The organism is Paracoccaceae bacterium Fryx2 (assembly GCA_032334235.1).
In the GTDB taxonomy this organism is placed as follows: domain Bacteria; phylum Pseudomonadota; class Alphaproteobacteria; order Rhodobacterales; family Rhodobacteraceae; genus JAVSGI01.
In genome coordinates, this window is record JAVSGI010000005.1 from 1358027 (window position 1) to 1467852 (window position 109826).

At 67.4% G+C, this 109826-nt stretch carries 117 protein-coding genes, 4 tRNA genes and 1 pseudogene (2 of these 122 running past the window's edge); 48 read left to right on the top strand and 74 right to left on the bottom strand.

Annotation, left to right across the window (positions count from 1 at the left end; genetic code table 11):
• From RNZ50_15695 to RNZ50_15845, 31 genes are all read right to left on the bottom strand, one after another.
• On the bottom strand, positions 1 to 233 hold the 5' end (the start) of the coding sequence (locus tag RNZ50_15695; GenBank protein ID MDT8856437.1) for a phage virion morphogenesis protein. The gene continues 259 nt to the left of window position 1, outside the view; only the first 233 of its 492 coding nucleotides appear in the window; its start codon is at positions 231 to 233; its stop codon lies beyond the left edge, outside the window.
• 72 nt (positions 234 to 305) lie between these two features.
• Positions 306 to 1580 carry a phage minor head protein gene (locus RNZ50_15700; protein MDT8856438.1) on the bottom strand — a complete coding sequence of 425 codons (1275 nt, stop codon included), beginning with the start codon at positions 1578 to 1580 and terminating at the stop codon, positions 306 to 308.
• Positions 1573 to 3213 (bottom strand): DUF935 domain-containing protein, encoded by a 1641-nt coding sequence (locus RNZ50_15705; GenBank protein ID MDT8856439.1) that lies wholly within the window; start codon positions 3211 to 3213, stop codon positions 1573 to 1575. Before RNZ50_15705 ends, RNZ50_15700 begins: the two co-directional genes overlap by 8 nt.
• A complete protein-coding gene (locus RNZ50_15710; protein ID MDT8856440.1) occupies positions 3213 to 4652 on the bottom strand; it encodes a terminase family protein in 1440 nt (479 codons plus the stop codon). Before RNZ50_15710 ends, RNZ50_15705 begins: the two co-directional genes overlap by 1 nt.
• Positions 4649 to 4903, bottom strand: coding sequence for a DUF2312 domain-containing protein (locus RNZ50_15715; GenBank protein ID MDT8856441.1), 255 nt, complete (start codon positions 4901 to 4903; stop codon positions 4649 to 4651). The genes RNZ50_15710 and RNZ50_15715 overlap by 4 nt, the downstream gene beginning before the upstream one ends.
• A complete protein-coding gene (locus tag RNZ50_15720; GenBank protein ID MDT8856442.1) occupies positions 4900 to 5442 on the bottom strand; it encodes a phage protein Gp27 family protein in 543 nt (180 codons plus the stop codon). The genes RNZ50_15715 and RNZ50_15720 overlap by 4 nt, the downstream gene beginning before the upstream one ends.
• 1 nt (position 5443) lies before the next feature.
• Positions 5444 to 5746 (bottom strand): hypothetical protein, encoded by a 303-nt coding sequence (locus RNZ50_15725; GenBank protein MDT8856443.1) that lies wholly within the window; start codon positions 5744 to 5746, stop codon positions 5444 to 5446.
• Positions 5743 to 6108, bottom strand: a complete 366-nt coding sequence (locus RNZ50_15730) for a DUF2730 family protein (GenBank protein ID MDT8856444.1) — start codon at positions 6106 to 6108, stop codon at positions 5743 to 5745. Before RNZ50_15730 ends, RNZ50_15725 begins: the two co-directional genes overlap by 4 nt.
• Positions 6108 to 6692, bottom strand: coding sequence for a hypothetical protein (locus RNZ50_15735; GenBank protein ID MDT8856445.1), 585 nt, complete (start codon positions 6690 to 6692; stop codon positions 6108 to 6110). The genes RNZ50_15730 and RNZ50_15735 overlap by 1 nt, the downstream gene beginning before the upstream one ends.
• Positions 6693 to 6695: 3 nt before the next feature.
• Positions 6696 to 7319: an N-acetylmuramoyl-L-alanine amidase gene (locus tag RNZ50_15740; protein ID MDT8856446.1), complete on the bottom strand. Its 624-nt coding sequence runs from the start codon at positions 7317 to 7319 to the stop codon at positions 6696 to 6698.
• 90 nt (positions 7320 to 7409) lie between these two features.
• Positions 7410 to 7787 carry a helix-turn-helix domain-containing protein gene (locus RNZ50_15745; GenBank protein ID MDT8856447.1) on the bottom strand — a complete coding sequence of 126 codons (378 nt, stop codon included), beginning with the start codon at positions 7785 to 7787 and terminating at the stop codon, positions 7410 to 7412.
• Positions 7784 to 8146 carry a hypothetical protein gene (locus RNZ50_15750; GenBank protein ID MDT8856448.1) on the bottom strand — a complete coding sequence of 121 codons (363 nt, stop codon included), beginning with the start codon at positions 8144 to 8146 and terminating at the stop codon, positions 7784 to 7786. The genes RNZ50_15745 and RNZ50_15750 overlap by 4 nt, the downstream gene beginning before the upstream one ends.
• The gene (locus tag RNZ50_15755; protein ID MDT8856449.1) at positions 8143 to 8715 is read right to left on the bottom strand and encodes an MT-A70 family methyltransferase; all 573 of its coding nucleotides are present in this window, start codon (positions 8713 to 8715) and stop codon (positions 8143 to 8145) included. The genes RNZ50_15750 and RNZ50_15755 overlap by 4 nt, the downstream gene beginning before the upstream one ends.
• Positions 8712 to 8987: a hypothetical protein gene (locus RNZ50_15760; GenBank protein MDT8856450.1), complete on the bottom strand. Its 276-nt coding sequence runs from the start codon at positions 8985 to 8987 to the stop codon at positions 8712 to 8714. The genes RNZ50_15755 and RNZ50_15760 overlap by 4 nt, the downstream gene beginning before the upstream one ends.
• Positions 8984 to 9430: a regulatory protein GemA gene (locus RNZ50_15765; protein MDT8856451.1), complete on the bottom strand. Its 447-nt coding sequence runs from the start codon at positions 9428 to 9430 to the stop codon at positions 8984 to 8986. The genes RNZ50_15760 and RNZ50_15765 overlap by 4 nt, the downstream gene beginning before the upstream one ends.
• Positions 9427 to 9675, bottom strand: coding sequence for a hypothetical protein (locus RNZ50_15770; GenBank protein MDT8856452.1), 249 nt, complete (start codon positions 9673 to 9675; stop codon positions 9427 to 9429). The genes RNZ50_15765 and RNZ50_15770 overlap by 4 nt, the downstream gene beginning before the upstream one ends.
• The gene (locus tag RNZ50_15775; protein MDT8856453.1) at positions 9675 to 9848 is read right to left on the bottom strand and encodes a hypothetical protein; all 174 of its coding nucleotides are present in this window, start codon (positions 9846 to 9848) and stop codon (positions 9675 to 9677) included. Before RNZ50_15775 ends, RNZ50_15770 begins: the two co-directional genes overlap by 1 nt.
• Positions 9848 to 10090: a hypothetical protein gene (locus tag RNZ50_15780; GenBank protein ID MDT8856454.1), complete on the bottom strand. Its 243-nt coding sequence runs from the start codon at positions 10088 to 10090 to the stop codon at positions 9848 to 9850. The genes RNZ50_15775 and RNZ50_15780 overlap by 1 nt, the downstream gene beginning before the upstream one ends.
• A gap of 4 nt (positions 10091 to 10094) precedes the next feature.
• Positions 10095 to 10754: a DUF3164 family protein gene (locus RNZ50_15785; protein MDT8856455.1), complete on the bottom strand. Its 660-nt coding sequence runs from the start codon at positions 10752 to 10754 to the stop codon at positions 10095 to 10097.
• Complete coding sequence (locus tag RNZ50_15790) at positions 10751 to 10999, bottom strand: hypothetical protein (GenBank protein MDT8856456.1); 249 nt, start codon at positions 10997 to 10999, stop codon at positions 10751 to 10753. The genes RNZ50_15785 and RNZ50_15790 overlap by 4 nt, the downstream gene beginning before the upstream one ends.
• Positions 10996 to 11370 (bottom strand): hypothetical protein, encoded by a 375-nt coding sequence (locus RNZ50_15795; GenBank protein MDT8856457.1) that lies wholly within the window; start codon positions 11368 to 11370, stop codon positions 10996 to 10998. The genes RNZ50_15790 and RNZ50_15795 overlap by 4 nt, the downstream gene beginning before the upstream one ends.
• The gene (locus tag RNZ50_15800) at positions 11367 to 11912 is read right to left on the bottom strand and encodes a hypothetical protein (GenBank protein ID MDT8856458.1); all 546 of its coding nucleotides are present in this window, start codon (positions 11910 to 11912) and stop codon (positions 11367 to 11369) included. The genes RNZ50_15795 and RNZ50_15800 overlap by 4 nt, the downstream gene beginning before the upstream one ends.
• Positions 11909 to 12652, bottom strand: a complete 744-nt coding sequence (locus tag RNZ50_15805; GenBank protein ID MDT8856459.1) for an AAA family ATPase — start codon at positions 12650 to 12652, stop codon at positions 11909 to 11911. Before RNZ50_15805 ends, RNZ50_15800 begins: the two co-directional genes overlap by 4 nt.
• 57 nt (positions 12653 to 12709) lie before the next feature.
• Positions 12710 to 14848, bottom strand: a complete 2139-nt coding sequence (locus RNZ50_15810; GenBank protein MDT8856460.1) for a transposase domain-containing protein — start codon at positions 14846 to 14848, stop codon at positions 12710 to 12712.
• A complete protein-coding gene (locus tag RNZ50_15815) occupies positions 14848 to 15717 on the bottom strand; it encodes a ParB N-terminal domain-containing protein (GenBank protein MDT8856461.1) in 870 nt (289 codons plus the stop codon). Before RNZ50_15815 ends, RNZ50_15810 begins: the two co-directional genes overlap by 1 nt.
• Before the next feature lies 1 nt (position 15718).
• On the bottom strand, positions 15719 to 16051 hold the full coding sequence (locus RNZ50_15820; GenBank protein MDT8856462.1) for a hypothetical protein: 333 nt from the start codon (positions 16049 to 16051) through the stop codon (positions 15719 to 15721).
• A complete protein-coding gene (locus tag RNZ50_15825) occupies positions 16048 to 16275 on the bottom strand; it encodes a hypothetical protein (GenBank protein MDT8856463.1) in 228 nt (75 codons plus the stop codon). Before RNZ50_15825 ends, RNZ50_15820 begins: the two co-directional genes overlap by 4 nt.
• Positions 16272 to 16562 (bottom strand): hypothetical protein, encoded by a 291-nt coding sequence (locus RNZ50_15830; protein ID MDT8856464.1) that lies wholly within the window; start codon positions 16560 to 16562, stop codon positions 16272 to 16274. Before RNZ50_15830 ends, RNZ50_15825 begins: the two co-directional genes overlap by 4 nt.
• Positions 16559 to 16681, bottom strand: a complete 123-nt coding sequence (locus RNZ50_15835) for a hypothetical protein (protein ID MDT8856465.1) — start codon at positions 16679 to 16681, stop codon at positions 16559 to 16561. Before RNZ50_15835 ends, RNZ50_15830 begins: the two co-directional genes overlap by 4 nt.
• Positions 16681 to 17076, bottom strand: coding sequence for an HU family DNA-binding protein (locus RNZ50_15840; GenBank protein MDT8856466.1), 396 nt, complete (start codon positions 17074 to 17076; stop codon positions 16681 to 16683). The genes RNZ50_15835 and RNZ50_15840 overlap by 1 nt, the downstream gene beginning before the upstream one ends.
• A gap of 40 nt (positions 17077 to 17116) precedes the next feature.
• Positions 17117 to 17359, bottom strand: coding sequence for a hypothetical protein (locus RNZ50_15845; protein MDT8856467.1), 243 nt, complete (start codon positions 17357 to 17359; stop codon positions 17117 to 17119).
• Between the two features lie 107 nt (positions 17360 to 17466).
• Between RNZ50_15845 and RNZ50_15850 the strand changes: the two genes are divergently transcribed.
• From RNZ50_15850 to RNZ50_15875, 6 genes are all read left to right on the top strand, one after another.
• The gene (locus RNZ50_15850) at positions 17467 to 18120 is read left to right on the top strand and encodes a helix-turn-helix transcriptional regulator (protein ID MDT8856468.1); all 654 of its coding nucleotides are present in this window, start codon (positions 17467 to 17469) and stop codon (positions 18118 to 18120) included.
• 107 nt (positions 18121 to 18227) lie between these two features.
• The gene (locus RNZ50_15855) at positions 18228 to 18416 is read left to right on the top strand and encodes a hypothetical protein (GenBank protein ID MDT8856469.1); all 189 of its coding nucleotides are present in this window, start codon (positions 18228 to 18230) and stop codon (positions 18414 to 18416) included.
• A 133-nt stretch (positions 18417 to 18549) separates the two neighbouring features.
• Entirely contained in the window at positions 18550 to 20088 is a 1539-nt protein-coding gene (gene istA / locus RNZ50_15860; protein MDT8856470.1) for an IS21 family transposase, read from the top strand.
• 12 nt (positions 20089 to 20100) lie between these two features.
• Entirely contained in the window at positions 20101 to 20862 is a 762-nt protein-coding gene (istB, locus tag RNZ50_15865) for an IS21-like element helper ATPase IstB (protein MDT8856471.1), read from the top strand.
• 41 nt (positions 20863 to 20903) lie between these two features.
• Positions 20904 to 21251 (top strand): hypothetical protein, encoded by a 348-nt coding sequence (locus RNZ50_15870; GenBank protein MDT8856472.1) that lies wholly within the window; start codon positions 20904 to 20906, stop codon positions 21249 to 21251.
• A gap of 79 nt (positions 21252 to 21330) precedes the next feature.
• Positions 21331 to 22158: a DNA adenine methylase gene (locus tag RNZ50_15875; protein ID MDT8856473.1), complete on the top strand. Its 828-nt coding sequence runs from the start codon at positions 21331 to 21333 to the stop codon at positions 22156 to 22158.
• A gap of 2 nt (positions 22159 to 22160) precedes the next feature.
• On the opposite strand, the gene RNZ50_15880 is transcribed toward RNZ50_15875, so the two are convergent.
• On the bottom strand, positions 22161 to 25589 hold the full coding sequence (locus RNZ50_15880; protein ID MDT8856474.1) for a DNA methyltransferase: 3429 nt from the start codon (positions 25587 to 25589) through the stop codon (positions 22161 to 22163).
• A gap of 600 nt (positions 25590 to 26189) precedes the next feature.
• Positions 26190 to 26552 carry a DUF5131 family protein gene (locus RNZ50_15885; protein ID MDT8856475.1) on the bottom strand — a complete coding sequence of 121 codons (363 nt, stop codon included), beginning with the start codon at positions 26550 to 26552 and terminating at the stop codon, positions 26190 to 26192.
• Between the two features lie 164 nt (positions 26553 to 26716).
• Between RNZ50_15885 and istA (RNZ50_15890) the strand changes: the two genes are divergently transcribed.
• Both istA (RNZ50_15890) and istB (RNZ50_15895) read left to right on the top strand, forming a co-directional pair.
• Positions 26717 to 28225, top strand: coding sequence for an IS21 family transposase (gene istA / locus RNZ50_15890; GenBank protein ID MDT8856476.1), 1509 nt, complete (start codon positions 26717 to 26719; stop codon positions 28223 to 28225).
• A complete protein-coding gene (gene istB / locus RNZ50_15895; protein ID MDT8856477.1) occupies positions 28222 to 29037 on the top strand; it encodes an IS21-like element helper ATPase IstB in 816 nt (271 codons plus the stop codon). The genes istA (RNZ50_15890) and istB (RNZ50_15895) overlap by 4 nt, the downstream gene beginning before the upstream one ends.
• 35 nt (positions 29038 to 29072) lie before the next feature.
• On the opposite strand, the gene RNZ50_15900 is transcribed toward istB (RNZ50_15895), so the two are convergent.
• The 3 genes from RNZ50_15900 to RNZ50_15910 all read right to left on the bottom strand — a co-directional run bounded on the left by RNZ50_15900 (position 29073) and on the right by RNZ50_15910 (position 31264).
• On the bottom strand, positions 29073 to 29564 hold the full coding sequence (locus RNZ50_15900; GenBank protein MDT8856478.1) for a DUF5131 family protein: 492 nt from the start codon (positions 29562 to 29564) through the stop codon (positions 29073 to 29075).
• A gap of 123 nt (positions 29565 to 29687) precedes the next feature.
• Complete coding sequence (locus RNZ50_15905) at positions 29688 to 30092, bottom strand: hypothetical protein (GenBank protein MDT8856479.1); 405 nt, start codon at positions 30090 to 30092, stop codon at positions 29688 to 29690.
• A complete protein-coding gene (locus tag RNZ50_15910) occupies positions 30092 to 31264 on the bottom strand; it encodes a hypothetical protein (GenBank protein MDT8856480.1) in 1173 nt (390 codons plus the stop codon). Before RNZ50_15910 ends, RNZ50_15905 begins: the two co-directional genes overlap by 1 nt.
• A 101-nt stretch (positions 31265 to 31365) precedes the next feature.
• Between RNZ50_15910 and RNZ50_15915 the strand changes: the two genes are divergently transcribed.
• Positions 31366 to 32289, top strand: a complete 924-nt coding sequence (locus RNZ50_15915) for a DNA adenine methylase (GenBank protein ID MDT8856481.1) — start codon at positions 31366 to 31368, stop codon at positions 32287 to 32289.
• A 64-nt stretch (positions 32290 to 32353) separates the two neighbouring features.
• On the opposite strand, the gene RNZ50_15920 is transcribed toward RNZ50_15915, so the two are convergent.
• The 5 genes from RNZ50_15920 to RNZ50_15940 form a co-directional block, all read right to left on the bottom strand.
• On the bottom strand, positions 32354 to 32476 hold the full coding sequence (locus RNZ50_15920; protein MDT8856482.1) for a hypothetical protein: 123 nt from the start codon (positions 32474 to 32476) through the stop codon (positions 32354 to 32356).
• Positions 32476 to 32865 carry an HU family DNA-binding protein gene (locus RNZ50_15925; GenBank protein MDT8856483.1) on the bottom strand — a complete coding sequence of 130 codons (390 nt, stop codon included), beginning with the start codon at positions 32863 to 32865 and terminating at the stop codon, positions 32476 to 32478. The genes RNZ50_15920 and RNZ50_15925 overlap by 1 nt, the downstream gene beginning before the upstream one ends.
• On the bottom strand, positions 32865 to 33149 hold the full coding sequence (locus RNZ50_15930) for a hypothetical protein (GenBank protein MDT8856484.1): 285 nt from the start codon (positions 33147 to 33149) through the stop codon (positions 32865 to 32867). Before RNZ50_15930 ends, RNZ50_15925 begins: the two co-directional genes overlap by 1 nt.
• A gap of 259 nt (positions 33150 to 33408) precedes the next feature.
• Positions 33409 to 36486 (bottom strand): efflux RND transporter permease subunit, encoded by a 3078-nt coding sequence (locus RNZ50_15935; GenBank protein MDT8856485.1) that lies wholly within the window; start codon positions 36484 to 36486, stop codon positions 33409 to 33411.
• A gap of 9 nt (positions 36487 to 36495) precedes the next feature.
• Positions 36496 to 37596, bottom strand: coding sequence for an efflux RND transporter periplasmic adaptor subunit (locus RNZ50_15940; protein MDT8856486.1), 1101 nt, complete (start codon positions 37594 to 37596; stop codon positions 36496 to 36498).
• A gap of 312 nt (positions 37597 to 37908) precedes the next feature.
• On the opposite strand from RNZ50_15940, the gene RNZ50_15945 reads away from it, so the two are divergent.
• The 4 genes from RNZ50_15945 to rsgA all read left to right on the top strand — a co-directional run bounded on the left by RNZ50_15945 (position 37909) and on the right by rsgA (position 40601).
• The gene (locus RNZ50_15945; GenBank protein MDT8856487.1) at positions 37909 to 38244 is read left to right on the top strand and encodes a metalloregulator ArsR/SmtB family transcription factor; all 336 of its coding nucleotides are present in this window, start codon (positions 37909 to 37911) and stop codon (positions 38242 to 38244) included.
• Positions 38241 to 38396 (top strand): hypothetical protein, encoded by a 156-nt coding sequence (locus RNZ50_15950; GenBank protein ID MDT8856488.1) that lies wholly within the window; start codon positions 38241 to 38243, stop codon positions 38394 to 38396. Before RNZ50_15945 ends, RNZ50_15950 begins: the two co-directional genes overlap by 4 nt.
• Positions 38393 to 39109: an arsenical resistance protein ArsH gene (gene arsH, locus RNZ50_15955; GenBank protein MDT8856489.1), complete on the top strand. Its 717-nt coding sequence runs from the start codon at positions 38393 to 38395 to the stop codon at positions 39107 to 39109. The genes RNZ50_15950 and arsH overlap by 4 nt, the downstream gene beginning before the upstream one ends.
• A 448-nt stretch (positions 39110 to 39557) precedes the next feature.
• Positions 39558 to 40601, top strand: coding sequence for a ribosome small subunit-dependent GTPase A (gene rsgA, locus RNZ50_15960; GenBank protein MDT8856490.1), 1044 nt, complete (start codon positions 39558 to 39560; stop codon positions 40599 to 40601).
• 147 nt (positions 40602 to 40748) lie between these two features.
• Here rsgA and RNZ50_15965 read toward each other — a convergent pair whose 3' ends face one another.
• A complete protein-coding gene (locus tag RNZ50_15965) occupies positions 40749 to 41339 on the bottom strand; it encodes an alpha/beta hydrolase (protein ID MDT8856491.1) in 591 nt (196 codons plus the stop codon).
• Between the two features lie 147 nt (positions 41340 to 41486).
• On the opposite strand from RNZ50_15965, the gene RNZ50_15970 reads away from it, so the two are divergent.
• Positions 41487 to 41918 (top strand): hypothetical protein, encoded by a 432-nt coding sequence (locus tag RNZ50_15970; protein ID MDT8856492.1) that lies wholly within the window; start codon positions 41487 to 41489, stop codon positions 41916 to 41918.
• A 78-nt stretch (positions 41919 to 41996) separates the two neighbouring features.
• Here RNZ50_15970 and murD read toward each other — a convergent pair whose 3' ends face one another.
• The 10 genes from murD to RNZ50_16020 form a co-directional block, all read right to left on the bottom strand.
• Positions 41997 to 43400 (bottom strand): UDP-N-acetylmuramoyl-L-alanine--D-glutamate ligase, encoded by a 1404-nt coding sequence (gene murD / locus RNZ50_15975; protein ID MDT8856493.1) that lies wholly within the window; start codon positions 43398 to 43400, stop codon positions 41997 to 41999.
• 262 nt (positions 43401 to 43662) lie between these two features.
• Positions 43663 to 44343 carry an SDR family NAD(P)-dependent oxidoreductase gene (locus tag RNZ50_15980; GenBank protein ID MDT8856494.1) on the bottom strand — a complete coding sequence of 227 codons (681 nt, stop codon included), beginning with the start codon at positions 44341 to 44343 and terminating at the stop codon, positions 43663 to 43665.
• On the bottom strand, positions 44343 to 45425 hold the full coding sequence (gene mraY, locus RNZ50_15985; protein ID MDT8856495.1) for a phospho-N-acetylmuramoyl-pentapeptide-transferase: 1083 nt from the start codon (positions 45423 to 45425) through the stop codon (positions 44343 to 44345). Before mraY ends, RNZ50_15980 begins: the two co-directional genes overlap by 1 nt.
• The gene (gene murF / locus RNZ50_15990) at positions 45426 to 46901 is read right to left on the bottom strand and encodes a UDP-N-acetylmuramoyl-tripeptide--D-alanyl-D-alanine ligase (protein ID MDT8856496.1); all 1476 of its coding nucleotides are present in this window, start codon (positions 46899 to 46901) and stop codon (positions 45426 to 45428) included. It abuts the gene before it with no gap.
• A 138-nt stretch (positions 46902 to 47039) separates the two neighbouring features.
• Positions 47040 to 48527 carry a UDP-N-acetylmuramoyl-L-alanyl-D-glutamate--2,6-diaminopimelate ligase gene (locus tag RNZ50_15995; GenBank protein MDT8856497.1) on the bottom strand — a complete coding sequence of 496 codons (1488 nt, stop codon included), beginning with the start codon at positions 48525 to 48527 and terminating at the stop codon, positions 47040 to 47042.
• 17 nt (positions 48528 to 48544) lie between these two features.
• A complete protein-coding gene (locus tag RNZ50_16000) occupies positions 48545 to 50332 on the bottom strand; it encodes a penicillin-binding protein 2 (GenBank protein ID MDT8856498.1) in 1788 nt (595 codons plus the stop codon).
• Entirely contained in the window at positions 50329 to 50676 is a 348-nt protein-coding gene (locus tag RNZ50_16005) for a cell division protein FtsL (protein MDT8856499.1), read from the bottom strand. Before RNZ50_16005 ends, RNZ50_16000 begins: the two co-directional genes overlap by 4 nt.
• Positions 50676 to 51674 carry a 16S rRNA (cytosine(1402)-N(4))-methyltransferase RsmH gene (gene rsmH / locus RNZ50_16010; GenBank protein MDT8856500.1) on the bottom strand — a complete coding sequence of 333 codons (999 nt, stop codon included), beginning with the start codon at positions 51672 to 51674 and terminating at the stop codon, positions 50676 to 50678. Before rsmH ends, RNZ50_16005 begins: the two co-directional genes overlap by 1 nt.
• Positions 51675 to 51677: 3 nt before the next feature.
• Positions 51678 to 52208, bottom strand: coding sequence for a division/cell wall cluster transcriptional repressor MraZ (mraZ, locus tag RNZ50_16015; protein MDT8856501.1), 531 nt, complete (start codon positions 52206 to 52208; stop codon positions 51678 to 51680).
• A gap of 634 nt (positions 52209 to 52842) precedes the next feature.
• Complete coding sequence (locus RNZ50_16020) at positions 52843 to 53910, bottom strand: Mrp/NBP35 family ATP-binding protein (GenBank protein MDT8856502.1); 1068 nt, start codon at positions 53908 to 53910, stop codon at positions 52843 to 52845.
• Positions 53911 to 54177: 267 nt separating this feature from the next.
• Between RNZ50_16020 and RNZ50_16025 the strand changes: the two genes are divergently transcribed.
• Both RNZ50_16025 and RNZ50_16030 read left to right on the top strand, forming a co-directional pair.
• Positions 54178 to 54393, top strand: a complete 216-nt coding sequence (locus RNZ50_16025; protein ID MDT8856503.1) for a DUF1127 domain-containing protein — start codon at positions 54178 to 54180, stop codon at positions 54391 to 54393.
• Positions 54394 to 55004: 611 nt separating this feature from the next.
• Positions 55005 to 56162, top strand: coding sequence for a benzoate/H(+) symporter BenE family transporter (locus tag RNZ50_16030; GenBank protein MDT8856504.1), 1158 nt, complete (start codon positions 55005 to 55007; stop codon positions 56160 to 56162).
• Between the two features lie 78 nt (positions 56163 to 56240).
• Here the strand turns inward: RNZ50_16030 and RNZ50_16035 are convergent, their stop codons facing one another.
• Complete coding sequence (locus RNZ50_16035) at positions 56241 to 56981, bottom strand: FCD domain-containing protein (protein ID MDT8856505.1); 741 nt, start codon at positions 56979 to 56981, stop codon at positions 56241 to 56243.
• 125 nt (positions 56982 to 57106) lie between these two features.
• Here RNZ50_16035 and RNZ50_16040 point away from each other — a divergent pair, with 125 nt between their 5' ends.
• Genes RNZ50_16040 through RNZ50_16050 form a run of 3 tightly spaced genes read left to right on the top strand, consistent with a single transcriptional unit; the run spans position 57107 to position 59913 of the window.
• Positions 57107 to 57898 (top strand): ABC transporter substrate-binding protein, encoded by a 792-nt coding sequence (locus tag RNZ50_16040; protein MDT8856506.1) that lies wholly within the window; start codon positions 57107 to 57109, stop codon positions 57896 to 57898.
• A 51-nt stretch (positions 57899 to 57949) separates the two neighbouring features.
• The gene (locus RNZ50_16045) at positions 57950 to 58621 is read left to right on the top strand and encodes an amino acid ABC transporter permease (protein MDT8856507.1); all 672 of its coding nucleotides are present in this window, start codon (positions 57950 to 57952) and stop codon (positions 58619 to 58621) included.
• Positions 58622 to 58677: 56 nt separating this feature from the next.
• A complete protein-coding gene (locus tag RNZ50_16050; protein MDT8856508.1) occupies positions 58678 to 59913 on the top strand; it encodes an aminotransferase class V-fold PLP-dependent enzyme in 1236 nt (411 codons plus the stop codon).
• Positions 59914 to 59931: 18 nt separating this feature from the next.
• On the opposite strand, the gene RNZ50_16055 is transcribed toward RNZ50_16050, so the two are convergent.
• A complete protein-coding gene (locus RNZ50_16055; GenBank protein MDT8856509.1) occupies positions 59932 to 62805 on the bottom strand; it encodes a CFI-box-CTERM domain-containing protein in 2874 nt (957 codons plus the stop codon).
• 167 nt (positions 62806 to 62972) lie between these two features.
• Positions 62973 to 65522, bottom strand: a complete 2550-nt coding sequence (locus RNZ50_16060; GenBank protein ID MDT8856510.1) for a UvrD-helicase domain-containing protein — start codon at positions 65520 to 65522, stop codon at positions 62973 to 62975.
• A gap of 202 nt (positions 65523 to 65724) precedes the next feature.
• On the opposite strand from RNZ50_16060, the gene RNZ50_16065 reads away from it, so the two are divergent.
• The 11 genes and pseudogenes from RNZ50_16065 (at position 65725) to hisH (ending at position 76563) form a co-directional block, all read left to right on the top strand.
• Positions 65725 to 69189 carry a pyruvate carboxylase gene (locus RNZ50_16065; GenBank protein ID MDT8856511.1) on the top strand — a complete coding sequence of 1155 codons (3465 nt, stop codon included), beginning with the start codon at positions 65725 to 65727 and terminating at the stop codon, positions 69187 to 69189.
• 203 nt (positions 69190 to 69392) lie between these two features.
• Positions 69393 to 69467 (top strand) — tRNA-Gly (locus RNZ50_16070).
• Positions 69468 to 69641: 174 nt separating this feature from the next.
• The gene (locus RNZ50_16075) at positions 69642 to 70601 is read left to right on the top strand and encodes a DNA cytosine methyltransferase (protein MDT8856512.1); all 960 of its coding nucleotides are present in this window, start codon (positions 69642 to 69644) and stop codon (positions 70599 to 70601) included.
• Entirely contained in the window at positions 70602 to 71486 is an 885-nt protein-coding gene (locus RNZ50_16080) for a NaeI family type II restriction endonuclease (protein MDT8856513.1), read from the top strand.
• Between the two features lie 60 nt (positions 71487 to 71546).
• Positions 71547 to 71621 (top strand) — tRNA-Gly (locus RNZ50_16085).
• A gap of 147 nt (positions 71622 to 71768) precedes the next feature.
• Positions 71769 to 72716: a zinc ABC transporter substrate-binding protein gene (locus RNZ50_16090; GenBank protein MDT8856514.1), complete on the top strand. Its 948-nt coding sequence runs from the start codon at positions 71769 to 71771 to the stop codon at positions 72714 to 72716.
• Positions 72717 to 72718: 2 nt separating this feature from the next.
• A complete protein-coding gene (locus RNZ50_16095; protein MDT8856515.1) occupies positions 72719 to 73450 on the top strand; it encodes a metal ABC transporter ATP-binding protein in 732 nt (243 codons plus the stop codon).
• A 3-nt stretch (positions 73451 to 73453) separates the two neighbouring features.
• Positions 73454 to 74329, top strand: a pseudogene (locus RNZ50_16100) (metal ABC transporter permease).
• Positions 74330 to 74339: 10 nt separating this feature from the next.
• Positions 74340 to 75248: a metal ABC transporter permease gene (locus tag RNZ50_16105; protein ID MDT8856516.1), complete on the top strand. Its 909-nt coding sequence runs from the start codon at positions 74340 to 74342 to the stop codon at positions 75246 to 75248.
• 62 nt (positions 75249 to 75310) lie between these two features.
• Positions 75311 to 75898, top strand: coding sequence for an imidazoleglycerol-phosphate dehydratase HisB (hisB, locus tag RNZ50_16110; protein ID MDT8856517.1), 588 nt, complete (start codon positions 75311 to 75313; stop codon positions 75896 to 75898).
• A 2-nt stretch (positions 75899 to 75900) separates the two neighbouring features.
• The gene (gene hisH, locus RNZ50_16115; GenBank protein MDT8856518.1) at positions 75901 to 76563 is read left to right on the top strand and encodes an imidazole glycerol phosphate synthase subunit HisH; all 663 of its coding nucleotides are present in this window, start codon (positions 75901 to 75903) and stop codon (positions 76561 to 76563) included.
• Positions 76564 to 76629: 66 nt separating this feature from the next.
• Here the strand turns inward: hisH and RNZ50_16120 are convergent, their stop codons facing one another.
• Both RNZ50_16120 and RNZ50_16125 read right to left on the bottom strand, forming a co-directional pair.
• Positions 76630 to 76884, bottom strand: coding sequence for a hypothetical protein (locus tag RNZ50_16120; protein ID MDT8856519.1), 255 nt, complete (start codon positions 76882 to 76884; stop codon positions 76630 to 76632).
• A gap of 123 nt (positions 76885 to 77007) precedes the next feature.
• A complete protein-coding gene (locus RNZ50_16125; GenBank protein MDT8856520.1) occupies positions 77008 to 77397 on the bottom strand; it encodes a DUF2147 domain-containing protein in 390 nt (129 codons plus the stop codon).
• Positions 77398 to 77538: 141 nt separating this feature from the next.
• Between RNZ50_16125 and hisA the strand changes: the two genes are divergently transcribed.
• The 3 genes from hisA to RNZ50_16140 all read left to right on the top strand — a co-directional run bounded on the left by hisA (position 77539) and on the right by RNZ50_16140 (position 79466).
• Positions 77539 to 78261, top strand: a complete 723-nt coding sequence (gene hisA / locus RNZ50_16130) for a 1-(5-phosphoribosyl)-5-[(5-phosphoribosylamino)methylideneamino]imidazole-4-carboxamide isomerase (GenBank protein ID MDT8856521.1) — start codon at positions 77539 to 77541, stop codon at positions 78259 to 78261.
• A 123-nt stretch (positions 78262 to 78384) separates the two neighbouring features.
• On the top strand, positions 78385 to 79146 hold the full coding sequence (hisF, locus tag RNZ50_16135; protein MDT8856522.1) for an imidazole glycerol phosphate synthase subunit HisF: 762 nt from the start codon (positions 78385 to 78387) through the stop codon (positions 79144 to 79146).
• Positions 79143 to 79466: a phosphoribosyl-ATP diphosphatase gene (locus RNZ50_16140; protein ID MDT8856523.1), complete on the top strand. Its 324-nt coding sequence runs from the start codon at positions 79143 to 79145 to the stop codon at positions 79464 to 79466. Before hisF ends, RNZ50_16140 begins: the two co-directional genes overlap by 4 nt.
• Position 79467: 1 nt before the next feature.
• Here RNZ50_16140 and RNZ50_16145 read toward each other — a convergent pair whose 3' ends face one another.
• Entirely contained in the window at positions 79468 to 79887 is a 420-nt protein-coding gene (locus tag RNZ50_16145; protein ID MDT8856524.1) for a CoA-binding protein, read from the bottom strand.
• A gap of 169 nt (positions 79888 to 80056) precedes the next feature.
• The gene (rlmB, locus tag RNZ50_16150) at positions 80057 to 80860 is read right to left on the bottom strand and encodes a 23S rRNA (guanosine(2251)-2'-O)-methyltransferase RlmB (protein ID MDT8856525.1); all 804 of its coding nucleotides are present in this window, start codon (positions 80858 to 80860) and stop codon (positions 80057 to 80059) included.
• A 207-nt stretch (positions 80861 to 81067) separates the two neighbouring features.
• Between rlmB and RNZ50_16155 the strand changes: the two genes are divergently transcribed.
• From RNZ50_16155 to RNZ50_16170, 4 genes are all read left to right on the top strand, one after another.
• Positions 81068 to 81151 (top strand) — tRNA-Tyr (locus tag RNZ50_16155).
• 191 nt (positions 81152 to 81342) lie between these two features.
• A complete protein-coding gene (locus tag RNZ50_16160; GenBank protein MDT8856526.1) occupies positions 81343 to 81642 on the top strand; it encodes a DUF2628 domain-containing protein in 300 nt (99 codons plus the stop codon).
• 553 nt (positions 81643 to 82195) lie between these two features.
• A complete protein-coding gene (locus RNZ50_16165; protein ID MDT8856527.1) occupies positions 82196 to 82351 on the top strand; it encodes a light-harvesting protein in 156 nt (51 codons plus the stop codon).
• Between the two features lie 12 nt (positions 82352 to 82363).
• Positions 82364 to 83239: a light-harvesting protein gene (locus tag RNZ50_16170; GenBank protein MDT8856528.1), complete on the top strand. Its 876-nt coding sequence runs from the start codon at positions 82364 to 82366 to the stop codon at positions 83237 to 83239.
• 231 nt (positions 83240 to 83470) lie between these two features.
• Here the strand turns inward: RNZ50_16170 and RNZ50_16175 are convergent, their stop codons facing one another.
• The 5 genes from RNZ50_16175 to RNZ50_16195 form a co-directional block, all read right to left on the bottom strand.
• Positions 83471 to 84016: a sarcosine oxidase subunit gamma gene (locus tag RNZ50_16175; GenBank protein MDT8856529.1), complete on the bottom strand. Its 546-nt coding sequence runs from the start codon at positions 84014 to 84016 to the stop codon at positions 83471 to 83473.
• Positions 84009 to 86927, bottom strand: a complete 2919-nt coding sequence (locus RNZ50_16180; protein MDT8856530.1) for a sarcosine oxidase subunit alpha family protein — start codon at positions 86925 to 86927, stop codon at positions 84009 to 84011. Before RNZ50_16180 ends, RNZ50_16175 begins: the two co-directional genes overlap by 8 nt.
• Positions 86924 to 87238 carry a sarcosine oxidase subunit delta gene (locus RNZ50_16185; GenBank protein ID MDT8856531.1) on the bottom strand — a complete coding sequence of 105 codons (315 nt, stop codon included), beginning with the start codon at positions 87236 to 87238 and terminating at the stop codon, positions 86924 to 86926. Before RNZ50_16185 ends, RNZ50_16180 begins: the two co-directional genes overlap by 4 nt.
• 10 nt (positions 87239 to 87248) lie before the next feature.
• Positions 87249 to 88499: a sarcosine oxidase subunit beta family protein gene (locus tag RNZ50_16190; GenBank protein MDT8856532.1), complete on the bottom strand. Its 1251-nt coding sequence runs from the start codon at positions 88497 to 88499 to the stop codon at positions 87249 to 87251.
• A gap of 110 nt (positions 88500 to 88609) precedes the next feature.
• Positions 88610 to 90040: a Glu/Leu/Phe/Val dehydrogenase gene (locus RNZ50_16195; GenBank protein MDT8856533.1), complete on the bottom strand. Its 1431-nt coding sequence runs from the start codon at positions 90038 to 90040 to the stop codon at positions 88610 to 88612.
• Between the two features lie 394 nt (positions 90041 to 90434).
• On the opposite strand from RNZ50_16195, the gene RNZ50_16200 reads away from it, so the two are divergent.
• The 9 genes from RNZ50_16200 (at position 90435) to RNZ50_16240 (ending at position 98899) form a co-directional block, all read left to right on the top strand.
• On the top strand, positions 90435 to 92039 hold the full coding sequence (locus RNZ50_16200; protein ID MDT8856534.1) for a VWA domain-containing protein: 1605 nt from the start codon (positions 90435 to 90437) through the stop codon (positions 92037 to 92039).
• Positions 92036 to 92566 carry a pilus assembly protein gene (locus RNZ50_16205; GenBank protein MDT8856535.1) on the top strand — a complete coding sequence of 177 codons (531 nt, stop codon included), beginning with the start codon at positions 92036 to 92038 and terminating at the stop codon, positions 92564 to 92566. Before RNZ50_16200 ends, RNZ50_16205 begins: the two co-directional genes overlap by 4 nt.
• A 13-nt stretch (positions 92567 to 92579) precedes the next feature.
• Positions 92580 to 93128, top strand: coding sequence for a TadE/TadG family type IV pilus assembly protein (locus RNZ50_16210; GenBank protein MDT8856536.1), 549 nt, complete (start codon positions 92580 to 92582; stop codon positions 93126 to 93128).
• Positions 93129 to 93256: 128 nt separating this feature from the next.
• Entirely contained in the window at positions 93257 to 94168 is a 912-nt protein-coding gene (locus RNZ50_16215; GenBank protein ID MDT8856537.1) for a pirin family protein, read from the top strand.
• Between the two features lie 100 nt (positions 94169 to 94268).
• Complete coding sequence (locus tag RNZ50_16220; protein ID MDT8856538.1) at positions 94269 to 94538, top strand: hypothetical protein; 270 nt, start codon at positions 94269 to 94271, stop codon at positions 94536 to 94538.
• 103 nt (positions 94539 to 94641) lie between these two features.
• The gene (locus RNZ50_16225; protein ID MDT8856539.1) at positions 94642 to 95928 is read left to right on the top strand and encodes a homoserine dehydrogenase; all 1287 of its coding nucleotides are present in this window, start codon (positions 94642 to 94644) and stop codon (positions 95926 to 95928) included.
• Positions 95929 to 96041: 113 nt separating this feature from the next.
• Entirely contained in the window at positions 96042 to 97007 is a 966-nt protein-coding gene (glpX, locus tag RNZ50_16230; protein ID MDT8856540.1) for a class II fructose-bisphosphatase, read from the top strand.
• On the top strand, positions 97004 to 98752 hold the full coding sequence (recJ, locus tag RNZ50_16235; GenBank protein MDT8856541.1) for a single-stranded-DNA-specific exonuclease RecJ: 1749 nt from the start codon (positions 97004 to 97006) through the stop codon (positions 98750 to 98752). Before glpX ends, recJ begins: the two co-directional genes overlap by 4 nt.
• Positions 98753 to 98824: 72 nt before the next feature.
• A tRNA-Glu gene (locus RNZ50_16240) sits at positions 98825 to 98899 on the top strand.
• A 157-nt stretch (positions 98900 to 99056) separates the two neighbouring features.
• Here RNZ50_16240 and RNZ50_16245 read toward each other — a convergent pair.
• The 10 genes from RNZ50_16245 to RNZ50_16290 all read right to left on the bottom strand — a co-directional run bounded on the left by RNZ50_16245 (position 99057) and on the right by RNZ50_16290 (position 108890).
• Positions 99057 to 99692: a hypothetical protein gene (locus tag RNZ50_16245; GenBank protein MDT8856542.1), complete on the bottom strand. Its 636-nt coding sequence runs from the start codon at positions 99690 to 99692 to the stop codon at positions 99057 to 99059.
• A gap of 125 nt (positions 99693 to 99817) precedes the next feature.
• Positions 99818 to 100243 (bottom strand): hypothetical protein, encoded by a 426-nt coding sequence (locus tag RNZ50_16250; GenBank protein ID MDT8856543.1) that lies wholly within the window; start codon positions 100241 to 100243, stop codon positions 99818 to 99820.
• A gap of 152 nt (positions 100244 to 100395) precedes the next feature.
• Positions 100396 to 101211 carry an IS21-like element helper ATPase IstB gene (gene istB, locus RNZ50_16255; protein MDT8856544.1) on the bottom strand — a complete coding sequence of 272 codons (816 nt, stop codon included), beginning with the start codon at positions 101209 to 101211 and terminating at the stop codon, positions 100396 to 100398.
• A complete protein-coding gene (istA, locus tag RNZ50_16260) occupies positions 101208 to 102716 on the bottom strand; it encodes an IS21 family transposase (GenBank protein ID MDT8856545.1) in 1509 nt (502 codons plus the stop codon). The genes istB (RNZ50_16255) and istA (RNZ50_16260) overlap by 4 nt, the downstream gene beginning before the upstream one ends.
• 70 nt (positions 102717 to 102786) lie before the next feature.
• A complete protein-coding gene (locus RNZ50_16265) occupies positions 102787 to 103569 on the bottom strand; it encodes a hypothetical protein (protein ID MDT8856546.1) in 783 nt (260 codons plus the stop codon).
• Positions 103570 to 103782: 213 nt separating this feature from the next.
• Entirely contained in the window at positions 103783 to 104043 is a 261-nt protein-coding gene (locus RNZ50_16270; GenBank protein MDT8856547.1) for a hypothetical protein, read from the bottom strand.
• A 351-nt stretch (positions 104044 to 104394) separates the two neighbouring features.
• Entirely contained in the window at positions 104395 to 105579 is a 1185-nt protein-coding gene (locus RNZ50_16275) for a globin-coupled sensor protein (protein ID MDT8856548.1), read from the bottom strand.
• Between the two features lie 255 nt (positions 105580 to 105834).
• Complete coding sequence (coaBC, locus tag RNZ50_16280) at positions 105835 to 107031, bottom strand: bifunctional phosphopantothenoylcysteine decarboxylase/phosphopantothenate--cysteine ligase CoaBC (protein ID MDT8856549.1); 1197 nt, start codon at positions 107029 to 107031, stop codon at positions 105835 to 105837.
• A 132-nt stretch (positions 107032 to 107163) separates the two neighbouring features.
• A complete protein-coding gene (locus RNZ50_16285; protein MDT8856550.1) occupies positions 107164 to 108009 on the bottom strand; it encodes a ChaN family lipoprotein in 846 nt (281 codons plus the stop codon).
• A gap of 2 nt (positions 108010 to 108011) precedes the next feature.
• On the bottom strand, positions 108012 to 108890 hold the full coding sequence (locus tag RNZ50_16290; protein MDT8856551.1) for an RNA polymerase factor sigma-32: 879 nt from the start codon (positions 108888 to 108890) through the stop codon (positions 108012 to 108014).
• A gap of 55 nt (positions 108891 to 108945) precedes the next feature.
• Here RNZ50_16290 and cobU point away from each other — a divergent pair, with 55 nt between their 5' ends.
• Both cobU and RNZ50_16300 read left to right on the top strand, forming a co-directional pair.
• On the top strand, positions 108946 to 109506 hold the full coding sequence (gene cobU, locus RNZ50_16295) for a bifunctional adenosylcobinamide kinase/adenosylcobinamide-phosphate guanylyltransferase (GenBank protein ID MDT8856552.1): 561 nt from the start codon (positions 108946 to 108948) through the stop codon (positions 109504 to 109506).
• Positions 109503 to 109826, top strand: partial view of a histidine phosphatase family protein gene (locus RNZ50_16300; protein ID MDT8856553.1) — the 5' portion only. The gene runs 255 nt beyond the window's last position; 324 of the gene's 579 nt are visible here — the first part of the coding sequence; its start codon is at positions 109503 to 109505; its stop codon lies off the right edge, out of view. The genes cobU and RNZ50_16300 overlap by 4 nt, the downstream gene beginning before the upstream one ends.

Here is a 109826-nt window from a genome sequence, read left to right on the forward strand (position 1 = left end):
TGCAGCACCTTGCCGTAGCTCCAGCGCCGCCGCTGGTAGCGCGCCACCGTCGCGGCCGATCGCGGCGCCCAGGTTGCGCCGTCGGGGGTCTGCTCCGATTCGAACCGCGCCTCTGTGGTTCCGACCAGGAAGTCGCCGATCTCGTTCATGACCGGCGACAGGTCGGCCAACAGCGCTTCCAGACCGGACAGCGCGGCGGTGACCGCCTCATCCTTGAGTTCGATGGTGATCATGGCTATAACCTTCCTTGCTTCCGGGCGTCGCATCAGGCCGCCGCGCTCAAACCGCGGAACCGTTTCGGACGTTCAGGTGGGGGATCGCCCGGAGGCTCTGATCCACAGGCTCTGCAGCGCGATCTTCCTGCGCTTCGCTCCCCGGATTTCCATCGCCAGAACATAGGTGCGGTCGCCAATCGTCCTGGTGAAGCGAATGACCGGGTGCCCGACGTCGGACACCCCGGCATTCTCGATCAGATCGTAATGGTTGATGATGTCCGGGATCAGTCCGAAGTCCGCTGCCGTCACCGCGATCTGGCCGCGCGCGGCCTCGACCGCCGGAGTTCCGTGGGTGCGGATCGCGTGCCGAACGCCAGAGGGATCGATCGAGAAATCGAAACCCCGCACCTGTCGATCCATTTCCCGCGCCACCCAGTCTGCCAGGTCGCTCGTCGCCAGACCAAGGGTGCGGCGCGGCTCGACGACCACAGGGCCGGGAATCGCGGCCCCGTTGCGTTCGCCCAGGATACGTTCGGCATATCTGCGCGTGGCTTCCCGCAAGGATGGCAACGACCGGAGCCCGCGTGCAAAATCGTCCGCGACTGCCTCCGGAACGGCCTGCATGTAGGCTGAGGCAAGTTCGAAAGGCCAGGCGACCGTCTTTGCCGTCATGGACTGCAGCGTGTCTGCCACGCTTGCCCCGGGCGCGTAGTCCCAGCCCTTGTCGATCCCCTGCGGCGCGCCGGTCTTGGCGTCCAGGTCCTGCCAGCCGTCGGGCAGGGCCTTGTCCGGATCGCCCCCGACCCGGCGGATGCCCGCCTCGCTGTTGGTGCCGCGAATGCGGCAGGTGCAGCCCCAGCCGTTCGGCGGCGCATGGGTCTGCCAGAACGGGTGGTCGGGCGCCAGCGCCACCCCGTCCCAGGCGAGATGCTGCAGGCGCGGCTCGCGCGCATTGCCGTGGCGGTAGACCCAGAACCGGAACTTGCCGTCGACCAGCTGCGCCATGCGGCCGGCGGCGTAGGAGGTCGCCATGTTGGTGCGCCAGATCACCCTGGTGCGCCACGCCTCGCCCTTCGCGGTGCCCTCGCCCGTCCAGCCGTGCCAGCCATGCTTTTCGACGATGGACCGGAAGTCCTTCCGGAAGGTTTCCAGCGTGGTGCCCTGGACGATCGACGACTCGACCGCCGCCGCGAGGTCGGCCAGCAGGTCGGCCTTGACCGCCCCGGCGACCATGAAGGCCCGGTCATGCTGTGCGTGGCGCAGATCATCCCAGCGCGAGGTCGGCACGAGGTTGCCCAGGCGCAGCCGGTACGCCGCGACCTGTTCGCCGAACGGCTTGCGGAAGCTCGCCGCCAGATCAGTCACCCTCGGCCACCACCGCAACCCGGCCGGCCAGGTCGGCCGCCGTCAGCCCCTCCGCCAGTACCGCCGCCAACCCGCCCGACTCGACCTCCGGGAACCCCGCCAGCAGCATCGCTCGGAACTCTTCCAGCGACCCGGCGGCCGCCAGCATCGCCTCGATCCGGCCGAGCATCGCAGCCATCGCCGGAGCGGCCTCGGCCTCCATCCGGGCGGCAAGTTCGTCCTCCGGATCAGACCCCCGATTTTTGCCCGCCAGAGGGCCTTCAGCCTGGAGGGCCACGCTGGTACCCGGAAGGGCCTCACCCCGTTTAATTTTGGCTGAAACCCCTTTAATTTTCGAAGTCCGCCCCGAGGGGTCGGTCGGCGGTGCAACCGGCGGCGCCGGAGGCGTCGAAACGCCCAGGACGTCGCCGTCATCCTCGGGTTCGGCCAGGCCGAATCGGTCCCGCGTCTTCTTCGCCGAGATCCGCATCCCGAGCGGCACGAGCACCTGGACGGCTGCCGCGAGGGCGGTCAGGTCCTCGGCCTCCGGGCGGGCGATCTTCAGCCGGGGATACCGCTCCTGCGGCCCGTATTCCAGGTCGATCCACGGGCGCACCAGGTCGCGGTTGAGGATGGCCGAGAGGGCGCGGGCATCGGCGCGCTCGATGTCCTCCTGCACCTGGCGATGCTCCTTGCCGCTGCCAAGGCCGCCGGTAACTGCATCGGTCGTTGCGGTCTGGCCCAGCACCGCCTTGGAAACCTGCTGGTCGAGCCAGTCGCAGCGCTGCTTGTAGAGGTCCGAAGTGCCCGAAACGTTGCCGGTCTCGATGAACTCGATCATCATCGACTCGGGGATGATCGCGGCGCAGTCGCCCGCGATGTTGGCCACGGCCCGGAACAGCGTCTCCTTGTCGGCCTCGGTGGCGTTGGCACCCCATTTGCCCACCCGCAGCGGCTGGCCATAGGTCTGCGTGAAGATTGCCCAGTCGCGCTGGGTGTAGGCCTTGAACATCCACGCCCAGGCGGCGGCCCGGGCGAGGCCGGACCGCAGGGCAAGGCCAGACTTGGCCGGAATCGTCGCATAGATGAACTTGAAGGCGGGAAGCGGCAGCTCCTGGCCATGCTCGCCCAGCATCAGGGGAGTCGCGAGATCGTGGCGGGCAAAGCGGAACCAGCGCGGGTCCCGCCATTCCAGCCGGGTCGGGCGCCACTGGCCGCTGGAGCTGTCCCACAGGATCTCGGTGCAGCTGTAGCCCTTGCCGATGCAGTCGAGGATGTTGAACAACTCCTCGGCCAGCTCGTCCCGGTTCAGCCAGTCCCGGACCATGTCGGCCTGCTCGACATCGCGCGGATCATCCGAGGCGGCCTCGACCGAAATCTCGATCTGGCTCACCGACCGGCGGCGGGTGCCCAGCACCCCGAGATAGTGCAGGTCCCGCTCCTCGATCGTCTCGGCCAGCTCGAGATAGCGCACCGGGTCACCCGCGTCGGCATCGCGCAGGATATTCGCGAGGCGCACGGGGTTCAGCCCGTCGGCCGGATAGCCGGTGATCGGCGTCCGCACGCCGCCCATCGTCGCAGCGGCGGTTTCGGACTTCAACTCGGCACGGCGGACCGGATTGCCGCGGCTGTCCAGCAGGACGGGGGATTTCATCAGAGGCCTCCTCGCATGCCCGCGCCGAGCGGGGCCTTCCACCAGGCGCGCTGTTCATCATCGTCTGCAAACGCCGTCATCCGCCCGGCCACGGCCGGGGCAAGCACCACGGGCCGGTAGCCGTAGACCTGCTCGCCCAGTTCGGCCGCGCTGGCGGCCAGGGCCGCAGCCCAGAAGCGGTCGGCGTGGCCGTCGGTCTCGCCGTCGGCAACCAGGCGGCGCTGGCCGGTCACGCCGACCTGGGACTTGATCGCATGCAGGTCCGCCCGCAGCGCCGGATCGCCCGCCGGGATCCGCTTCTTGCGGTCCTGGAAGCGCTCCTTCAGCACCGTGGCCATCCCGAGCTTGGTGGCCCCGGTGAACAGCACGCCCTCGACGCGGCTGGAGCCGTGGCGGCGTTTGGCATCCTCGACCGGCTTTTCGCCCATGCCGGTCTGGTCGATCTGGCAGCGCACCACCCGGAAGTCGCGGAACACCTCGTCCAGCAGGGCATCCTGCTCGGCAAAGCTGATCCGGCGGCGGGCGATCACCTTGCGCGTCCACAGCACGTCGCCGACCAGCTCGTCGACCCAGATCACGAAGAGGTCATTCCGCGCCGCGATGTCAACGCCGACAAAGCACGGCCCGCCGGCGTAGTGTTCCGGCTTGCCCGCCGCGTCGCTCTCGCAGGACGAGATCAGGTCGTAATCCAGCCATGCGCTGGCCTCGTCGAGCCATTTCAGCTCGTATTCCTGCGCCCAGGCATCCTCGTCCGCCATGCCGCGCCGGAGCATGTCGATGTCGCGGTCAAGGCCCTGCGCCACAGCCTCATAAATATCGACGTGGTGGCGCGACCAGACAGAACCCTCGGCGGTCATCAGCTCGTAGAACTTGTTGCCCTTGCCGTTCGGGGTCGAGATCACCCGCAGCTTCTGCTTGCCCTTCGAGATCACCGGGAACAGCGCCGCCCAGATTTCCCGGGACTTGGCGTGGAAGGCGAACTCGTCCAGGATCACGTTTGCCGAGAAGCCGCGGGCGGTGTCGGGGTTGGCGGGCAGCGCCGTGATCCGGCTGCCGTTCGGGAACGCGACCTCCATCGCCTTGTAGACCGCGTCCGGCCCCTTCTCCTGGGGGGCGCGGAACTCGGTCTCTTCAAAGCGGGGCTCACCGCCTTTCAAAACGGTGTTATAGACCTCGTAAAACGCCCGGGTGAACGGCTTGATCACCTCGGTCATCATCTCGGCCGCCTGTCGCTCGCCGCGGGAGAGGATCACCCAGCGCGCGCGCCGGTCCTCGGCCCAGCCGCGAAAGCAGTCGTCGGCGCATTCGCCCCCGGTCGAGAAGGTCTTGCCGGTCTGGCGCGCGAACATGCCGATCTTGAACCGGCTCTCATCGGCGATCCAGGCGCGCTGGTAGGGCAGGAAGTTGATGACCGGGGCGATGGGGTTGAGGGCGCTCATGCCATCCCCAGCGCGGCCTTGTAGAGTTCGAGGAGCGACTCCTCCTCGGCGAGGTCGTCGGGCTTGCGCTTGCGCAGGGCGATGATTTTTCGCATGACCTTGGTGTCATAGCCACGGCCCTTGGCCTCGGCGAAGAGCTCCTTCTCCTGCTCACCAAGGCTCTTCTTCTCGGCTTCAAGCTGCTCGGCCCGCTCGACGAAGTGGCGCAACTCGTCGGCTGTGACGGCGTAGGAATCGGATACATCTGTCATTGTGCAAACCCCATGATGCGGCGCGCCTTGGCGGCGGCATCGGCATCGATGTCACCGGCGGCGACGGCGGCGTCGAGCTTCGCGCCCTGAGCCTTGCGCTCGGCTGCGGCCATCTGTTCGCGGATGCCGGCCGAGGACATGACGTCCTTCATCATCTTCCCGAGGAAGTGCAGCTCCTTCGGGTCGATCTCGTCCGCCTCGCGGGTCATCTGCGCCTGCATCACCTTGAAGGCCAGCGCCGTGATCATCTGGAACAGCACGTTGTGGCGCTTGGCCTCGTCGCCGATCCCGGCCTCGGTCATCCATTCGGTCGCCCAGGCGGAGGCCGATTCCTGCACCTTCACGAATTCGGCGTATTCAGCGCCGAACGCATGCAGGGCGGATTTCTGGATGCGCAGTTCGAGACCCGCCGTTTCCAGCTTCCAGTTCAGCGCCTCGGCCAGGGCCTCATATCCGGCAAAGCCCTTGGCGCGCAGTTCATCCTCGAGCCATTTCTTCAGCTCGACCGGCAACAGGTCGACCTTGCGCGGCGATGGCATCTCAGGCCCTCGGCTTCGGGCGCTGGATGTCGGGATGCACCGACAGGCCCTGCGCGATCTCGACCCCGCCCACCGTGGCGGTGGCAACGATGAACTCGGCGCGGGGATCGCACGCCACCAGGCCCTGCTCGCGCAGCCAGACCAGCTCCGTGGTCACCTGGGCTCGGGTCGAGGTGATGCCCAGCTTGTGCAGCACGTCCAGCACGATGGACGCGTTCGAGGTGTAGCCCGCGCTGTCGGCCAGGAAGCGCAGGATCGCCAGACGGCGATGCTGGCGCAGGGTGGTTTCGCCATAGTCGCTCATCGTGAGGATCCCCCAAGCAGGTGTACTTCATGACGGCCGACAATCGATTCCAGCCGCTCCATGATCCCGCGATCGCCCGACATCTCCGCGCGCATGGCCTTGATCTCGCCCTTGATGCCTTCCAGGGCGAGGGACACCGAGTGCATGTCGGTGGCGGAAGGCATCGTGCGATGCGACTGTTCCATGCTGCCGATCCGGTTGCCGTGATCGACCAGCACCTTCGCCTGGTCCTCGAGGCGGCGCGCGTTGGCCCGGCTGCCCGATGCCAGCAGGTTCCAGATCGTCAGCGCGAAGGTCAGCAACTGCGACAGCGCAATGACCCAGACCACGGCCGGAGAAATGTTCAGGATCTGCCCGTCCATCAGCCGTCCTCACCCGGAGCCTGCACGGCAGGCGCGGACAGTTTGGCCCAGCCATCGCCCGCTGTCAGGAAGCAGGCCTGCCCGCCAGGCTTTACCGAAAGCGCCGTCCAGGTCGTTCCGTCAGGATTGGCAACCACCTCCATCAGCTCGCCGGTCGCAGCGAGCCCGCTCCAGACCGGCACCTCGCCATGCGCGATGTAGAGCCCGGCCAGCAGGTCGGCATATCCCGCGCAGAGCGGTTCCGCCCGCGCCCGGCCCGCGCCCAACACAAGCCCGACCGCGAGCACCGCCGCCAGCACGGGCAGGAAGGTTGCGGGAACGCTGAGGCCGAGGCGGTAGTTCGGGGCGCGGCGCTCGACCCAGGCCCAGAGGCCGAAAGCCAGCGGGGCCACCTGCTGCCAGGCGCTGATGACGCGGTCGCCGGTGGTCAGCACCTCCTCGGGGGTGGAGCCTGCGCCGATCTGGCCCAGCACGGCAAAGAGGTCGATGCCCGCAAGGTTCAGCATGACCGCAGCGAAGAGCAGCAGCTGCGCGTAGAAGCTGCGCGCCTGCCAGACGGGAAGGACGGGAAGGGTAAGGTTCATGGGTCAGGCCTCCTTGAGCCATTGCGAGACGGAGAAACCGGGGCAGGCCTTGGCGGCATAGTCGTTGTGCCCGCTGATGGTGGTGATCTGGGTGCGCATGCCGATGCCCTGCAAAAGCTGGCGCAGGCTGATGTCCTGGGCGGGCGTGAAGTGGCGGCTGAACGGGTCGGAGGCGGCACTGTCCGCGCCCCCGATCAGGCTGATGCCGATGGTGCCGCTGTTGTGGCCTTCGACATGGGCGCCGATCACGGTTTCGGGGCGACCGGCGGCAATCTTGCCGTCGCGGTCGATCAGCCAGTGATAGCCGATGTCCATCCAGCCGCGTTCCTGCATGTGCCAGCGACGGACCTCGGCGCGCTTTTCGGCAAGCGGGCGGCCCGCCATCCAGTCGGGGCGGGTCGCGGTGCAATGCACGATCACCTCGCGGACCGGATGGCGCGCGCTGCCCTGCCAGATCATCGCCGTGGTCTGCGGGCGGATCGCGGCCCCGGCCGCCTTGCCACCGGCGGCAAGCCAGGCGGCGGCGGCGTCGGCCGTCATGGTGCCGAACAGCCCGTCCACCGGGCCGGGGTCATGACCCAGATCCCGCAGGCCGGTCTGGATAAGGGCGATGGGTGTGCTGGACATGGGCGGCCCCCGGTCAGGGCGCCCGATGCGTCCCGCTGCCGCCAGATTCGCGCGTCGCGCGCGCGGAAAACACCCGCAACGGTGTGCGGGTCAGATCAGGGGGAGTTGCCGGGGGTCGACCCTGCCGCCGCCGATCCCGGCGCCGGACTTCAGCCAGCGGCGCACCGCGACGTTGGACATGTGCAGTCTGCGGGCAATTTCCTCGACGGGCAAGCCCTTCGCACGCAGGCTTTGCGCGATCCACGGCTTCGCAGTTGGCACGCGCGCCGGAAGGCCGTGGCTTGCCGCCGCCAGGGCCGCTGCCCGCTCCGGACCGACAGCCTGCACCAGGCGAGACCGGCCGGTCGGGTTGCCCGAGAAATGCATCTCCGCCCCGCCGAATTCCAGCAGGAACTCGATTGCACCCGCAGAGCCGAGAATGCGCACGAATGGCTCCACATGGGCGGGGGGCGGCGGCAGGTCGGTCATTCCGCAGCCTCGAAATATGCGGGGCGCGCGGCGATCTCTGCCGCAATGAAATCAGCCGCGAAAAGCGGAAACTTCTTTTCGATCCTGCGGCGCAAGTTCGCCTGACGAACGCGCGCCTTTGCAGCCCGGCTCCACCGCCGTATGGGGCGCTGCTCGATGCATTCCCAGCCGATGGTCCATCCTGTTCCCGGCGCATAATCAGGGTTCGCGTCGATGATCTCCCGGATCTCTTCGGGGATGCCGCGTGTCGTGTCGGCGAGCGCTGTCTTGATGATGCGCGGCTGTCCATCCGGAGGGGATGTGCACGGGTTCCCCCAGAAAAGGCGGCAGCGGTACTTCGTGGAGGTGCCTGCACTCACGCTGCGGCCCCGCCGAACTTCGTGGTTTCATTTCCCCAGACGTCATGGCCCGCCCAGGGCTCGCGGGCGAAAAGCTCGCAGGCATAGGCATGCGGCAGCAGCTGGCCGATCATCGCCCGCGCCTCGGGCGGCTTGCGTGAATGCTCGCGACGTTCGGCGTCGATCAGGTTGCGGACCGAGCGGGAGGCGATCTGCGGATTGCCGATCGTGCCGATCAGGAAGGGTTCGGTCGACGAGCGCAGCAGATAGCCGGTGCCGAAGGACGCCTTGCCGCTGGCGGTGCGCTTAACCCAGGCCCCGCCGGTCTTGTAGGCAAAGCCCCAGGCGCGCAGCACTTCCATCGCGACCGGCAGGTGCGGCCAGGTCGACCAGAGGAACAACAGACAATCCGGCCCGGCCAGATGCCCGACCGGCAGCGCCGCAATCGCCGCGGCCGACAGGGTGTCATACTGCGCCTCTGGCGACTTCGCGTGACCCTTGGCGGAATACATCTCGTAGGACCAGGGCGGGTCGGCAAGCACCGCGCCGTATTTCATCGGGGTCAGGTGCGCAAAGGGCCAGGCAGTCATGCACCACGCTCCCGCCGCCCGGGGGCCGGTTTCACGGTCACCGGCTTGCCGGAGGGTTCATCCTCATGACCCGCAAGGACGATCGTTACCACCACGCCATCGATGATGCGGTAGTTGAACCCGCCGCTGCGCACGCCGCAGGCACCCAGCCGCACGCCAGGCTCCACCTTCGCGCGGATCTCGTCGCGCAGGGCTTCGACGTCGATCCCCACCACCCGCTCGAGATAGCGGATCACGGCATGGTCGGTGACCGGAACGGGGGGCCTTTTCATGTCAGCTCGATCCCCGCCCGGGCGCACATCGCCTTGAGCGCGCGCACCACATCGCTGATCTGCTGCCACTCGCGCAGCGCGTCGATGTCGATGGGCACCGACCCCCAGGCATTCTCGAACCGGGCGCGCACGAAGGCGTTCAGCCCGTCCGGCCCCGCGACCTTGACCGCGCCCTTTTCCGCCAGCAGCCGCCACATCACATGGCAGAACCGCACGTCACCCCGCGGCGCCGCCGCCCGCTTGCCGGGCTTTGAACCGTCCTTGAAACCCGCCTGAAACCCGCGGGCCTTCAGGGTGTCCACCACCTTGCGAAGGTCGGCCTCGGTCATCTCCGCCATGCTGGCCTTGCCGGTCGCCACCAGTTGCAGGTCGCGCCGGGTGTCATCGTCCAGCCCGAGCTGCTTGCAGCCGACATGGATCATGCGTTGCAGGGCGCGGATCATTCCGATGGCCCCTTCGCATCTGGGGCGGGCAACGCCAGCAGCTTCCGCGCCGGCCTTGTCGCAGCCTTGGCGGCTTTCTTCTCCGCGTCCTGCAGAAGCATCAGGTCGGCCAGCAGATGACCGAGGTCGCGCGGATCATCGATCTCGAGTTCAATCTTGAGGATCGACTTCCCTCCGCGAACGGTGGCGCCGAACGCCTTCAGGCGCATGCCGTCTTGTGGGGTCGAGAAGACATAAATCGACATCATACGCCCTCCATCATTGCGCGAACCTCGTCGGGGCCGACCTTCAGCCGGTGCGCGACGAGGCGGATGACCGCGGTGCGATCCCCGGCCTCCGGCTCGCCGCCGATCCAGTGCCGCCGCCGCTCTGCCACTTCGGCGGCCAGGGCTTCGCGGATGCGATCCGCGCCACACATCACGCCGCCCCCCTGGATGGAAGCCGGACGATCGCATGCAGCGTGGCCCCGGCGAGGCCGCGCAGGTCGATGCCATAGGACTCGCCGGTCGCGGGGATCAGGATGTAAAGCCCCCGGGTGTCGAGCCGGATTTCGGCCGTGACGCCTTCGGCAACGCCGTCGGCCAGGGCCAGCACCGGGTCGCCGTCCCTCGGGCGGGCACGGTGCAGCGGCAGCATCAGGGTCGCGACTTCCGTGGCCATGGCTTCACGCTTTCGCCAGATCGAGGGTGATCGGCTGCCAGGGCGCATCGAGCGTGGCGCGCTGGTAGCAGCGAACGTAGGTCTTGCTGCCCACCACCCGCAGCGCATCGCGGATCGCGTCCATCGCCCGCTGCCAGCGCGGATCTTCAATCTCCAGCCGCAGCAGCATGAATATCTCCGCGCGGTTGATCTGGCCTGCCTTGTCGGTGTTGAAGGCGCGCATCACGATGGCCTGGATTTCCGGGCGTGCGCCGACGGCCCATTCGTTCAGGCATTCGTCGGTCAGGCCCTTGGCGATCTGCAGCTCGGGGCCGAAGTCGATCAGGTCGGCGACCTGCACCTGTACCTTGTAGAGCCCGTCGAACGACATCAGCTGCTTGTTGCCCTTCGGCCCGCCGACGCTGGTGCCGTATTCCTGCTCCAGCAGCGCGTCGAAGCCGCCGATGTCGCCGAAGGTGTGCGCCTTGAACCGGGTGATCTGCGCCGACAGGTCGTTGGCATGGCCGATGATCTTGCGCACCACCTCGTCCTGCAGAAGGTGCTGCGGCTTGATCATCTCGACCGGCGTCAGCGTGCCCTTGGCGTCGGGCATGTAGTCCTTGCCGTTGACATGCAGGCGCCCGTCCGGGATCGGCGCGGGGGTGGGCTGGGTGTGTTGGTTCATGGTTTCAGTCCTTTCATGAATTGGGTCACGATGATTTCCGCCGCGGTGCCGGGCGGGATCGGCGGCAGGCCCAGCACGGCCAGCAGCCCGGCCATCGCCTCGATCTCGGCGACCGAGCAGAGCGTGGCGCCGCGCGGGCCCAGAGCGTCGACCTTGCCCACGCCCCGCGCCGCAAGGGTCACCATGTCGGTTTCGGTCCAGCGGTCGGACATGCCGGTCGCTGCCGTGGCGCCATTGTCTTTCATGCCTTCGTTTCCTCCTTCTGATTGCGGGGGCAGCCGCCGCAGGCGCGGTACATCCGGGTGCGGGTGGGGTTGCCCAGGGCGAAGGCGCGGGCCTTCAGCCGCCAGTCCTGGCATTCGTTCGCCGGGATGACCCCAAGCGCCGGGCACATCACCGTCGCGTCCTGGAAGACCCCGTTGAACCGCTCTTCAATCCCGGCCAGATCGGCGGGATACTTGTTGCGCAGCACCTGGCTGATCAGCGCGCCGGAACGGTCGAGCTGCTTGGCGACGGCGGTCTGGCTGCTGCGCCCGCATTCGATGGCCAGCGCCTCGACCCAGCCGGGCAAGGCCGCCCCCCAGGCCGCGCGGGCGATGTCGAGGGGCGAGGTCATTGCCCGCCCCCGATCAGCGCCACGGCGCCGGTGTTGCCGTCGACCACCGCGCGCAGGCGGCGTTCGCGCGGCGGGCGGGGGCCGGTGGCCCTGATCAGCCGATAGATCGCCTCGCGCTGGCCGGGCACGGCCTTGCGTTCAACCTTGAGGTATCCCGCAGCCAGCAGCGCGCGGCAGTAGGCCTGCGCGGCCTCGGCCGGGATCGCCACGGTGTCGGTTTCCGAATGCGCCCGCAGATCGGTCGGCGTGAAGGATTTCAGGCCGCGCATCGCCGTCCACATGTTCTCTTCCGGGGTGCGGCCCTGGGGCGCCGCCGGGCGGACATAGTCTGGCGTGACCCGGAACAGCTTGCGCAGGCCGATACCCGACTGGACGACACCGCAAGCCCCAGCCTTTTCCCAGGCGCGCACGATCCGCGTGGCATGTTCCATGGTGATCTTCAGCTCGGCGCTGATTTCGGCATAGCCGAACTCCGGCAGCCGGGTCGCGACCGCCCAGGCGGCATCGGCGACGGCCGCCTGCGTTTCCTTTGTCACCCTCACGCCACGATCCTCCGGGGCGGCGGCGCCTCGCCGGTGGTGAAGGCCCCCTTGCCCCAGTCGGCCCGGGTGACGCGGGCCAGACCGCGTGCCCGCGCGAACTCGCACAGGTTCGCAAGATTGGTCGCCACCCGGCGGATCGACTGGCGCGAGGCGGTCAGCAGCGCCGCCCGCAGGTCGGCGTCGATCTCCAGCCCGGGCGCGTAGATCGGCACCAGATGCCCGACATCCTCCAGGCTGGCGGGCTCGGCCCCGACGCGGACCAGCATCCGGTTGTCGACCCGTTCCCATTTGCGCAGCTTCTGCGGCAAAAGCTCCTCGCCGATCAGGATCACCGGCACCCCGGTCACGTCATGCAACCGGCGCACGGTCTCGATCAGCTTGTCCGACAGCAGGTGGTCGGCCTCGTCCAGCAGCAGCGGCCGTCCGGTGCGCGCCAGTTCTTCGGCGGCCTGCCCGAACAGATCCGGGATGGCCCGGGCGGGCCGCAGGCCGAGCTCGGTCACGATCATGGTCAGCAGCGTCTTGGTGCCGCCGAAGGGCAGCGCCTCGACGTGGCAGGCGTTGAACTTGTTGGTGGCATAGATGCCGGCGGTGGTCTTGCCCCAGCCCGAGGGGCCGTAGAAGGTGCCCATGCCGGGCAGGCCGTGGGCACGGGTCTGGCACCTGTCAACCAGCGTCAGCAGCCGCGCCACATTGGCAAGCGGCGCCACACTGTTGTAAAGTCTGGGATCGTCAGTCATATCTGCTCCTGTTCCTGCTCTTTCCACCGTGGGGGCCTTGCACGGCCCCCGGTGGTTTCATCCGAAAATCGCGTCGCCCCGGTCCTGCCAGAGGATCAGCTGGCCCCGGTATTCCGAGGTCGACTGGTAGTGGCTGAGCCAGCGCTGCTGCTCGACGGTCAGGGACCGCCCTTCCCCATGCAGCCGGTCCAGATCCAGCGCCCGCCGGAAGCGTTCCAGCGCCGACTCTTCGGCCGCCGCCGCAGCTTTCGGCGCGCGATGCGCCGAGAGGTCGGCGACAAGGGCCGCCTGCATCTTGTCAACGGCCGCCGGTGGCATGATCGCGGAGCCGTCCTGCGGCAGCTCGGGGCGCGCCGGGGCCTTGCCGAACGTGGCCCGGACCACCTTGGCCTCGGGGTCGGGTGTCAGGGCCGGGGCAATGGCGTCCAGCGCCTCGCCCATCTCTGCCGCGGTGAACCGCTTGTGGGCCTTTTCCGCCGCCTTTTCCGATGCCAGCCAGGTGTTGCGCCGGCGGGCCAGTTCGCGCGCCCCGTCGACGTCGAAGAACTGTCCCTTCAGCTCGCAGGGCGCGTGGCCGAGATAGGCGTTGTCCTGGCTGTAGACGTGGACGCCCGCATGCAGGTCCGCAGGGTCGAAGCGGATGATCAGGCGCTGGCCTGCCACCGCATGCATCCAGTCGGACCAGTATTCGTTGCCCATGAACTTCACGCGGCCGCTCTTGCTGTCGGCCCGGAGCCCTTCTGCCCCCAACAGCCAAAGCCGCCGCTGCGCCTCGGTGGCCTTGCGGATCGGCGCGCAGGCGTAGCTTTCGTCGAACACCTCGGCGAAGGACCGCCCCCAGGCAACCTCGGACCGTCGCCCCTGCCGGGTGTTGTGTTCTTCGATCCCCTCGGCCACCACGGCCCGGAACACCTCCAGGTCGATTGCCTTGCTGCCGTAGTTCTCCGGCTTGGCATCCGGGCGGTTGCCGGTATAGGCCCCGGCGAAACGCGGATCCTTGGCAATGGCATCGCACATGTCGCGGAACGACCGCTCGATCGGCTTCGACTGGCCGCTGTAGGGCGTGGCCCAGTGGATCTCGCATCCGAGGCTGACGAACAGGCCGGGAATGTCGTCTTCCCTGACCTTGAAACGATACCGCGTGCTGGCCCCGCCGGTGATCGCCTTGGCGGCAAATTCGCGCCCATTGTCGAGCAAGACATGGTGCGGGATGCCCCAACGCTCGATCATGTCGCCCGCGCAAAGCAGTACCGCCGTGCTGTTCGGCGTCACGTCGAGCCACCAGGCAAGGATTCGCCCGGAATAGATGTCCTGGAATGCCACCATCTGCGGGCGCACGATCTGGGGCGCCTCGCCCCGCAGGCCGGGCCATTTCACGAACACGTCGAACTTGTGGAAGTCGGCGTTCACCGCCTCCAGCGCCACCAGACTGGTCTTGTCGCGCACCTGCATCGGAAACATGCGCTTGACCGCGTCGATCCCCGAACGTGCCAGCACCTGCGTCACCGCCGACACCGAGGCGTCGAGGCGGCGGCGCATGGTGCGTTCCGGCAGCACGTCCCAGCCCTTTGATTTCGCGATCGAAACACATTGCCGGTAACAGCTGCTGAAACTCGGCCCCTCCAGCCGCAGGAAGTCGCTCTTCAGCATCCCGAAGAAATCCGGGTCGCAATCCTTGTGGCGGCTGCGCTCGGCGGCGGCCCGATGGCGCGGCGCAAGGTACGGCAGCCGGTCATCGACGCGCACGCCGTCGATCATGGCGAGCCAGTTCCACACCGTGCGCGCCCCCACGCCATCCAGACAGGCGACTTCGGTCACCGCCATGTGCCGACCAAGCGAACTCTCCAGCGCCTCGACCTTCTGGATGATCAAAAGACGCGCCTTCGCCTGCGCTTTCACACTGTCCGGCAGGCCATCAAACCATGCCCAGGCATCACTGCGCTCGGGCCGCGCCGGGGCGACCGACACTGCCACCGCCTGCAACAGCTTCTTCTGCGCTCGGGTCGGGAACAGCTTCCACGAATATTCCCAGCCGCCGCCCCGGCCCGACCGGCGGCGTGCCAGACCCGGCTGCGCCCGCCAGGAGTTGCGCTTGATAACCTGTTCAACCCCCTGCCGGGATTGCGGCAGGTCCGGCAGACCGCTGGCAGCGATTTCCTCCGTCGTCCACCATTCCTGAGAGGGGCGATGGGCCATCAGAGAGACTCCCCATCTGCGGCGTTGTCTGACCGAATGGAAGCGTCGAGCAGGTCCTTCAGACCATCCGCGCGTTCTTCCACAAACCGCCGCCGGGCGGCTTTCGGTGCCCGATCCCATGCCTTGCAAAGGGCCAGAAACGCCTCTTCAACCGGGTCTTTAAGGGTGGGTTGAACCCCTGCCGCCTCTGCTGCGAAGGCCCGGCGTGCGGCGGCGGCGGTTTTGGCGCGCCCTTCGGCCAGCGCGTCGACCACCGCCATCCGCTCGCCCGAATTGCCGATCCTGGCGATGTGATAGAGGTCATCCATCACGATCCGGCGGGGCGCCTGACGCAGGCGGGCAACCTCCTGAACCGCCAGAGCGTCGCCAGCCGCGACGATGCGGCGGATCTGGCGCGGGGTCACACCCAGCACCTCCCCGATGAATTCAGCAAAGGACATTTCTGTCCGTTGCTGACCTTGGCGGGCCAGACCACCGAAGACCCCGGCCTTCGTCTCTGGATGCAGCGCTTCATAGGCCCGCTTGCGGCCCGAAAGACTGACCGCCAGATCAAGGGCCGACGCATGCGCGGTGGAAAGGTTGGCATCGGCCTCCATCAGCCGGGCTTCCTGATCGGTGCAGGTCCAGATCCGCGCCGCAATCAGGGTGTCGCCACGCCGCCGGGCAACCTCCAGCCGGTGCCCACCGTCGATCAGCTGGAAGGCGCCCTTCACCTTGCGGACGTGGATCGGGCTGGTGATGCCGCCAACTGCTTCTGCTGATTGCAGAATTGCCTGAACCGCCGCCTCGTTGACCGGGCGGACACGATCACGCACCTCGATCTGGTCAAGCGGCAGGTGGCTGATCTGGTCCGATTTCTCGATCGTCATGTCAGCCCTTCCCGACCGCCCGGCGCAGCCGCGTGCCGGACAGGCGCGCGGGCACATCCCCGGTGTCACGGTTGCGGCAAGGGCCGCACATCCTGTTGTGGATGCCTTCGCTCTCAAAGACCCGGCCGCAGCACAGGCAGGCACGCGGCCCGCGCTTGGCCTTGGCATCGGCCGCGCGCTGCGCCTCGTCCCGCAGACGCTCGGCCTGCGGGCGGGTATCGCTGGGCGCGCCGACCCGCTGGCCATCGGGATCGACCACCACGAAGCCAGATCCCGGAACCCACACCACCTGGTGCCGTGCAAGGCCCGGTTTCGACCAGTTCTCCGTGCTCATGCCCTGTCCTTCCGCGCCAAAAGCAGCGTGATCCGCCCCAGCACCTGCCGCTCCGATAGCAGGCCCAGATCCTCGATCACCGCATCAACCGCCCGGCAGTACCGGGCCGTCGCGGCATCATGCTCGGGCGGCTGCGCCTCGGGTGCCTTCATCGCATCACGGGCCAGCAACGCCGTCCGCAGGTTGCCGATCATCCGGGTCCATTCGGCGGGAACGAAGCTCATGCCCCACCCCCGACCTTGAGCCCGAACCGCCCGCAAACCACCAGGAAGCCTTCGAGAACCTGAAGCACGCCCTGGGCTTCCAGGGCGCACAGGTCTTCCACCGCAGCGTCCAGTTCCGCATTGGCCAGATCCAGCGCCAGCAGCTGCGCGCCTTCATCATCCGCCGCCATCACCTCGGCCGCGGCGATCCGCGCAATCCGCAGGCGCAGTTGCCGCCATATCGCCAGCGGGGATTTCGGGGGCGGCGCGGCAACCGCCCCCGCGGGGGCTTCGATAGTCGTGGTCATCTCAGGAACTCCGTCAGGATCAGGAAGACCGGCACGAAGGCGAACAGGCTGGCGGCGCCGATCAGATCGCCAAGCCAATGGTCATCGAAGCGCCGCAAGGCGGCTATGAGCCGGTGCATCACACACCCGCCGCGGTCACAGCCTTCGCGGGCTTGAAGGTCAGCACGGTCTTCTCGGCCACAGCCACCTCGGCTCCCGTCGCCGGGTTGCGCGCGATCCTCGCCTTGCGGGTGCGCGGCGCAAAGACGCCAAAAGCCTTCAGGGTCACCGTGTCGCCGACATCCGCAGCCTTCGTGATCAGGTTGAGGACATCGTCCAGGATCATGCGGACGTCGCTCTGGGCGATGCCGCGCAAGGCGGCGATGGTGGCAATAACATCGGTCTTGTTCAGTCGGGTCATCGTAGTTTCCTTTCGGGTTTGGGGGCCGAGCTTCGTGGCAATGGCGCGGGCAAGATCGCCCGCAAGAACTCGAAGCTCGGCGATTGACAGGGTGGATAGGTCGAGGGCGGGCATCACGCGCGTTCCTTTTCGGGTTCGCCCTTCTGCGCGACCATCACGCGGCCTCCTTTCTGGGTTTGGGGCGGGGGATGTCGCGCGGCCATTCGAGGTCGGAAGGCCAGTTGTCAGAAAACCACGCCATCACCCGTGCGGCAGTCTTCAGAGTGCAGCCACCGCCGCCCAAGAGGCGGACAAAGAACTTTCCGTCGTTGACCGCGTAAGCACCCACCGTGGAAAGCTTCAGGCCCGAGTGATGGGCGTAGGCTTGCGCGACCGATAGGATGTTCTGGGTTGTCATTGGCATCACGTATTTAGGATTTATCCTAACACCATAATTAGGCTTTCCCCAAGTTGTCAAGCGTGATATTGTTGGGCATTATCCCAAGTTACCTTGTTGGGAATGAAATGGATTTCGCAGCTAAGATCTTGGCTCGACTCGACGTGCTCGGCCTGAACGTGAATCAGGCAGAGGTGTTGAATGGTTTCCCGCAGGGCTACATCAGGGGCGTCGTCCGTGATGACGGTAAGCGTGCAGTTCCGAGCATCGAAAAGGCATCGAGCATCGCCACTGCGCTCGGTCTGGAGATCTACGTCGGCCCACCTCGCGCAACCGGCCCAGTCGAGACTGTCGTCCTCGGCAACGAAGACTTCACAGCCGTCCCCCGCCTGGATGCGCGGCTCTCTGCCGGACCAGGAGCAGAGAACGGCGACTCCTCAGTGCTCGAAAAGCTGGCCTTCCGCCGCGACTGGCTCGACCGCATGGGCGTGTCGCCCTCGAAGGCCGTTCTCGTCCAGGTCAAAGGCGACAGCATGGAACCGGGCCTGCACGACGGCGATCTGGCCCTGATCGACACCAACCGTACCACCGTCCGCAGCGGCCACGTCTACGCCATCACGGACACCGACGGCTCCACCCGCGTCAAACGCCTCGACCTGGTCGACAACGGCCTGATCCTTCGCTCCGACGCCCCCGCCTACCCCGTAGAATTCCGCCCCTGCGACGACGCCAACCGGGTTCACATCATCGGCCAGGTGGTATGGTCGGGGCATACGTGGTGAAGCTGACCCATAGACGCCTATGCCGCTGGGTCGACAAACCGAAGCGCCTTGACCGGGCACCTTTCGGTTCTGATGCTGCAACCAGCAAGATTCTAAAGGGTTAGATCATGAAACGCCGCCTGCTGTCTGTCGCGCTACTGCTTCTGGCTGCCTGCGCCACACCGCAGGAAATTGAGAACCGGCCCGCCCAGGCAGAATTTGCATTGCCCCGCAATTATCAGGCTGTCTACGCCGACATGCTTCGGGCGATGCGCATCTGCATGAACCCGGGCGCGGTGATTGCGTGTTTCGCTTGATGGTGGGCATCGATTTCACGGGATCATGGGCAGTCATTTCGCGTGAAGCTGGGCACTGATTTCGCGGGATCGCGGGCAGGTCTGGTCGGCAAATTGAGGATAGTTGCGCCTTCAGGAATGAAGGGGTGGCTTGATGCCGACAGGACGATTGAACATGCGCCGGATACGAGATGTTTTGCGATTGAAGCTTGGGCAAGGCCTGAGCGAGCGGTCCATTGCCGCTTCCCTCGGTCTGAGCAAGGGGAGCGTCGGAAGCTACACCCAACGGGCGCGTCATGCCGGGCTCACGTGGCCCTTGCCGGAGGGGATCGATGACGACAGCCTTGAACTTCTTTTGTTTCCAGCCCCGCCCACGGTGCCGGACGCGGAGCGGCTTGTGCCCGACTGGGCGGAGATTGACCGCGAGTTGCGCCGCCCTGGGGTGACGCGGATGCTGCTCTGGGAAGAATACCGTGCCGCGCACCCCGGGGGTTTTGCCTATACTTGGTTTTGCACGCATTACGAGGCTTGGAAGGGTCGGGTGCGCCCGACGATGCGCCAGACACATGTGGGCGGCGAGAAGGTGTTCGTTGACTTTGCCGGCGACACCATCGACGTGATCGACCCCACGACCGGCGAAGCGCGGGCCATGAAGCTGTTCGTGGCGGCAATGGGGGCATCGAATCACACCTATGCCGAGGCGGTGGCATCGGAGGGGTTGGAAGATTGGATCCTCGCGCATATCCGGATGTTCGCCTTTCTGGGCGGCGTGCCAAAGGCGGTGGTTCCGGACAATCTGAAGTCCGCCGTGATCAAGGCAGACCGGTTTGATCCGGGGCTGAACCGGACCTATGCCGAGATGGCGGCGCATTATGGCACCGCCGTTCTGCCCGCCCGGCCGCGCAAACCCCGGGACAAGGCGAAGGTGGAAGTGGCTGTCCAAGTGGCACAACGCTGGATTCTGGCGCGGCTGCGGAACCACCGGTTCTTCTCATTGGCCGAGTTGAACGTGGCGATCCGGCGGCTGCTGGACGAGTTGAACATGCGCGTGATGCGCGGCTATGGCGCCAGCCGCGCCGATCTGTTTGCCACTTTGGATCGGCCCAATCTTCAGCCCCTACCGCCCGAACCTTATGTCTTCGCCCGCTGGAAGCGCGCCCGCGTGGCACCCGACTATCACGTTGAGGTCGACAGCTCATGGTATTCCGTGCCCTTCGCGCTGATCAAACAAGAGGTCGATGTTCGCACAAGCGGCCAGACGGTCGAGATATTCCATCGTGGTCAGAGGGTTGCGAGCCACGTGCGCACCCCGGGGCGGCGCAGCCATGTCACCGTGGCCGACCATATGCCATCGGCCCATCGTCGCTTTGCCGAATGGACCCCGGCCAGAATGCTGGCGCAGGCAACCAAGACCGGCCCCGCCGTCGCCGCCTTTTGCGAGATGGTGATGGCTGACCGCCCCCATCCTGAACAGGGGTTCCGCACCTGCCTGGGTGTGCTGGCCTTGGTCAAAACCTATGGGCCGGAGCGCGTTGATGCGGCCTGCCAGCGGGGTGTGACCATCCGGGCCCGCACCGTCACCTCCATTCGTTCGATCCTCAAGACCGGCCTCGATCGCGCCTTCCTGGAAGGCTCCGAAGAGGTCGCCCCCCTCCAGCACGCCAACATTCGTGGCGGCAGCTATTACCATTGAGAAAGGACTAAAATGCTGACCCATCCCACCCACGACCGACTGTTGGCGCTCGGCCTGACCGGCATTGCATCGGCGCTCGAAGAACAACGCAGGTCAACCGCCTTCGACGCCCTCTCGTTCGAAGAGCGTCTCGGCCTGCTGGTCGACCGCGAGGCTGCAGAGCGCGACACCAAGAAACTGGCCTCCCGGCTCAAGTTTGCGGCTCTGCGCCAAGATGCCAGCGTCGAGGATCTGGACCTGCGCAGCCCACGTGGTCTTGACCGCAGTGTCATGGCGCATCTTGCCGATGGCGGCTGGATCGCCCGGCACGAGAACCTGCTGATAACCGGGCCGACCGGTTTGGGCAAAAGCTGGATCGCCTGCGCCCTTGGCCACAAGGCGTGCCGGGATGGGCGGCCCGTCCTCTATCAACGTGCGCCGCGCATGTTCGAGGCCCTTGCTCTGGCCCGTGGCGATGGCCGCCATGAACGCATCCTCAAAACCATCGCCCGCATGGATGTGCTGATCATTGACGATTGGGGCCTCGCCGTCCTCACCGCCCCGGAGCGCCGTGACCTGCTGGAAATCCTCGAAGACCGCCACGGCCGCGCTTCCACCATCGTCACAAGCCAACTCCCCGTTGACCAGTGGCACGAAGCCATCGGCGACCCAACGCTCGCAGATGCCATCCTCGACCGCCTCGTTCACAACGCACACCGCCTCACCCTCTCAGGTGAAAGCCTGCGCAGGCGCTCCGCCGTCACAAAAAAGCTTGACCAAATCGTTCAAGCCTGACTCCATGAAAGCGTCGGCCAGCCTGCCCACGATCCCGTGAAATGACTGCCCAGAATGGCGCGAAACGCGTGCCCACGATCGCGCGAAATCAGCGCCCATTCTCCGCGAAATCCGCAGCGGTGATGTTTCCCAGCCCTGCCGCGATCACCCTAGATGGTCAGCTTTACTCTGACCTGCGGTACGGAGAGATCATCGTCGGCATGTCCGGCATCGCGCCGGTAACCAACGGGGTCACACGGATCGCAGCAGTCGGCAGCGGAACGAAGGTCAGCATAAAGATTGCCAATCAGGCAGAGTACACGCACGCAAGCTCGATCGCGTGGCAGAAATACTGGGCCAACGGTGGCACGGCCTGCCCGCGCCTAGGGGCCTTGTTGCCGCCCTCCTGAACCTGAGTTCGTCCGCCAATTTTTCGCTCGCAAGACACAAAGTTCCTGATATGTTCCGCGCATCCCCCGGAGCATGAACATGACGTTACACCCCCTTTCAACACCGGTTGAACCGGTGCTTCCTGTCGCCCCCTGGCTGGGCGGCAAGCGCAACCTCGCAAAGCGCATCTGTGCCCAACTCGACGCCACCCCCTGCACCACCTATGCCGAGCCGTTCGTTGGCATGGGCGGCATCTTCCTGCGCCGCAGCGCGCGGCCGCGGGCCGAGGTGATCAACGACCGAGGCAGGGATGTGGCAAACCTGTTCCGCATCCTGCAGCGCCACTATCCGCAGTTCCTGGACACGCTGCGGTTCCAGCTGACCACCCGGGTCGAATTCAACCGGCTGGTCGACACCAACCCCGACACGCTGACCGACCTCGAGCGGGCGGCGCGGTTTCTCTACCTGCAGCGCACGGCCTTCGGCGGCAAGATCTCGGGCCGCAACTTCGGGGTGGCGAAGGACCGGCCCGGCCGCTTCAACCTGACCACGCTGGAGCCGATGCTCGAGGATCTGCACAGCCGCCTCGCGGGCGTGGTGATCGAATGCCTGGACTGGCCCGACTTCATCCGGCGCTACGACGGGCCGGGCACGCTGTTTTACCTCGACCCGCCCTACTGGGGATGCGAGACCGACTACGGCAAGGCGATGTTCGCGCGTGACGACTTCGCCCGCATGGCCGAGCAGCTGGCGGGCATCCAGGGCCGGTTCCTGCTGTCGATCAACGACGTGCCCGAGATCCGAGAGATCTTCGCTCGCTTCACCCTGACCGAGGTGACCACCAGCTACACCATCAGCGCGAAATCGGGTGCGCCGACCGAGCGGGCCGAGCTGCTGATCAGCAACGATGCGGTCCGTCCGATCTGATTTCACATGAAATAGCGGCCATCGACGACGGCCGCCTGCCCTATGGCCTCCAGGCTGGCCAGCAGCGGTTCGACACTGCGGGTCTGGACACGTGCGAAGTGGCGGGCGATCTGGTCGGGGGTCGCGTCGCCCAGTTCCGCAAGTGCAGCCCGGACGGCAGCCATCTGTTCGGGCAGGGTTTTCGGCCAGGGCTGCTTGGTGACGGCGATCGGGCCGATGTCGAAGGCGGCTTGTTCGCCCTTGACCTCGGCCGCCTTGCCGGCCGGGTTCTGGTATTCCGGGCGCAGCCAGCGGACCAGACCTTGCGCCTCTTCCTTTGCCCGTTCGCGGTTCAGGTCCACCAGGCGCTGCAGCAGGTCATCCTCGGACAGATCCACCGGCCAGCCATAGGCGGCGGCCACCTCGGCGTCGATATCGTCGTGCAGCTTCTTCAGAATACCGACCAGGCCCTGCTCGTACACCTCGTGGTCTTTGCCCTCGATCCGCTGCCCGGCCCGCAACTTTTCCAGAACGTTGTAGATGCCGGTCAGGGTCAGCTTGGGATGGGCCGCCTGTTGCGACCTGCGATGCGCGTCGAGCTGTTCCCCAAGATGGCGAAGACGGGTTTTCTGCGCTTCAGTCGCCTCAGGGAAGGGAAACGGATTGTAGCATACCGTCGAGTTGTAGACGGGTCTGTCCTCAAGCACGCCACCAACTGCCAAAGACCAGGTTACATGGAATTGCGAGCTAAGAATGCTCAACAACGACGCATCATCCGAGGCAAATATGATCAGTCGGTTGTCAGGCAGAATCTCATTGGGCAAGAACATGAAGACACGGTGCTGCATCGTCTCCACCGTCGCGATGTACCGAGGCAGCCCTGCCAACGCGGGCCTAAGATCGCTGCGCGGTTCGCCATGCACCCACCAGAGGCGTTTGTAGCTGTCGCGATTGTTCTGGTCCCTGTCGGGTTTCACTTTGTCCAGTAGGTGCTGGTAAACAGCAGGAAACCGTGCTTGGACATCGATTTCGGACAGACCGAATAGGTCAATCACCATCACGTTGCGCGAGCGAGCAGTCAGGTCACGGCCATTGCGGTATTGCCGGATATGTCGATCGAGCCCCGGCACGGTGCCCAACCCGAGCGCCCGGGCCTCGGCCGGAGTTATAATAAAGCCAGAGCCATGCAGCTTAACACCGGCAGATGAAATTCGTTCGTTCGCCTTCAATGCGACTACTCTTCCGATGTCCGCCCCGATCCGCAGGTTGGCAAAGATGCGGCCCTTCTCGGTGGACAGGGTGACAGGCCGCCCTTCGGCCTCGGTCTCGCCCTTACGTTCCTCGGTCACGGTCACCAGCCGCCCCGACAGCGCACCGGGTGCGGCCACGGTCATGGCGATGCGCACCGCCGCCCCGTCGCCCGCATCGACCCACGGGTGATCGGCAATTGCGAAAAGCAAGGACAGAGGTGTTTTAGGGTCGTTCAGGTGGGGTTCCAGCACCCGCCGGTTGAAGGTCTGGCGCAGCGAGTTGGTGGTGATCAGTCCGAACCGACGCAGTTTGCCCGCCCGCGTGGCCAGCGCCGCCTTTTCCCACCAATACATCACGAAGTCGGCGCTTTCCGGCACCTTGGGGTAAACCGCGCGCAGGGCCTCGGCATAACCATCGCCAAGCGCCTCGCGCATCCGGCTGGTGCCAATGAAAGGCGGGTTGCCGACGATGAAATCCGCCTGCGGCCATTTGGCGGGCCGGGGTTTCAGGTAGTCCCAGACCTGCACCCGCGCTTGCGGGTCAGGCACACGTTCGCCTGTCGCGGGGTGTTCCACCGTTCCGATTCCGTCCCAGCGAGTCACCGGCTTGCCCGCATCGTCGCGGCGTTCGCGGCGGCTGTCCCAGTCCAGCACGGCATCGCGGTTTTCGATGTTCTTGAAGTCGCGCAGCACGGGTTCGGCGGGGCTGGCGGTGCCATGGGTGCGGAAGTGCCATTGCAGATAGCCGATCCACAGCACCAGCTCGGCCACAGCCGCCGCCCAGGGGTTCAGTTCGATCCCCAGGAACTGGTGCGGGTCAACCGTATGCCCGGCCAATGACAACGCCGCCTGATCTTCGCCGAGATCGGCCAGAAGGGCGGTCACCTCGCCTTCCAGCCGCTTCATCATCTCCAGCGCGACATAAAGGAAATTGCCCGACCCGCAGGCCGGATCAAGCACCCGTATCTCGCAGAGCTGGCGGTGGAAAGTGCGCACCGTGGCGCGGGCTTCCTCGAGCTTCCCGTCCTGCGCCAGCCGCTGGACCGAGGCCTGCACCACCAGCCAATCGGCCCGCAGCGGTTCGATGACGGTCGGCATCACCAGCCGTTCGACATAGGCGCGCGGCGTGTAATGGGCGCCCAGCTTGTGGCGCTGTCGCTTGTCCAGCGCGCGTTCCAGCAGGGTGCCGAAGATTGCAGGTTCCACCTCGCGCCAGTCATGTTCGGATGCGGCGATCAGAAGCGAAAGCTGAGGTGCCGTCAGCGGAAGCGCCGTAGACTCCTTGAAAAGCCCGCCGTTGAACCGCTTCAGATGGGTCATCAGCACGCCCGAAAAGCCGCCCCCATCCATGGTCTGCCACAGGGACTGCAGGGCGGGTGCGGCGTTTTCCGGCTGCCCGCGCAGCTTCTTCAGCAGGGTGCTGAACGCCTTTTCGGGGATCAGCAGCACGTCCTCGGCAAACATGGTGAAAAGGCAGCGCATCAGGAACCGCGCGACGGCTTCGGGCGCATGGCCCTGCCCTTCGAAAGATTTCCCCAGCTCGGCCAGATGGCCCGCCACCTTGCGAGTCACCTGCGCGCTGACCTTTGCAGGATCCAGCGCATGCGGATCGAGCCAGATCGTCCGCAGCCTGTCGCGCACCTTTTCATCATGCAGGTCTGTCAGCTGGATCCGGTAGCGACTGCCGTCCGGGAACTGGGTATAACCCTGACCCTGGCCCGAAAAGTCGGCATAGACCTCGATCACATGACCAACATCCACCACCATCAGGAAGGGTGGCCAGCCATCGCTCCGGGCGACCGCCCTCGCGTAGCCGTCAGCCTGGTTGCGCGCGCGCAGCATCGTGTCGTCCCAACGCCGGGAGCCGCGCTGGCCATGGCCCTGCCGTTTTACCACCGCTTCGTCGGGCAGCAGTGAGAATTGCGCATCGTCCGGATCGCGGCCCTTGCCGGTGCCCTGCTTGGCCTCCATCACGAAGGCCGCACGCCGATACAGATCGATGAAGCCGCGCGATTGCTGGCTGGTGTGGATGAAGGTGATGGGCCGTTCAAAGCGGTAGTCGTCTGTCTGGCCGTCCGCGGTTGCAGGTTTCGGCGCATCGACCCCAAGCACCTGCGTCAGCTCGATCGCGAACTGCTGGAAGTTGGCCCGTTCGCTGCCGCCCGACGCCTGCCAGCGCGCAATGAAACTCTGTAAATCCAACGAACTGGCCTTCCCCATTGACGGGCATGACCGTCCACTGTTTACCGATTCCCGCAAAGCAAATAATGCGCGGTGTGGGCGGCGCGAATGCCGCAGTTCTGGCGAAAATCAGTTGCATGTTCACCAGCTCCGAACCGCGCGGCGTCCGATCACGGATGCTTGTGTTTCCAATGCCTTAGGCCGAACATGCAACTGGCCGCCGAACTTGCGGGCCGATTTGCATGTTCGGAACGGCCGCTGCTGCCCCGGTTCGGTCCGGAATGACCCTTTGAACCCGCTTTAAGTGTGTCTTTCCGGGCGGTTAAAGACCCCTGCCCGCCTGCGCCGCGCTCGGCCCCGGATGGCCCCGGCGGGGCGCGGAGTCTCCGGTAGGCCGCCTTATGCGGCATTTCAATGCCGAGGGGCCTGCGGAAGTAGTACTGTTCTACCGCTTTGTTTTAGGCGGCTTTTTCGTCTGTTCCCAGTTGCTCCCACATGTTCCCGGCTCACTGCAGATATTGGTGTCAACGCACAGTGTTGTAGCGTGACAGCAGATGTTGCAGTGTTTGACATCAGATGTTGCAGCAGAGCGATTTCTGTCTGGCGCGCTGATCTATCCTTTCAGAGCGCATCGGACAAGCCGTTCCGGCCTTGACGCCGGGCGCGGATCCCGGGCGGGACGATCTGCCAAGGGAAGCCGTTCCACTCGGCGCCCTCCAGCATCCGGCCGTGCGACTTCGGCCAAACGCCGCCCCACTGTTTGAAGAAGAACGCGGCGCCGTCCCGTTCGCAGGCCAAGCGCAGGTCGGTTGCCCAGCCGCCGTCCATCGGCCGCGCACCGGGGCCGCTTTCGCCGCCCACGATCGCCCAGGCGATGCCCCGCAGATCGACCGCCCCGATCGGCCCGAGCAGCGGCTCGAACGAGATGAACCGGGCGTCCGAGGCGATCTGGCGAAGGTGCCCGATGCGGCTGTTCAGCGACAACCATCTTGGCCGGTGCCGACAACCACCTTGGCCGGTGGGGCTGAACGGAAGACGGGCATGCCCGTCTGGAGGGCAGCCCCACCGGCCTGATTGATTTCGGGGAAGGTGCTGGTCGCTGCGGGTTGGTAAGCCGGGTTCCTCTGCCGTCAAACGGAGGATCCGGGTTGGCCTACAAACCCATCAACGACCAGCAATTGAGATTATACATGTCCGACCTCCGATATCACAGTCAGCGCACGTCGGCCGCCCGCGCCGGGTTCAGCGAGCGCACGGCCCGACGGTTCGATGCCAACCCGACGCTGCCCTCGAACCGCAAGATCGTTCACGGGCGCACGGTGGCCGATCCCCTCGAAGGCTTTTGGGAGGGCGACATCCTTCCCTTGCTGGAGAGGGACAGCGCCTTGCAGGCCGTCACCCTGCTGCGCCACCTTCAGGGCCTGCATCCGCTGGCCTTCCCCGATGACCGCATCCGGCGCACCCTGGAACGGCGGGTGCGGCAGTGGCGGGCGCTGAACGGACCCGAGCGCGACATCATCTTCCGCCAGACGCCGGAGCCGGGCCGCATGGCCCAGTCCGACTTCACTCATGCCGAGGAGCTGGAGGTGACGATCGCGGGCCAGCTATTCCCGCATCTGCTCTACCACTTCGTCATGGTCTACAGCCGGTGGGAGCATGTCGGGGTGGTCCTGGGCGGGGAGAGCTTCACGGCCCTGGCCGAGAACCTGCAGCAGGCGCTCTGGTCGCTCGGCGGGGCACCACAGGAGCATCGCACCGACAGCCTCTCGGCCGCTTTCCGCAACCTGACGGCTGACCAGCGCCAGGATATCACCACGCGCTACAATGCCTTCGTCGGCCATTACGGCATGGAGGCCAGTCGCAACAACCGCGGGGAAGCTCATGAGAACGGCGCGGTGGAGTCCCAGAACCGGCACCTGAAGAAGGCCATCGAACAGGCGCTGATCCTGCGCGGCAGCCGCGACTTCGCCAGCATCGAGGACTACCGCCGCTTCATCGACATTCTGGTGGCACGGCGCAACCGGCAGCGGGCGGCGGCCACGCAGGTGGAACGGGCGCATCTGAAGCCCCTGCCGCGCCGGCGCACCACCGACTTTACAGAGACCGTGGTTCCGGTCACCCGCACCAGCGGCTTTCTGGTCAAGAGCATCTTCTACAGCGCCCCGTCGCAGCTGATCGGGCAGCGCTTGCGGGTCCACCTTTACGACGATCGCCTTGAGGCCTTTCTCGGCAGCACCCTGGTCGTCAGCCATACAAGGGCGCGAGGTCGCGGCGATGGCCATCGCGTGCATGTCATCAACTACCATCACGTCATCCATGCGCTGCGGCGCAAACCGCAAGCCCTGTGGAGTTCGATCTACCGCGACAGCCTGTTCCCGCGAACCGAATACGCTGAGGCCTGGAAGGTGCTGCAGCGCGATCTGCCCCGCCGCGACGCCTGCCGCCGCATGGTCGACCTGCTGTTCATCGCCCACGACCGGGCCTGCGAGGCGGAACTGGCACATCTGCTGGCAGCAGAATTGGACGCGGGCCGGGTGCCCGATCCCGGACCTCTGGCATCCTGCCTGAACCCGCGGCAAACGGCGCTGCCGAGAGATGTTGCCGTCGCCCATCCCTCGCTCGACAGCTTCGATGCCCTTCTGGGAGCCTGCGCATGACCTCCCGCGAGATCGACATCCACACGCTGCCAGGCATGCTGACCGCGCTGCGCCTGCCCAGCTTCCACAAGCTTTGGGCCGACATCGCCACCCGTGCCGACACCGAAGGCTGGCCCGCTGCCCGCTTTCTGGCTGTCCTCGCGGAATACGAACTGGCCGAGCGCGACATGCGCCGCATTCAGCGCCACATGAACGAGGCACAGCTACCGGCTGGCAAGACGCTGGCGACCTTCGACTTCAAGGCGCTGCCAACCCTGCCGCGCGCCCGGATCGAGGCCTTGGCGGCCGGCGACTGGCTGGAGGGTGGCGGCAATCTGATCGCCATCGGCAATTCCGGCACGGGCAAAACGCACATTCTCTGCGCGATAGGCCATGCCCTGATCGAGCGGGGACACCGCGTGTTCTATACCCGCACCAGCGATCTGGTGCAGCGACTTCAGGCCGCCCGCCGCGATCTGGTGCTCGAAGCCGCGCTCGCCAAGCTCGACAAGTTCGACCTGATCATCCTCGACGACATCACCTACGCCCACAAGGATCAGGCCGAGACAGGCGTGCTCTTCGAGCTGATCGCCCGGCGCTACGAATGCCGCAGCATCGCCATCGCCGCCAACCAGCCCTTCAGCGGCTGGGACCAGATCTTCCCGGACAAGGCGATGACCGTCGCCGCCATCGACCGGCTGGTTCATCACGCAGCGATCCTGGAGATGAATGCCGAAAGCTTCCGCCAGCGCGCGGCCGCCTCCAACAAAGAGGCGCTGAGCAGACCGCCAACGACAACCATCGCCGACAACAAGGACAAAGGAGAAGGCTGAGCGAAAAACAATTCCAGATACGCCAACCCAGCGGCCTAAAACCGGCCAACGTGGTTGACGGTCACGGACATGCTGGTTGACGCGCTACAGCGGCCCTTGTGAGCGGCATCCTCGACCGAAACCCCCAGCCAGATATGGCCCGGCACCCTGCCGCCACCATAGCGGGCGCGCAGATAGGCCAGCATCAGCGAGCTGCGCTTGGTCAGCACCTGATAGACATGATGGTCGGCCGCCTCCATCGCGTCGAACACCCGGTCGATGAAGGCGCGGTCCACATCCTTGTGGAACAGGTCGCTCATCGAATTGACGAAGACCATACGCGGCGTCTTCCACTGTCCGGGCTGCTTCAGACGCCCAGGCCAGAAACGAAGGTCAAAGCCGAACTCGTAGGGATGGCCGGGCACCCCGCGCCAGCGTTCAGCAAAGCGCGCGGCATAGCAGTTGTCGCAGCCGGGGCCGATTCTGGTGCATCCGGCAATCGGGTTCCAGGTGGCATCGGTCCACTCGATCCTGGTCGTCTGGGCCATGGGACAATCCTACGGGCTGGTCGGGTTGAGGTCTGGTCGGGCTGATCGCCGGTGTTCAGGCGCAGGTTTCCTGACCGTTTGAAGCCGACTTAAAACTGCATTGAACCGGCCTTTCCGCCCCCTTCACGCCGCGATCCCGGCTGCCGTTTCGAACAGGTCGTCGACCTCGGTGTCCGAGAAGCCGACCAGACAGGCGAAGAAGGCGACGTTCTGGCTTTCGCGCAGCCAGTCGCCTGCGCTGTCGATGATGACGCGTTCGGGCCAGGTGGCGGTGGCGCGGTAGGCGAGGACTTTGGCCCAGCGGGTCTCGCCCAGGGCGAGGATGCCCTGCATGCGCGAGCAGACCATTCCGGCGCGGCGGGCGGTGAGGTCTTCTGCCGGAGTCGTCTGGCGCGGGATCGCCGCTTCGGTCACGGCGGCAATCGCGGCCTCGGCGCTTGACGCACCGACGGGCAGGCACACCTCCCGTGCAGGCTCGTCGCCCTGCGTCACCAGCCACGTCGTCGCATTGATCTGTGTCGCGTCCATCATATCACCGTGATTTCGAAATTGGCCGCAAAGCCCAGCCGGTTGTTGATCTGGATCTCGCCATTGCGCACCGAGACGGTAATCCGCCCGTCGGTGCCCGGAGTGGCGGTCAGGTCTGCGCCTGCCACCACGTCGATCGACGCCCCGAACCCGGAAATGCTCTCCCTGGTGGCCGTCTGCGAGCTGCCCGCCGTGAAGACGATGCGGCAAGTGTTGGCGGGCAGTGGGTTGGTCCCCGTCCCGCCCCCGGTGATCATTGCCGTGCCTGCCTTCTTCGGCAGGGTGTAGACCCCCACCGCATCGTCTGCGACGATCATCTGCTTGCCGCCGACAGGGTTGCCCCCCAGCGTCAACGCGCCTGCGGTGGAGACCAGTGCGGTACCGACCGTGACCGTCGTACCGGCCGTGACTGAAGTACCAGCCGTGACCGTCGTGCCAGCCGTGATCCCCGCAGAGGCGAGCATCGCCGGAAATGTCGGGGTCATGCCGACATGCACCAGTTCCGCCCAGCCCATCGCCCCTGTGTCGGTCTGACGAGTGCCGAGTTGCACCCGCTGTGAGGACGGCGACGCGCCAACCCGGGCGGCGATCACCAGGTGCCCGCCTTCGGACCCGGCCTCCGATCCACCACACCGGGCCACGAAGGCACCGCCGAAGTAGCTGGAGCCGGTTGGGTAGCCTGTCGCCGAGGCTTCCAGGAACCGCCAGAACCCGGAGCGCAGCTCTGCGGTGAAGTCGCTGATCGGCGGGCCGTAGTCGGACCCGAGGCCGAAGTCGCCGACCTTCAGCAGCCGCCCAGGCGTGGCGTCGACAGCGGTTGCGGTGACCTTGCCCGGGATCTCGACCGCGAGCCAGGCGGTGCCGGTGCACAGGATCACCGCACTGCGCCCCGTGGCAAGGGCGAGGGTCGCCGCACCGTCGATCAGCTCGGCCCCCGCCGGGTCGATGGTGATGACGCCCGCGCCTGCGTTGCGCAGCGCGAAGCTGAAGCCCGCACCGGCCGTCGCGGCGGTGGGCAGCGCCAGCGTCCATGTGCCGGATGCGTCGATCAGGCGGCCACGGTCGGCCAGCGTGACGGTGGTGGCGGCAGTGCGGGCGACATGGGCACCGAAGGCCGCCCCCAGCGTGGCCAGCGCCGTGGCGGGGGTGCGCGAGGTACAGAGGCCGTTCAAGCTCGAAACGCTACAGTTTACAGCCCGTGCCCTCTTGGAGATTTCCAATTCACGAGCTGGATTGTTCACATTATGTTCCGATCATCTCCTGGAGCGCGAACATGACGTTACACCCCCTTTCAACACCGGTTGAACCGGTGCTTCCTGTCGCCCCCTGGCTGGGCGGCAAGCGCAATCTGGCGAAGCGGATCTGCGCCCAGCTCGACGCGATACCCTGCACCACCTATGCCGAGCCGTTCGTTGGCATGGGCGGCATCTTCCTGCGCCGCAGCGCGCGGCCGCGGGCCGAGGTGATCGACGACCGAGGCAGGGATGTGGCAAACCTGTTCCGCATCCTGCAGCGGCACTATCCGCAGTTCCTCGACACGCTGCGGTTCCAACTGACCACCCGGGTGGAATTCAACCGCCTGGTCGACACCAACCCGGAGACCCTGACCGACCTCGAGCGGGCAGCGCGGTTCCTATACCTGCAGCGCACCGCCTTCGGCGGCAAGATCTCCGGGCGCAACTTCGGGGTGGCGAAGGATCGCCCCGGCCGCTTCAACCTGACCACGCTGGAGCCGATGCTCGAGGATCTGCACAGCCGCCTTTCCGGCGTGGTGATCGAATGCCTGGACTGGTCGGATTTCATCCGGCGCTATGACGGGCCGGGCACGCTGTTTTTCCTCGACCCGCCCTATTGGGGCTGCGAGACCGACTACGGCAAGGCGATGTTCGCGCGCGACGACTTCGCCCGCATGTCGTGGGGCGGCAGCGCCACCGGACCGTCTTCGGTCAGCACCAGCGGTGCCGGGAAGCGGGTGGCGTGCGGCGCATCCGGCCCGTGCGGCAGGATCAGCGTCAGGCGCAGCACCCCGCCCGCGCGGGTGATGTCGGAGCCGAGCCAGTCGCAGGCCACCGCCGCGCGCGGCAGGGTGGCCCTGGCGTCGGCCGCTCGCTGCGCCTCGTCCCGCAGGCGCTCGGCCTGCGGGCGGAACGCGGTGGGCTCGCCGACCCTTCTGCCATCGGGATCGACCACGACATAGCCGTGCCCGGGCACCTGCTCGACGCGGTGCCGCCCGAGGCCGGGCTTGCTCCAGTTCTCGGTGCTCATCTCAGGAACTCCGTCAAAATCAGGAAGACCGGCACGAAGGCGAACAGGCTGGCGGCGCCGATCAGGTCGCCAAGCCAATGGTCATCGAAGCGCCGCAGGGCAGCGATCAGCCGGTGCATCACACGCCCGCCTTCGCCGGGGCCGCCTTGAAGGTCAGCACTGTCTTTTCCGCAACCGTCACCTCGGCCCCCATCGCCGGATTGCGCGCGAGCCGCGCCTTGCGGGTGCGCGGAGCGAAGGTGCCAAAGCCGCGCAGCTGTACGGCATCGCCATTCGCGGCCGCATCCGAGATCGCGGCCGGCAGCGTGTCGACCACGGCATGGATGTCGCGCTGCGGAATGTTGAGATCCACGCTGAGGCTGGAGACGATGTCGGTCTTGTTCAGGCGAGTCATCGGATGGTTCTCTCCGGCGTTGGGGCCGCGCTTCGCGGCTATGGCTCGGGCCAATTCGCCCGCCAGAACCCGAAGTTCGGCGATGGACAGGGTGGAAAGGTCGGGGGCGGCCATCACGCTGCCCCCTTGGTCGCATTGGGACGGGGAATGTGGCGGGGCCATTCGAGGTCGGACGGCCAGTTGTCGGAGAACCAAGCCATCACCCGCGCGGCAGTCTTCAGCGTGCAGCCTCCGCCTATTTTCAAGTGCGCCATGAAGCCCGCGCAGGCCGTCGCGGTGGCGGGCAGGGCAAGCGTCCAGGTGCCGCCGGCCTCGATCAGGCGGCCGCGGTCGGCGGTGACGACGGTGTGGGCGGCCGTCCTTGCGACATGCGCCAGCCGAACGACGAGGTCGTTCACGGAAGGCGGCGTCAAGCAGATGCTGGAGCGACTCGACCGCATCGGGCCTTGGCCGGACTGATTGGGCCACCCTCTTCGCAGCCCCACCTTGCCACGTCGATGCCGTCGGGGGGTGGCACATCAGCAGGGCCGGGCGGCGGTGCCAGGCGCGAGGCGGGCGCCCTCTCCGACGGGACGGGAAAGGCGCGGCCGGCGGCAAGCGGCGGAACTGGCGGTTCGTCGGGCTTCCCGCCGCAAGGCGGGCAGCCTGCGGCCCGTCTCAGGCCGCGCCGAACTGCTTCTCGACGTCGCGGTGGTGTTGCAGGTAGGAGGCGTCGCTGCGCGAGATCAGGGTGTAGAACATCGGCACCACGAAGAGCGTGAACACCGTCCCGACCAGCAGTCCGGTGAATATCACCAGCCCCATAGCCTGCCGCGCCGCGGCCCCTGCCCCTTCGGCGAGGATCAGCGGCACCACGGCCAGCGCCATCGCGGCGGTGGTCATCAGGATCGGCCGGAGGCGGGTCCTGGCGGCCGCAACGATCGCGTCGCGCCGGGAAAGCCCGTGCACCTCGCGCTGCTGGTTGGCGAATTCGACCATCAGGATGCCGTGCTTGGTGATCAGCCCGATCAGCGTGATCAGCCCCACCTGCGTGTAGATGTTCAGCGTGCTGACCCCGAAATAGAGCGGCAGCATCGCCCCGAAGATCGACAGCGGCACCGACATCATGATGATGAACGGGTCGCGGAAGCTTTCGAACTGCGCCGCCAGCACCAGATAGATCACCACCAGCGCCGCCCCGAAGGCCAGCAGGATGGTGTTGCCCTCGCTTTTCTCCAGCCGCGACTGGCCGGAGTATTCGAGGAAGAACCCGTCCGGCATCACCTCGGCCGCAATCCGTTCCAGCTCGGCCAGCGCCACGCCGGTCGAAAGCCCGATCATCGGCATACCCGAAAGGGTGGCAGAGTTCAATTGGTTGAACTGTTCGATCGAGGCGGCGGTGACGCCGGGATTGATGCTGACCACCGAGGAAAGCGGCACCATCGCGCCGGAACCGGAGCGCACGAAGAACTCCATCAGCCGCTCGGGGTTGTCGCGCCATTCCTCGGGCACCTGGGTGATCACGTCGTAGCTGTTGGAATCGCGGTCGAACTGCGCGATTGCCCCGCCGCCGACAAGGATGCCCAGCGTGTTGCCGATAGCGCTGACCGGCACGCCCAGCTGCGCCGCCCGGTCACGGTCGATGGTCACGCGCACCTGCGGCGCATCGAACGACAGGCTGTTCTGCACCACGATGAACATGCCCGACTGCATCGCCCTGGCCCGGATTTCGTCGGCAATCTCCACCACCCGTTCGGGCGCGTGGATCGACTGGATCACCATCGAGATCGGCAGGCCGCCCCCCGCCCCCGGCAGCGAGGGCGGCGCGAAGACATAGCTTTGCAGGCCCGGCGAAGTGTCGAGTATCGCCTGGATTTCCGTCTGTATCTCGGCCTGGCTGCGGTCGCGCTGCGACCAGTCCTTCAGCGCCCAGATGTAGAAGCCGGTGTTGCTGGCCCCGCCCATGCCCGCAACCGAGAACGAGGTCTGAACCTCCTGTATGTCGGCTGTGCGCTTGCCGATTTCGGTGGTGAAGGCGTCGGTATAGTCGAGCGTGGCATAGCGCGGCCCGTTCAGGATGGCGAACAGCGCGCCCTGATCCTCTTCCGGGGCAAGCTCGGACGAGGTGTTGAGGAACATGAAGCCCAGCCCGCCGACCAGCGCCAGCACCATCAGCAGCGTCACCGGGCGATAGTCGAGCGAGGACGACACCCGCCGTTCATACCAGTTCGACACGCCGTCCAGCGTGCGGTCTGCGATCCGCTGAAACCGGCCTGGAGCACCGTGATGCAAGAGCCGTGCCGACATGGTGGGCGTGATGGTCAGCGCCACGATGCCCGAAATGATCACCGATCCGGCCAGCGTCAGCGCGAATTCGGTGAACAGCGACCCCGTCAGCCCGCCGGTGAACGCCAGCGGCGCCAGCACGGCGGCAAGGGTGATGGTCATGGCGACCACCGGCCCGGTGATCTCCTTCATGCCCTGAATCGCGGCGGCGGCGGGTTTCATGCCGTCCTCGATATGGCGGTGGATGTTTTCGACCACCACGATGGCGTCATCGACCACCAGACCGATCGCCAGCACCATGGCAAGCAGGGTCAGCAGGTTGATCGAATAGCCCAGCGCCAGCATGATGGCGCAGACCCCGATCAGCGACAGCGGAATGGTGACGATCGGCATCAGCACCGACCGGAACGAGCCGAGGAACAGCAGGATCACCACAACGACAATGGCGACCGCCTCTGCGATGGTCTTGAACACTTCGGTGATCGAGGCCGAGATGGTTTCGGTGGAGTCATAGACCATGTCGATGGTCATGCCCTGCGGCAGGGTCGTGCGCAGCGCCGGCAGTTCGTCCAGCACGTTGGCGGCAACATCGAGCTGGTTCTCGCCGGGGGCGGGAATGATGCCGATGAAGATGCCGGGCTGCCCGGCAAAGGTCACGATGGCATCGGTGGCGCCTGACGCCAGCTCGATCCGCGCCACATCGGCCAGCCGCACCACGCCGTTGGCCCCCTGCACCAGCGGCAGCGCGCCGAACGCGTCGGCGGTCTGGATGGTCGATTCCAGCGTCAGCGAATAGACGAAATACTGGTTCTCGGTCTTGCCGGGGGCCGATAGGAAGTTCGCCCCGCGAATGGCTGCCAGCACTTCCGATGCCGTCACGCCGCGCGCAGAAAGCTGCAACGGGTCCAGCCAGATCCGCATCGCATATTCCGAGGCACCCATGATTTCCATCTGCGCCACGCCGTCGATGTTGGTCACGCGCGGCCGCACCACCCGTTCCAGATACTCCGTCAGTTGTTCGGGCGTCATGTTGGGGTTCTGCACCGCCAGATACATCAGGGCAAAGGTCATGCCCGTGCCCTTGACGATCACCGGATCTTCGGCATCGGCGGGCAGTTGGCCGCGCACCTGCTGCACCTTCGACATCACTTCGGTCAGCGCGATGTCGGGTTCGGCGCCCAGCTTCATCTGCACCGACACGACCGAGGCCGAGGGGCGCGACTGGCTGGTGATGTAGTCGATATTCTCGGTGGTCGACACCGCCGAGGCGATGGGCGATGTCACGAAGCCCTGGATCAGGTCGGGCGCGGCCCCGGGGTAGACGGTGGTGATGGTCAGCACCGTTTCCTCGACTTCCGGATACTGGCGCACCGGCAGGTTCATCACCGACGCAAGGCCCAGGAACAGGATCAGCGCGGCCAGAACGGTCGAAAGAACCGGGCGGCGGATGAAGATTTCGGAAAAATGCATCGCCCGCCCCTATTCGCCTGCCGCTGCTTCAAGCACGACCGAATTGTCGATCCGGACACTGGCCCCCGATGTCAGCCGGTTCTGCCCCGAGGTCACGATCTGGTCGCCCGCGGCCAGCCCCTTGACCACCTCGATCCGCGATCCCGACCGGCGGCCAAGCGTCACGAACACCTGCTCGACCTTCAGCGCGCCCTCGGCCTCGCCGGAGCGGACCACATAGATCGAGTCGCCGTAAAGCGTTGAACTCACGGCCGTCTGCGGCACGGCGATCACGCCCTCTTCGCTGGGCAGCGAAATCCGCACTCGCAGGAACTGGCCGGGATAAAGCGTGCCCGAGGGGTTCTCGACCTGCGCGCGGACGGAAACCATCCGCGAATTGGCATCTACCAGCGGTTCGATGGCGATGATCTTGCCGGACGCGCTGAAGTTGCCGACCTCGGTCTTGACCGTCACCGCCCCGTCCAGCTTCAGATCGGCGATCTGCTGTTCCGGCACGGCGAAATCGACCCGCATCTGGCCCAGATCCTGCAAGGTCGCGTAAACCGTGCCGGGGGTGACATACTGCCCGATCTCGATCTTCGGAATGCCGATCACCCCGACAAAGGGCGCGGTCAGCTTCTTGCTGTCCAGCGTGGTCTGCACCTGCGCCACCTGCGCGCGGGCGCTCGCGGCCTGGGCCTCTGCGGTTTCGACCGTGTTGGCCGCCCCCACGCCGCGCGCCGACAGGGTCTCGGCCCGCCGCGCCTCGGCCATGGCCACGGTCAGCGCGGCCTCGGCGGCGGCCAGCGCCGCCTTCTCGCTGTCGTCGTCGATCTGCACCAGATGCTGCCCCTCGACGATGGTATCGTTGCCGGCAAACAGCAGCGCCCGCACCAGGCCACCAGATTCGATGGCCAGATCGACGCCGCGCGCCGAAAGCGCCGTGCCGATGGCGTCGATGCCCGGCTCCCATGTCACGGGCGTGACCGCCTCGGTGCTGACGGGCACCGGCGGAGGCACCATCTGGCTCATGAAACCGGCAATCATGTCGTCGCGGAAGAACTTGAAATACACGATCCCGCCCACGACAAGGGTCAGAAGGACAATGGCGATGAAGAGCCGCTTGAACATCGAGTTTCTCCGGCGAGGCTTTCTGGGGGCCGGACCGTGCAAGGCACATCCGGCATTCTGCGACTAAGTGCAGCGGCGGCGCCGGATCGTCAACTGCTGTTGAACCCTGTCGCAAAATCTTGTCCGGGCGCCGACAGCTCTCCCTTGCCCGCATTCCGTCAGAATTCCGGCGGGCCACGTTGCGTTTCCGTTCCCCCACCCCGGCCGCCAGAACGCCCCGGCCGGAAGATCCGCAGCCCGATGCGTTTCGGCGCGCAGGGGGTTGACGCCCACGCCCGCATCATGCAACATCGCCTTTCGTCGAGAAACGAAATGGCCGCCATGATCCTGCCCGAAGACAACCGCGTGGCCGACCTGGCCAAGGCGCTCGGCCACCCGGCTCGCATCCGCATCCTGCGATTGCTGCTGGCAACGCCGGGCTGCATCGGCGGCGATATCGTCGGCGCCGTGGGGCTGGCGCAATCGACCGTGTCGGAACACCTGCGCATCCTGAAGGCCGCAGGCGTGATCCGGGGCGAGATTTCCGGGCCGCGCGTCTGCTATGCGCTGAACCCTGCCGCATTGTCCGGCCTGTCGGCCTTCGTCGCCGGTCTGGTCACGCCCGCAGCCGATGCCTGCTGCGCCCCCGGCCCGAAAGAACCGACATGAGCGGTTTCCACCTGACCGGGTCGCGGCGGATGGCACGCGGCGGAGCGGCCGCGGTGACGGCCTGCACCGCCCGGATCAAGCCCGCCCCGGTTCCGCGCCTTCTGACGGTGGTCGCCCTTGCCAACCGCACGCCGAGGAGCTTTCCAGCATGACCGACACGCCGAACATCGACGACGCGCTGCTTGCGGGCATCGACCGTGCCCGGCTTCTGGCGCCGGCCCCGGCCGCGCACCCGCCGCGCATCCTGATCCTTTACGGCTCGTTGCGTCCGCGCAGCTTCAGCCGGCTGTCGGGTGAAGAGGCGGGGCGCATCCTTACCCGGCTTGGCGCCGAGGTCCGGTTCTACAACCCCTCGGGCCTGCCGCTGGCCGATGACGGGGCCGACGCCACCCACCCGAAGGTGCGCGAACTGCGCGATCTGGTGACGTGGAGCGAGGGCATGGTCTGGTCCTCCCCCGAACGGCACGGCGCGATGACCGGCCTGATGAAGACCCAGATCGACTGGGTGCCGCTGAGCGAAGGCGCCGTGCGCCCGACGCAGGGCAAGACGCTCGCGGTGATGCAGGTGTCGGGCGGGTCGCAAAGCTTCAATGCGGTCAACCAGATGCGGATTCTGGGCCGCTGGATGCGGCTGATCACCATTCCGAACCAGTCCTCGATCCCCAAGGCGTTTCAGGAGTTCGACGCGGCGGGCCGGATGCGCCCGTCGCCGTTCTACGACCGGATCGTCGATGTGATGGAAGAACTGATGAAGTTCACCCTGCTGACCCGCGACCGCGCCGACTATCTGGTAGACCGCTATTCCGAGCGCAGGGAAAGCGCCGAGGCGCTGGCGGCGCGGGTGAACCTGTCGGCCGCCACCTGACCTTTCCGCCGGGCCGACAGCCATCGCCGTGCCGGGCTTCTCGGCGGCCCTCCTCGGTCCGTCGCGTATGGTCAGCGAAAGCAGGACGAACGCCCGCGCTGCAATGGCCGGCCGAGGCCGGCGGGGCCTGACGGCATGGCGGGCCAGGCAGGCGGGCAACGCCCCGTGCCGGGGCCAGGGCTGCAGATACCGTGCAAAACCTTGCGAAAAGAACGGCCCGGGCGTATGATCAATACGCAAAATGGCGCGACGCGCTTCTGCATCGATTCGATCCGAACTTTCCGGATCAACCGGCGCCCGCGCCACAGCAGCAAAGGAGAGGCCATGTCAGAGCTTGCATCCCTCCGGGCCGGGGCCGTCTGAGCGGACCTTCCGCCGCCGCCTCGCCCGTCTGAACGCAACCGGCGCCCCTGGTGCCAGACCTTCAGTCTTTTGCGAGGGCTTTCCCTTGACCACACCCTTGACGCTCGCCGATCTCGGCTGGGCTCTCGATTTCCTGCGCCAGCTTGATCTGGATGAAATCGGCACCACCACCCCCTGCCGCATCTCGGCTGTCCACCGCAACCGGGTAGAGGCGATCGGGGCCGACGGTCCGCTTTCCCTGATCCCGCCGCCCGGGCTTTCCACCGGCGAGGTTGCCGTGGGCGACTGGGCGCTGGCCCGTGACCAGCGCCTGCTGCGGCTGCTGGACCGGCGCACCTGCCTTGCCCGCCGCGCGGCGGGAACCGGCGCGGCGCGGCAGCTTATCGCGGCGAACGTCGATACGCTGTTCGTCGTCACCTCGTGCAACGCCGATTTCAACCCGGCGCGGCTGGAACGCTATCTGGCGCTGGCGCTTGGGGCCGGGGTGGAACCGGTGATCCTGCTGACCAAGGCCGACCTCTGCGACGGCCCCGCTTCCTGGGCCGACCGTGCAAGGGCGGTCAACCGGCGGGTCGAGGCCCGCACGCTCGACGCGCTGTCGGGCGATGTCGGCACGGCGCTGGCCGAGTGGTGCAGGCCCGGCAGGACGGTGGCGCTGGCGGGGTCTTCCGGCGTGGGCAAGACCACGCTCGCCAATGCGCTGGCTGGGGCGGCGCGTTCCACCGCGCCGATCCGCGAGGATGACGCCAAGGGGCGGCACACCACGACCGGGCGCGACCTCTTGCCGATGGCGGTCGGCGGCTGGCTGATCGACACGCCGGGAATGCGCGAATTGCGCCTGACCGACGCCGAAGACGGCATCGCCGCGCTGTTCGACGATCTCGACGCTTTGGCCCGCACCTGCCGTTTTCACGACTGCTCGCACCAGACGGAGCCGGGCTGCGCGATCCGTTCGGCGGTGGCGGACGGCCGGCTTGACCCCGACCGCATCGCCCGGTGGGAAAAGCTGCGGCGCGAAGACCGCCACAACTCCGAAACGCTGGCCAAGGCGCGCCACCGCGACCGCGCCTTCGGCCAGATGGTGCGCGGGGTGCTGCGCGACAAGGCAAGGCTGCGGGGCGACCGGTAGGGGCGCCGGTCGCCCCGTCAGCCCGCGCAGGCAGGGGGCCTTCCTGCCTGCGCGACCGGCGCCCGCCGGACCGGTGCGGCCCCGGTCAGCGCCGGGGCCGTCGTTCCAAATCCGGGCGCCTCGCATCCGGACGCGCTTCCGGGCGCCTCAAACCCGGGCGCCTCTCATCCGCGAACCCCACAGGCGGCGGGCGGGGGCGGCCGCCACGGCGGGTGCCGACCTCGCCACAAGGTCATCGCGAAGGGCTTTCCCGCGGGCCCAGGGACCGAACCCCGAGGCCGCATCGACATGGCCCGCAAGCCCCAGGTCAACAAGCTCGCTGCCCCAGACATGCGACAGATGGCGGGCGCGGGAAAAGCTCATCCACGGGTCATTGCGGCTGGCGACGACGGTTGTCGGGATGGTCAGGCGCGCCTCGGGCAGGGCACCGAAATGCCCGATACGGTCGTCGCCCTGCGTTTCCACCGGCGCCACCAGCAGGGCCGCGCGCACGTTCAGATGCGGCCATGTCGCCATCAGCTGCGCAATCAGCACCGCACCCAGCGCATGTCCGACCAGAATGCAGTCGGGGTTGGCCAGGATCGCCGTGGCCAGTTCGATTTCCCAGACCGCCGGGGTCGGCCGCCAAGGCTCGGACAGTTCCACCATCACGGCATTCCGGTCGGTCGCCGCCCACCATTGCTGCCAATGCGGTGCCTCGGCGCCATCAAGGCCTGGAACTATCAGCGTTCTGGTCATGGTCTGCTCTTGGTCGGTCGATTCGCTTCGCCATTAAAGTCTATCAAGTTGGTCGCGATTAAAGTTTCCAAAGATCGCCCCTGAAAGAGAACATCCTTCCGGGCGCCACCGGGTCAGCGGTTCAGCGTGTCCACCGGGTAGGCGGTGGTGAACATCATCCGCTCCATCGCATCCAGGCACCACCCCACCCGCATGACCCGCCCGACAGCCATATCCCGCCGCCTTGCCGAAGCTCTTGGCGATGTGACGTTCCGCCTGACGACGGCCCGCCTGAGCCGCTCTGTCGCGGGGCGGGCCGAGATTGCGCTGCTTTCCGAACGCTGGCGCGCCGCAGGCGGGTCGCTGCGCATCGCGGGCCCCGCATGGTTCGCCGTCTGGGGTCGCGACGTGCAGCGGATGCGCCGGGCCCGTGCCATCGTCCTGCCCGCGCCATGGATCGGCTTGACCGATACCGAAACGCTCGCCATTCTCGCGGATCAGCTGCGTCGGCTGGACCCGGGCACACCGGAAACGCCCTGGCTGTCCAATGCCCTGGTCAGCGCCAGGGCACGGCTCCGGGCGGCGCTGAGCGGCGCCTGAGCGCGGCCGCCTTTCTTCTTTTCCCGAATATCCCCCGCGGAGCGTCCAGCGACGGCCACAGGCGCCGCCCCCGGCAGGTCAGGCGCCGGCCAGCCCCTGCACCAGTGCCGTGAAATCGTCGCCACGTTTCTCGAAGTCGGGATACTGGTCGAAACTGGCGGCGGCGGGGGCGAGCAGCACCACCTCGCCCGGTTCGGCCTCGGCGGCGGCGCGGGCCACGGCGCGGGCCATGGTCTCGCAGATCTCGTGCGGGGTGGCGCCGATCTGCAGCGCGAAGTCGCGGGCGGAATGGCCGATCAGATAGGCCTTCACCACCGAGCCGAGATGCGGCGCCAGCGCCGCGATGCCGCCGTCCTTGCCCAGGCCTCCGGCGATCCAGCGGATGCGGGGGAAGGCTTGCAGCGCCTTGGCGGCGCTGTCGACGTTGGTCGCCTTGCTGTCGTTGACGTAGCGCACCCCGTTGTGCAGGCCGACGGTCTGGCTGCGGTGGGGCAGGCCCGCAAAGCTGTGCAGGGCGGTCTCGATCAGCTTCGGCCCGATGCCAAGCGAGCGACAGGCGGCGAAGGCGGCGCAGGCGTTCTGGTGGTTGTGCGCGCCCGGCAGGCCCGGCATGGCGCGCAGATCGACCGAGGCCACCTGCTTGCCGCGCCGCCATTCGGCCAGAAACCCCTTGCGGGCGAAGACCGACCAGCCAAAACCTTCGAGCTTGCTGCCCGACGACACCCGGATCACCCGGTCATCCTCTGCCCCTTCGGCAAGCTGGCCCGCCAGATACCGCCCCTCGGCCTCGTCGACGCCGATCACCGCGCGGTCGGGGCCGCCTTCGGCGAACAGGCGGCGCTTGGCGGCGAAATAGCCGCCCATGCCGCCGTGCCGGTCCAGATGGTCGGGCGAGAGGTTGGTGAAGACCGCGACATCGGGGGTCAGGGCGCGGGCGAGGTCGGTCTGGTAGCTGGAAAGTTCCAGCACGATCACCTCGCCATCCTGCGCCGGATCGAGGTCGAGCACGCCGCGGCCGATGTTGCCCGCCATCTGGGTCGGGCGGCCCGCGACCTCAAGGATGTGGTGGATCAGGGCGGTGGTGGTGGACTTGCCGTTCGATCCGGTGATGCAGACCACGCGGGGGGTCTGGTCGAAGGCTTCCCAGTCATCGGTCGCGAACGAGCGGAAGAACAGCCCGATGTCGTTGTCGACCGGAATCCCGAGTTCGTAGGCGCGGGCGATCACCTTGTTCGGCGCGGGGTAGAGGTGGGGGATGCCGGGGCTGACGATCAGGGCGGCGACGCCGTCGAAAGCCTGCGCGCGGGTCAGGTCGGTGCAGGTGAAGCCCTCGGCTTCGGCGCGGGCGCGGGATTCGGGGCTGTCGTCCCACAGCAGCGGTTCGGCCCCGCCGGCCGCGAGGGCGCGGGCGGTGGCGAGGCCGGACCGGCCGAGGCCGAGGACGGCAACTTTTCGGCCTGCATGGCCCTGGACTGGAATCATTCGCCGCTCTCCCGGTTGTCGGCGCGCAGAATGGGGGGTGCGGCGGGCGGGTGCAAGGGTGCGTGACGGGGGCGGGATTTCACGCGTGAAAATGTGCCCAACCAACTGTTATCAAACGATTTTGTGAATCATGTTAACATTCTGGAAGGGATATTGCGTCCCGAAGGGCCTGCGGGCGCGGGGCGGGGCGCAAAGAACGCCCGGCGCCGCCGCCCGGCCCGGCCTTGCCGCCGGAGGGCCGCCGGGGCGGAGGCCGCCCGCCTTACCAGCCGATCGGCGCGCGGTCGCGGAATAAGCCGCCGGTCGGGCCGTTGTCGGGCAGGGTTGCCAGCCAGATCGGGGTGTCGGCGCCTTCCTCGGGGGTTCGGGTCGCGCCGGGGCCGCCCATCCGGGTTGCAACCCGGCCGGGGCAGCAGGCGTTGACCTTGACGCCGGGCGGCAGGTCGCGCGGCAGGGCATGGGTCAGCGCGTTCAGCGCCGCCTTGGCGATGCCGTAGGCGCCGGGGCCGCCCAGCCCCTCGGCAAAGCTGCCCCAGCCCGAGGAGACGTTGACGATCCGGCCCCAGCCGGTGCGGCGCCAGTGCGGCACGCAGAGCCGGATCAGGTCGAGGGGTGCCGCCACCATCACCTCCATCGCCTCGGCAAAGTCGCTTTTCGGGGCCAGCAGCGAGACGTCGGACAGAACCCCGGCGTTGTTCACCAGAATGTCGAACCCGCCCGCCTGCACCACGGCGTCGAAATAGCTGTCGGGATCGGCAAGGTCGATCCGGGCGAATGCCACGCCAAGCGCGGCAGCGGCGGCGCGGCCCTGATCCTCGTTGCGCGCGCCGAGCGTGACCTTGACGCCGCGCGCCGCCAGCCCCGACGCAATCGCACGGCCCAGCCCACGGTTGGCCCCGGTGACCAGCGCGGTGCGCGGCACCAGAGGCACGGCCTGCGCCATCAGCGCAGCTTCAGCGTGGCAAGGCCGATCAGGGCGAGGATCAGGCTGATGATCCAGAAACGGATCACGATCTGCGGTTCGGCCCAGCCCTTCTTCTCGAAATGGTGGTGGATCGGGGCCATCAGGAAGACCCGCTTGCCGGTGCGCTTGTAGTAGAGCACCTGGATTATCACCGACAAAGCCTCGACCACGAACAGCCCGCCGACGATGGCCAGCACGATTTCATGCTTGGTGCAGACCGCGATGGCCCCCAGCGCGCCGCCGAGTGCCAGCGACCCGGTGTCGCCCATGAAGACCGCCGCCGGGGGGGCGTTGTACCACAGGAACCCCAGCCCGCCGCCGATCAGCGCGGCCGCAAAGATCAGCAATTCCCCCGTTCCCGGCACGAAATGCACCCCGAGGTATTCGGCGAAGTTGAAGTTGCCGACGAGATAGGAGATTGCCCCCAGCGTGCCCGCTGCGATCATCACCGGCATGACGGCGAGGCCGTCGAGCCCGTCGGTCAGGTTGACGGCATTGGCCGCGCCGACGATCACGATCATCCCGAAGGGCACGAAGAACCAGCCGAGGTTGATCAGCGAGTTCTTGAACACCGGCAAGGCAAGCTGGTTGGTCAGCGCGTCGGGGTGGAAGCGGGCGGCGGCGAAGGCGGCAAGCCCCGCGATCACCAGCCCCAGCAGGAAGCGCACGCGGCTGGAGACGCCCTTGGTGTTCTGCTTGGTGACCTTGGCGTAATCGTCCGCAAAGCCGATCATCCCGAAGGCGAAGGTGACGAGCAGCACGATCCAGACATGCGGATTGTCGAGCCGCGCCCAGAGCAGGGTCGAAAACAGCAGCGCCGACAGGATCAGCAGGCCCCCCATCGTGGGCGTGCCCGCCTTGGCGAAATGGCTTTGCGGGCCATCGTCGCGGATCGGCTGGCCCTTGCCCTGCCTGCGGCGCAACAGGTCGATCAGCGGCCGCCCGAAGATGAAGCCGAAGATCAGCGCGGTGAAGAAGGCCGCCCCGGCGCGGAAGGTGATGTAGCGGAACAGGTTGAAAAGGTCGCCGCCATCGGAAAACTGGGTCAGCCAGTACAGCATCTACTCGTGTCCTCGGGTCTGTGACCCCTTGGTGCGGGGTGCCTTGTCTTTTGGAGTGCCCGCCTGACCCAATTTGCGCAGGGCGTCAACCACCAGGCTGACCTTGATGCCCTTAGATCCCTTGACCAGCACGATGTCCCCGGCGTCGACCAGGGTGGGGGCGCGGGCCACCAGTTCGGCCGCGGTTTCGACCCATTCGCCGCGCTGGCGTCTGGGCAGGGCGTCGTGCAGGGCGCGCATCCGGGGGCCGACGCAATGGACGGTGGTGATCTGCGACAGCGCGGGGTGGCCTGCGACGGCCCGGTGCAGCGCCGTCTCGTCGGGGCCGAGTTCGAGCATGTCGCCCAGGATGGCGATGCGGCGGCCACTGGCGATGCGGCCGACATCATTGGTCGGGTTGAACAGCGCCAGCACGTCGAGGCTGGCCGCCAGCGAGGCGGGGTTGGCGTTGAAGGCGTCGTCGATCAGGTCGAAGCCGATGTCATCCAGCGGGTCGAGCAGGATGCGCTCGCGCGTGCCGCGCCCTGCCGGGGGGTGCCAGCGGCCAAGGTCGCCCGCCGCGATGCCGGGGTCGAGGTGCAGCGTCTCGGCCACCGCCATCACCGCAAGCGCGTTCATCGCGAAGTGGCGGCCGGGGCTGGAGACCTTGAAGAGCCGCGGTTTGCCCGCGATGGTGGTGCGCAGGATCGAGGCGCCTTCGGTCAGCGTCAGGTCGTCAAGATGGATGTCGGCGGCGGGGGCGGTGCCGAACAGGTGGGTCTTGAGCCCGAGGGCGGCGGCCTTGGCAGTCAGGATCGGGGTCACGGCGAGGTCGGCGGGCAGGATGGCGGTGCCGCCGGGCTCTACCCCGTCGAGGATCGCGGCCTTTTCGTGGGCGATGCCGTCGAGGTCGGCAAAGGCTTCAAGGTGTGCCGGGGCGACGGTGGTGATCAGGGCGACGTGCAGGCGGGCCATGCGGGCCAGCGGGGCAATCTCGCCGGGGTGGTTCATGCCGATCTCGATCACCGCGAAACCGGCGTCGGGCGGCAGGCGGGCGAGGGTCAGGGGCACGCCCCAGTGGTTGTTGTAGCTCGCCTCGGCCGCGTGGACGCTGCCCTGCCCGGCCAGCATGACGCGCAGCATTTCCTTGGTCGAGGTCTTGCCGACCGACCCGGTGACGCCGATCACCTTTGCGCCCGAGCGGGCACGCGCGGCACGGCCGAGGTCTTCGAGGGCGCGGAGCACGTCGGGGACGACAAGCAGGGGCGCGTCGGCGGGCAGGCCGTCGGGAATGCGCGAGACGAGGGCGGCGGCGGCGCCCTTGGCCAGCGCCTGGGCCACGAAATCGTGGCCGTCGCGCTGGTCTGTCAGGGCGATGAACAGGTCGCCCGGGGCAAGGGTGCGGGTGTCGATCGAGACGCCGGTGGCCTGCCATGCGGTGGTGGCGCGGCCCTTGGTGGCGGCGGCGGCGTCCTGGGCGGTCCAGAGGGGGGTCATCGCGGGAGGCTTTCGAAGGACGGACAGAAGCGGGGGGCCAGCCCCCGCGCCCCCCGGGATACTTGGACCAAGATGAAAGGCGCAGGACGTGGGGGCCGGGAAGGCAGGGTGCGGGAGCGGTGCCGGGAGGAGGGCGGATCATGGCAGGCCGTCGAGGGCTGCGACGGCGACCGAGGCCTGCTCGACATCGTCGAACGGATAGATGTCGCCCGCGATGACCTGGCCGGATTCGTGGCCCTTGCCTGCGATCAGCAGGGCGTCGCCGGGCAGCAGGGCATCGACGCCGCGCAGGATCGCCTCGGCGCGGTCTCCGACCTCGTTGGCCTCGGGGCAGGCTTCGAGGATGGCGGCGCGGATGGCGGCGGGGGATTCGGAACGGGGGTTGTCGTCGGTGACGTAGAGCACGTCGGCGTGGGCGGCGGCGGCGCGGCCCATCAGCGGGCGCTTGCCGCGGTCGCGGTCGCCGCCGGCGCCGAACACGATGATGATGCGGCCCATGACATGCGGGCGCAGCGCCTTGAGCGCGGTTTCGATGGCGTCGGGGGTGTGGGCGTAATCGACGAAGACCGAGGCGCCGTTGGCGCGGGTAGCGGCAAGCTGCATCCGGCCGCGCACGCCGGAAAGCTGCGGCAGGGTCGCCAGCACGTCGGCGGCGGCGGAACCGGAGGCGATGGCGAGGCCCGCGGCGAGGGCCACGTTCTCGGCCTGGAAGCCGCCGATCAGGCCAAGGCGGATCTGGTGCGGCTGGCCCTGCCAGCCAAGCCGCAGATCCTGCCCGGTGGCGTCGAACCGCTGGCCGAGGATGCGCAGGTCGCAGTCGGGGGCGTGGCCGACGCCCAGCACGGCCTGGCCGCGGGCCGAGGCGATGGCCGCGACCTCGGGCCCGCGCGGGTCGTCGAGGTTGATCACGGCGGTGCCGCCGGGCGGCAGCAGCCGGTCGAACAGACCGGCCTTGGCCGCGAAATAGGCTTCGAAGGTGCCGTGGTAATCGAGGTGGTCCTGGGTGAAGTTGGTGAAGCCTGCCGCCTTGAGGCGCACGCCGTCGAGGCGGCGCTGGTCGAGGCCGTGCGACGACGCCTCCATCGCGGCATGGGTGACGCCGCCCTCGGCCGCCTGCGACAGCAGCCGGTGCAGGGTGATCGGTTCGGGCGTGGTGTGGGGGCTGGGGGCGGCCCAGGCGCCCTCGACTCCGGTGGTGCCGATGTTGATCGCGGCATGGCCCAAAGCCATCCAGATCTGGCGGGTGAAGGTGGCGACCGAGGTCTTGCCGTTGGTGCCGGTGACGGCGACCATGGTTTCGGGCTGCGCGCCGAACCACAGGGCCGCGGCCCATGCAAGGGCCTGGCGCGGATCCTGCGCCACGACCAGCGGCACCTCGATGCCGGTCTGGGCCATGATGTCCTGCGCCAGCGCCGCCCCTGCGGCATCGGTCAGGATGGCGCGGGCCCCCTGTTGCAGCGCGGTGTCGAGAAAGCTTGCGCCGTGCAGCCTGGCCCCCGGCAGCGCGGCGAACAGATAGCCGGTCCGCACCGCGCGGCTGTCGACCGCAAGGCCGGTGATGCGTGCCTCGCGCCCGCCGCGCGCGGTCAGCCCCAGATCCGCCAGTGATTTCGTGTGATCCGCCATTGCAGCCCCCTGCCCCGTCAGTCGCCGACGGCAGTTAGCGCAAGGGGAGGGGCAAGTTCAACCTCGGGTCGCAGGCCGAGCAGCGGCGCGGTGCGGCGGATGATCTCGGCCGCGACCGGAACGGCCGTCCAGCCGGCGGTGCGGCGCGGCTTGGGGCCGGAGGTTTCGACCGGCTCGTCGAGGGTGACGATCAGGACGTATTTCGGGGCATTGGCCGGGAACACGCTGGCGAAGGTGTTGATAACCTTGTCCTTGTAGTAGCCGCCGGTGGGTTTGGGCTTGTCTGCGGTGCCGGTCTTGCCGGCCACGGCATAGCCCGGCACCTCGCCCATCGAGGCGGTGCCCTTGGTCACGACCTGGCGCAGCATCGACACGGCCGCGGCAGAGTTGCGTTCGGACAGCACGCGCGTGCCGGGTTCGTGAGGGGCGCCGTGCAGCAGGGTCGGGCGCACGGTGGTGCCGCCGTTGGCCACGGTGGCATAGGCCGCGGCAAGGTGCAGCGGGCTGGCCGACATGCCGTGGCCGTAGGAGGTCGTGATCGTGACGATCTCGGCCCAGCGCGACGGGATCAGCGGCTTGGCGCCGGGCGCCTCGATCAGCTCGACCGGGGTCGCGTCGAACATGCCGAGCGATTTCAGGAACGCCTGCTGGCGCAGGCCGCCGATCATCAGGCCGATGCGGGCCGAACCGACGTTGGAGGATTTCACGATCACGTCGGTGGCCGACAGCAGCGGGCCGTAGTTCTTGCCCTCGAACTCCTTGATCCTGAACTTGCCCCATTGCATCGGAGAGTTGGCATCGACCATGGTTTCGGGGTTCAGCAGGCCCAGTTCCAGCGCCTGCGCCACGGCGAAGATCTTGAAGGTGGAGCCAAGCTCGTAAACCCCCTGCACCGCGCGGTTGAACAGCGGGCTGTCGCCGGCATCGCCGGTGGTCAGGGGCTGGGGCCGGTTGTTGGGGTCGAAATCGGGCAGCGAGGCCATGGCCAGGATCTCGCCGGAATGCACGTCCATCAGGATGGCGGCGGCGCCCTTGGCGTTCATCATCTTCATGCCGGCGAACAGCACCTCTTCGGTGGTGGCCTGCACCGTCAGGTCGATCGAGAGCGCCACCGGTGCGCCGCCCTGCGCCGGGTCGCGCAGCCGGGCGTCGAGCGCCTTCTCGATGCCGGCCGTGCCGATCACCTCGGCCGAATGCACGCCTTCGGCGCCGAAACTGGCGCCGCCCAGCACATGCGCGGCCAGCCGGCCGTTGGGATAGAGCCGCATCTCGCGCGGGCCGAACAGGAGGCCGGGGTCACCGATGTCATGCACGGCCTGGCGCTGTTCGGGCGAGAGCACGCGGCGCACCCACATGAAGCTGCGCCCGTCGGTGAAGCGGCGTTCCAGCGCCGCGGCATCCATGTCGGGAAAGATCACCGCCAGTTCGCGGGCAACGCGGGCGGGATCGACCGTGTCCTTGGGCTGGGCGTAGAGCGAGTGCGTCAGCATGTTGGTGGCCAGCACGCGGCCGTTGCGGTCGGTGATGTCGGAACGCTGCGCCAGGATCTCGGCCCCCGGCGCGGCGGAGCGAGGCTCCATCGGCACCGAGGCCGCCAGCAGCCCCATGCGGGCGCCGATCACCGTGAAGGCGGCGAAGAAGGCGAGGCCGAGGATCAGCAGCCGCCCCTCGGCGCGGGACTTGGCGCGGTCGCGCAGCGCCTCGCCGCGCCGGGCGCGGTTCTCGCGTTCGATCAGCTCGGGGTTTTCGCCCCTGGCACGGGCGGAAAGGATGCGCGCCAGCGGGCGCAGGGGGGTGCGGATCACGGGAAAGCCTCCTGGTCGCCGGACAGGTCGACGGTCTCTGATATTTCGGGCAGGGCGGGGGCGGGGTAGGCCAGCAGCGCCGCCTGGCCGAACTGTTCGGGTTCCAGCGGCAGGAGGCGCAGGCGGTCGAAGTTGATCGTGGTCAGCTCGCGCAGCCGGGCGGGGCGGTTGAGGTAGGCCCATTCGGCGCGCTGCACCGACAGCGCCTCGCGCAGGCCCGCGATCTGCCCTTGCAGGGACGAGACTTCCTTGAGCGCCTGCTGGGTGGCGTAATTCTCGCGGTAGGCCCAGAAGGCCAGCCCCATCACGGCGAGAAAGGTCAGGATATACATCACGGGGCGCATCAGCGGCGTCCTTTCCGGGTGAATTGCGGCACGCCGAGGGCGGCATCCTCGGCCCGGCCGGCCGGGGCATCGGTGCGTTGGCCGACACGCAGCCTGGCGGAGCGCGAGCGCGGGTTGGCGGCCAGTTCGGCATCGTCGGCCGCGACGGCGCGGCGGGTCAGCAGGGTGAAGCGCGGGGTATCCTCGGCGCGGGCCGGGGCGTAGCGGTTGGCCTGCGCCTCGCCGCCCGAGCGGAGCTGGAAGAAGCGCTTCACGATGCGGTCTTCGAGGCTGTGGAAGGTCACGACCGCCAGCTTGCCGCCGGGTTTCAGCGCGCGTTCGGCGGCGGCAAGCCCTTCGGCCAGTTCGGAAAACTCGGCATTCACCGCGATGCGGATCGCCTGGAAGCTGCGGGTCGCGGGGTGGCTTTGCCCCGGCTTGGGGCGCGGCAGGCAGCGGCTGACGATCTCGGAAAGCTGGAGCGTGGTGATGATCGGCGCTGCGGTGCGGGCGGAGACGATGGCGCGCGCGATGCGGCGCGAGGCGCGTTCCTCGCCGTAAAGGTAGAGGATGTCGGCCAGGTGTTCCTCGGACTCGGTGTTGACGATGTCCTGCGCGCTGGGGCCGTCCTGGCTCATCCGCATGTCGAGCGGGCCGTCCTTGGCGAAGGAAAAGCCGCGCTGGGCCTGGTCAAGCTGCATCGAGGACACGCCGAGGTCGAGCACGATGCCGTCGAGGGGCGCGTCGGCATAGGTGTCGAGGGCGGAAAACGTGCCCGCCACCAGCCGCAGCCGGTCGCCGTAGGTGCCGGCCCAGGCGGCGGCCATTTCCAGCGCCGCGGGGTCGCGGTCGACGCCGATCACCGTGGTGGCCCCGGCATCCAGAAGGCCGCGCGCGTAGCCGCCCGCGCCGAAGGTGCCGTCGAGCCAGAGGCCGGTAACCGGGGCGACGGCGGCCAGCAGAGGGGCCAGAAGCACGGGGACGTGCGGCTGATCGGGGTCGGGGGCGCGCGGGGGCATGGGTCAGCCCTCCGTGTCGTCGTCGTCGGGGGGCAGGAGCGAGAGCATGTCCTCGCCCTCGGCCAGCAGATCCTGTTCTGCCCCGGCCTGGCCGGAGTCGGAGTCGTAGGTGTCGCGCTTCCAGATCTGGAAGGCGTTCAACATGCCGGCGAAGGTCGCCTCGGACCCGTCCTTCAGTTCGGCCATCGCAAGTTCGATCTTGTCGCGCCCCTTGGGCGGCAGCACGATGCGGCCGTCGTCGTCGATCTCGACTTCGAGCGAGCGGGTGATCAGGTTGCGGGTCAGGTAGATGCGCTTCTTGTCACCGACCGGCATCCGGGCGACGCGGCGTTCGAGCCGGGCCATTTCGGTGAGGGTGTAGCATTCGAGGAACCGGCGGGTTTCGCCGCCATAGACCAGAATGAACCGGGCACGCGGGTTGCCGGGGAAATTGGGGTCACCAGCCTCCAGGACACGGCGAAAGGCTGCGGGGATCGAAACCCTTGCCTTGCTGTCAACCTTCTGGTTGAATTCGCCCCTGAACGCCTCTGACACGGCCTTACGGCTCCTTCACTGCCCTCTGCTTCCGGCCCGGCTGTTGCGGGTCTTGAAGCGAACCCGGATGTCCGGGCCCGGAAATAGAAACGGCGGACCGTGCCAGCTGCCACTGCACGATCCGCCGCCTGTCCCATCGCTGGGTGTCCAACTACGCGCGCCACCTGGGGGAGTGCTGCTCGCCCGCGTGCCGGATCTCTGGTTTTTTAAGGGACGAGAGAGGTTGCCTGTATGAGCCTGCTTTTTGCCTTGTTCGGGGTCTTGTCGATGCCCCTGTTTGTCGTCTGCCACTCTCGTCTTCGTGAATCCTGAGTGCCATGGGAAAGCCTGGGAGGCAACGGGATTTTTTGGGAGAATGACCCACCAATCCGGGCCGATGCAGGCGAAAAATGGCGGCGCGGCGGGAAATGCCACGCGAAGGAACAAGACCTGGCGGAAATGGCTCGGGTTCACTACCAGATATGGGGTGTGTCTGATTTGCCCATAGTTTCCAGCAAAATCCCGGGAAATCCCGCGCGGAAGCCGAAATACCGGGCGCGTGGCAGGAAAGCCGGGGCTAAGGGCAAAAAACCCGGGGGGTGACCCGGGTTCTGCCGCCTGTTCACGGAAAAAGTGATTCGGGTCGGGGGGCGCGTCAGGCCATGCCGCCGGCCACCAGCCGCGCCGCCAGCCGGGCGTAGGCGTCGGCCTGCGGCCCCTCGCCCGCGGCAATCGGCGTTCCGGCATCGCCCGCCACCCGCACGTCGAGACTGAGCGGCAGTTCGCCCAGGAAGGGCAGGCCCTGCTTGGCCGCCTCGGCTGCCACGCCGCCATGGCCAAAGAGATGCGCCTCGTGGCCGCAGTTCGGACAGATGTAGGTGGACATGTTCTCGATCAGGCCCAGAACCGGGGTCTTGAGCTTCTGGAACATGTCGAGCGCCTTGCGCGCATCGAGCAGCGCCACGTCCTGCGGGGTGGAGACGACGATGGCGCCGGTCAGGTGGGTGCGCTGGCAGAGCGTCAGCTGGATGTCGCCGGTGCCGGGCGGCAGGTCGATCAGCAGGATGTCGAGCCTGCCCCACGCCACCTGCCCCAGCAACTGCTGCAAGGCGCCCATGATCATCGGGCCGCGCCAGATCACCGCCTCGTCCTCCTTCAGCATCAGGCCGATCGACATCATGGTGACGCCATGCGCCTGCAGGGGGATGATGGTCTTGCCGTCGGGGCTGGCGGGGCGCTTTCTGACGCCCATCATGCGCGGCTGCGACGGGCCGTAGATGTCGGCATCCAGCAGGCCGACCCGCCTGCCCTGCCGCGCCAGCGCCACCGCGAGGTTCGAGGCGACCGTCGACTTGCCGACCCCGCCCTTGCCCGAGCCGATGGCGATGATGCGGTCGATGCCGGAAATGCGCTGCGGCCCGCCCGTTTGCGGCGACGGATGCTGGCCGATCTTGACGGCAGGCGCCCTGGCCGCAGGGCCGTGCGCCGTCATCACCACCTGCACGCCGGCCACCCCGGGCAGCGCGCGCAGCGCGGCTTCGGCCTGCGCCTGCGCGGGGGCCAGTGCGCGTGCCTGTTCAGGGCTTTCGGCCTCGATCACGAACCGCACCTGGCCCGCCTCGACCGTCAGGGCGCGAATCATGTCGCGCGAAACCAGATCGCCGCCGCCGGGCAGCGGCACCCGGGAAAGGGCGGCCAGCACGGCCTCTTGCGTGACGGACATGGTTTCTCCTTCGCCCAATCCAGCGGCAAAGGTCGTGCGCTTTGCGGCAAAGGGCAAGGGCAGCTTTGCGTCCTGCTGAATATTCAGGCGAAGCGCCTGTTTACGTTAGGTAAATCTTTGGCCCAGCCATGCCGATGCTGCATGGCAGCATTGCGGTGGGCGGGCATTGTGCAGGCGCAGCAAATGACCCATCTTGGCTCCAACAGCGCAACCGACCTGCAATCGGCAGGATCAACAGGCGCCAAGAGCAGAACCGAGGCTGAACAGATGGCTTACGCTAACACCAACCGCACCGCGCACCATGGTGTCGCCTACCGCGTCACCTCACTGGTGGGGTCGGTCAAGGCGTACTTCCAGCAGCGCCGCGTCTATTCGCAAACCGTGCGCGAACTGAATGCACTGTCCACCCGCGAACTGGCCGATCTGGGCATCCACCGCTCGATGATCACCCGGATCGCGCTGGAGGCGGCCTACGGCAAATAGGTTTCTTGCGAGGCCCCACCTCCTCCCGGGGCCTGTAGCAAAAGCGGCGGCACTTCTCCTCCTCCCTGGTGCCGCCGTCCTTTCTTCGGAAGCGCAAGCTTCCACCGCGGAACGAAGCGTCTGCTTCGGGTGTTGTTTGAACGGCCCTCCCTCCTCCCTGGGCCAATCGAACCGGCGGCGACCTCGCTCCTCCTCCCTGGGGTCGCCGCATTTCATTTCAGGGTCCGGGCGCGCGCGCTTCTGGCCCAACGCTTTCGGAAGGCCCAACCTCCTCCCTGGGTCAACCGGACATGCGGCGGCATCTCTCCTCCTCCCTGGTGCCGCCGCGCCCTCTTCCCAAGTTTCGGAAGGCCCGACCTCCCCGGGTCAACCGGACAAGCGGCGGCACCGATCCTCCCTCCCGGGTGCCGCCGCGCCCGGATTTCGCCATCAGCACACGTGCCACCCCCGATGCGGCCCGCATCGGTCGCGGCGGGACAGGCCCGGAACGGCGGCATCTGCGGGTGCCGCCGTTTTCCGTTGGCGGTCCTCGGCTTGCGCTGCCCGCGAGGGCCGCCTTGCACTTGCCCGCGCGGGCGGGGATAGTCCGCCACCACGGGCAGGAGCGGTTGATGCGGGCATCCCTTCTTTCGGCGGCGCTGGTCGCGGCGCTGGTCGGTTATGGCTCGACCATCGCGCTGATCCTGGCGGCGGCCGCGGCGCTGGGCGCGACCCCGGCGCAGACGGCGTCCTGGGTGCTGGCGCTGTGCCTTGCCAAGGCGGCAGGCTCGGCGGTGCTGAGCCTGTGGTCGCGGGTGCCGGTGGTGCTGGCCTGGTCGACACCGGGGGCGGCGCTGATCGCGGCGACACAGGGCATTTCCATGCCCGAGGCGGTGGGCGCCTTCGTGCTGGCCGGGGCGCTGGTGGCGCTGACCGGGGCGCTCGGGCCGCTGGGGCGCGCGGTGGCGCTGATCCCGGACGGCATCGCGGCGGGGATGCTGGCGGGCGTGCTCTTGCCGTTCTGCCTCGCACTGCCCGGCGCGGCGCTGGCGCTGCCGCTGCTGGTGCTGCCGATGGTCGCCGTCTTCCTGCTGGTGCGGCTGGCCAATCCGGCGCTGGCGGTGCTGGCGGCACTGGGCTGCGGGCTGGCGCTGGCCTTTGCCACCGGGGCGGCCGCCCTGCCGGGGCTTTCCCTGCCGCCGCCCGCCCTGACCTTCATCCCCCCCGACTTCCGTCCCGGCGTGCTGCTGGGCCTTGGCCTGCCGCTCTACCTTGTCACCATGGCGTCGCAGAACCTGCCGGGCTTTGCTACGCTGCGCGCCGCGGGCTACGCGGCGCCGGTGCGCCCTGCCCTGCTGGTCACGGGCGGATTGTCGGCGCTGAGCGCGCTGTTCGGCGCCCACACCACCAGCATGGCGGCGATCACGGCAGCGATCTGCCTTGGCCCCGATGTCCACCCCGACCGCGACCGGCGCTGGCGGGTCGGGCTGGTCTATGCGGGCATCTGGGTGGCGCTGGGCCTGTTCAGCCCGCTGATCCTGGGGTTCATCGCCGCCCTGCCTGCCGCGCTGGTCACGGCGCTGGTCGGGCTTGCGCTGCTGGGGCCCCTGACCGGCGCGCTGACCGGGGCCTTTGCCGCGCCGCCGCAACGCTTCGCCGCCGCCGTCACCCTGACCGTCACCGCCGCAGGCGTCGCGGTGTTCGGCATCGGCGCGGCCTTCTGGGGCCTGCTCGCGGGCCTTGCCGTCCATGGGCTTGACCGCGCCGCCCACCGCCTGAACCGCCCCTGACCCTTTCTTCTGTTCTCAAATATCCCCGCCGGAGGCTCCCGCGGCACCGCCAGCCCGCCGCTGCAAGCCCGAACCCGATCAGATCACGATCCCGGCGCAAAGCGCCGTGTTGCGCACATGCGCCGCCATCGCCTGCCGCGCCGCCTCGGCATCGCCTGCGGCCAGCGCCGCGATGACCGCCCGGTGTTCGGCGAGCGATTCGCGCATCCGGTCCGACCGGGTGCGCGGAATCGGCTGGCGCTGGGTTTCGGTCAGCAGGCTGCGCACCGTGTCATAGAGCGTCAGAAGCAGCCGGTTGCCGCAGGATTGGGCAATCGCCAGATGGAACGCCAGATCGGCCTCGACGTTCGACAGAAGATCGCCCTCCTCCCAGCAGCGTTCCATCCGGTCGGTGGCCTCGGCCAGCGCGGCCAGAGGCATGGCGCCGATGACCGCGGCGGCCGCGGCGCTGATCTGGCTTTCCAGCATCAGCCGGGTCTGGAACACGTCGGGCATCGGGTAGCTGTCGGCGTAGCGCCATTTCAGGTCGGCCGCATCGGGGCTTTGCCGCCCGGCGGTGACGAAGGTGCCGCGCCCCGGTTCGGTGCGGATCAGGCCCAGCGTTTCAAGGGTCAGAAGCGCCTCGCGCAGCGAGGCCCGGCTGACGGAAAAGCTGTCCGACAGCACGCGCTGCGACGGAATGCGGTCGCCAGGCTTCAGGGTTCCGTTCAGGATCATGGTCTGCAACTTGCGCGCCACCACCTGCGGCAGCGGCATCCAGCCCGGTGCTGCCCCCCCGTCGTCGCGTTCGATCCGGTTCACCCTGCTTTCCCGTTCCATTTCGCCCCGTCCGGCCTTCCAACTACCGCCTTGCTTTCAAAAAGGCATCATGCTTGGTTTGGCCTGACCGGTCAGACCAGTTTGACGGCCAACAGGGTAAAATCAACAGGGAAAGGACAAGCGACATGTTCAGAAGATCCTTCTTGCAGGCCACGGCCATTGCGGCGGCACTGGCGTTCACGGCGCAGGCGCAGGCGGCGGACCTGACGGTGGGTGCCAACATCGGCAACGTGCCGTGGGAATTCCAGGATGACAGCGGCGCCTTCGTCGGGTTCGAGATCGATCTGGCGACCGAGATCGCCGCACGTCTGGGGCGCGACCTGAAACTGGAGAACATTCCGTTCAACGGCCTGTTCTCGGCGGTGCAGTCGGGGCGGATCGACATGGCGATGTCGTCGATCACCATCACCCAGAAGCGGCTTGCCGAGGTCAGCTTTGCCCAGGCCTATTATGACAGCGACCAGTCGCTGACCGTCACGGCGGCCAGCGGGCTCAAGGGGCTGGCCGACATGTCGGGCAAGATCATCGGCGTCGATACCGGATCGACCGGTGACATGTGGGCGACCGAGAATCAGGCGAAATACGGCCTTGCCGAGATCCGCCGCTACGAGGGGCTGGCGCCTGCGATGCTCGATCTGGTCAACGGCCGGGTCGATGGCTACATCAGCGACATTCCGGCCCTGCAATATTATGCCAAGGACAAGCCCGAGCTGCTGGTGGCCGAGCGCATCCTGACCGGCGAGCAATATTCGATGATGTTCGCCAAGGACGCCCCGCTGGCGGCCGAGGTGTCCGCGATCCTGACCACGCTGAAACAGGAAGGCTTTGTCGCAGCGACCCACAAGAAGTGGTTCGGCGCCGACCCCGAGCCCGCGACCTCGACCGCGACCGTGCTCGACATGCCGAAACTGCAATAAGGCAGGCGCGGCGCCGGGCTCCCCCGCCGCCGCAACCGCAAGGGGCCGGGCATGGAACTGATTGATACCTTCTTCAATGTGCCGGTCCTGATCCGCACCTTTCCGCTGCTGTTGTCGGGGCTGTGGATCACCCTGCAGATCGGGGCCGTCAGCATTCTGGCCGGGCTGGGCCTGGGGCTGGGGCTTGCGCTGGTGCGGCTTTACGCGCCGCGCTGGATGCAGGTCCTGGCCAGGATCTACATCAACTTCATGCGCTCGATCCCGCTGCTGGTGCTGCTGATCCTGATCTATTACGCGCTGCCCTTCGTCGGCATCCGGCTGTCGCCGTTCCTGTCGGCGGTGTCGGCGCTGTCGCTGGTCTCGGCGGCCTATACCGCCGAGATCTTCCGCGCCGGGATCGAGGCGATCCCGCGCGGGCAGTTCGAGGCGTCGGCGGCGCTGGGGCTGGGCTACCGGCACACCATGGTCAAGGTGATACTGCCGCAGGCGATCCGCATCGTGATTCCGCCGCTGACCAACAACTGCATCAACGTGATGAAGGATACCGCGCTCGCCTCGGTGGTGGCGATGCCGGACCTGCTGAAACAGGCGACGCAGGCGCAGGCGCTGGCCGCCAACCCCAGCCCGCTGATCGGGGCTGCGATCCTTTACGTGCTGCTGCTGTGGCCGCTGGTCGAGATCGTGGCCCGGCTGGAAAAACGCTACGCGGCAGGCAGGCGCTAGGCGGACGACATTCCCGGCGCGGGGCATCCCCGCCGCCCCTGACACGGAGACGAGCCTTGACCAAACCCCTTGATCTGGACCATGTGCGCCGCCAGTTCCCCGGCCTGTCGCTGGGCTGGACGCTGTTCGACAATGCCGGCGGGTCGCAGATCCTGCGCGGCGCGGTGGAGCGGATGACCGACTTCCTGCTGACGCGCAACGTGCAGATCGGCGGCAGCTACGAGTTGTCGCTGGCCGCCGCCGCCGCGCTGCGCGACGGGCGCGAGGCGGCGCGGATGCTGATGAACGCCGAACGGGCAGAGGAGATCGTGTTCGGCCCCTCGACCACGGTGCTGATGCAGAACCTGGCCCGCGCGATGCGCAGCCAGCTTTCACCGGGCGACGAGGTGATCGTGTCGATGGCCGACCACGAATCCAACATCGGGCCCTGGGTCGGCCTGCGCGAGTTCGGCATCACGGTGAAGGTCTGGCCGCTGAACCACGAGACGCTGGCGCTGGATCTGGAGGATCTGGGTGCGATCATGACCGCGCGGACCAGGCTGGTCTGCGTCACGCATGTCTCGAACATTCTGGGCCAGGTGCAGCCGGTGGCCGATTATGCCCGTTTCGTGCATGACCGCGGCGCGCGGATCTGTGTCGATGCGGTGGCCTATGCGCCGCACCGGGCGATCGACGTGCGGGCCTGGGATGTCGATTACTATGTCTTCAGCCTCTACAAGACCTTCGGGCCGCATTACGCGGTGATGTATGGCAAGCATGACCTGCTGCTGGAACTGGACCCGCTGTATCATTATTTCTACGGCCGCGACAAAGTGCCGGGCAAGCTGGAACCCGGCAACCCGAGCTATGAATGCGCCTATTCGGTAACGGCGATCCGCGACTATCTTGGCGGTCTTGGCGGCGATGCGGGCGGGGCCGCGACCCGCGCCGGGATCGAGGCGGGGTTTGCGGCGGTGACGCTGCAGGAGGATGCGCTGGTCGGGCGCCTGCTGGACTATCTGGGCGGGCGCAACGACTGCCGGGTGATCGGGGCGGCGCGCAACGAAGGCTCAGCCCGGGTGCCGACCGTGGCGTTCCGGATCGCCGGGCAGGATTCGGGCGCGGTGGCGCGGGCGATGGACGCGCACAAGGTTGCCATCCGGCACGGCGATTTCCATTCGCGCCGCCTGATCGAGGATCTGGGGCTGGAGGGCGACGGCGGCGTTCTGCGGGTGTCGATGGTGCATTACAACACGCTGGCCGAGGTGGACCGGCTGTGCGCCGCGCTGGACATCGTGCTGCGCGGGGCGTGACCGGGCGCGCCGCTGCCGTCAGGGGTGGCCGTGGCGGGCGACCAGATCGGCGCGGCGCATCCGGGCGATCATCCGGCCCAGCAGGCGGCGTGTCAGACCGCGCGCGCCGGGATAGGGGGCGAGCCACCGCGCCAGCACCGGGCCGACCTGCCAATAGGCCGCGATGAAAAGCCGCCCCGCGCCATGGTGGATCAGGATGCGGTCGCGCACCGCGCGCAGGTAGACCACGTCGGGGTGGTTGCGGTCGCCATAGGCCGCGGTGGCCACGAAGCAGCTGCCGCCCCCTGACGCCGGCTCGGGCTCGGGCTCGGGCTCGGGGTCTTCCGGTTCCTCGCCGGGCGGCGGTTCCCTGAACAGGTATTGCAGGTCGTCGGGCTGGTCCTCGCCGGGGTATTCGCCGGTGACGCAGCCGCGCAGGTCTTCGCGGGTTTCGGCGGTCATCTGCGCCATGATGGCCTTGCCGTCCTCGGCATCGACTTCTTGCAGCAGGCCGACCAGCGCCTCGGTGCCCAGTGCGGGCAGGAAGGTGTTGACGCCATCCTCCATCAGTTCAAGCCGGGTGGTGACGGTGCCGGGGGCCAGATCGTCCAGCACCATGTCAAGCCGTTCGGGGTCGAGCGCGTTCATGAAGGCGGCGAGCGAGGCGTCGTCCATCGCGTAGAACAGGATGTCGATGTTGACGCCGGTCAGCATGTCGTCGAAGGCGTCATCGCTCAGGTTCGCCATGTGCTCGGCCATCTGCGATGGCGTCAGGGAGAGCAGCAGTTCGGCATGGACATAATCGTCCGCGATGTCGGGCAGCGCCGCGATTTCCTCGGGGGTCGGGGGCGGCGGCGGCCCGCCGTCGGGTGCGGGTTGCAGCAGGGCATCCACCTCGGCCGCCACCGGCGAGTCTTCCATGAAATCGCTGAGCGAGGCGGCCAGCGACCCGACTTCGGACGCCATGCCCGGCAGGTCGGTCACGCCGTCGTCATGGGTGATGCGCACGTCGTCGCCCTCGACCGTCATGCGGTCCAGCACATCCTGCGCGGTTTCGTAGTGGCGCAGGAAGCTGAGCGTCTCGCCTTTCGAGGGGTGGAAACCGGTGATCGTGCTGTCGCCTTCGACCGAGACGATGAAATGGTCGGTGCCGCCGTCGCCTTGCAGCGTGTCATTGCCCAAGCCGCCGATCAGCGTGTCATTGCCCGCGCCGCCGGTGATCCGGTCATCGCCGTCATTGCCGAACAGCGCATCGTTGCCGGTGTCGCCCCGCAGCACGTCGTTGCCGGTGCCGCCGTCGATCCGGTCGTTGCCCGCACCGCCCAGCAGGGTGTCGTTGCCCAGATTGCCCTCGATCCGGTCATCATGGGCGCTGCCCGGCATGTAGTCGGCATAGTTCGCGGCGGGATCGACCATCTGGTCGTCGCCCCGCATCTGCACCCCGGTTTCCGAGGTGGTGAATTCCAGCCGGATCATCTCGTAGGCGCCCAGCGTCACCTCGATGTTGCCGGTTTCGTCATTGGTCAGCGCATTGCCGTGATGGGTGGTGACATGGGGCCGGGCGAGATAGGCGGTCGGGTCGCCCTCGTCCACCGCGGTGGTCGGATCATCCAGCACGCCGAGCGTCTGCGCCCAGAGGTGGGTGTAATCGGGCACCAGACCGTGCTGGTCGAGCGTGATCTCCATCGGCTGGTCGGTGCGCGACGACAGGAAGATCACGGTATGGTCGGCATCGGCAAAGGCGTGCATCACCAACTGGTCGCGGTGGCCTTCGGGGCGGTCTTCGGGGGCGGTGCCGATGTATTCGCGCAGTTCGATCGGCGTGTCGGCCGACAGCACATGGGTGCCGGGCAGGGTTTCGGCCATCATGCGGAACGCCTCGCCCGCCGCCGTCAGGGTGGTGGCATAGCCGCCCGGCGCATCCGCATCGGGTGTCAGCGTGGAAAGGCGGCTGTGCAGGTTGAGGTATTGCGTGCCCCAGACGGTGGCGTAATCGACGCCTTCCTCCAGCATGGTCTGCATCTGCTCGACCAGCGCCGAGGCCTGCGTCAGCCCGGTTTCGGCCACCTGGGTGGACCGGATGTTCCATTCGGACACGAAGTATTCCAGCGGGCCGAAGCCCGGGGCATTGGCGAAATCGTCCATCCGGTTGAAGGCGTTGTCGAAATCGTCGATCCGTTCGTAATGCTGCGGGTAGTAGTGCTGGATCACGGTGTCGATCGCCGCCCGGGCCGGATCGTCCAGCCCGGCGATCACCGCGGCGTTTTCCGCGACCTGGAAGCCCTGTGCCGCCTGCACGGCGATGCGCGGTTCCTCCCAGGCGTCGGGGTCATCAAGCGTGGCGCGGTGCTGGTCGATGATGAATTGCAGGCCGGGCGCCATGGTGTTGGCAACCGTGCCGTATTCCGTCGCGGTCATGCGCGCGTCGAGATACCAGAACTCGTTGCCGATCTCGATGGTGTGGATGTCGATCGGGCCGTAGGCGCCCTCCATCACCAGGTTCATGCTGTTGAGGGTGTGATAGACGCCGAAGGGCGTGACGGTGCGCGTGCCGTAGGGGTCGTCGGACAGCGTGCGTTCGGTGGGAAACACCAGCATCGCGCGGGCGTCATGTTCCTCGGCATGATCGGAAAAGGCGGGGTAGGTCACGAAGCGGCCGCCGCCGCCGGGGTCGATGCCGGTGGGGTTGCCGCGGTCGGTGTATCGGTCCGACATTTCGTAGGTGGCCTCTTCGGTGACCGTGCCGCCGGGAAACCGCATGTCCGTGAAGCCGAGCAGGTCGTGCAGCCGGTCGAACGGGCCGCCGGGGTCGAGGAAATTCTGCTTGAAGGTCACGTTGGCGCCGAAGTGGTGATCGGTAGCCATGCCTCCGGAAACCCTGGCAGGGCCAAGGATGATGGTATGCGCCGTCATGTCGGGAAACCCCCTCAAGCGGTAGCAGGATTCTGCATTTAAGCTTAGGGTTGTATCATTCTGATAATAATTTGGCGATAGAGCAAGGCTCTAACCTGGATCAATTTGAGATTTATTTTTGTGCAAGCCTTTACAGGCACATGGCCTTGAAAGGGGGGTTTTCGGCCCTAGAAGGGCACCTCATCGACCGAATCGGCAGCGACAACGAAACGGGCCACGATCTTTTTGACACCGGCCTTGTCGAAATCGACATCGAGCTTGTCGCCCTCGATTCCGGTGACGGTGCCGTAGCCGAACTTGACGTGGAACACCCGGTCGTCGAGCGTGAAGGACGACACGGCGGCGAGGTCGATCACCGTGTTGCGCGCCTCGCGCGGCTGGGCCATCGGGCGGGTGGCGGCGCGGTCCTGCAGGCGTTTCCAGCCGGGCGAGTTGTAGACATTGGCGCTGGCCGCGCGCTGTTCGATGGTCGAGCCGCCGCCGTGGCCGCCCTGCATCCCCGCCGCGCCGTAGCCGCCGCCGTAGAGGCCGGGCGGCGTCAGCACCTCGACATGGTCGGCGGGCAGTTCGTCGATGAAGCGCGACGGCAGCGCCGACTGCCACTGGCCGTAGAGCCTGCGGTTGGCGGCGAAGGAAATCGTGCACAGTTCCTCGGCGCGGGTGATGCCGACGTAGGCGAGGCGGCGCTCCTCCTCCAGCCCCTTGAGGCCGGATTCGTCCATGCTGCGCTGGCTGGGGAACAGCCCGTCTTCCCAGCCGGGCAGGAACACCACCGGAAACTCCAGCCCCTTGGCGGCGTGCAGGGTCATGATGGTGACCTTTTCGGCGGCCTCCTCGGTCTCGTTTTCCATGATCAGCGAGACGTGTTCGAGGAAGCCTTGCAGATTGTCGAACTGTTCCAGCGCCTTGACCAGTTCCTTGAGGTTGTCGAGCCGCCCCGGCGCCTCGGGCGTCTTGTCGTTCTGCCACATGGCGGTGTAGCCGGATTCCTCCAGAATCTGTTCGGCAAGGGCGACATGGCTTCTAAGCAGCAGTAGTTTGAATTCAATCGCTGTTAGAGCTGCGTCTCGCTCTTTGACTGCCGCTGCCCGGTCAATATCTGAAAGCTCGGTAAAGTCTTCATCCTTTAGCCTTTCCAACTCTTCATCTAATTGCTCAAGCAGTTCAACATTGGCTGAGTTCACAACAAACCAATGCCAGCGGTCCACCCCATCGACAAAGGCGCGCAGGTGCCCCGCGCCCTTGCCGCCGATCGCCTTCAGCGCCAGCAGTTCGCGCGCGCCTTCCAGCAGCGACACGCCCGACGAGCGGGCGGTGCGCTGGATGTCGGCCTGCGCCTTGTCGCCCAAGCCCCGCTTGGGGGTGTTGATCACGCGTTCGAACGCCAGATCATCCTCGGGGCTGACGGCGAGGCGGAAGTAGGCCATCGCGTCGCGAATCTCCAGCCGTTCGTAGAAGCGCGGGCCGCCGATCACCCGGTAAGGCAGTCCGATGGTCAGGAAGCGGTCTTCAAACGCGCGCATCTGGTGGCTGGCGCGGACAAGAATCGCCATGTCGTCAAGGCCATGCGGGGCAAGGCTGCGGGTGCCGCGTTGCAGCGCCTCAACCTCTTCCCCGATCCAGCGCGCCTCTTCCTCGCCATCCCAATGGCCGATCAGGCGGACCTTCTCGCCGTCTTGCGCCTCGGTCCACAGGGTCTTGCCGAGACGGCCCGCGTTCCTGGCGATCACGCCGCTGGCCGCCGCCAGAATGTGCGGGGTGGAGCGGTAGTTCTGTTCCAGCCGCACCACATGGGCGCCCGGAAAATCCTTCTCGAAGCGCAGGATGTTGCCGACCTCGGCGCCGCGCCAGCCGTAGATCGACTGGTCGTCGTCGCCCACGCAGCAGATGTTGCGATGCCCCTGCGCCAGCAGCCGCAGCCACAGGTATTGCGCGACGTTGGTATCCTGATACTCGTCCACCAGGATGTAGGGCAGCCAGCGCTGGTATTGCGCCAGCACGTCGGGGTGGGCCTGAAAGATCGTCACGACATGCAGCAGCAGGTCGCCGAAATCGGTGGCGTTCAGGGTGCGCAGGCGGTCCTGATACTGTTCGTAAAGTTCGGTGCCGCGACCGTTGTAGGCGGATGCCTCTGACAGCGGCACTTTTGTCGGCGTCCAGGCGCGGTTCTTCCAACTGTCGATCAGCCCGGCCAGCAGGCGCGCGGGCCAGCGCTTTTCGTCGATGTTGGCGGCGGCGATCAGTTGTTTCAGCAGGCGCAACTGGTCGTCGGTGTCAAGGATGGTGAAGTTGGATTTCAGGCCCGCCAATTCGGCATGGCGGCGCAGGATCTTCGCGGAAAGGGAATGGAATGTGCCCATCCAAGGGAGTCCGCGGGGGTAAAGGAAGCGCTCCAGTTCGAACGGCGTCTTTCCCAAGCGATCCTTCATTTCCTTGGCAGCTTTGTTGGTGAATGTAACCGCGAGAATTTCGTGTGACTTTGCCCGTTCAAGCGTGAGGATGTGCGCAACACGAGCCATGAGCGCCTTGGTCTTGCCGGTGCCCGCCCCCGCCAGCATCAGCACCGGGCCGTCCAATGCCTCGACACCGACCCGTTGAGCAGGATTCAGATCATCTAGGTAGTGTCTGTTTACATCACCACCAGCCCGCGCCGCCATGGCGCGCTGGCTCAGCGGCACCGCCGCCTCGAAGGCATCATTCTCGTCATCGCCGTTCATCGGGGCACCCTACCCCGGCGCGCTGCCGAGGGAAAGAAGTGTTCCGCGATTGTTCCCCATGTTTTTCACGTCAGCCGCGATGACCTATCCATTCGCCGCGAATCCGTGACAAATGTTGAGCGCCGGACCTTGCAGGCTATTGCGCCGCAGCGCAGCACCCCTAGAGTGCGTCGGGTCCGACACCAGCCCCGGGGGAACCACCATGGCCGAATTCCGCAAGATCCTTATTGCCAACCGGGGCGAGATTGCCATCCGCGTGATGCGCGCCGCCAACGAGATGGGCAAGAAGACCGTCGCGGTGTTCGCTGAAGAGGACAAGCTGTCGCTGCACCGCTTCAAGGCCGACGAGGCCTACCGGATCGGCGAGGGGCTGAGCCCGGTGGGGGCCTATCTCAGCATCCCGGAAATCATCCGGGTGGCGAAGCTTTCAGGCGCGGACGCGATCCATCCCGGCTATGGGCTCTTGTCGGAAAACCCTGATTTCGTAGAGGCTTGCGTGGCGGCGGGCATCGCCTTCATCGGGCCGAAGGCCGACACCATGCGGGCGTTGGGCGACAAGGCCTCGGCACGCCGGGTGGCGATGGAAGCCGGGGTGCCGGTGATTCCCGCGACCGAGGTGCTGGGCGACGACATGGACGAAGTGAAGCGCCAGGCCGCCGAAGTGGGCTATCCCTTGATGCTGAAGGCAAGCTGGGGAGGCGGCGGGCGCGGGATGCGGCCGATCAACGGGCCGGAGGAACTGGCCGACAAGGTGCGCGAGGGGCGGCGTGAGGCCGAGGCGGCTTTCGGCAACGGCGAGGGCTTCCTTGAAAAGATGATCCTGCGCGCCCGGCATGTCGAGGTGCAGATTCTGGGCGACAAGTACGGCAGCATCTATCACCTTTACGAGCGCGACTGCACCGTGCAGCGCCGCAACCAGAAGGTGGTCGAGCGCGCCCCCGCCCCTTACCTGACCGACGCCCAGCGCGCCGAGGTCTGCGACCTTGGCCGCCGCATCTGCGCCCATGTCGGGTATGAATGCGCGGGCACCGTCGAGTTCCTGATGGATATGGACAGCGACAAATTCTATTTCATCGAGGTCAACCCGCGGGTGCAGGTCGAACATACCGTCACCGAGGAGGTGACCGGCATCGACATCGTGCAGGCGCAGATCCGCATTGCCGAAGGGGCGACGCTGGCCGAGGCAACGGGCGTGGCGCGGCAGGAAGACATTCATCTGTCGGGCCATGCCGTGCAGTGCCGGGTGACGACCGAAGACCCGCAGAACAACTTCATCCCTGACTACGGCCGCCTGACGGCCTATCGCAGCGCGACCGGCATGGGCATAAGGCTCGACGGCGGCACGGCCTACGCGGGCGGCGTGATCACCCGCTATTACGACAGCCTGCTGGTCAAGGTTACCGCCTGGGCGCAGACGCCGGAGAAGGCGATCGCGCGGATGGACCGGGCGCTGCGCGAGTTCCGCATTCGCGGCGTGTCGACCAACATCGCCTTTGTCGAGAACCTGCTGAAGCACCCGACCTTCCTGAACAACACCTACACCACCAAGTTCATCGACACGACGCCGGAACTGATGGCGTTCAAGAAGCGGCGCGACCGGGCGACCAAGATCCTGACCTACATTGCCGACATCACGGTGAACGGCCACCCCGAGACTGCCGGGCGCACGCGGCCGGTGGCGGTGGTCAAGATCCCCCGCCCGCCCCTGCTGCAAGGCAAGCCCGCCCCCGGCACCCGCACCCTGCTGGAGGCGGAAGGCCCGCAGGCGGTGGCCGACTGGCTGGCGGCGCAGACCCGCGTGCTGATCACCGACACCACGATGCGCGACGGCCACCAGTCGCTGCTGGCAACCCGGATGCGGTCGATCGACATGATCCGGGCAACGCCCGCCTATGCGGCAAACCTCGGCGGGCTGTTCTCGGTCGAATGCTGGGGCGGCGCGACCTTCGATGTCGCCTACCGCTTCCTGCAGGAATGCCCGTGGCAGCGGCTGCGCGACATCCGCGAGCGGCTTCCCAACGTAATGACGCAGATGCTGCTGCGCGCCTCGAACGGGGTGGGGTATACCAATTACCCTGACAACGTGGTGCAGGCCTTCGTGAAACAGGCGGCGGAGACCGGGGTCGACGTGTTCCGGGTGTTCGACAGCCTGAACTGGGTCGAGAACATGCGCGTCGCGATGGATGCGGTGATCGAGGCGAAGAAGGTCTGCGAAGGGTCGATCTGCTATACCGGCGACATTCTCGACCCGGACCGCGCCAAGTATGACCTGAAATACTACGTCGCGATGGGGCAGGAGTTGAGGGCTGCGGGCGCGCATGTGCTGGGGCTGAAGGACATGGCGGGGCTCCTGAAACCCGCCGCCGCCCGCGTGCTGGTCAGGGCGCTGAAGGAGGAGGTCGGGCTGCCGATCCATTTCCACACCCACGACACCAGCGGCATTGCCGGGGCGACGGTGCTGGCCGCCTGCGATGCCGGGGTGGATGCGGTCGATGCGGCGATGGACGCCTTTTCGGGCGGCACCTCGCAGCCCTGCCTCGGCTCCATCGTCGAGGCGCTGCGCCACACCGACCGCGATACCGGGCTGGATATTGCCGCGATCCGGCGGATGTCGAACTACTGGGAACAGGTGCGCGCGCAATATGCGGCGTTCGAGTCGGGCCTGCCCGCCCCCGCGTCGGAAGTCTGGCTGCATGAAATGCCCGGGGGCCAGTTCACCAACCTGAAGGCGCAGGCGCGGTCGCTGGGGCTGGAGGAGAGGTGGCACGAGGTGGCGCAGGCCTATGCCGATGCCAACCGGATGTTCGGCGACATCGTCAAGGTCACGCCCAGCTCCAAGGTGGTGGGCGACATGGCGCTGATGATGGTGGCGCAGGGTCTGACCCGCGCGCAGGTCGAAGACCCGGCGGTGGACGTGGCCTTCCCCGAGTCGGTGGTGGACATGCTGCGCGGCAATCTGGGGCAACCGCATGGCGGCTGGCCCGCGGGCATCTCGGCCCGGGTGCTGAAGGGCGAGGCGCCCAACACCGCCCGGCCCGGCGCGCATCTGGCGGCGGTGGACCTGGAAGCCGCGCGGGCCAGGCTGGCGCAGGATCTGGCGGCGGTGTCGGACGAGGCCGAGGAGGAAACCGTCGACGACGAGGATCTGAACGGCTACCTGATGTATCCCAAGGTGTTCATGGACTACCGCGCCCGCCACCGCATCTATGGCCCGGTGCGCACCCTGCCGACGCGGACCTTCTTCTACGGCATGGAACCGGGCGAGGAGATCACCGCCGAGATCGACCCCGGCAAGACGCTGGAGATCCGCCTTCAGACCGTGGGCGAGGCCGGCGACGACGGCGACGTGAAGGTGTTCTTCGAGCTGAACGGCCAGCCCCGGGTGATCCGGGTGCCGAACCGCGCGCTGAAGGCCAAGGCGGCGGTGAAGCCGAAGGCGGTCGAGGGCAACCCGGCGCATGTGGGCGCGCCGATGCCGGGCTCGATTGCCTCGGTCGCGGTGACGGTGGGGCAGAAGGTCCATGCGGGGGACCTGCTGTTGACCATCGAGGCGATGAAGATGGAAACCGGCCTGCACGCCGACCGCAGCGCCACCGTGAAGGCGCTGCATGTCAGCCCCGGCAGCCAGATCGACGCCAAGGATCTGCTGGTGGAACTGGAGGGCTAGGGCTCGGTGCGCGGCAGGCGCCGGTCTTGCGGCAGGCGCCGGGGCGGGGGCTGTCTGCCCCCGCCCCGGACCCCACCCCCGAGGGTATTTGGGCCAATGAGAAACGGGGGCGCAGGCGGGGGGCGCGGGAATTCTTGCGGGCACCGCACTTTCCCCCTTGCAGCCGGGTCGGCGGTTTTATAGATCAGCCGGACCCAAAGGATGCGGGCGTAGCTCAGGGGTAGAGCATAACCTTGCCAAGGTTAGGGTCGAGGGTTCGAATCCCTTCGCCCGCTCCAATATTCCGGCCTTTGGCCGGAGGGTTTGCAAATGGTCGCCTCTGGCGGCCATTTTGCGTTTCGGGGCGGCTTGCCGGGCGCGGGCGGGCGGGTTAGAACATTGCGGGAACCTGAGTCAGGCGCTGGACTTGGCGCGGCGCAAGCGGTTGTATGCAGGTCAGGGGGGCGCGCGACATGCTGACATCCATCGAGTTGTGTGCCGGGGCCGGCGGTCAGGCGCTGGGGCTGGAAAAGGCCGGATTCGGCCATGAGGCGCTGGTCGAGATCGACCGGCACTGCTGCCAGACCCTGCGGCACAACCGCCCGCGCTGGAACGTGATCGAGGAGGACGTGCGGCTGTTCAAGGCCCGCGCGGCCGATTTCGCCGGGGTCGATCTGGTGGCGGGCGGCCTGCCCTGCCCGCCGTTCTCGGTGGCGGGCAAGCAGCTGGGCGAGCAGGACGAACGCAACCTGTTCAACGACGCGCTGGAAATCGTCGACGCGGTGCGCCCCAAGGCCGTGATGATCGAGAACGTGCGCGGCTTTCTGGATGCGGTGTTTCACGACTACCGCGAGCGGCTGAAGCGGCAGTTGCGCGGCCTGGGGTATGAAACCGACTGGCGGCTGCTGAATGCCTCGGATTACGGGGTGCCGCAGCTGCGGCCCCGGGTGGTGATCGTGGCGATCCGGGCCGACCGGGCCGACCTGTTCGGCTGGCCGGAACCCAACGCCCACAACCCCGCCACGGTGGGCGATACGCTGCACGACCTGATGGCGGCGGGCGGCTGGCCGGGGGCGGATGCCTGGCGGGCGCAGGCCGACGAGATAGCGCCGACCATCGTCGGCGGCTCGAAAAAGCACGGCGGGCCGGATCTGGGGCCGACGCGGGCGCGCCGCGCCTGGGCAGCACTTGGGGTCGAGGGGCGCACGCTGGCGCCCGGGGCGCCGGGTGCGGACCATGTCGGGATGCCGCGCCTGACGGTGCCGATGGTGGCGCGGCTGCAGGGCTTTCCCGATGACTGGCAGATCACCGGCGCCAAGACCAACGCCTACCGGCAGGTCGGCAACGCCTTTCCGCCCCCCGTGGCGCGCGCCGTGGCCGAACGGGTGGCGGCGGCGATCAGCGCCCGCCGGCTGGTGGCGGTGCGCGGCTAGGTGCGGCGCGCCCTGCCCGCCAGCGCGGTCGTGCCGGGGCACCCCGATTTCGCCCTGCTGTCGGCGCTGGGGCTGGAGGTGACGCGGCGGGCCGGGGGCGCTGTTGCGCTGGCGGAAACAATTCCGCAAACGCTGCGCGATTGTGTCGATGCCGTCATACAGACCGCCAAGACCGGGCGGCGCTGTTATGACGATCTGGAAAAGACCGAAAAGACCTATATCGGCACGCGGGTCGAGATCGACCTGCGCGCGGCGCTGGGGTTGCCGAAGGGGCGGCTGGATACTGTCATTCTGGGCCATGATGTCGACATCAAGCATACCATGGGTGGCAACTGGATGATCCCGACCGAGGCCATCGACGCGCCCTGCCTGCTGGTCGCGGTGGATGAGGCGCGCGCGCTGTGCTGGCTGGGCCTGTTCGTGGCGCGGCGCGACCATCTGACGGTCGGCCAGAACAAGGATTCGAAGAAAAGCATCTCGGCCGCGGGGTTTGCCCATATCCTGTGGCTCTTGCGCGACCAGCCCTGCCCGCCGAACTTCTGGCGGACGGTGCCGCCCGAGGCGGTGGCGCGGATCTTTGCCGGGGCGACCGGGAATGCCCGCGTGATGGCGCTGTTCCGCGAGGTGCAGCGCCGCCCGATCGGCCGCGACGTGATCGAGGCGGTGGCGCGGCAGCAGGATTTCATGCGCCGCATCCGGGGCGACGGCGGGCGCGGCACCCGGGACCGGCTGGCGGCGGAAGGCATCCTGCTGCTGTCGGGGCACTACGATGCGCCGCTGATCGCCGCCCTTGGCCTGCCCGATTGCGGCACCAGCGGCTTTGTGTCGATCCGCCCGGAAACGCCGGACGAGCGCGCGCTGGCGCATGGGGCGCTGCTGCCGTGACGGGGGCATCAAAGCCGCTTGCCCTTGCGCGGAACATGCGCTAGTGACGCGCCACGGAGTGCGGGCGTAGCTCAGGGGTAGAGCATAACCTTGCCAAGGTTAGGGTCGAGGGTTCGAATCCCTTCGCCCGCTCCAGACTTTCCAACGCTGTTTCGGTGCAACAGGCTGCTTCGGCAGCCTTTCTGCTTTCTGGCCAGGGAATGCGATTGAGAATTGCTCGCAAGCATATTGACATTGCGACTTAATCGCATATCTGTCAGTCAACCTGGAGGCTTCCCCGTCATGTTGCTGAACCGCCGAACCCTGCTTGCCATGCTGCCCGCGGGCCTGCTTGCCGCCCCGCTCGGCGCCGACACGGGCCCGGTGATCGTTGCCACCACCGGGATGATTGCCGATGCCGCGCGGCGGATCGGTGGCGGGGCGGTGCGGGCGCTGATGGGGCCGGGAATGGACCCGCACGGCTACCGCCAGACCCGCAGCGACATTGCGGCACTGGCGAGGGCCGACCTCGTGCTGTGGCACGGGTTGTATCTGGAAGCGCAGATGGAGGATTTCCTGAACGGGCTCTCCCGCAGCCGCCGCGTCGTGGCGGTGGCCGAGGCGCTGCCGCGCGAGGTGCTGCGCGGCAACCCGCAATATCCCGACCGCTTCGACCCGCATGTGTGGATGGACCCGACGCTCTGGGCGCAGGTGGTGCCGGTGGTGGAAGCCGCGCTGACCGAAGCGATGCCCGGCCGCGCGGCCGCCCATGCGGCGGCGGCGGCGGCGTTCATTGCCGAGATCGGGGCGCTGGATACCTATGCCCGTGACGTGCTGGGGACGGTGCCCGCCTCGTCGCGGGTGCTGGTGACGGCGCATGACGCCTTCGGCTATTTCGGCCGGGCCTACGGCTTCGAGGTCGAGGGCATCCAGGGGCTTTCGACCGAAAGCGAGGCCGGCCTCGCGCGGGTCGGGGAACTGGTCGACCTGCTGGTGGCGCGCAAGGTGCCCGCGGTGTTCGTGGAAAGCTCGGTTTCCGACCGTTCGATCCGGGCGCTGGTCGAAGGGGCGCAGGCGCGCGGCCATGCGGTCTCGGTCGGGGGCGAGCTGTTTTCCGATGCGATGGGCAAGGACGGCACCTACGAGGGCACGTATCTGGGCATGATCGACCACAACGTGACGCTGATCGCCCGCGCATTGGACGGCAGCGCCCCGGCGGGCGGCATGTCCGGCCTGCTGGCGGGGGTGTGAGGATGGGCCTGCCCGCGCTCGATGTCCTTGGCCTGACCGTCGCCTATGGCACGGCGCCTGCGGTGCAGGATGTCACCGCCCGGTTCGAGGCCGGGGCCATGACGGCGATCATCGGGCCGAACGGGGCGGGCAAGTCGACGCTGCTGAAGGCCGCGCTGGGCATCATTCCGCGCAAGGCGGGCACGGTGGCCTTTCTGGGCCAGCCGCTGGAGGTGGCGCGGGCCCGCATCGCCTATGTGCCGCAGCGCGCCAGTGTGGACTGGGATTTCCCGGTGCGGGCGATCGACGTGGTGCTGATGGGCATGTATCGCCAGCTTGGCCTGCTGGGCCGGGTGCGCGCGCCGCACAAGGCGCAGGCGATGGAGTGTCTGGCCCGCGTGGGAATGCAGGCCTTTGCCCGCCGCCAGATCGGCGCGCTGTCGGGCGGGCAGCAGCAGCGGGTGTTCCTGGCCCGCGCGCTGGCGCAGGGGGCCGAGGTCTATCTGCTCGACGAACCCTTTGCCGGGGTCGATGCCGCAACCGAATCCGCGATCATCGGGGTGCTGAAGGGCCTGCGCGACGAAGGCGCCAGCGTGATCGCGGTGCATCACGACCTGTCCACCGTGCCGGAGTATTTCGACCGGGTGCTGCTGATGAACCGCACGGCGATGGCGCAAGGGCCGGTGGCCACGGCCTTCACCCGCGAGGCGCTGGCACGGACCTACGGCGGCACCCTGCCGCAGCTGGCCGCCTGAGAGATGTGGAGCGCGCTGTTCCTGCAGTCGGGCTACAACGCGACGCTGGTCACGCTGGGGGCGGCGATGCTGGGGGTTGCGGCCGGGGTGGTGGGTGCCTTCCTGTTCCTGCGGCGCCGGGCGCTGGTGTCGGATGCGCTGGCCCATGCCACCCTGCCGGGGGTCGGCCTTGCCTTTCTGGTGATGGTGGCCCTTGGCGGCGAGGGGCGCAGCCTGCCGGGCCTGCTGGTGGGGGCGGGGCTTTCGGCGCTGGTCGGGCTTTGGGCGTTGCAGGCGCTGGTGCGGCGCACCCGGCTGCCCGAGGATGCGGCGATCGGGGCGGTGCTTTCGACCTTTTACGGGGCGGGCATCGTGATTCTGACAGTTATTCAGGGGCTCAACACCGGGCGGCAGGCGGGGCTGGAGGGGTTTCTGCTCGGCTCCACCGCGGGCATGTTGCAGGCGGATGCCCTGCTGATCGCGGGGGGCGGCGCGCTGGCGCTGGCGCTGGTGGGGCTGCTGCGGCGGCCCCTGCTGATGGTGGCCTTCGATCCGGGGCACGCGCTGGTGATGGGGCTGCGGCCCGCGCGGTATGACATGGCGCTGATGCTGCTGACGCTGGGGGTGGTGCTGATCGGGCTCCGCGTGGTCGGGCTTATCCTGATCGTGGCGCTGCTGATCACGCCTGCGGTGGCGGCGCGGCTGTGGACGGATCGTGCCGGAACCATGGCGCTGATCGCCGGGGCACTGGGCGGCGCGGCGGGATGGGCCGGGGCGGCGATTTCGGCTGCGGGGCCGGACCTGCCGACCGGGCCGGTGATCGTGCTGCTGGCCTTTGCCGGGCTGGTGGTCTCGGTTCTGGTCGCCCCGCGGCGCGGGCTGCTGGCGCGTCTGGCGCGGGGGGCCTGAGATGGGGGCGGATTTCGTCGCCTTTTCATTGCCGCCGATGCTGATCGGGCTGTTCGCGGCGCTGGCCTGCGCGATTCCGGGCAACTTCCTGATGCTGCGGCGGCAGGCGATGCTGGGCGACGCGATCAGCCATGTCGTGCTGCCGGGCATCGTGGTGGCGTTTCTGCTGACCGGCAGCATTGCCACCTGGGCGATGATGCTGGGGGCGGGGGCCGCCGCGATGGTGGCGGTGGGCATGATCGAGGGCATAAGGCGACTGGCCGGAATCGATTCCGGGGCGGCGATGGGTGTAACCTTCACCACGATGTTCGCGCTGGGGGTCCTGCTGCTGGAGCGGTCGGGCGCGGGAACGATGCATCTGGATGTGGAACATGCTTTGTATGGCAGCCTGGAAAGCCTGATCTGGCTGGATGCCACCGGCTGGGCCTCGCTGGCCGACCCGGTGGCGCTTGCGGGGTTGCCGCCCGAACTGGGCCAGATGGCGGGGGTGGCGGGGCTGATCGCGCTGGCCGCCTTCGTGTTCTGGCGCCCGCTGCGGATGGCGACGTTCGACGAAGGCCATGCGGCGGTGCTGGGGCTGCCGGTGCGGGCAATCTCGCTGGGGCTGGTCGCGGCCTCGGCAATGGCCTGCGTCGCGGCCTTCACCGCCGTGGGCTCTATCCTCACCATCGCCATGCTGATCTGCCCGCCCGCCACCGCGCGGCTGCTGACCGACCGGCTGGAGGTGCAGATGGGGCTGAGCCTTGCCATCGCGGCAGTGGCGGCGCTGGGCGGCTATCTGGTGGCGGGCTACGGGCCGCAGATGGTCGGGCTGTCGGGCTCGGTCTCGGCCGCCGGGATGATGGCGGCGCTGTCGGGGGTGATGCTGGCGCTCGCAGCGGCGTTCGGGCCGCACCGCAAGGCGGGCTGAAGCCCTTCCCAAGCACCCCTGCCCCGCCTATAACGCGGCCAACCCTTTGCCGGAGCCCGCCAATGCGCAAGGCCGACCTGACCCGGACCACCGCCGAAACCGACATTGCCGTGACCGTCGATCTCGACGGAAGCGGCGCCTATGACATCAGGACCGGCGTCGGTTTCTTCGACCACATGCTTGATCAGCTGGCGCGGCATTCGCTGATCGACATCACGCTGCGGGCGACGGGCGATCTGCACATCGACGACCACCACACGGTCGAGGATTGCGGCATAGCCCTTGGCCAGGCGCTGGCCCGCGCGCTGGGCGACAAGCGCGGCATCCGCCGCTATGGCGAATGCGCCCTGCCGATGGACGATGCGCAGGTGCGCTGTGCGCTGGATCTATCGGGGCGGCCGTTCCTCGTGTGGAACGTGGCCTTCCCGACACCGAAGATCGGCACGTTCGACACCGAGCTTGTGCGCGAGTTCTTTCAGGCGCTGGCGACGCATGGCGGCATCACCCTGCATGTCGATCTGATCCACGGCGTCAACAGCCACCACATCGCGGAAGCGGCCTTCAAGGCCGTCGCCCGCGCCCTGCGGCTGGCGGTAGAGACCGACCCGCGCAAGGCCGATGCCATTCCATCCACCAAGGGCACGCTCTGACCATGCTGACCGTCCTCGTCGATTACGACAGCGGCAACCTGCATTCCGCCGAGAAAGCCTTTCAGCGCATGGCGCAGGAGGTCGGCGGCGGCGACGTGCTGGTCAGCAGCCGCCCCGAGGATGTCGCCCGCGCCGACCGCATCGTGCTGCCGGGCGATGGCGCCTTCCCCGCCTGCCGCCGCGCGCTTGGCACCTACGGCGGGCTGTTCGAGGCGATCGAAGAGGCGGTGACCAACCGCGCCCGCCCCTTCCTCGGCATCTGCGTCGGGATGCAGATGATGGCGACCGTGGGCCGCGAATACCACGACACGCCCGGCTTCGACTGGATCGGCGGCGAGGTCGTGCGCATCACACCGACAGACCCGCAGTTGCCACATCTTCAACTCAAAGTGCCGCACATGGGCTGGAACGACCTCGTGCTCGACCCGGCAGGCGAAAGCCATCCGGTGCTGGCGGGCATCGCCACCGGCGAGCACGCCTATTTCGTGCATTCCTACCATTTCAGCGTCGCCGATCCAGCCGATCGGCTGGCACACGTCGACTACGGCCAGCCGATCACCGCCATCATTGGCCGCGACACCATGGTGGGCACCCAGTTCCACCCCGAGAAAAGCCAGGCCACCGGCCTGCGCCTGATCGCCAACTTCCTGCGCTGGCGGCCCTGAGTTCGCCAAGCCGCGCGCCGGGCCGTGACTTGATACCTGCCCCCGGGGCTGGCGGCCCTGCGCCCGCTACAGGCACAGATACAGGTGTTCGTGGTTGTAATCCGGCAAGGCCCGTGTCGAGGCATACCCCGCCCGCTTGCCCGTGGCACCGCAGATTCGCCGCGCTTCGGCCAGCGCACTTTCCCCCGGTTCGGCGGTGAACATGTCGGTCTGCACCTTGACGCTCGCCCCATTGTAATCCGACACCAGCGGCCGCGACTCGCACCCCGCCAGCAGCAGCAGGGCCACGATCCCCGCCAGCTTCACCATCATCCCCGACATCGCCCGGTCCTTCCCTTGCCTTCATGACCGGCAGTCTGCGCCGGCGCAGGTAAACAAAAGAAGAACAAATCCGCCGACCGGGCTGCTACGACACAACAAACCGCCCCACCCGGTCCGGGAACCCTACTTCACCCGGCTCCACTGCCCGCCGTCGCGGCAGATGCCCATGACGCAGCCCTGCACCGCCAGCGCGTTGCCCTTCAGCGACATCTTCGAGGTGTAGGTCTTGTTGCGGTCAGGCGACCAGACCTTGCCGCCGCCGTAGGAACCGCCACCCTTGGCAACCATGTCCCAGACGATGCGCTTGCCGACATTCGGGCTCTGAATCTGCTTGCCGCTGCCGTCGAACGCCCTGACCAGCGTGCCGCAGAACGCCGCCCCGCAGGGCGTGACCTGCACATGGCCGAAATTGCCGTTGTCGTCGGGTTTCGTCTTCCACGTGCCCTCTACCGGATCGGCAAGCGCCGAACCGGCAGCCAGACAGATCGCGGCAATCAATGCGAGTTTTTTCATGCGGGCCTCCTCCCTGAAGGTGCCACGATCATCCGTGACGAATCGCCGTTGGCGCAAGCATGACGTGGGGTCGCGCTGCACCCTTGGCATCCCGCCCGCCCCGTGGCAAAGACCGCCCGAGCCCAAGGACCGGAGAGCGCCATGATCCTCTACCCCGCCATCGACCTGAAGGACGGCCAGTGCGTGCGTCTGCTGCGCGGCGACATGGCGGCGGCCACGGTGTTCGGCGACGATCCGGCGGCACAGGCGGCGGCCTTCGTGGCGGCGGGCTGCGACTGGCTGCATCTGGTCGACCTCAACGGCGCCTTCGCGGGCACCCCCGTCAACGGCGCGGCGGTCGAGGCGATCCTGGCCCGCGTCGCGGTGCCCTGCCAGCTTGGCGGAGGCATCCGCGACATGGAAACCATCGCGCTCTGGCTGGAACGCGGCCTCGCCCGGGTGATCCTCGGCACCGTGGCGGTGGAAAACCCGGACCTGGTGCGCGAGGCCGCCCGGCAGTTCCCCGGGCAGGTCGCGGTCGGCATCGACGCCCGCAAGGGCCGCGTCGCCACCAAGGGCTGGGCCACCGAAACAGACCTCATGGCGACCGACCTCGCCCGCAGCTTCGAGGATGCAGGCGTCGCCGCCCTGATCTACACCGACATCGACCGCGACGGCGCGATGCAGGGCCCCAACATCGACGCCACGGCGGCCCTTGCCCGCGCCGTCACCATCCCGGTGATCGCCAGCGGCGGCGTGTCGTCGTTGGCCGACCTGACCGCTCTCCGCGACACCGGCGTGATCGCCGGTGCCATCTCGGGCCGCGCGCTCTACGATGGCACCATCGACCTCGCCACCGCTCTGGCCACCCTCAAAGACGCCTGATGTTTCTTCTTGGTCCAAATACCCTCGGGGGGTGAATTGGCCGCAGGCCAAGAGGGGGGCAGACAGCCCCCCTTTCCCCGCCCGCCGCCCCGCGCTACCACGGGGCATAAGAAGGACGCGCCCATGCTGAAAACCCGCATCATCCCCTGCCTCGACGTGGCCGACGGCCGCGTGGTCAAGGGCGTGAACTTCATCGACCTGCGCGACGCGGGCGACCCGGTGGAGGCCGCGCGCGCGTATGATGCGGCGGGGGCGGACGAGCTCTGCTTTCTCGACATCCACGCCACCCACGAAAACCGCGGTACGATGTTCGATCTGGTCACCCGCACGGCGGAACAGTGCTTCATGCCGCTGACCGTGGGCGGTGGCGTCAGAACCCACGAGGACGTGCGCGCCCTGCTGCTGGCCGGGGCCGACAAGGTCAGCTTCAACTCCGCCGCCGTGGCCGACCCCGACGTGGTGGCCGAAGCCGCCGACCGGTTCGGCAGCCAGTGCATCGTGGTCGCGATCGACGCCAAGACCGTCAGCCCCGGACGCTGGGAAATCTTCACCCACGGCGGCCGCCGCGCCACCGGCATCGACGCGGTGGCATTCGCCCGCACCGTCGCCGCCAAGGGGGCGGGCGAGATCCTGCTGACCTCGATGGACCGCGACGGCACGCGGGCCGGGTTCAACCTGCCCCTGACCCGCGCGATTGCCGATGCGGTGCCGATTCCGGTGATTGCCAGCGGCGGGGTCGGCACGCTAGACCATCTCGTCGAAGGCGTGACTTTGGGCGGCGCCAGCGCGGTGCTGGCCGCCTCGATCTTCCACTTCGGCGATTTCACCATCGCGCAGGCCAAGGCCCACATGGCCGCCGCCGGAATTCCGATGAGGCTGACATGACCGCGCTCGACCGCCTTGCCGCCACCATCGCCGCCCGCAAGGGGGCCGACCCCGAAAGCTCCTGGACCGCGAAGCTTCTGGCGCGCGGCCCCGAGAAATGCGCCGAGAAGTTCGGCGAGGAAGCCATCGAGGCGATCATCGAGGCGGTCAAGGGCGACCGTGCCCGCCTGACCGCCGAGGCGGCCGACGTGGTCTATCACCTGCTGGTCATGCTGGCCGCGCGCGACGTGACGCTGGCCGATGTGCTGGCCGAACTGGAACGGCGCGAGGGCCAGTCCGGCGTCGCGGAAAAGGCCGCACGCACGCCGGGAAAGGGCTAGATCAGCCCAGCAGGCGCGGAATCTCGATCGCCGGGCAGCGGTTCTGCACCACGGTCACGCCGCGCGCCTCGGCCATCGCCGTGCCTTCGGCGCTTTCGACCCCAAGCTGCAACCAGACCGTGCGCAGCCCCGGCAGATGCGCCAGCGCCTGCGCCACGACGCCTGGCACGTGTTCCGAGGCGCGGAAGATGTCGACCATGTCCACCGGCTCGGCAATCGCCGCCAGATCGGCGCGCACCACCTCGCCCAGCGCGGATTCGCCCGCGTGGCCGGGGTTGACCGGAATCACCCGGTAGCCGCGCGCCGCGAGGTAGGCCGCCACCCGGTGACTGGGCCGCGCCGGATTGGGCGACCAGCCGACCAGCGCGATGGTGCGGGTGGATTGCAGGATCCCGGTCAGCGTTTCGTCGATCGGCGTCATCGGTTGCGGCCTTCCGTCTGGGCAAGAAAAAAGCGCCCGGGCCTGTCGGGCCGGGCGCCAGGTGTGGAACGAGGGACAGTGTAGAGAAATACGGGGGTTCCAGACCCGTGTCTCCCGATCGATATGGGTCCGATGCGGACGGATTGAAGTCCCGGTCGCAGAACTGTGATCACGCGCCGCCTGCAGGGCGGCTTGCTGCGGCGTAAAGCCCGATGGCCGCCGCATTCGACACGTTCAGCGACCCCGCGCCGTCGTGGAACGGAATCCGCACCAGCCGGTCGCAGGTGTCGCGGGTCTTGTCGCGCAGCCCCGGCCCCTCGGCCCCGAGCACGAGGCCGACCGGGCGGGTGCCGATCTCGGCCAGCGCCTCGGCCAGCGTGGTTTCGCCGGCGCCGTCGAGGCCCAGCAGCACATAGCCCATCGCCTTCAACTGCTCCATCGCGTCGGCAAGGTTCACCACCCGCAGATACGGCTGGCGTTCCAGCGCGCCGCTGGCGGTCTTGGCCAGCGCCCCGGTCTCGGGCGCCGAATGGCGCTGCGGCGCGATCACCGCCCGTGCACCGAACACCTCGGCCGAGCGCAGCACCGCGCCCACGTTGTGCGGGTCGGTCACGCGGTCCAGCAGCACCACCAGCGGCAACCCCGCGCCCGAGGCGCAGATCTCGTCCAGCCGGCCCCAGTTCAGCGGCCGCGCCTCCAGCGCCGCACCCTGATGCACCGAGCCTTCGTCGATCGGCACGTCAAAGCGCCGCGGGTCGGCGATCTCGGGTTCCATCCCGCTGTGCGCTACCGCGTCTTCCAGCTTGTCGAGCGCGTTCTTGGTCAGCACGAGGCGCAGCTTTTCGCGCGCCGGGTTCAGCAGGGCGTCGCGCACCGCATGGAGACCGAACAGCCACACGGTTTCCTGCGACTGGCTGCGCCGCGCGCGCTCCTTCTCGACCACCCAGGCCGGTTTCACAGATCCCGTCGTCATGCCACCCCCGCTTGCCGCCCGTTCCTGCAGGCATCTGCGGCCCCCGGGGCCGCGCCGTGCCGCCAAAGCGCGGTCGGCACAATGGGGCGCAGGGCGCCGCGGCGCAAGCGGAAATGCGGGCGGTGGCGGCTGCCGGGTTTCGCGCGGCCGCCCCCCGCATTTCCGCCTTGACGCCCCCGGGGCCCTTCGGTATCCAGCCGCCAGAGTGGGCGACGCGCTGCAAGGTGCGGCAGGAGACTGTAACTCTCCCGGGGCGACCCGTGCCTGGTTCGATTCCAGGGTCGCCCACCAACCATCATTGAAATCACTGGATTTCATTTGTGCCTTGGGGCTTGGCCCAAGGATTGCCCAAGGCAAACCGATTGGGCGGCGAAGCTTCCCCTTGCGACGGAAACACTCACAAGACCGTGAAAGCTGCGCTTGCTGCGATGCCAATGCGAAGCTAGCCTTGAACGCAATATCGGCAGCGAAGGGCATTTTAAATGGAATTGATAGAACGTATTCGCATCAATCAGGCAAGAATAGACGAACTATCCGACAGCTTTAACGAATCTACTGGCCTGACATGGCTTTGGGCGCTTGTCTTCGGACCGATTTATTTTGCCGTTCACGGTTTCTGGTCGCGAGCCGCGCTGATCTTCGTTCTGAACTTTCTGATCATCGGTTTCTTGATCGCGCCATTCATCGCTTACCCGGCCTGGAGGATCAGGGCGAAGGAAAAGGCCGAACGGGCCCTGTTGCTGGATGCGGCGGAACGTTCAGGCAGAACTTCGCAAGGATAGCCCGGAAAACGTGCGGCAACGCAGGTCAGGCGGCTTTCACTAGCGGCCGGGCAGACAGCCCGCGGCGCAAGCGTTGCAAGTCTCACACCCCTGGAACCGAGCGAGTCATGGCCCACGCCGTCGCGGCGGCCTGCAACGGGCAGCGAATCGGCCGAATCGGGGCGGGGTGCCGCCTGTCGCGCGGCGGCCCCGGCAGGGCGCGACCTGCGGCCGGTGGATCGGCTTCTCCGGGCGGCACGGCGGTCGGCGGCGGCCTGACGGATTCAGGCAATATTCCGCGCGGGCATGGGGAAACGGATAGTGCGAAAAGCCGCCGCGTCAACCCGCCCCCGGTCGAGGCACAATTGGTCGCACCCTTTTGACCCCATGTCAGGTGTAGTTTACATTGAAGTTGTCAGGGAATCATTACACTTTCCGTCACAACGAGACCGGTGCGGCGGCCCGGGTGCCCGTTCCTAAGGCGCGAAGCCATCGAGTTTAGACGCGTTCCATCGTTTTTCGGGGCAGCGCATTCGCGCTCAGGCTCGGAGAACCTTATCGGGGAGACAACAGAATGACTGATGATCCGACAAAAGTGTGGCCGACCGGCCTGACCGTATCCGAGGCCGAAGAAGTGCACGCACAGCTCATCCTCGGCACCCGCGTCTTCGGCGGCATTGCGTTGCTGGCGCATTTCCTGGCGGCTGCCGCCACGCCGTGGCTCGGCTAAGGGAGAATCAAGATGAACAACGGCAAAATCTGGCTTGTGGTCAATCCGACCCTGGGCATCCCGCTGCTGCTGAGCAGCGTCGCGATCAGCTCTTTCGCTGTTCACTACGCTCTGGTGAAGAACACCACTTGGCTGCCGGCCTATTATGCAGGCGCGACCTCTTTCGCGGCGGCCGCTCCGGTCGTCGTGGCCGAGCCTGAAGCCGCTGCCGTGGAAGCTGCCCCCGAGGAAGCTCCTGCCGAAGCCGCTGCCGTGGAAGCTGCCCCCGAGGAAGCTCCTGCCGAAGCCGCTGCCGTGGAAGCTGCCCCCGAGGAAGCTCCTGCTGAAGCCGCTGCCGTGGAAGCTGCCCCCGAGGAAGCTCCTGCTGAAGCCGCTGCCGTGGAAGCTGCCCCCGAGGAAGCTCCTGCTGAAGCTGCTGCCGTGGAAGCTGCCCCCGAGGAAGCTCCTGCCGAAGCCGCTGCCGTGGAAGCTGCCCCCGAGGAAGCTCCTGCTGAAGCTGCTGCCGTGGAAGCTGCCCCCGAGGAAGCTCCTGCCGAAGCCGCTGCCGTGGAAGCTGCCCCCGAGGAAGCTCCTGCTGAAGCTGCTGCCGTGGAAGCTGCCCCCGAGGCCGCTGCCGTGGAAGCTGCCCCCGAGGAAGCTCCTGCCGAAGCCGCTGCCGTGGAAGCTGCCCCCGAGGCCGCTCCTGCCGAGGCTGCGCCGGCCGAAATGGTCTGGATGTCGCTGCCCGACGTGGCGATCAAGCTTGGCGAAATGGGCTACCAGATCCAGGCGATCTCGCGTGTCGACGATGCGTTCTACCTCGTGTCGATGACCGATGCGAACGGTATGCCGATTTCGGTCTACCTCGACCCGACGACCGGCGTTCCGGTTGCCGGCCCGGCGAACTGACCCTTTCCGGACGGCGACCGGCGCAGGTCGCGCCGCCGTCCGGCCACAAGGCAAAGGCCATCCGCGCTGCGGGTGGCTTTTTCCGTTTCGGCCATCCTTGCAACGGGCAGTGATGGCGGCCAGGGGCCGGACGCCCGCATCAGGCAACGCCCTTGCGACCCCGATCTCTGCAACCGGAGCCGGTCCGTATCAGCGCCCGACATATCGCAGCGCCTGACGGCCCAGGCGGGGTCAGCCCGCCAGTGCCGCGCGCGCGGCAAGCGCGGTCATCGCCGTTTCCAGCTCGTGCCAGGCGCTCACGGCCATCGACCGGAACACCAGCAGGTCGAACCCGTCCGGCAGGCGCATCAGCACCATCGCCATGTGGTTCAGCGGCGCGCGGGCGGCATGGCCAGGCGGAAACGCCATCTCGCGCAGGTCCATCGGCACCAGCCGCATCAGCACGTCGGCGGCCGCCGCTCCGTCGAGCCGCAGGCAGGCCCAGCCGTCGCTCTGATCGGTCTGCGCAGCACCTTCCAGCCCCGCCGGATCGGCGCCGATCAGGAAGGCCTGGTCGCGCCCGGTCCAGACCAGCCGCGCAGCACCGCTTTCGACCATCCGGCCGGGCGTCGGAAACGCCAGCCCGCGCGCCGCCAGCGCCCGGTCCAGCGCCGCGCCCTGCCCTTTCAGCGGCGCAAGCGACGTAATGCGGCCCGCCTGCCATTCGGACAAGGTGACCCCGCCCCGCGTGACCGGGGCCTGCCCGGCAAGGGGCGATCTGGCAATCAGGCTAGGCACGGAGGATCACCCCTTCCTTGTCATGAAACACGGGGTCGGTGACCTCGCACAGGATGTCGATGCCGCGCAGGCGGTCCATCAGGCGGACGGTCTCGCCATGTCGCGCACGGCCGTTCTTCAGGAAACCCAGCCCGACCCAGCCCCCCAGCGTCGGCGACGGGCCGACCGAAGTGACATAGCCCTGATCATTTTCGCGCGTCGGCTCGTCGCCGGGGGTGTAAAGATGCGCCCCCGCCGTCAGCACGGCATCGGCCACCGGGCGCAGGCCGACCATCTGCTCGCGCCCGGGCCCCGAAAGGCCGGGGCGAAGTGACGCCGCCTTGCCGATGCAATCCTTGCCCTGCGCCACCATCCGGCCCAGACCGATGTCGAAGGCCGTCACCCGGCCGTGAATCTCTGCATGGGTGATGAAGCCCTTCTCGATCCGCAGCACGTTCAGCGCCTCCATGCCGTAGGCACCGCCGCCCAGGGTTTCGGCCCGCGCCAGAAGGTCGCGGAACAGCGCCTCGCCGTAACGGGCGGGAACCGCGATCTCATACCCCTCCTCGCCGGAAAAAGAGATGCGGAACAGCCGCCCTTCCACGCCCGACAGGCTGACCGCCCCGCAGGCCATGAAGGGCAGCGAGACCGCCGCATCCAGCACGCTGTTGACCAGCACCCGTGCCAGCGGCCCGGCCACGGCAAACTGCGCCCAGCTTTCGGTGACCGAGATCGTGCGCAGATCCCAGTCGGCGCAGAAGGCCTGCTGCACGAAATCAAGGTGCCGCATCACCTGCCCGGCGGCGGCGGTGGTGGTGGTCATCAGGAAATGGTGGTCGCCCAGCCTTGCGGTGGTGCCGTCGTCCAGCACCATGCCATCCTCGCGCAGCATCAGGCCATAGCGCACCCGGCCCACCGGCAGGGTGGAAAAGGTGTTGGTATAGACCAGATCGAGAAACCGTGCCGCATCAGCGCCTTGCAGGTCGATCTTGCCAAGGGTCGAGACATCGGCCACCCCGACCGTGCCGCGCACCATGGCCACCTCGCGGTCGCAGGCCTCGCGCCAGGTCGTCTCGCCCCGGCGCGGGAAGTAGCTCGGGCGATACCAGAGCCCGGCCTCGATCATCGGCGCGCCGCGCTCGACCGAGGCGGCGTGCGAGGTCATGAAACGCTGCGGCGCAAAGCCTGCCCCCCGGCCGCCCGCCCCCATCGCGGCGATGGACACCGGGCTGAACGGCGGGCGGAAGGTCGTCGTCCCGGTCTGCGGGATGCCGCGCCCGGTGGCATCGGCCAGCACCGCCAGCGCGCCGATGCTGGAATTCTTGCCCTGATCGGGTGCCATGCCCTGCGTGGTGTAGCGCTTCATGTGCTCGACGCTGGCGTAGTTTTCCTGCGCTGCCAGCCTCACGTCCTTCACCGTCACGTCATTGGCAAAGTCGAGCCACGCCCGCCCCTTGCCCGGCACCGCCCAAAGTGCGGTGACAGATGCCTCCGCCCCCTCGGCCTCGGGCAGCGCCATGTCGGGCACGGCAAGGCCCAGCGCCGCCAGCGCCCGGCCCGCCACGGCCACGCCATCCGCCAGACAGGCGGCGGTGGAGAACCGCCCCGCCGCCGCCCCGGCAGCCTCCAGCCCCGGCACGGCGCCCGATGCAGGCACGAAGGTCGCCAGCGCCTCGTCCCACACCGGCCGCCCGTTCATGTGGCAGGTCAGGTGCAGCGTCGGGTTCCAGCCGCCCGAAAGCGCCAGGCAGTCGGTTTGCAGCCGCATCACCCCGCCCTTGTGGGCCACGCTGATCCACTCCAGCCCCAGCCGCCCGCCGCTGCCGGTGACGGTGGCGCCGAGGTAGACGGGGCAATCCTCCTCCGCCCGCGCATCGGGGCGGCTGTCGACGATCGCCGCGACCGTAACCCCCGCCGCCATCAGGTCGCGCGCGGTGCGCCTTGCGTCGTCGTTGTTGGCAAAGACCGTGACGCACCGCCCGGGCGCCACGCCGTAACGGTTCAGGTAGCCGCGCACCGCGCCGGCCAGCATGATCCCCGGCCGGTCGTTGTCGGCAAAGGCGATCGGGCGTTCCAGCGCCCCCGCCGCCAGCACGGCCTGCCGGGCGACGATGCGCCAGAAGCATTCGCGCGGCAGGCCGGGGCGGGCGGGCAGGTGCAGCCCCACCCGTTCCAGCGCGCCGTAGGTGCCCTGATCGTAAGCGCCGGTGACCGTGGTGCGCGGCATCAGCCGCACGTTGGGCATCTCGGCCAGTTCGGCCAGCACCCCCGCCATCCAGTCCGCCCCCGCCATGCCGCCGACCGGCGCGCTTTCGGCCAGCAGGCGGCCGCCCATCCGGGCATCCTCGTCGGCCAGGATCACATCGGCCCCGGCCCGCCCGGCGGTCAGCGCCGCCATCAGCCCGGCAGGCCCGGCGCCGATCACCAGCAGGTCGCAGAAGGCATGGGCCTTTTCATAATCGGCCTCGTCATGCCGCCCCGACAGGCTGCCAAGGCCCGCGGCCCGGCGGATCAGCGGCTCGTAGACCCGCTTCCAGAAGGCACGCGGCCACATGAAGGTCTTGTAGTAGAACCCGGCTGTCAGCAGCGGCGCGGCCAGATCGTTGACCGCCAGCACGTCGTGCCGCAGCGACGGCCAGCGGCTCTGGCTTTTCGCCTCCAGCCCCTCGAACACCTCCTGCACCGTGGCGCGCACGTTGGGCGTCTGCTGGCGGTCCTCGATGATCTCTACCAGCGCGTTCGGTTCCTCGGACCCCAGCGCCAGCACGCCGCGCGGACGGTGATACTTGAAGCTGCGCCCGACCAGCCTGACCCCGTTGGCCAGCAGCGCCGAGGCCAGAGTATCGCCCGCAAACCCCTGATACTCGGTCCCGTCAAAGCGGAAACGCAGTGGCGACGTGCGGTCGATCAGCCCCTTGCCGTCGATCCTCATGCCGCCCCTCCGGATTTCATCTTGGCCAAAATATCCCCGCCGGAGGCTCCGCCCTCGCCCCCCGCCGCCACCAGCCGGGCGTCCAGCACCGCATGGGTCACCGTGTTGCGGGTGACCAGCAACCAGCTGGCACAGCCCATTTCGTGATACCACAGGTCGCGGGTTTCCCCGGCGGGGTTGTCGCGCAGGTGCAGATAGGCGTCCCAGGCGGCGGGGTCGTCGCCGACTGGACGGTTCAGGTAATCCTCGGACCCGTAGTAGAAGAACTCGCGCCGGTCGCGGGGGCCGCAGAGGGGGCAGGGAATGCGCATGGTTTGGCCTTCAGTGCAGGTTGTGCTGGCTGCCGGTGCCTTCTTCATCCAGAAGATGCCCGGTGGCGAAGCGGTCAAGGCGGAACCGTGCGGCAACCGCGTGCGGCTGGCCGGTGGCCATCAGATGCGCCATGCACCAGCCGCTGGCGGGCACCGCCTTGAAGCCGCCGTAGTTCCACCCGGCATCGACGAACAGCCCCTCGACAGGCGTGCGGTCGATGATCGGGCTGCCATCCGGCGTCATGTCCATGATCCCGCCCCAGGACCGCAGCACCTTTGCCCGCCCGATCATCGGCATCAGGGTCATGCCCGCCTCCATCACATGCTCGACCATCGGCAGGTTGCCGCGGCTGGCGTAGCTGGCGTAGAAATCGAGGTCGCCGCCGAACACGAGGCCCCCCTTGTCGGACTGGCTGATGTAGAAATGCCCCATGCCGAAGCTGATGACATGGTCGATCACCGGCTTGAGCCCTTCGGTGACAAAGGCTTGCAGCACATGGCTTTCGATCGGCAGGCGCAGGCCCGCCATCGCCGCCACCTGCCCCGACCGGCCCGCCACGACCATGCCGACCTTTGCCGCCCGGATCGGCCCGCGCGTGGTCTGCACGCCGGTCACCCGGCCGCCCGCGATGTCGATCCCGGTCACCTCGCAGTTCTGGATCAGGTCGACTCCGCGCCGGTCGGCGGCGCGGGCATAGCCCCAGGCCACGGCATCGTGCCGCGCCGTGCCGCCGCGCCGGTGCAGCAGGCCGCCATAGATCGGGAAGCGGGTCTGCTCGAAATCGAGATAGGGCAGGTAGGATCGCACGCCTTCGCGGTCCAGCAGTTCGGCGTCGTCGCCCTGTGAGATCATCATGTTGCCACGCCGGGCGAAGGCGTCGCGCTGGCCGTCGGAGTGGAACAGGTTGATCAGCCCGCGCTGGCTGTGCATCACGTTGAAGTTCAGGTCGGCCGACAGCCCCTCCCACAGCTTCATCGAATGGCTGTAGAACTCGGAGTTGCCTTGCAGCAGGTAGTTGGCCCGCACGATGGTGGTGTTGCGCCCGATGTTGCCCGAGCCGAGATAGCCCTTTTCCAGCACCGCGATGTTGGTCAGCCCGTGGTTCTTCGCCAGATAGTAGGCGGTGGCCAGCCCGTGCCCGCCGCCGCCGATGATGATCGCGTCATAGGCGGGCTTCGGGGCCGGGTCGCGCCATGCCGGTTTCCAGCCCCTGTTGCCGAACAGCCCTTCGCTGATGACCTTCAGACCCGAATAGCGCATCTGCCCCTGCCCCGTGCCGTCCCGCCCCGTGAACCGGGTTGGCCCGACCATCCGACGGATGCCGGGCCAAACCTTGTCTGCCCGCGACACGGCGCGTCGCGGAACGGCCCTCAGAGGCCCTTGGACACATAGGTCGCGGCCACCCGGCGGATCGAGACGATATAGGCCGCCACCCGCAGATCCTCGACATCGGGGCGGGTGTGCCAGACCTCGCGCATCGCCTGGTAGGCAGAGCGCATCGTGTCATCGAGGCCGGAGCGCACCAGCGCCAGCTCGTCCGAGCCTTGCAGGAATTTCTGCTTGAAGTCGGGCGAAAGCTGCCAGCCGAGCTGCTGGTCGTTCGACAGCCGTTCCAGTTCCTCGACCAGCAGGAAGCTGCGCGCCTCTTCGGCCCGGCGCTGCATCCGGCCGAAACGGATGTGGCTGAGGTTCTTGACCCATTCGAAATACGACACCGTCACACCGCCCGCATTGGCATACATGTCGGGAATGATCACCGTGCCCTTGGCGCGCAGGATCTCGTCGGCGCCGAAGGTGATCGGGCCGTTCGCCGCCTCGACGATCAGCGGTGCCTTGATGGCGGCGGCATTGCCCTTGTGGATCACCCCTTCCAGCGCCGCCGGAATCAGGATGTCGCAATCGGCCTCCAGCAGTTCTGCCCCGCTTTCGACGAAGCCGGCCGAAGGGTAGCCCCGGATGGTGCCCTGCTTGGCGATCCATTGCCGGACATCCTCGACCCGCAGGCCATTCTCGTCGACCAGCGCGCCGTCGCGTTCGATGATGGCGATGATCTTGGCACCGTCCTCCTCGGACAGGAACTTGGCGGCGTGGTAGCCCACGTTGCCCAGCCCCTGCACGATGACGCGCTTGCCGTCCAGATCGCCCGAAAGCCCTGCTTTCGCCGCATCCTCGGGGTGGCGGAAGAATTCGCGCAGCGCATACTGCACGCCGCGCCCGGTGGCCTCGACGCGGCCCTGGATGCCGCCCGCATGGGGCGGCTTGCCCGTGACGCAGGCCTTGGCGTTGATGTCGGTGGTGTTCATGCGGGCATACTGGTCCGCGATCCAGGCCATTTCACGCTCGCCCGTGCCCATGTCGGGGGCGGGCACGTTCTGCGCCGGGTGGATCAGGTCGCGCTTTATCAACTCGTAGGCAAAGCGGCGGGTGATCATTTCCAGCTCGTGCTCGTCCCAGGCGCGGGGGTCGATGCACAGCCCGCCCTTCGAGCCGCCGAACGGCGTTTCCACCAGCGCGCATTTGTAGGTCATCAGCGCCGCCAGCGCCTCGACCTCGTCCTGGTTGACGGCCAGCGAATAGCGGATGCCGCCCTTGACGGGTTCCATGTGTTCGGAATGGACCGACCGGTAGCCGGTGAAGGTCTCGATCTTGCCGCGCAGCCGAACGCCGAAGCGCACCGTATAGGTCGAGTTGCAGACCCGGATCTTCTGTTCCAGCCCCGGGCTGAGGTCCATCAGCGCGACGGCCCGGTTGAACATCAGATCGACGGACTCGCGGAAACTCGGTTCTCCAGCAACTTGCATGCCACTTCTCCTGTGTCTGGCAGGGGCCCGCGTTGCGGCGCCCGGTCGCACCCTAGACCGAAGCGATGAATCATTCATCACGAAAAGAACGCCCAGCAGATGCATCCGCCGCGGCGTCAGGTGATTCGCCGCGCTTGCGGAATCCGGCCCGGAATTAACCGCGACCGGAGCGCGGCGCGGTGGGCGTGCAGCCGCCGGTTGAGGGGTTGTCGCCGGGTGCTGCACAATCCCGGCCGCCTTCTGGCGCTGTTTCCGGGCCTGTCGAATTGGGTTCAAACCCGGCCGACTTCGCCACATTTCTGCCCCAGGCGGCCCCTTAGCTGCCGGGGCACCGGAGTGACTGCCGAGCCGCATTCACCAAGGCGCCGCGGATCAGGGGCGAAAGGAACGAGCGATGGAGACGCCGACGATGAACATGCAGGGGACGGACACCGCACAAGGGCAGCCCCGGAACGCGATGGCCCCGGACAGCGGGCGGCTGAAGCGTTTCGGACGTGACGAAGACGGCGCGCTGATCGTCTTTTCGCTGTTCCTGTTCGTGCTGATGTCGATGCTCGGCGGTCTGGCGATCGACCTGATGCATTACGAGAAGATCCGCACCGAGATGTCGCAGACGCTGGACCGCTGCGTGCTGTCGGCTGCCAGCCTGACCCAGTCGCTTGACCCCCAGGGCGTGGTCGAGGATTGCGTCGACAAGGCGGGGATGGCCGAATACCTGAGCTCGGTCACGGTTGACGAAGGGCTGAACTTCCGCGAGGTCAGCGCCAGGGCCAGTGCCGACACCCAGCCGTTCTTCGTGCACATGCTGGGAATCGAAGACCTGTTCGCCCATGCCAGCTCGACCGCCGAGCAGCGGATTTCCAACGTGGAAGTGTCGCTGGTGCTGGACATCTCGGGGTCGATGGCCGGGTCGCGCATCAACAACCTGCGCCCGGCGGCACGCGAATTCATCGACACGGTGCTGGCCTCGTCCGACCCCGGGCGGGTGACGATCTCGATCGTTCCCTATGCCGGGCACGTCAACCTGGGCGAGCCGCTGGAATCGCAGTTCAACGTGACCGAGAACCACACCGCCTCCTACTGCATCGACCTGCCGCCCTCGACCTACGGTTCCATCTCGCTGTCGCAGACCACGCCCTTCACCCATGCCGGACATTTCGACCCATACTATTCGGCCATGGCCCCGACGCTGCATTTCTGCTCGCCGCGGACGGTGAATACCGTGCTGCCGCTGAACGACAATGCCACCGTCCTGAAAGCCAAGATCAACGGGCTGGTGGCCGAGGGCAACACCTCGATCGACATCGGGATGAAATGGGGCTCGCTGCTGCTCGATCCGGGCGCACAACCGATCATCGAGGGGCTGATCGGCCGCGGCACCGTGAATGCGGGCTATGCCGGGCGTCCGCTGAACCCGGCGGTGAACGACGTGCTCAAGATCGTGGTGCTGATGACCGATGGCGAAAACACCACCGAATACCGCCTGAAACCGGGCTACGACTCCGGCCTGTCGAACGTCTGGCGGCGCAACAGCAACGGCGCGCTGTCGCTGTATCACGAGCCCCGCAGCGGCACGACCAAGTTCTTCCGCCTGTCGGACGGCAAATGGTACACCACGCCCGATGGCGGCACCACCGGCGCCACCCGGCTGACCTACCCCGAACTCTGGGCGCAGGCATCGGTGTCGTGGGTGGCGATGAACATCTATTCCCGCGCCCTGCACGGCAGCACCACCAGCGGCCAGAACACCTGGTTCAACACCTTCGTCAGCGCCGAGTCGGCTGACAAGAACAACCGCCTGCAAACCGTGTGCAACGCCGCCAAGGCCGCCGGGATCACGGTCTTCGGCATCGGCTTCGAGGCACCCTCGGGCGGCCGCACCCAGGTGCGCAACTGCGCCACATCGACCGCCCACTACTTCGACGCAAAGGGGCTTTCGATCACCACCGCCTTCCGCGCCATCGCTAGCCAGATCAGCTTGCTGAGGTTGACCCAATGAAACCCTTCCTGAAACGCCTTTGGTCCGGGTTCTCCCGCGACGACGGGGTGGCCACGCTGGAATTCGTTCTGGTGATCCCGTTGCTGACCACCCTGTTCATGGCCGCCTTCGAATCCGGCCTGATGCGGACGCGGTTCTTCATGCTGGAGCAGGCCGTCGACACGACGATGCGCGAACTGCGCATCGGGCATCTGCCCGGCGTCGACCATGACAAGCTCAAGACCGAAATCTGCGACCGCACCGTGATCTTCCCAAATTGCGAAAACATCCTGAAGATCGAACTGCGCCCGATCAGCCGGGCCACCTGGGCACTGCCGACCACTCAGGCCACCTGCGTGGACCGTTCGGCGGCAATCCAGCCGGTCACCGAATTCGGCACCGGGCAATCGGGCGAACTGATGCTGGTGCGGGTCTGCGCGACGCTGGACGCGATGTTCCCGACCACCGGCATCGGCCTTGCCCTGCCCAAGGACGGCAACGGCGGCTACGGGCTTGTGGTGGTTTCTGCCTTTGTCAACGAACCGTGAGGAGGATGCCGTGATGAAACGACTGCTTCGCAAGGTCCGCGGCTTCCGGCGGGGCGACGACGGTTCCGTCGTGGTCGAGGCGGTGATCGTGCTGCCGCTGATGTTCTGGGCCTACCTGACGATCTTCGACTACTGGGATGGCTTTCGGGCGATGAACACCATCCAGAAGGCAAGCTACACCATTTCCGACATGATCTCGCGCGAGATGGAGCCGGTGAATTCCGCCTATATCCGCGGGATGCGCGACACGATGAACTACATGCTCGACCCCGACGAATCCGCCAAGATCCGGGTGACCAGCGTGATGTGGGACGAGCTTGACGACCGCTACGAGGTGCTGTGGTCGAATTCGCCAGATGGTCAGATGCAGCCCCTGACAACAGCCACGCTGCAACCGCTTGCCTACCGGCTGCCGATGATGGCCGACGGCACCACCGTGCTGCTGCTGCAGACCGAGGTGCGCTATCGGCCGCCGTTCAATACCGGGCTGAACCCGATGACCTACGAGTATTTCATCGTGACCCGCCCGCGCTTTGCCCCCCGGGTCGATTTCGGCACCTGATGCCGCACCGCGCGTCGGGTCCGCGGGCCAGTGTGCCGTGCCGCACACTGGCCCTGCGGCCTGCGGCGGTTGAGCCGCGACCCCGCGACACCTACTTCCGGGCATGATCCTCACAAAGGAATCCTGCCATGTCGATACGACCCGTCCTTGATGCCACCGCTGCCGTTCCGACCATGGAAGGGGCCGGCGTGCATCTGCACCGCGCCTTCGGTTTCCGGAATCCCGACCAGCTTGACCCGTTCCTGCTGTTCGACGATTTCCGCAACGAGCGCCCGCAGGATTTTCTGCGCGGCTTCCCCTGGCACCCGCACCGCGGGATCGAGACGATCACCTATGTCCTGGCGGGCAGCGTCGAGCATGGCGACAGCCTTGGCAACACCGGCACGCTGACCGGCGGCGACGTGCAGTGGATGACGGCGGGGTCGGGCATCCTCCATCAGGAAATGCCGAAGGGCAACGCCAAGGGCCAGATGCACGGCTTCCAGCTCTGGGCCAACCTGCCCGCGTCGCTGAAGATGACCGCGCCGCGCTATCAGGACGTGAAGGGCAGCGAGATTCCCGAGATGATCGACGATGACGGCACCATGGTGAAGGTGATCGTCGGGTCGTTCCGCGGCCGCACCGGCCCGGTGGACGGCATCGCCGCCGATCCGCAGTATCTTGACATCTTCGTGCCCGCCGGGCTGCGCAAGACCTTCAAGGTCGATACCTGGCGCCGGGCCTTTGCCTATGTGTTCGAAGGCGCGGGCACCTTCCGCGATGCCTCGCGCCCGCGCGGCGTGCTGCTGGAAAAGGAAGTGATGGGCGAGGAAGTCAACATCCGCGACCTGTCGGGCGACCGCACGCTGGTGACATTCGGCACCGGCGACGAGGTGACGGTGCAGGCCGGGCCGCAGGGCGTGCGCTTCCTGCTGATCTCGGGCGCGCCGATCCGCGAGCCTGTCGCCTGGCACGGACCGATCGTGATGAACACGCAGGAAGAACTGCGTCAGGCGATGGCCGACCTGCGCAACGGCACCTTCATCAGGCCCGCCCACTAGGACGCGGGTGAACGGGGCGCGGGTGAACGGGGCCGGCGGCAGGGACTTGCCGCCGGCCACCCCGGGGCGGTAGAAGGGGCAGCACCGCAGAAAGCCGTTCATGCCCGCACGCCTTTTCCCCCTGATCCCGCTGGCGCTGGCCGCCTGCACCAGCTTTCCCGCGCTGGAGGGCACCCTGTCGCCTGACGGGGTGACCCCGGCGCTGCTGCCGATGGACCAGTTGCTGGCGCAGGGCGTTGCGGTCAACGTCGCCAACGGCGCGGCACTCGTGGCCCGGGCGGCGGCCCTGCGCGCCCGCGCGGCCGCGATGCGCGGGCCGGTGCACGACCCCGCGACGCGCGACCGGCTGGCGCAGGCCGCCGCAGGCTGACGCCCGCACCGCGTTGCAAGCACCGCCGCAAACCGCTAACACCCCGCCACAATCCTTCGGCCCCGGCCCTGCCCGGTGCGCCCCGATCCTGTGGAGTTCTGCCATGGCTGCCCCCCTGCGTCTTGGTCTTGCCGGTCTTGGCACGGTTGGCATCGGTGTCGTCAAGATCGTGCGGACCCACGCCGACCTGATCGCCGCCCGCACCGGGCGCGCGGTGGTGATCTCCGCCGTCTCGGCCCGCGACCGCAGCCGAAACCGCGACGCCGACCTGTCGGGCTATGCCTGGGAGGCCGACCCGGTCGCACTGGCGCGGCGCGACGATGTCGATGTGTTCATCGAGGTGATGGGCGGCAGCGAGGGTGCTGCGAAGGACGCGACCGAGGCCGCCATCGCCGCGGGCAAGGATGTCGTCACCGCCAACAAGGCGCTGCTGGCGCATCACGGGCAGGCGCTGGCGCTGGCCGCCGAGGCGGCCGGCCGGGTGATCCGGTTCGAGGCGGCGGTGGCGGGCGGCATTCCGGTGATCAAGGCGCTGACCGAAGGGCTGGCGGGCAACCAGATCCGCCGCGTGATGGGGGTGATGAACGGCACCTGCAACTACATCCTGACCCGGATGCAGTCGGCGGGGCTTCCCTACGACATGGTGTTCGAAGAGGCCCGGCAGCTGGGCTATCTGGAGGCCGACCCCAACCTTGACGTGGGTGGCATCGACGCCGGCCACAAGCTGTCGCTGCTGGCGGCCATAGCCTTCGGAACCCGGGTCAGCTTCGATGCGGTGGAACTGGAGGGCATCGGCGCCGTCAGCATCGACGACATCCGCCACGCCGCCGACCTTGGCTATCGCATCAAGCTGCTGGGTGTCGCGCAGATGACCGGGCGCGGGCTGGAACAGCGCATGACGCCCTGCCTCGTGCCCGCCGATCACCCGCTGGGGCAGTTGCAGGGCGGCACCAACATGGTGGTGCTGGAAGGCGATGCCGTGGGCCAGATCGTGCTGCGCGGCCCGGGGGCCGGGCAGGGCCCGACCGCCAGCGCCATCATGGGCGACGTGCTCGACCTGGCGCGCGGCACCCGGCTGGCGACCTTCGGCCAGCCCGCCGCCACGCTGGCCGAACCGGTTACCGCCCGCGTCGCCACCCCGGCGCCGTGGTATCTGCGCATGACCCTGCTCGACAAGCCGGGCGCGCTGGCCAGGATCGCCACCACGCTGGGCGAGGCCGGAATCTCCATCGACCGGATGCGCCAGTATGGCCACGAAGGCGCCCATGCCCCGGTGCTGATCGTCACCCACAAGGCCGCGCCGGGCGACATTGCCCATGCCATGGGCCGGTTTGGTGCGACCGGCGTTCTGGTCGGCGCCCCGGTCGCCCTGAGGATCGAGGAAGTCTGATACCTGCGCGTTACCGTCACCCCGCATCCTGTGAGCGCTAGCATCACCTTGCCCTGAGGCTGGGGATGGCGCTAAAGCGGTACGGCAGCTTTTTGATCCAAAAGGACTACGACATGGCCGATGCCAATGAGTTTCATGACCGCCTGCTGTCGCTGGGCCTTGCCAGAGTGTCCGAGGCCGCGGCGCTGGCTTCCGCCCGCCTGATCGGGCGCGGCGACGAAAAGGCTGCCGACCAGGCGGCGGTCAACGCGATGCGCGATCAGTTGAACCTCCTGGAAATCGCGGGCGTCGTGGTGATCGGCGAGGGCGAGCGTGACGAGGCCCCGATGCTGTTCATCGGCGAAGAGGTCGGCACCGGCCACGGCCCGGCGGTGGACATCGCGCTCGACCCGCTGGAAGGCACCACGCTGACCGCCAAGGACATGCCGAACGCGCTGACCGTGATCGCCATGGCGCCGCGCGGCACCCTGCTGCACGCGCCCGATGTCTACATGGAAAAGCTGGCGATCGGGCCGGGCTTTCCCGTCGATACCGTGACGCTGTCGATGGCGCCCGCCGAACGGGTGCGCGCGCTGGCCGCGGCCAAGAACTGCTCGCCCGAAGACATCACGGTGTGCATCCTGGAACGGCCGCGCCACGAGGCGCTGATTGCCGAAGTGCGCCTGACCGGCGCCGCGATCCGGCTGATCACCGATGGCGACGTGGCCGGGGTGATCCACTGCGCGGAATCGCACATCACCGGCATCGACATGTACATGGGCTCCGGCGGCGCCCCCGAGGGCGTGCTGGCGGCGGCCGCGCTGAAATGCATGGGCGGCCAGATGTATGGCCAGCTGCTGTTCCGCAATGACGACGAGCGCACCCGTGCCCGCCGGGCCGGCATCACCGACCTGAACCGCATCTACACCCGCGACGAGCTGGTGACCGCCGACGTGATCTTTGCCGCGACCGGCGTCACGAGCGGCTCGATCCTGGCGGGCATCCAGCGCGAGCCGGGCTGGGTCACCACCGAAACCCTGCTGATGCGGTCCAAGACCGGCTCGGTGCGGCGGATGACCTACCGCAGCCCGGTGAAGTGACCGGCAGCCGCGCCTTTCTTGGCGTCGAGTGTTCGGCCACGGGCCGTCGCTGGGTCGGCCCCGGCGCCGAGGATGACCGTCTGGCCGAGGCGATGGCGCAGACCACCCGCTTGCCGCTGCCGCTCTGCCGCCTGCTGGCACGGCGCGGCGTGGCCCCTGCCGATGCGGCGGCCTTTCTTGCGCCCGCGCTGCGCGACCTGCTGCCCGACCCGCTGTCGCTGAAGGACATGGGGGCGGCTGCGGCGCGTTTCCTGCACGCGGTGGCGCAGCGGCAGCGCATCGCGGTCTTTGCCGATTACGACGTGGACGGCGGCGCGTCCGCCGCGCTGCTGCTGACCTGGCTCCGCGCCATGGGCCGCCCCGCCACGCTCTACATCCCCGACCGGATCGACGAGGGCTATGGCCCCAACGTGCCCGCCATGGCCGCCCTCGCCCGCGACCACGACCTGATCCTGTGCGTCGATTGCGGCACGCTCAGCCACGACCCCATCGCCGCAGCGGCGGGCTGCGACGTGATCGTGCTCGATCACCATCTGGGCGCGGAGACACTGCCCCCCGCGCTGGCTGTGGTAAACCCCAACCGGCAGGACGAGGACGGCACGCTGGCCCACCTATGCGCGGCCTCGGTTGTGTTCCTGATGCTGGTCGAGGCCAATCGGCAGCTTCGGGCCGAGGGCGCGCAGGGGCCGGACCTGATGGCGATGCTCGACCTTGTGGCACTGGCGACGGTGGCCGATGTGGCGCCGCTGATCGGCGTCAACCGCGCGCTGGTGCGGCAGGGGCTGAAGGTGATGGCCCGGCGCGAGCGCATCGGGCTGAAGGCGCTGGCCGACATCGCCCGAATGGACACCGCCCCCACCCCCTATGCGCTGGGCTTCCTGCTGGGGCCGAGGGTCAATGCCGGCGGGCGCATCGGGCAGGCCGACCTTGGCGCACGGCTGCTGGCCACCGACAACGCCGCCGAGGCGCAGGCGCTGTCCGAACGGCTCGACGCGCTGAACACCGAGCGGCGCGAGATCGAGATGGCGGTGCGCGAGGCCGCGATGGCGCAGGCCGAGGCGCGCGGGCTTGACGGCCCGCTGGTCTGGGCGGCGGGGGCAGGCTGGCACCCCGGCGTGGTCGGCATCGTCGCCGCCCGCCTGAAAGAGGCGACCGGCCGCCCCGCCGTGGTGATCGGGCTGGAAGGCGGCATCGGCAAGGGCTCTGCCCGCTCGGTGACCGGCGTCGATCTGGGTGCCGCCGTGCAGCGCATCGCCGCCGAGGGGTTGCTGCTCAAGGGCGGCGGCCACCGCATGGCGGCGGGCCTGACCGTCGAGGAAGGCAAGATCGAGGCCGCCATGGCGCGGCTGGGCGATCTGCTGGCGCGGCAGGGCGCGGGGACAGGCGGCGCGGCCGACCTGCGGCTTGACGGGCTGCTGATGCCCTCTGCCGCCACGACGCAGCTGGTCGAACAGATCGAACAGGCGGGCCCCTTCGGCGCCGCTGCCCCGGCCCCGCGCTTTGCCTTCGCCGATCAGGCGGTCAGCGGGCGGCGTATCGGTGCCAACCACCTGCGCCTGACATTTGGCGACGGCAGCGGCGCCAAGCTCGAGGCCATCGCCTTCGGCGCCTTCGACGGCCCCCTCGGCCCCCTGCTGGAAAACCCCGGCGCCCAGCGGTTCCACCTGGCGGGGCGGCTGGAAATCAACAGCTTCGGTGGCCGCAGCAAGGTGCAGCTGCGGCTCGAAGACGCCGCGCGCATCTGACCCCCGCGCCGTCGCGTTTTTCCCCTTGCGAGTCGGCCGCCCGCCCACTAAACACCGCCAAACCGAAGCTGTGGCCCGTTCGTCTATCGGTTAGGACACCAGGTTTTCAACCTGGTAAGAGGGGTTCGACTCCCCTACGGGCTGCCACTCAACCTATGCAAGTTGTTGACTTCACTCAACATTTCGCAAGGTTGAAAATCTCTACCCACAATCTACCCATGACAAACTGACCCCTGAAAACCCCACTTCGGGCGCTGCGATAGGCTGAAAGCGATCACGCGAACGTGAACGCTTGGCCTTTGTTCTAGGGCTTCGGCGGCACAAGCGCCCCGCCGTCCTGTAGCGCCTCAAGCATCTTCAAGGGGTCAAGAGCCTTCGAACGGCGACCCTCAATCTTCTTCTGGTAGCGCCCGGCGTCCGGCCCCCAATCGAAATAGATGCCATGATCGGGCTTCCGAAGCTGTTCCGCTTCGTGAGCGTCGATTGTAAGTCGAATGGTGGACAGAAGTAGCGTCGTGTCCTTGCCGATGATCTTCCCGAAAACTTCAAGTTCGTAGTCGCCTGCGGCGAAGTCGAAGCCCCGAAGGTCGGTCGGGGTCAGGAAGTGATGGTTCGTCGCAATACCCTCTTGTCCGACGAACAAGCCGCTACCCCGCGCCAAGTCTTTTTCGCCGTAAACCCAAACGTTAAAATTCTGTTGTGTTTCGCCTCGGCGCAAACGAATGAACAAATGTTCAAGCACGATGCCACGCTTTCCTGTTGAATATAGAAGCGTTCGCAAGAAAACCTTTGATATGCCGCCTTCGTTCCCGTCGGGGCCGAAGAACAAGACAGTCGGGCGTGTCATTTTCAGCGCCCCCCGTCGAAGGTGCGTTAGCCACAACGTTACGCCCGAAACGAACAACGCAAGAACCGAAATTCCGATAGTAAAATACTGCATCCCGTGGCCCCGCGTGTTGATGCCCCAAGATGCAGCGCGAAACCTGCCGAAGCAATGAAAAAGACCCCCGAAACCTTGCGGCAAAGGGGGTCAGTCGGCTTCCAAAGTGGCCCTGTGGAAGATCGTTAGAAGGCGGTTGCGGGGATGCCCACAAGCAAGCGGTCGGCGTCGGGGTCAAAGCCGCCTGCAAGGGCCGCTTGGCGCAAGGTCTGCCCTTGGGCGACCCTGACCACGGCGCAGGCCGGGAAGCCCCGCAGCGGGTCAGCCTGCGCGGCCCCTGACAGCCATTCGACATGGGCAGCACGTTCCCCTAGCCGGGGTTGCCCCTCTGACGCCGCAAAGGTCGGTTCGGGCACGTCAGACGCCACCAGAAGGGGCAGACAGCCCAAGGCGATAGCGGCGGTCAGGTCGGGCGGCAAATCGTCCAGGGTGATGCCCACAAGCTGCCCGAAGGGGCTTCGCGGGATGGTATCGCCGAACGGGCTGCGACCGTCACGCGACGACGCTGCAAGCCATTCAGACAGTTCGGCCATTTGGGCTGCGGCGGTCATTGGCCTTCACCCGGCGGAACAAGGGGGCGTTCACGTCAACATGACCCGCAGCCGAACGGTCGGTGTAGCGCGTCAACCAGCATGTCCGTGACGGTCAACCACGTTGGCCGGTTTTAGGCCGCTGGGTTGGCGTATCTGGAATTGTTTTTCGCTCAGCCTTCTCCTTTGTCCTTGTTGTCGGCGATGGTTGTCGTTGGCGGTCTGCTCAGCGCCTCTTTGTTGGAGGCGGCCGCGCGCTGGCGGAAGCTTTCGGCATTCATCTCCAGGATCGCTGCGTGATGAACCAGCCGGTCGATGGCGGCGACGGTCATCGCCTTGTCCGGGAAGATCTGGTCCCAGCCGCTGAAGGGCTGGTTGGCGGCGATGGCGATGCTGCGGTATTCGTAGCGCCGGGCGATCAGCTCGAAGAGCACGCCTGTCTCGGCCTGATCCTTGTGGGCGTAGGTGATGTCGTCGAGGATGATCAGGTCGAACTTGTCGAGCTTGGCGAGCGCGGCTTCGAGCACCAGATCGCGGCGGGCGGCCTGAAGTCGCTGCACCAGATCGCTGGTGCGGGTATAGAACACGCGGTGTCCCCGCTCGATCAGGGCATGGCCTATCGCGCAGAGAATGTGCGTTTTGCCCGTGCCGGAATTGCCGATGGCGATCAGATTGCCGCCACCCTCCAGCCAGTCGCCGGCCGCCAAGGCCTCGATCCGGGCGCGCGGCAGGGTTGGCAGCGCCTTGAAGTCGAAGGTCGCCAGCGTCTTGCCAGCCGGTAGCTGTGCCTCGTTCATGTGGCGCTGAATGCGGCGCATGTCGCGCTCGGCCAGTTCGTATTCCGCGAGGACAGCCAGAAAGCGGGCAGCGGGCCAGCCTTCGGTGTCGGCACGGGTGGCGATGTCGGCCCAAAGCTTGTGGAAGCTGGGCAGGCGCAGCGCGGTCAGCATGCCTGGCAGCGTGTGGATGTCGATCTCGCGGGAGGTCATGCGCAGGCTCCCAGAAGGGCATCGAAGCTGTCGAGCGAGGGATGGGCGACGGCAACATCTCTCGGCAGCGCCGTTTGCCGCGGGTTCAGGCAGGATGCCAGAGGTCCGGGATCGGGCACCCGGCCCGCGTCCAATTCTGCTGCCAGCAGATGTGCCAGTTCCGCCTCGCAGGCCCGGTCGTGGGCGATGAACAGCAGGTCGACCATGCGGCGGCAGGCGTCGCGGCGGGGCAGATCACGCTGCAGCACCTGCCAGGCTGCAGCGTATTCGGTTCGCGGGAACAGGCTGTCGCGGTAGATCGAACTCCACAGGGCTTGCGGTTTGCGCCGCAGCGCGTGGATGACGTGATGGTAGTTGATGACATGCACGCGATGGCCGTCGCCGCGACCACGCGCCCTTGTATGGCTGACGACCAGGGTGCTGCCGAGAAAGGCCTCAAGGCGATCGTCGTAAAGGTGGACCCGCAAGCGCTGCCCGATCAGCTGCGACGGGGCGCTGTAGAAGATGCTCTTGACCAGAAAGCCGCTGGTGCGGGTGACCGGAACCACGGTCTCTGTAAAGTCGGTGGTGCGCCGGGACGGCAGGGGCTTCAGATGCGCCTGTTCCGCCTGAACCGCGATCGCCCGCTGCCGGTTGCGCCGTGCCACCAGAATGTCGATGAAGCGGCGGTAGTCCTCAATGCTGGCGAAGTCGCGGCTGCCGCGCAGGATCAGCGCCTGTTCGATGGCCTTCTTCAGGTGCCGGTTCTGGGATTCCACCGCGCCGTTCTCATGAGCTTCCCCGCGGTTGTTGCGACTGGCCTCCATGCCGTAATGGCCGACGAAGGCATTGTAGCGCGTGGTGATATCCTGGCGCTGGTCAGCCGTCAGGTTGCGGAAAGCGGCCGAGAGGCTGTCGGTGCGATGCTCCTGTGGTGCCCCGCCGAGCGACCAGAGCGCCTGCTGCAGGTTCTCGGCCAAGGCCGTGAAGCTCTCCCCGCCCAGGACCACCCCGACATGCTCCCACCGGCTGTAGACCATGACGAAGTGGTAGAGCAGATGCGGGAATAGCTGGCCCGCGATCGTCACCTCCAGCTCCTCGGCATGAGTGAAGTCGGACTGGGCCATGCGGCCCGGCTCCGGCGTCTGGCGGAAGATGATGTCGCGCTCGGGTCCGTTCAGCGCCCGCCACTGCCGCACCCGCCGTTCCAGGGTGCGCCGGATCCGGTCATCGGGGAAGGCCAGCGGGTGCAGGCCCTGAAGGTGGCGCAGCAGGGTGACGGCCTGCAAGGCGCTGTCCCTCTCCAGCAAGGGAAGGATGTCGCCCTCCCAATAACCCTCGAGGGGATCGGCCACCGTGCGCCCGTGAACGATCTTGCGGTTCGAGGGCAGCGTCGGGTTGGCATCGAACCGTCGGGCCGTGCGCTCGCTGAACCCGGCGCGGGCGGCCGACGTGCGCTGACTGTGATATCGGAGGTCGGACATGTATAATCTCAATTGCTGGTCGTTGATGGGTTTGTAGGCCAACCCGGATCCTCCGTTTGACGGCAGAGGAACCCGGCTTACCAACCCGCAGCGACCAGCACCTTCCCCGAAATCAATCAGGCCGGTGGGGCTGCCCTCCAGACGGGCATGCCCGTCTTCCGTTCAGCCCCACCGGCCAAGGTGGTTGTCGGCACCGGCCAAGATGGTTGTCGCGCAACACCCGGCGGAACAAGGGGGCGTTCACGTCAACATGACCCGCAGCCGAACGGTCGGCCAACGCCGCCGTGAAGAAGGCTTGTTCAAGCTTCCGCAGCCCGGCTTCCATGCGGTCGGCTTCGCTGGCAATCGCGACGCTCTTTTGCATGTGGGCAAGGTCGTCGGGCGCGAAGGCTTCAAGCGCGGTGGAAACAAGGTTCATACGACGTTCCGGGCTGTTCACCCCGGCGAGATAGCCCGGCCCGGTGCCGATTGCCCGCGCTGTATCCAAGTCAGTGCGGCAGAGTTCGGCCAAACGCATAGGCCAATCGGGATCACCCTTCGCGGCCTGTTCACGGCAATATTGGCGAATTTCGCTGTAAACTTGGGCTTTCGACGGGTCCGGTTCAAGCACGGCGAACGCCCGTTTCTTCGCGGCGTCGGCTTCACGGTTGCCAAATCCCCGAATACTTTCAATCGACTTCGAAACTTCCTTTTTGATGTTCTGAAACAAAGCTTTCGCGCCTTCGTGCTTTGCATCGGTCGTAATCGCCGTGGATTTCGAAAGCTGTTCCAGCCGCAAAATGCCTTCCGAGATTGCGTACTTTGCCCGCGTCGCTGCGGTGCCCGGCACGGGGTCAACCTCGTCAATATTCATGCCGAAGAAATTGACGCGATACCCGACTTCAAGACGCGCCATATCGAGAAATTCAGAATGGGCGGGGTTTGCGTTAAGGGCACCTCGATTTTTCCTTGTTCTCCGCTGTTCAGGGCTGGTTTGGCGGCCTGAAGGCTGCGGGAAGCGGCTTGCTGTAGTTTTCGGCGGCGTAGTTGGAGGCCATTCCGCCCGGCTATGGCGGGCCGCGGCCTCTTCGGCCTGAAGTCCGCGCCCCGGATTACGCCGGACATGGGTTCAGGCGGCGGAGCTGGGCGAGGCGGCGCATGTTGTAAGCGAGGTTCGACCCGTGCAGGAAGTCTTGCCCTGCAAGGTGAAGTAAAATTCCCATGACTTCGATACCTGTTCGACGCCCTTTGCGTTGACATGCTTCGTCACCCGCAGGAACAGCCCATCGGCAAGCTTGTCGCGAAGGCGCATGACGGTCTTGCCCGGTTCCGGCCCGTCAATCGACGCAATGAACTTGTCGTCCAGCTTCTTGTAATCCCGAAGCGACATGCCGAAACCCCTTTGCCTAAGCGTTGCCTAAGCAATAACGCAGAAGTAGGCGGTCAAGTCCAGACAGCGACAGACGAAACAATGCCGCAAGCAATTGGAAACAATAGGTATTTCAGACGACCCCAGACGGTAGCAGACATACTAATGGACGCCCTACGGGCTGCCACTTTTCCCCATCCTGCTGCCGGTTGACCGAAAACCGCAAGACTGTCTTTCCACAGACAGGCCCGCAAGTCGATTGGCCGGGTAGCGACCTGCCTTTGGTCCTGTGACCAGGAATGGGCGGCCGTGGCGTCAGCGCCCTGTGGTCGGCCGCCCGACCCTTCGGCCCGGGCGAAAGGCTGTCGTGCCTTAGGCGTGCGTTCTGCGGTGCCGCCGCGACGATGGCAGATGATAGAGGCCCTGGCGGTCCTTGACGCTTTGCGGCCCGGGCGCGGGCTTGCCCGGATCGGCCGACGCCGAGGTCATCGTCTGGCCGACCTGGTCGAGACGCTGGATCGCCCGGTTGATCTGCTCGACCCCGATGGTCTGCTCGTGGCAGGACGCCGCGATTTCCGACACCAGTTTCGAGGTGCGCTGGATGTCGGGGACCAGCCTGCTCAGGCTCTCGCCCGCGTGCTCCGAAATTCCGAGCGTCTTGTCCGCCAGCGCCCCGATCTCGCCCGACGCAAGGTCCACCCGTTCCGCGAGTTTGCGAACCTCTTGCGCCACGACGGCAAAGCCGCGCCCGTGTTCGCCGACGCGGGCCGCCTCGATCGCCGCGTTCAGTGCCAGCAGATCGGTCTGGCGCGCAATCTCCTGCACGACCTGCACCTTGTCGACGATTGTGCGGATCGCCTCGACCGACCGGCCGACCGCTTCGCCGCCCGCCCTGGCACTTTCGGCCGCCTGACCGGCCGCCCGCTCGGTCTCGGCCGCATTGTCGGCATTCTGGCGGATATTGGCGGTAATCTCTTCCATCGCCGACGAGGCTTCGCTCAGCGACTGCGACAGGTTCGCCGCCACCGCGCGTTCGGCGCTCATCCGCTCCTGCTCGGCCTGCACTGCGGCGAAATAGGTCGAGATCGAATAGTCCATGTCGAGGATCGACAGCTTGATGATCCGCCCCAGCATCGCAGTGGCATGGGCGACCCGCCGACGGCTGACCAGCCCGCGACCCAGCAGCACCGGCAGCATGGTCCGCACCGCCTCTTCAAGGATCAGCGAATAGGCCCCGAGATACCAGCGCGGATCAAGCCCGATGCGGGCATGGGCACTCCCGATCCGCGATACTTCCGTGACATAATCCTCGTCGACGCCGCCACTGGTCAGGCGCTTCCAGTGCTGGCTCTGCTTGGCATGGGCCGCGTCGATCCGTGCGGGGTCGGAAAAGAAGCTGGCCGCACCGGGCGTCTTTCGCACCTGATCATAGAAGGCAACCAGCCCGCGCTCCACCGCGGCTTCGAAAAGGTCGCCATGCCGGGCAACCTCTGCGAGATCCTGTTCGGTGATCCGAAGGAAGGCGAGACGTTCGCCAAGTGTGCCGATAGTGCTCATTCCGTCTCTCTTTCTGACGCGACCGATGCTCTCTCGATAGGCCACATTCGGAAAGAACTCATGAATCCCGGTTGGTTCTCACCGGCCGCGCGGGCAACGAAGGTGCCGGATTTTCGGGTGCATTTGACCCATCCTCGGCCCCATCGGTGCCATGGCGGCAGGCAGGCCGGAAGCGGGCGCCGCCCAGCCGGCAGAGCGGACAACCGCCCTTTCTCATTGGCCCAAATATCCCCGCCGGAGGCTCCGCCCGACCCGCTAGGCCAGCGCCTCGGCGATCCGCCCCGCCAGTCGCCGCGCCACCGCGTCCTTGGCCATCCGCGGCCAGACCTCCGCCCCGTCGGCAGTGATCACCGTCACCGCGTTTTCCGCCCCGCCCATGATGCCGCTGCCGGGCGACACGTCATTCGCCACGATCCAGTCGCAGCCCTTGCGCAGGCGCTTGGCGGTGGCATGGGCCAGCACGTCGTCGGTCTCGGCGGCAAAACCCACCACCAGCCGGGGACGCCCGGCGGCCATCTGCGCGATGGTTGCCAGAATATCGGGATTCTCGGCAAACTCCAGTGCGGGGGGGCGGCCGGTGGCGTCCTTCTTCAGCTTCGACCCCGCGGCATTGGCCACCCGCCAGTCGGCCACGGCAGCGGCAAAAACCGCGGCCTCTGCGGGCAGCGCCGCCTGCACCGCCACCAGCATCTGCCGCGCGGTTTCCACCCGCACCACCCGCACCCCGCCCGGCGGCGGCACCTGCGCGGGCCCGGTCACGAAGGTGACCTCCGCCCCCAGCGCGGCCAGCGCCGCCGCCAGCGCCGAGCCCTGCGCGCCCGAGGAGCGGTTGGCGATGTAGCGCACCGGGTCGATCGGCTCATGCGTCGGGCCCGAGGTCACCAGCACATGCCGCCCCGACAGCGGCCCGGCCCCGAAGGCCGCCTCCACGGCCGCCACGATCTCCAGCGGTTCGGCCATCCGCCCCGGCCCGTATTCGCCGCAGGCCATGTCGCCCTCGTTCGGCCCGACCACCAGGACCCCGTCGCCGCGCAAGCTCGCCAGATTGCGCCGGGTGGCGGGATGCTCCCACATCCGCACGTTCATCGCGGGGGCGACCAGCACCCGCTTGTCGGTGGCCAGCAGCAGGGTCGAGGCGAGATCGTCGGCCACCCCCGCTGCCATCCGCGCCATCAGATCTGCGGTCGCCGGAGCCACCACCACCAGATCGGCGCTGCGCGACAGCTGGATGTGCCCCATCTCGGCTTCGCTCGTCAGATCGAACAGGTCGCGGAACACCTTGACCCCGGCCAAAGCCGACACCGAAAGCGGCGTGACAAACTCTCCCCCCGCCCGCGTCAGCACCGGGGTCACCGCCACGCCCCGCTCGCGCAGGCGGCGGATCAGGTCGAGCGACTTGTGGGCCGCAATGCCGCCGCCGATGATCAGAAGAACCCGTTTGCCCGCCAGCATCGCCCAACCCCCTGAAACCTGAGGTCAGGTGTAGAAGCGGCGCGCGGCGAACTCAACCTCTACCACCCCGATCCGGCGCCGGGCCGCCGGGTGCCCAAGACTTTTAAGCAAAAGTCTTGGAAAAATCTTGCTTCAAGATTTTTCCGGCTCGAATGCGGCGCAGGGGTCTTCGCGCGCGGCAGGCGCCGTGACGATCCACAGGTCGAACGGCGCAGCCAGCGCCGGGGCCTCTTCCAGCAGCCCGACCGACAGCACAGTGACCTGCGGCGCCGCCAGCGCCAGCGCCGCGGGCATCCCCCGGTCGCGGCGGGCATGGCCGTTGCCGGTGATCACCGCCACCGGGCCGCCGGTGTCCTGCAGCGCCTGCAGCGCGGCGCGTGCCAGCACGGCGTCGCGCAACCGCTGCACCGCGACGAAGCCCGGCAGCAGGTCGGCGGGCAGCGCGTTGCAATGGGCCTCGGCCTGTTCAGCCTCGCGCGCCGCCTGGTCGGCCGGGGCGAGGGCGTCTGCCAGACCGAAGCGACCCGCCTCGGGCCCGAAGGCCGCCACCGGGCCTGCGCCGATCGCCGACCGCGCCTCGTCGCGCGGCACGGCCGCACCATAGATCCGGGCTTGCGGTGCGGCGGTGAAGATCGGGGCATACATCGCAAAATCCGGCCAGCCAGAGGAGTCCCACTCCAGCGCCCGGCCCAGCGCCACCGGATCGGCCAGCAGCGCAGGCGTCACCCGCGCCGCCTGCGCCTCGGTCAGCATCTCGAACACGATAGCGGCGGGCTGCAGGGCCCGGACCGCAACGGCCTGATGCTGATGGTGAACCGCGTTGTCATGCACCTCGCCCAGCACGATCACATCCGCGCCACGCGCGCCCAGAGCGTCCAGAGCATCCGGCTGCACTTCCGAAGCCCGGGCGAACCCTGACCAGATCAGCGCGACAATCGCCGCGCGCGCCACCAAGGCCACCGGATGCACCCGTTTCATTTTCATTGCAGGAAGTGATGCACTTCCCGCGACTGCATTTCAAGACTGCGGCGCAGCTTGCCGAACGCGGACGCCTCCAGCTGACGAACCCGCTCCTTCGAAAGCCCCAGCTCGGCACCCAGGCTTTCCAGAGTGCGCGGCGTGTCGCGCAGCTTGCGTTCGGTCACGATGAACCGTTCGCGCGCATTCAGCCCGCCCATCGCCGCCACCAACCAGCCGCGCAGCCTAGCCGCGTCATGCGTGCCCTCGACCACCTCGGCGGCCTGCGGGCCGTCATCTTCCAGCGCGTCGATCCATTCGCGGCCCTCGTCCTCCGAAGACTGCGTTGCATTCAGCGAGAAATCCGACCCCGACAGCCGCCCCTCCATCATCTCGACATCGGCCATCGACACGCCGACCTCGTGCGCCACCAGTTCGCGCAGCTGGTGCCCGTCCAGACGTTCGCCGCGCTGCGCCGCCTCGCGTTCCAGCTTGGCCTGAACCCGGCGCATGTTGAAGAACAGCGCCTTCTGGCTGGATGTCGATCCGGTCCGCACCATCGACCAGTTGCGCATCACGTAATCCTGGATCGAGGCCTTGATCCACCACACCGCATAGGTCGAGAACCGCACGCCGCGATCAGGGTCGAACTTGTCGGCCGCCTTCATCAGGCCCAGCGAGGCCTCCTGGATCAGGTCGTTCATCGGCGCGCCGTAGCGGCGGAACTTCGAAGCCATCGAGATCGCCAGCCGCATGTAGGCGGTGATCAGGCGGTGCAGCGCCGCCTCGTCGCGCTGGTCGCGCCAGGCATAGGCCAGCCGCAACTCGGTTTCCGCATCGAGCAGTTCTGCCTTCATCGCCTTGCGGGACATGGATTGGTCGGTATAAGCGTCGAGTGCCATCAGATACCCCCTCTCGGCCATTTTGCCGTCTTCGAGAAACCTACGAGGCAAGTCCGTGAGCGGATCACCGGAATATATCGATTTCCTGCCACATCTTTCATTTGTGATCGGCGGGGCCAGGTCTGGCAAGTCACGCATCGGAGAGGCGCTGGTGACCGCGACCGGACGCCGCCGCATCTACATCGCCACCGCCGAAGCCTGGGACGACGAAATGCGCGCCCGCATCAGCGAGCATCGCTGCGACCGGGGCGGCGGATGGCAGACGGTGGAGGCGCCGCGCGACCTCTGCGGCGCTTTGTCGCAGGCTCCGGCGACTGCCTGCATTCTGGTCGATTGCGCAACGCTGTGGCTGACCAACCACATGCTGGCCGAGGCCGATCTCGATGCCGAAACAGACCGGCTGCTGGCCGCCCTTGCCGCCTGCGCCGCCCCGGTCGTCATGGTCAGCAACGAGGTCGGCTGGTCCATCGTGCCCGACAATGCGCTTGCCCGCCGCTTTCGCGATGCGCAGGGGCGGCTGAACCAAAGGCTGGCAGCGCAGGCGGGGCTGGTGCTGGCGGTGATGGCCGGCCTGCCGCTGGTGCTGAAGGGGCGGATGCCGCGGGGGCTGGCTTGACCCGGCTCTGGTGGGTGCGCCACGGGCCGACGCATCAGAAAACCTTCGTCGGCTGGCGCGACGTGCCCGCCGACCTGTCGGACACACGGCAGATCGCCCGGCTGAACGCGCATCTGCCGCAAGGCGCACTGCTGGTCGCCTCCGACCTGATCCGTGCCTCTGCCACCGCCGACACGCTGGGCATGGGGCGCGAGCGCCTGCCCGACGCCCCCGCCCTGCGCGAGTTCAACCTCGGCGACTGGGACGGCCGCCATTACAGCGACGTGGCCAAGACCGACCCGAAGCTCAGCCGCGCCTATTGGGAGGCGCCGGGCGACGTG

What these genes read in the sequence shown, in the direction of transcription:
- RNZ50_16045 (MDT8856507.1), top strand. Translation starts at nt 57,950, where the DNA reads ATGGAACTGATTGATACCTTCTTCAATGTGCCGGTCCTGATCCGCACC.
- RNZ50_16025 (MDT8856503.1), top strand. Translation starts at nt 54,178, where the DNA reads ATGGCTTACGCTAACACCAACCGCACCGCGCACCATGGTGTCGCCTAC.
- RNZ50_16030 (MDT8856504.1), top strand. Translation starts at nt 55,005, where the DNA reads ATGCGGGCATCCCTTCTTTCGGCGGCGCTGGTCGCGGCGCTGGTCGGT.
- RNZ50_16020 (MDT8856502.1), bottom strand. Translation starts at nt 53,910, where the DNA reads ATGTCCGTCACGCAAGAGGCCGTGCTGGCCGCCCTTTCCCGGGTGCCG.
- RNZ50_16290 (MDT8856551.1), bottom strand. Translation starts at nt 108,890, where the DNA reads ATGGCACTCGACGCTTATACCGACCAATCCATGTCCCGCAAGGCGATG.
- istB (MDT8856471.1), top strand. Translation starts at nt 20,101, where the DNA reads ATGCTGACCCATCCCACCCACGACCGACTGTTGGCGCTCGGCCTGACC.
- RNZ50_15775 (MDT8856453.1), bottom strand. Translation starts at nt 9,848, where the DNA reads ATGTGTGGCGCGGATCGCATCCGCGAAGCCCTGGCCGCCGAAGTGGCA.
- rlmB (MDT8856525.1), bottom strand. Translation starts at nt 80,860, where the DNA reads ATGACGACGGGATCTGTGAAACCGGCCTGGGTGGTCGAGAAGGAGCGC.
- RNZ50_15790 (MDT8856456.1), bottom strand. Translation starts at nt 10,999, where the DNA reads ATGAAAGACAATGGCGCCACGGCAGCGACCGGCATGTCCGACCGCTGG.
- RNZ50_15850 (MDT8856468.1), top strand. Translation starts at nt 17,467, where the DNA reads ATGGATTTCGCAGCTAAGATCTTGGCTCGACTCGACGTGCTCGGCCTG.
- RNZ50_15810 (MDT8856460.1), bottom strand. Translation starts at nt 14,848, where the DNA reads ATGGCCCATCGCCCCTCTCAGGAATGGTGGACGACGGAGGAAATCGCT.
- RNZ50_15745 (MDT8856447.1), bottom strand. Translation starts at nt 7,787, where the DNA reads ATGACCGACCTGCCGCCGCCCCCCGCCCATGTGGAGCCATTCGTGCGC.
- RNZ50_16090 (MDT8856514.1), top strand. Translation starts at nt 71,769, where the DNA reads ATGTTGCTGAACCGCCGAACCCTGCTTGCCATGCTGCCCGCGGGCCTG.
- RNZ50_15725 (MDT8856443.1), bottom strand. Translation starts at nt 5,746, where the DNA reads ATGAGCGACTATGGCGAAACCACCCTGCGCCAGCATCGCCGTCTGGCG.
- arsH (MDT8856489.1), top strand. Translation starts at nt 38,393, where the DNA reads ATGACCGACACGCCGAACATCGACGACGCGCTGCTTGCGGGCATCGAC.
- RNZ50_15905 (MDT8856479.1), bottom strand. Translation starts at nt 30,092, where the DNA reads ATGGACGCGACACAGATCAATGCGACGACGTGGCTGGTGACGCAGGGC.
- RNZ50_15935 (MDT8856485.1), bottom strand. Translation starts at nt 36,486, where the DNA reads ATGCATTTTTCCGAAATCTTCATCCGCCGCCCGGTTCTTTCGACCGTT.
- RNZ50_16140 (MDT8856523.1), top strand. Translation starts at nt 79,143, where the DNA reads ATGACCGCGCTCGACCGCCTTGCCGCCACCATCGCCGCCCGCAAGGGG.
- istA (MDT8856470.1), top strand. Translation starts at nt 18,550, where the DNA reads ATGCCGACAGGACGATTGAACATGCGCCGGATACGAGATGTTTTGCGA.
- RNZ50_16220 (MDT8856538.1), top strand. Translation starts at nt 94,269, where the DNA reads ATGCCCGCACGCCTTTTCCCCCTGATCCCGCTGGCGCTGGCCGCCTGC.
- RNZ50_15765 (MDT8856451.1), bottom strand. Translation starts at nt 9,430, where the DNA reads ATGATCCGCGCCCTGCAACGCATGATCCATGTCGGCTGCAAGCAGCTC.
- RNZ50_16225 (MDT8856539.1), top strand. Translation starts at nt 94,642, where the DNA reads ATGGCTGCCCCCCTGCGTCTTGGTCTTGCCGGTCTTGGCACGGTTGGC.
- RNZ50_15830 (MDT8856464.1), bottom strand. Translation starts at nt 16,562, where the DNA reads ATGACCACGACTATCGAAGCCCCCGCGGGGGCGGTTGCCGCGCCGCCC.
- RNZ50_15875 (MDT8856473.1), top strand. Translation starts at nt 21,331, where the DNA reads ATGACGTTACACCCCCTTTCAACACCGGTTGAACCGGTGCTTCCTGTC.
- RNZ50_15950 (MDT8856488.1), top strand. Translation starts at nt 38,241, where the DNA reads ATGAGCGGTTTCCACCTGACCGGGTCGCGGCGGATGGCACGCGGCGGA.
- RNZ50_16270 (MDT8856547.1), bottom strand. Translation starts at nt 104,043, where the DNA reads ATGTCGCTTCGGGATTACAAGAAGCTGGACGACAAGTTCATTGCGTCG.
- RNZ50_15900 (MDT8856478.1), bottom strand. Translation starts at nt 29,564, where the DNA reads ATGGCCCAGACGACCAGGATCGAGTGGACCGATGCCACCTGGAACCCG.
- RNZ50_15770 (MDT8856452.1), bottom strand. Translation starts at nt 9,675, where the DNA reads ATGTCGATTTATGTCTTCTCGACCCCACAAGACGGCATGCGCCTGAAG.
- RNZ50_15730 (MDT8856444.1), bottom strand. Translation starts at nt 6,108, where the DNA reads ATGGACGGGCAGATCCTGAACATTTCTCCGGCCGTGGTCTGGGTCATT.
- RNZ50_15755 (MDT8856449.1), bottom strand. Translation starts at nt 8,715, where the DNA reads ATGACTGCCTGGCCCTTTGCGCACCTGACCCCGATGAAATACGGCGCG.
- rsmH (MDT8856500.1), bottom strand. Translation starts at nt 51,674, where the DNA reads ATGCCCCCGCGCGCCCCCGACCCCGATCAGCCGCACGTCCCCGTGCTT.
- RNZ50_15980 (MDT8856494.1), bottom strand. Translation starts at nt 44,343, where the DNA reads ATGGCGCAGGCCGTGCCTCTGGTGCCGCGCACCGCGCTGGTCACCGGG.
- coaBC (MDT8856549.1), bottom strand. Translation starts at nt 107,031, where the DNA reads ATGCTGGCGGGCAAACGGGTTCTTCTGATCATCGGCGGCGGCATTGCG.
- RNZ50_16120 (MDT8856519.1), bottom strand. Translation starts at nt 76,884, where the DNA reads ATGTCGGGGATGATGGTGAAGCTGGCGGGGATCGTGGCCCTGCTGCTG.
- RNZ50_16205 (MDT8856535.1), top strand. Translation starts at nt 92,036, where the DNA reads ATGAAACCCTTCCTGAAACGCCTTTGGTCCGGGTTCTCCCGCGACGAC.
- RNZ50_15740 (MDT8856446.1), bottom strand. Translation starts at nt 7,319, where the DNA reads ATGTCCAGCACACCCATCGCCCTTATCCAGACCGGCCTGCGGGATCTG.
- RNZ50_15855 (MDT8856469.1), top strand. Translation starts at nt 18,228, where the DNA reads ATGAAACGCCGCCTGCTGTCTGTCGCGCTACTGCTTCTGGCTGCCTGC.
- RNZ50_16060 (MDT8856510.1), bottom strand. Translation starts at nt 65,522, where the DNA reads ATGAACGGCGATGACGAGAATGATGCCTTCGAGGCGGCGGTGCCGCTG.
- RNZ50_16035 (MDT8856505.1), bottom strand. Translation starts at nt 56,981, where the DNA reads ATGGAACGGGAAAGCAGGGTGAACCGGATCGAACGCGACGACGGGGGG.
- RNZ50_16055 (MDT8856509.1), bottom strand. Translation starts at nt 62,805, where the DNA reads ATGACGGCGCATACCATCATCCTTGGCCCTGCCAGGGTTTCCGGAGGC.
- RNZ50_15965 (MDT8856491.1), bottom strand. Translation starts at nt 41,339, where the DNA reads ATGACCAGAACGCTGATAGTTCCAGGCCTTGATGGCGCCGAGGCACCG.
- RNZ50_16105 (MDT8856516.1), top strand. Translation starts at nt 74,340, where the DNA reads ATGGGGGCGGATTTCGTCGCCTTTTCATTGCCGCCGATGCTGATCGGG.
- RNZ50_15760 (MDT8856450.1), bottom strand. Translation starts at nt 8,987, where the DNA reads ATGAAAAGGCCCCCCGTTCCGGTCACCGACCATGCCGTGATCCGCTAT.
- istB (MDT8856544.1), bottom strand. Translation starts at nt 101,211, where the DNA reads ATGACCTCCCGCGAGATCGACATCCACACGCTGCCAGGCATGCTGACC.
- RNZ50_15795 (MDT8856457.1), bottom strand. Translation starts at nt 11,370, where the DNA reads ATGACCTCGCCCCTCGACATCGCCCGCGCGGCCTGGGGGGCGGCCTTG.
- mraY (MDT8856495.1), bottom strand. Translation starts at nt 45,425, where the DNA reads ATGCTGTACTGGCTGACCCAGTTTTCCGATGGCGGCGACCTTTTCAAC.
- RNZ50_15995 (MDT8856497.1), bottom strand. Translation starts at nt 48,527, where the DNA reads ATGGCGGATCACACGAAATCACTGGCGGATCTGGGGCTGACCGCGCGC.
- murF (MDT8856496.1), bottom strand. Translation starts at nt 46,901, where the DNA reads ATGACCCCCCTCTGGACCGCCCAGGACGCCGCCGCCGCCACCAAGGGC.
- RNZ50_15920 (MDT8856482.1), bottom strand. Translation starts at nt 32,476, where the DNA reads ATGCACCGGCTGATCGCTGCCCTGCGGCGCTTCGATGACCATTGGCTT.
- RNZ50_15710 (MDT8856440.1), bottom strand. Translation starts at nt 4,652, where the DNA reads ATGAGCGCCCTCAACCCCATCGCCCCGGTCATCAACTTCCTGCCCTAC.
- RNZ50_15720 (MDT8856442.1), bottom strand. Translation starts at nt 5,442, where the DNA reads ATGCCATCGCCGCGCAAGGTCGACCTGTTGCCGGTCGAGCTGAAGAAA.
- RNZ50_15805 (MDT8856459.1), bottom strand. Translation starts at nt 12,652, where the DNA reads ATGACTGACGATCCCAGACTTTACAACAGTGTGGCGCCGCTTGCCAAT.
- RNZ50_16190 (MDT8856532.1), bottom strand. Translation starts at nt 88,499, where the DNA reads ATGCGCTATTCGGGTCTGAAGGTCATCAGCGAAGGGCTGTTCGGCAAC.
- RNZ50_16215 (MDT8856537.1), top strand. Translation starts at nt 93,257, where the DNA reads ATGTCGATACGACCCGTCCTTGATGCCACCGCTGCCGTTCCGACCATG.
- RNZ50_16145 (MDT8856524.1), bottom strand. Translation starts at nt 79,887, where the DNA reads ATGACGCCGATCGACGAAACGCTGACCGGGATCCTGCAATCCACCCGC.
- RNZ50_16250 (MDT8856543.1), bottom strand. Translation starts at nt 100,243, where the DNA reads ATGACCGCCGCAGCCCAAATGGCCGAACTGTCTGAATGGCTTGCAGCG.
- RNZ50_15845 (MDT8856467.1), bottom strand. Translation starts at nt 17,359, where the DNA reads ATGACAACCCAGAACATCCTATCGGTCGCGCAAGCCTACGCCCATCAC.
- RNZ50_15780 (MDT8856454.1), bottom strand. Translation starts at nt 10,090, where the DNA reads ATGGCCACGGAAGTCGCGACCCTGATGCTGCCGCTGCACCGTGCCCGC.
- RNZ50_16040 (MDT8856506.1), top strand. Translation starts at nt 57,107, where the DNA reads ATGTTCAGAAGATCCTTCTTGCAGGCCACGGCCATTGCGGCGGCACTG.
- RNZ50_15785 (MDT8856455.1), bottom strand. Translation starts at nt 10,754, where the DNA reads ATGAACCAACACACCCAGCCCACCCCCGCGCCGATCCCGGACGGGCGC.
- RNZ50_15940 (MDT8856486.1), bottom strand. Translation starts at nt 37,596, where the DNA reads ATGTTCAAGCGGCTCTTCATCGCCATTGTCCTTCTGACCCTTGTCGTG.
- RNZ50_16065 (MDT8856511.1), top strand. Translation starts at nt 65,725, where the DNA reads ATGGCCGAATTCCGCAAGATCCTTATTGCCAACCGGGGCGAGATTGCC.
- RNZ50_16170 (MDT8856528.1), top strand. Translation starts at nt 82,364, where the DNA reads ATGAACAACGGCAAAATCTGGCTTGTGGTCAATCCGACCCTGGGCATC.
- istB (MDT8856477.1), top strand. Translation starts at nt 28,222, where the DNA reads ATGACCTCCCGCGAGATCGACATCCACACGCTGCCAGGCATGCTGACC.
- RNZ50_16265 (MDT8856546.1), bottom strand. Translation starts at nt 103,569, where the DNA reads ATGGCGCGTCTTGAAGTCGGGTATCGCGTCAATTTCTTCGGCATGAAT.
- hisF (MDT8856522.1), top strand. Translation starts at nt 78,385, where the DNA reads ATGCTGAAAACCCGCATCATCCCCTGCCTCGACGTGGCCGACGGCCGC.
- RNZ50_15945 (MDT8856487.1), top strand. Translation starts at nt 37,909, where the DNA reads ATGGCCGCCATGATCCTGCCCGAAGACAACCGCGTGGCCGACCTGGCC.
- RNZ50_15870 (MDT8856472.1), top strand. Translation starts at nt 20,904, where the DNA reads ATGACTGCCCAGAATGGCGCGAAACGCGTGCCCACGATCGCGCGAAAT.
- RNZ50_15925 (MDT8856483.1), bottom strand. Translation starts at nt 32,865, where the DNA reads ATGGCCGCCCCCGACCTTTCCACCCTGTCCATCGCCGAACTTCGGGTT.
- RNZ50_15915 (MDT8856481.1), top strand. Translation starts at nt 31,366, where the DNA reads ATGACGTTACACCCCCTTTCAACACCGGTTGAACCGGTGCTTCCTGTC.
- RNZ50_16005 (MDT8856499.1), bottom strand. Translation starts at nt 50,676, where the DNA reads ATGCGCCCCGTGATGTATATCCTGACCTTTCTCGCCGTGATGGGGCTG.
- RNZ50_16075 (MDT8856512.1), top strand. Translation starts at nt 69,642, where the DNA reads ATGCTGACATCCATCGAGTTGTGTGCCGGGGCCGGCGGTCAGGCGCTG.
- hisB (MDT8856517.1), top strand. Translation starts at nt 75,311, where the DNA reads ATGCGCAAGGCCGACCTGACCCGGACCACCGCCGAAACCGACATTGCC.
- RNZ50_15715 (MDT8856441.1), bottom strand. Translation starts at nt 4,903, where the DNA reads ATGACAGATGTATCCGATTCCTACGCCGTCACAGCCGACGAGTTGCGC.
- hisH (MDT8856518.1), top strand. Translation starts at nt 75,901, where the DNA reads ATGCTGACCGTCCTCGTCGATTACGACAGCGGCAACCTGCATTCCGCC.
- murD (MDT8856493.1), bottom strand. Translation starts at nt 43,400, where the DNA reads ATGATTCCAGTCCAGGGCCATGCAGGCCGAAAAGTTGCCGTCCTCGGC.
- RNZ50_15825 (MDT8856463.1), bottom strand. Translation starts at nt 16,275, where the DNA reads ATGAGCTTCGTTCCCGCCGAATGGACCCGGATGATCGGCAACCTGCGG.
- RNZ50_16185 (MDT8856531.1), bottom strand. Translation starts at nt 87,238, where the DNA reads ATGCGCATTCCCTGCCCCCTCTGCGGCCCCCGCGACCGGCGCGAGTTC.
- glpX (MDT8856540.1), top strand. Translation starts at nt 96,042, where the DNA reads ATGGCCGATGCCAATGAGTTTCATGACCGCCTGCTGTCGCTGGGCCTT.
- hisA (MDT8856521.1), top strand. Translation starts at nt 77,539, where the DNA reads ATGATCCTCTACCCCGCCATCGACCTGAAGGACGGCCAGTGCGTGCGT.
- RNZ50_16200 (MDT8856534.1), top strand. Translation starts at nt 90,435, where the DNA reads ATGGAGACGCCGACGATGAACATGCAGGGGACGGACACCGCACAAGGG.
- RNZ50_15835 (MDT8856465.1), bottom strand. Translation starts at nt 16,681, where the DNA reads ATGCACCGGCTCATAGCCGCCTTGCGGCGCTTCGATGACCATTGGCTT.
- RNZ50_16195 (MDT8856533.1), bottom strand. Translation starts at nt 90,040, where the DNA reads ATGCAAGTTGCTGGAGAACCGAGTTTCCGCGAGTCCGTCGATCTGATG.
- RNZ50_16275 (MDT8856548.1), bottom strand. Translation starts at nt 105,579, where the DNA reads ATGAGCACTATCGGCACACTTGGCGAACGTCTCGCCTTCCTTCGGATC.
- RNZ50_16285 (MDT8856550.1), bottom strand. Translation starts at nt 108,009, where the DNA reads ATGAAACGGGTGCATCCGGTGGCCTTGGTGGCGCGCGCGGCGATTGTC.
- RNZ50_16210 (MDT8856536.1), top strand. Translation starts at nt 92,580, where the DNA reads ATGAAACGACTGCTTCGCAAGGTCCGCGGCTTCCGGCGGGGCGACGAC.
- RNZ50_16165 (MDT8856527.1), top strand. Translation starts at nt 82,196, where the DNA reads ATGACTGATGATCCGACAAAAGTGTGGCCGACCGGCCTGACCGTATCC.
- RNZ50_15815 (MDT8856461.1), bottom strand. Translation starts at nt 15,717, where the DNA reads ATGACGATCGAGAAATCGGACCAGATCAGCCACCTGCCGCTTGACCAG.
- RNZ50_16180 (MDT8856530.1), bottom strand. Translation starts at nt 86,927, where the DNA reads ATGAGGATCGACGGCAAGGGGCTGATCGACCGCACGTCGCCACTGCGT.
- RNZ50_15705 (MDT8856439.1), bottom strand. Translation starts at nt 3,213, where the DNA reads ATGAAATCCCCCGTCCTGCTGGACAGCCGCGGCAATCCGGTCCGCCGT.
- RNZ50_16125 (MDT8856520.1), bottom strand. Translation starts at nt 77,397, where the DNA reads ATGAAAAAACTCGCATTGATTGCCGCGATCTGTCTGGCTGCCGGTTCG.
- RNZ50_15840 (MDT8856466.1), bottom strand. Translation starts at nt 17,076, where the DNA reads ATGCCCGCCCTCGACCTATCCACCCTGTCAATCGCCGAGCTTCGAGTT.
- RNZ50_15735 (MDT8856445.1), bottom strand. Translation starts at nt 6,692, where the DNA reads ATGAACCTTACCCTTCCCGTCCTTCCCGTCTGGCAGGCGCGCAGCTTC.
- RNZ50_16160 (MDT8856526.1), top strand. Translation starts at nt 81,343, where the DNA reads ATGGAATTGATAGAACGTATTCGCATCAATCAGGCAAGAATAGACGAA.
- RNZ50_16245 (MDT8856542.1), bottom strand. Translation starts at nt 99,692, where the DNA reads ATGCAGTATTTTACTATCGGAATTTCGGTTCTTGCGTTGTTCGTTTCG.
- RNZ50_16095 (MDT8856515.1), top strand. Translation starts at nt 72,719, where the DNA reads ATGGGCCTGCCCGCGCTCGATGTCCTTGGCCTGACCGTCGCCTATGGC.
- RNZ50_15820 (MDT8856462.1), bottom strand. Translation starts at nt 16,051, where the DNA reads ATGAGCACGGAGAACTGGTCGAAACCGGGCCTTGCACGGCACCAGGTG.